Annotated in this window: 98 protein-coding genes, 1 tRNA gene and 4 pseudogenes (1 of these 103 running past the window's edge); 52 read left to right on the forward strand and 51 right to left on the reverse strand. The window is 60.9% G+C overall.

What is annotated here, in order from left to right:
- The first annotated feature begins 217 nt into the window (after positions 1 to 217).
- Positions 218 to 2206 (forward strand): peptidase U32 family protein, encoded by a 1989-nt coding sequence (locus KGB20_RS01115; RefSeq protein ID WP_090454936.1) that lies wholly within the window; start codon positions 218 to 220, stop codon positions 2204 to 2206.
- A 104-nt stretch (positions 2207 to 2310) separates the two neighbouring features.
- Here the strand turns inward: KGB20_RS01115 and KGB20_RS01120 are convergent, their stop codons facing one another.
- On the reverse strand, positions 2311 to 2739 hold the full coding sequence (locus tag KGB20_RS01120; RefSeq protein ID WP_057715243.1) for a hypothetical protein: 429 nt from the start codon (positions 2737 to 2739) through the stop codon (positions 2311 to 2313).
- A gap of 321 nt (positions 2740 to 3060) precedes the next feature.
- Between KGB20_RS01120 and KGB20_RS01125 the strand changes: the two genes are divergently transcribed.
- Positions 3061 to 3135, forward strand: a tRNA-Gln gene (locus tag KGB20_RS01125).
- 99 nt (positions 3136 to 3234) lie between these two features.
- Here KGB20_RS01125 and KGB20_RS01130 read toward each other — a convergent pair.
- Positions 3235 to 3897 carry a glutathione S-transferase family protein gene (locus tag KGB20_RS01130; protein WP_154862291.1) on the reverse strand — a complete coding sequence of 221 codons (663 nt, stop codon included), beginning with the start codon at positions 3895 to 3897 and terminating at the stop codon, positions 3235 to 3237.
- Positions 3898 to 4055: 158 nt separating this feature from the next.
- On the opposite strand from KGB20_RS01130, the gene KGB20_RS01135 reads away from it, so the two are divergent.
- Positions 4056 to 4988: a GlxA family transcriptional regulator gene (locus KGB20_RS01135; RefSeq protein ID WP_154862292.1), complete on the forward strand. Its 933-nt coding sequence runs from the start codon at positions 4056 to 4058 to the stop codon at positions 4986 to 4988.
- 101 nt (positions 4989 to 5089) lie between these two features.
- Positions 5090 to 6064 carry a nitrilase-related carbon-nitrogen hydrolase gene (locus KGB20_RS01140; RefSeq protein ID WP_057715240.1) on the forward strand — a complete coding sequence of 325 codons (975 nt, stop codon included), beginning with the start codon at positions 5090 to 5092 and terminating at the stop codon, positions 6062 to 6064.
- A 69-nt stretch (positions 6065 to 6133) separates the two neighbouring features.
- Here the strand turns inward: KGB20_RS01140 and KGB20_RS01145 are convergent, their stop codons facing one another.
- Positions 6134 to 6640: a DoxX family protein gene (locus KGB20_RS01145; protein WP_154910480.1), complete on the reverse strand. Its 507-nt coding sequence runs from the start codon at positions 6638 to 6640 to the stop codon at positions 6134 to 6136.
- 403 nt (positions 6641 to 7043) lie between these two features.
- Here KGB20_RS01145 and KGB20_RS01150 point away from each other — a divergent pair, with 403 nt between their 5' ends.
- Positions 7044 to 8546 (forward strand): aldehyde dehydrogenase family protein, encoded by a 1503-nt coding sequence (locus KGB20_RS01150; RefSeq protein ID WP_154862295.1) that lies wholly within the window; start codon positions 7044 to 7046, stop codon positions 8544 to 8546.
- A 75-nt stretch (positions 8547 to 8621) separates the two neighbouring features.
- Here the strand turns inward: KGB20_RS01150 and KGB20_RS01155 are convergent, their stop codons facing one another.
- The 4 genes and pseudogenes from KGB20_RS01155 to KGB20_RS01175 form a co-directional block, all read right to left on the reverse strand.
- Complete coding sequence (locus KGB20_RS01155; RefSeq protein ID WP_191628332.1) at positions 8622 to 8870, reverse strand: hypothetical protein; 249 nt, start codon at positions 8868 to 8870, stop codon at positions 8622 to 8624.
- A pseudogene (locus KGB20_RS01160) lies at positions 8827 to 9189 on the reverse strand (helix-turn-helix domain-containing protein); the annotation flags it as partial. The pseudogene KGB20_RS01160 and the gene KGB20_RS01155, both read right to left, overlap by 44 nt.
- Positions 9190 to 9454: 265 nt before the next feature.
- Positions 9455 to 9874: a hypothetical protein gene (locus KGB20_RS01170; RefSeq protein ID WP_202982167.1), complete on the reverse strand. Its 420-nt coding sequence runs from the start codon at positions 9872 to 9874 to the stop codon at positions 9455 to 9457.
- 109 nt (positions 9875 to 9983) lie between these two features.
- Entirely contained in the window at positions 9984 to 11324 is a 1341-nt protein-coding gene (locus tag KGB20_RS01175) for an MATE family efflux transporter (protein WP_223531838.1), read from the reverse strand.
- Between the two features lie 545 nt (positions 11325 to 11869).
- Between KGB20_RS01175 and KGB20_RS01180 the strand changes: the two are divergent.
- Positions 11870 to 12031 (forward strand): annotated as a pseudogene (locus KGB20_RS01180) (helix-turn-helix domain-containing protein); the annotation flags it as partial.
- 18 nt (positions 12032 to 12049) lie between these two features.
- Entirely contained in the window at positions 12050 to 12466 is a 417-nt protein-coding gene (locus KGB20_RS01185; protein WP_102670117.1) for a DUF3010 family protein, read from the forward strand.
- 195 nt (positions 12467 to 12661) lie between these two features.
- On the opposite strand, the gene KGB20_RS01190 is transcribed toward KGB20_RS01185, so the two are convergent.
- From KGB20_RS01190 to KGB20_RS01200, 3 genes are all read right to left on the reverse strand, one after another.
- Complete coding sequence (locus KGB20_RS01190; protein WP_032829393.1) at positions 12662 to 12991, reverse strand: hypothetical protein; 330 nt, start codon at positions 12989 to 12991, stop codon at positions 12662 to 12664.
- Between the two features lie 523 nt (positions 12992 to 13514).
- Complete coding sequence (locus KGB20_RS01195) at positions 13515 to 14018, reverse strand: GNAT family N-acetyltransferase (RefSeq protein ID WP_154910478.1); 504 nt, start codon at positions 14016 to 14018, stop codon at positions 13515 to 13517.
- A 72-nt stretch (positions 14019 to 14090) separates the two neighbouring features.
- Positions 14091 to 16037 (reverse strand): DNA topoisomerase III, encoded by a 1947-nt coding sequence (locus tag KGB20_RS01200; RefSeq protein ID WP_263293040.1) that lies wholly within the window; start codon positions 16035 to 16037, stop codon positions 14091 to 14093.
- A 255-nt stretch (positions 16038 to 16292) separates the two neighbouring features.
- On the opposite strand from KGB20_RS01200, the gene KGB20_RS01205 reads away from it, so the two are divergent.
- A complete protein-coding gene (locus tag KGB20_RS01205; RefSeq protein ID WP_090454941.1) occupies positions 16293 to 16661 on the forward strand; it encodes a DUF427 domain-containing protein in 369 nt (122 codons plus the stop codon).
- A 54-nt stretch (positions 16662 to 16715) separates the two neighbouring features.
- Here KGB20_RS01205 and KGB20_RS01210 read toward each other — a convergent pair whose 3' ends face one another.
- Both KGB20_RS01210 and KGB20_RS01215 read right to left on the reverse strand, forming a co-directional pair.
- Entirely contained in the window at positions 16716 to 18338 is a 1623-nt protein-coding gene (locus KGB20_RS01210) for an MFS transporter (protein ID WP_057715232.1), read from the reverse strand.
- Between the two features lie 135 nt (positions 18339 to 18473).
- Positions 18474 to 20141 carry a GMC family oxidoreductase gene (locus KGB20_RS01215; protein ID WP_154862298.1) on the reverse strand — a complete coding sequence of 556 codons (1668 nt, stop codon included), beginning with the start codon at positions 20139 to 20141 and terminating at the stop codon, positions 18474 to 18476.
- 132 nt (positions 20142 to 20273) lie between these two features.
- Here KGB20_RS01215 and KGB20_RS01220 point away from each other — a divergent pair, with 132 nt between their 5' ends.
- Positions 20274 to 21164: a LysR family transcriptional regulator gene (locus KGB20_RS01220; RefSeq protein WP_095944100.1), complete on the forward strand. Its 891-nt coding sequence runs from the start codon at positions 20274 to 20276 to the stop codon at positions 21162 to 21164.
- Between the two features lie 105 nt (positions 21165 to 21269).
- On the opposite strand, the gene KGB20_RS01225 is transcribed toward KGB20_RS01220, so the two are convergent.
- The 3 genes from KGB20_RS01225 to KGB20_RS01235 all read right to left on the reverse strand — a co-directional run bounded on the left by KGB20_RS01225 (position 21270) and on the right by KGB20_RS01235 (position 25173).
- Positions 21270 to 22367 carry a DNA alkylation repair protein gene (locus tag KGB20_RS01225; protein ID WP_154910476.1) on the reverse strand — a complete coding sequence of 366 codons (1098 nt, stop codon included), beginning with the start codon at positions 22365 to 22367 and terminating at the stop codon, positions 21270 to 21272.
- Positions 22368 to 22528: 161 nt separating this feature from the next.
- Positions 22529 to 24337 (reverse strand): monovalent cation:proton antiporter-2 (CPA2) family protein, encoded by a 1809-nt coding sequence (locus KGB20_RS01230; RefSeq protein WP_154910475.1) that lies wholly within the window; start codon positions 24335 to 24337, stop codon positions 22529 to 22531.
- Between the two features lie 170 nt (positions 24338 to 24507).
- The gene (locus KGB20_RS01235) at positions 24508 to 25173 is read right to left on the reverse strand and encodes a LuxR C-terminal-related transcriptional regulator (RefSeq protein ID WP_154910474.1); all 666 of its coding nucleotides are present in this window, start codon (positions 25171 to 25173) and stop codon (positions 24508 to 24510) included.
- Between the two features lie 203 nt (positions 25174 to 25376).
- Here KGB20_RS01235 and KGB20_RS01240 point away from each other — a divergent pair, with 203 nt between their 5' ends.
- On the forward strand, positions 25377 to 25664 hold the full coding sequence (locus tag KGB20_RS01240) for a PilZ domain-containing protein (RefSeq protein ID WP_154910473.1): 288 nt from the start codon (positions 25377 to 25379) through the stop codon (positions 25662 to 25664).
- A 90-nt stretch (positions 25665 to 25754) separates the two neighbouring features.
- Positions 25755 to 31625 carry a beta strand repeat-containing protein gene (locus KGB20_RS29000; protein ID WP_263293041.1) on the forward strand — a complete coding sequence of 1957 codons (5871 nt, stop codon included), beginning with the start codon at positions 25755 to 25757 and terminating at the stop codon, positions 31623 to 31625.
- A 202-nt stretch (positions 31626 to 31827) separates the two neighbouring features.
- Here KGB20_RS29000 and KGB20_RS01255 read toward each other — a convergent pair whose 3' ends face one another.
- Positions 31828 to 32538 carry an alpha/beta fold hydrolase gene (locus tag KGB20_RS01255; protein WP_154908881.1) on the reverse strand — a complete coding sequence of 237 codons (711 nt, stop codon included), beginning with the start codon at positions 32536 to 32538 and terminating at the stop codon, positions 31828 to 31830.
- The gene (locus KGB20_RS01260; protein ID WP_154908882.1) at positions 32528 to 33439 is read right to left on the reverse strand and encodes a LysR family transcriptional regulator; all 912 of its coding nucleotides are present in this window, start codon (positions 33437 to 33439) and stop codon (positions 32528 to 32530) included. The genes KGB20_RS01255 and KGB20_RS01260 overlap by 11 nt, the downstream gene beginning before the upstream one ends.
- A 121-nt stretch (positions 33440 to 33560) precedes the next feature.
- Here KGB20_RS01260 and KGB20_RS01265 point away from each other — a divergent pair, with 121 nt between their 5' ends.
- The 3 genes from KGB20_RS01265 (at position 33561) to KGB20_RS01275 (ending at position 35277) form a co-directional block, all read left to right on the forward strand.
- Positions 33561 to 34271: an AzlC family ABC transporter permease gene (locus tag KGB20_RS01265; RefSeq protein WP_154862303.1), complete on the forward strand. Its 711-nt coding sequence runs from the start codon at positions 33561 to 33563 to the stop codon at positions 34269 to 34271.
- 5 nt (positions 34272 to 34276) lie between these two features.
- Positions 34277 to 34564 (forward strand): AzlD family protein, encoded by a 288-nt coding sequence (locus KGB20_RS01270; RefSeq protein ID WP_263286826.1) that lies wholly within the window; start codon positions 34277 to 34279, stop codon positions 34562 to 34564.
- Between the two features lie 74 nt (positions 34565 to 34638).
- Positions 34639 to 35277 (forward strand): LysE family translocator, encoded by a 639-nt coding sequence (locus tag KGB20_RS01275; RefSeq protein ID WP_154862304.1) that lies wholly within the window; start codon positions 34639 to 34641, stop codon positions 35275 to 35277.
- A gap of 218 nt (positions 35278 to 35495) precedes the next feature.
- Here the strand turns inward: KGB20_RS01275 and KGB20_RS01280 are convergent, their stop codons facing one another.
- Together KGB20_RS01280 and KGB20_RS01285 are read right to left on the reverse strand one after the other, a co-directional pair.
- Positions 35496 to 38888, reverse strand: coding sequence for an Ig-like domain-containing protein (locus tag KGB20_RS01280; protein ID WP_154908883.1), 3393 nt, complete (start codon positions 38886 to 38888; stop codon positions 35496 to 35498).
- Between the two features lie 379 nt (positions 38889 to 39267).
- On the reverse strand, positions 39268 to 40341 hold the full coding sequence (locus tag KGB20_RS01285; RefSeq protein ID WP_154908884.1) for a sensor domain-containing diguanylate cyclase: 1074 nt from the start codon (positions 40339 to 40341) through the stop codon (positions 39268 to 39270).
- A gap of 173 nt (positions 40342 to 40514) precedes the next feature.
- Here KGB20_RS01285 and KGB20_RS01290 point away from each other — a divergent pair, with 173 nt between their 5' ends.
- Complete coding sequence (locus KGB20_RS01290) at positions 40515 to 40853, forward strand: FKBP-type peptidyl-prolyl cis-trans isomerase (protein ID WP_154860172.1); 339 nt, start codon at positions 40515 to 40517, stop codon at positions 40851 to 40853.
- A 3-nt stretch (positions 40854 to 40856) separates the two neighbouring features.
- Here KGB20_RS01290 and KGB20_RS01295 read toward each other — a convergent pair whose 3' ends face one another.
- A complete protein-coding gene (locus KGB20_RS01295; protein WP_154908885.1) occupies positions 40857 to 41888 on the reverse strand; it encodes a D-cysteine desulfhydrase family protein in 1032 nt (343 codons plus the stop codon).
- A 261-nt stretch (positions 41889 to 42149) separates the two neighbouring features.
- Between KGB20_RS01295 and KGB20_RS01300 the strand changes: the two genes are divergently transcribed.
- Positions 42150 to 42425 (forward strand): metal/formaldehyde-sensitive transcriptional repressor, encoded by a 276-nt coding sequence (locus KGB20_RS01300; protein WP_057715220.1) that lies wholly within the window; start codon positions 42150 to 42152, stop codon positions 42423 to 42425.
- 13 nt (positions 42426 to 42438) lie between these two features.
- Complete coding sequence (gene dmeF, locus KGB20_RS01305; RefSeq protein ID WP_154908886.1) at positions 42439 to 43359, forward strand: CDF family Co(II)/Ni(II) efflux transporter DmeF; 921 nt, start codon at positions 42439 to 42441, stop codon at positions 43357 to 43359.
- Between the two features lie 11 nt (positions 43360 to 43370).
- Here dmeF and KGB20_RS01310 read toward each other — a convergent pair whose 3' ends face one another.
- Positions 43371 to 44480 carry a cytochrome P450 gene (locus KGB20_RS01310; protein WP_154908887.1) on the reverse strand — a complete coding sequence of 370 codons (1110 nt, stop codon included), beginning with the start codon at positions 44478 to 44480 and terminating at the stop codon, positions 43371 to 43373.
- A gap of 78 nt (positions 44481 to 44558) precedes the next feature.
- On the opposite strand from KGB20_RS01310, the gene KGB20_RS01315 reads away from it, so the two are divergent.
- On the forward strand, positions 44559 to 45323 hold the full coding sequence (locus tag KGB20_RS01315; protein ID WP_154860169.1) for an ArsR/SmtB family transcription factor: 765 nt from the start codon (positions 44559 to 44561) through the stop codon (positions 45321 to 45323).
- Positions 45324 to 45482: 159 nt separating this feature from the next.
- Here KGB20_RS01315 and KGB20_RS01320 read toward each other — a convergent pair whose 3' ends face one another.
- The 5 genes from KGB20_RS01320 to KGB20_RS01340 form a co-directional block, all read right to left on the reverse strand.
- Positions 45483 to 46502 carry a branched-chain amino acid aminotransferase gene (locus KGB20_RS01320; RefSeq protein WP_053158498.1) on the reverse strand — a complete coding sequence of 340 codons (1020 nt, stop codon included), beginning with the start codon at positions 46500 to 46502 and terminating at the stop codon, positions 45483 to 45485.
- Between the two features lie 242 nt (positions 46503 to 46744).
- Positions 46745 to 48127, reverse strand: a complete 1383-nt coding sequence (lpdA, locus tag KGB20_RS01325; RefSeq protein ID WP_057715215.1) for a dihydrolipoyl dehydrogenase — start codon at positions 48125 to 48127, stop codon at positions 46745 to 46747.
- Positions 48128 to 48130: 3 nt separating this feature from the next.
- A complete protein-coding gene (locus KGB20_RS01330; RefSeq protein WP_057715214.1) occupies positions 48131 to 49408 on the reverse strand; it encodes a dihydrolipoamide acetyltransferase family protein in 1278 nt (425 codons plus the stop codon).
- On the reverse strand, positions 49409 to 50467 hold the full coding sequence (locus KGB20_RS01335; RefSeq protein WP_154908888.1) for an alpha-ketoacid dehydrogenase subunit beta: 1059 nt from the start codon (positions 50465 to 50467) through the stop codon (positions 49409 to 49411). It abuts the gene before it with no gap.
- A 1-nt stretch (position 50468) separates the two neighbouring features.
- Positions 50469 to 51704 (reverse strand): 3-methyl-2-oxobutanoate dehydrogenase (2-methylpropanoyl-transferring) subunit alpha, encoded by a 1236-nt coding sequence (locus KGB20_RS01340; protein WP_154860167.1) that lies wholly within the window; start codon positions 51702 to 51704, stop codon positions 50469 to 50471.
- Between the two features lie 185 nt (positions 51705 to 51889).
- Here KGB20_RS01340 and bkdR point away from each other — a divergent pair, with 185 nt between their 5' ends.
- Entirely contained in the window at positions 51890 to 52378 is a 489-nt protein-coding gene (gene bkdR / locus KGB20_RS01345; RefSeq protein ID WP_007976593.1) for a Bkd operon transcriptional regulator BkdR, read from the forward strand.
- A 114-nt stretch (positions 52379 to 52492) separates the two neighbouring features.
- Here the strand turns inward: bkdR and KGB20_RS01350 are convergent, their stop codons facing one another.
- A complete protein-coding gene (locus KGB20_RS01350) occupies positions 52493 to 53356 on the reverse strand; it encodes an MBL fold metallo-hydrolase (protein ID WP_154860166.1) in 864 nt (287 codons plus the stop codon).
- 118 nt (positions 53357 to 53474) lie between these two features.
- Here KGB20_RS01350 and KGB20_RS01355 point away from each other — a divergent pair, with 118 nt between their 5' ends.
- The 6 genes from KGB20_RS01355 to nahK all read left to right on the forward strand — a co-directional run bounded on the left by KGB20_RS01355 (position 53475) and on the right by nahK (position 61312).
- On the forward strand, positions 53475 to 53816 hold the full coding sequence (locus tag KGB20_RS01355) for an ArsR/SmtB family transcription factor (RefSeq protein WP_007976596.1): 342 nt from the start codon (positions 53475 to 53477) through the stop codon (positions 53814 to 53816).
- Positions 53817 to 53982: 166 nt separating this feature from the next.
- The gene (locus KGB20_RS01360; RefSeq protein ID WP_154908889.1) at positions 53983 to 55227 is read left to right on the forward strand and encodes an FAD/NAD(P)-binding oxidoreductase; all 1245 of its coding nucleotides are present in this window, start codon (positions 53983 to 53985) and stop codon (positions 55225 to 55227) included.
- A gap of 9 nt (positions 55228 to 55236) precedes the next feature.
- Complete coding sequence (locus KGB20_RS01365) at positions 55237 to 56043, forward strand: sulfite exporter TauE/SafE family protein (protein WP_154908890.1); 807 nt, start codon at positions 55237 to 55239, stop codon at positions 56041 to 56043.
- Between the two features lie 209 nt (positions 56044 to 56252).
- Complete coding sequence (locus KGB20_RS01370) at positions 56253 to 57437, forward strand: porin (RefSeq protein ID WP_057715207.1); 1185 nt, start codon at positions 56253 to 56255, stop codon at positions 57435 to 57437.
- Positions 57438 to 57591: 154 nt separating this feature from the next.
- On the forward strand, positions 57592 to 58749 hold the full coding sequence (gene nosP / locus KGB20_RS01375; protein WP_154908891.1) for a nitric oxide-sensing protein NosP: 1158 nt from the start codon (positions 57592 to 57594) through the stop codon (positions 58747 to 58749).
- Positions 58679 to 61312: a hybrid sensor histidine kinase/response regulator NahK/ErcS' gene (nahK, locus tag KGB20_RS01380; protein WP_223531828.1), complete on the forward strand. Its 2634-nt coding sequence runs from the start codon at positions 58679 to 58681 to the stop codon at positions 61310 to 61312. Before nosP ends, nahK begins: the two co-directional genes overlap by 71 nt.
- 141 nt (positions 61313 to 61453) lie before the next feature.
- Here the strand turns inward: nahK and KGB20_RS01385 are convergent, their stop codons facing one another.
- The 6 genes from KGB20_RS01385 to KGB20_RS01410 all read right to left on the reverse strand — a co-directional run bounded on the left by KGB20_RS01385 (position 61454) and on the right by KGB20_RS01410 (position 66650).
- Positions 61454 to 62119 (reverse strand): response regulator transcription factor, encoded by a 666-nt coding sequence (locus KGB20_RS01385; protein ID WP_154860163.1) that lies wholly within the window; start codon positions 62117 to 62119, stop codon positions 61454 to 61456.
- 57 nt (positions 62120 to 62176) lie between these two features.
- A complete protein-coding gene (locus tag KGB20_RS01390) occupies positions 62177 to 62734 on the reverse strand; it encodes a PQQ-dependent catabolism-associated CXXCW motif protein (protein ID WP_154908893.1) in 558 nt (185 codons plus the stop codon).
- Positions 62735 to 62959: 225 nt separating this feature from the next.
- A complete protein-coding gene (locus tag KGB20_RS01395) occupies positions 62960 to 63751 on the reverse strand; it encodes an ABC transporter permease (RefSeq protein WP_154908894.1) in 792 nt (263 codons plus the stop codon).
- The gene (locus KGB20_RS01400) at positions 63748 to 64479 is read right to left on the reverse strand and encodes an ABC transporter ATP-binding protein (protein WP_154908895.1); all 732 of its coding nucleotides are present in this window, start codon (positions 64477 to 64479) and stop codon (positions 63748 to 63750) included. The genes KGB20_RS01395 and KGB20_RS01400 overlap by 4 nt, the downstream gene beginning before the upstream one ends.
- Entirely contained in the window at positions 64476 to 65435 is a 960-nt protein-coding gene (locus tag KGB20_RS01405) for a YVTN family beta-propeller repeat protein (RefSeq protein WP_154860160.1), read from the reverse strand. Before KGB20_RS01405 ends, KGB20_RS01400 begins: the two co-directional genes overlap by 4 nt.
- Before the next feature lie 30 nt (positions 65436 to 65465).
- Positions 65466 to 66650 (reverse strand): ABC transporter substrate-binding protein, encoded by a 1185-nt coding sequence (locus KGB20_RS01410; protein WP_154860159.1) that lies wholly within the window; start codon positions 66648 to 66650, stop codon positions 65466 to 65468.
- Positions 66651 to 66860: 210 nt separating this feature from the next.
- Between KGB20_RS01410 and pedF the strand changes: the two genes are divergently transcribed.
- The 13 genes from pedF to KGB20_RS01475 all read left to right on the forward strand — a co-directional run bounded on the left by pedF (position 66861) and on the right by KGB20_RS01475 (position 80455).
- On the forward strand, positions 66861 to 67322 hold the full coding sequence (gene pedF / locus KGB20_RS01415) for a cytochrome c-550 PedF (RefSeq protein ID WP_154908896.1): 462 nt from the start codon (positions 66861 to 66863) through the stop codon (positions 67320 to 67322).
- A gap of 3 nt (positions 67323 to 67325) precedes the next feature.
- Positions 67326 to 68201, forward strand: coding sequence for a substrate-binding periplasmic protein (locus tag KGB20_RS01420; protein ID WP_150814573.1), 876 nt, complete (start codon positions 67326 to 67328; stop codon positions 68199 to 68201).
- Between the two features lie 10 nt (positions 68202 to 68211).
- A complete protein-coding gene (locus KGB20_RS01425; RefSeq protein ID WP_154908897.1) occupies positions 68212 to 68973 on the forward strand; it encodes a quinoprotein dehydrogenase-associated SoxYZ-like carrier in 762 nt (253 codons plus the stop codon).
- A 16-nt stretch (positions 68974 to 68989) separates the two neighbouring features.
- Positions 68990 to 69928: a quinoprotein relay system zinc metallohydrolase 1 gene (locus KGB20_RS01430; RefSeq protein WP_154860156.1), complete on the forward strand. Its 939-nt coding sequence runs from the start codon at positions 68990 to 68992 to the stop codon at positions 69926 to 69928.
- A gap of 275 nt (positions 69929 to 70203) precedes the next feature.
- Positions 70204 to 71979, forward strand: coding sequence for a PQQ-dependent methanol/ethanol family dehydrogenase (locus KGB20_RS01435; RefSeq protein WP_102671474.1), 1776 nt, complete (start codon positions 70204 to 70206; stop codon positions 71977 to 71979).
- Between the two features lie 251 nt (positions 71980 to 72230).
- Positions 72231 to 73751 (forward strand): aldehyde dehydrogenase family protein, encoded by a 1521-nt coding sequence (locus KGB20_RS01440; protein WP_154908898.1) that lies wholly within the window; start codon positions 72231 to 72233, stop codon positions 73749 to 73751.
- Between the two features lie 261 nt (positions 73752 to 74012).
- Entirely contained in the window at positions 74013 to 74084 is a 72-nt protein-coding gene (pqqA, locus tag KGB20_RS01445) for a pyrroloquinoline quinone precursor peptide PqqA (protein WP_003253598.1), read from the forward strand.
- A gap of 55 nt (positions 74085 to 74139) precedes the next feature.
- Positions 74140 to 75054: a pyrroloquinoline quinone biosynthesis protein PqqB gene (pqqB, locus tag KGB20_RS01450; protein ID WP_154860154.1), complete on the forward strand. Its 915-nt coding sequence runs from the start codon at positions 74140 to 74142 to the stop codon at positions 75052 to 75054.
- 143 nt (positions 75055 to 75197) lie between these two features.
- The gene (gene pqqC, locus KGB20_RS01455; protein WP_154860153.1) at positions 75198 to 75950 is read left to right on the forward strand and encodes a pyrroloquinoline-quinone synthase PqqC; all 753 of its coding nucleotides are present in this window, start codon (positions 75198 to 75200) and stop codon (positions 75948 to 75950) included.
- Positions 75947 to 76219: a pyrroloquinoline quinone biosynthesis peptide chaperone PqqD gene (pqqD, locus tag KGB20_RS01460; protein WP_154908899.1), complete on the forward strand. Its 273-nt coding sequence runs from the start codon at positions 75947 to 75949 to the stop codon at positions 76217 to 76219. Before pqqC ends, pqqD begins: the two co-directional genes overlap by 4 nt.
- Positions 76197 to 77339, forward strand: a complete 1143-nt coding sequence (pqqE, locus tag KGB20_RS01465; RefSeq protein WP_154908900.1) for a pyrroloquinoline quinone biosynthesis protein PqqE — start codon at positions 76197 to 76199, stop codon at positions 77337 to 77339. Before pqqD ends, pqqE begins: the two co-directional genes overlap by 23 nt.
- A gap of 232 nt (positions 77340 to 77571) precedes the next feature.
- Positions 77572 to 78735: an alcohol dehydrogenase-like regulatory protein ErcA gene (gene ercA, locus KGB20_RS01470; protein ID WP_057715188.1), complete on the forward strand. Its 1164-nt coding sequence runs from the start codon at positions 77572 to 77574 to the stop codon at positions 78733 to 78735.
- Positions 78719 to 80455 carry a NahK/ErcS family hybrid sensor histidine kinase/response regulator gene (locus KGB20_RS01475; protein ID WP_154908901.1) on the forward strand — a complete coding sequence of 579 codons (1737 nt, stop codon included), beginning with the start codon at positions 78719 to 78721 and terminating at the stop codon, positions 80453 to 80455. Before ercA ends, KGB20_RS01475 begins: the two co-directional genes overlap by 17 nt.
- Here KGB20_RS01475 and KGB20_RS01480 read toward each other — a convergent pair.
- On the reverse strand, positions 80431 to 81321 hold the full coding sequence (locus tag KGB20_RS01480) for an aldose 1-epimerase (RefSeq protein WP_154908902.1): 891 nt from the start codon (positions 81319 to 81321) through the stop codon (positions 80431 to 80433). The two genes, KGB20_RS01475 and KGB20_RS01480, sit on opposite strands and share 25 nt — an antisense overlap.
- 393 nt (positions 81322 to 81714) lie before the next feature.
- On the opposite strand from KGB20_RS01480, the gene KGB20_RS01485 reads away from it, so the two are divergent.
- The gene (locus KGB20_RS01485; RefSeq protein WP_008046717.1) at positions 81715 to 82335 is read left to right on the forward strand and encodes a TetR/AcrR family transcriptional regulator; all 621 of its coding nucleotides are present in this window, start codon (positions 81715 to 81717) and stop codon (positions 82333 to 82335) included.
- Between the two features lie 116 nt (positions 82336 to 82451).
- On the opposite strand, the gene preA is transcribed toward KGB20_RS01485, so the two are convergent.
- The 3 genes from preA to hydA all read right to left on the reverse strand — a co-directional run bounded on the left by preA (position 82452) and on the right by hydA (position 86688).
- The gene (gene preA, locus KGB20_RS01490; RefSeq protein WP_154908903.1) at positions 82452 to 83726 is read right to left on the reverse strand and encodes an NAD-dependent dihydropyrimidine dehydrogenase subunit PreA; all 1275 of its coding nucleotides are present in this window, start codon (positions 83724 to 83726) and stop codon (positions 82452 to 82454) included.
- Positions 83727 to 85094: an NAD(P)-dependent oxidoreductase gene (locus KGB20_RS01495; RefSeq protein ID WP_154860149.1), complete on the reverse strand. Its 1368-nt coding sequence runs from the start codon at positions 85092 to 85094 to the stop codon at positions 83727 to 83729.
- A 154-nt stretch (positions 85095 to 85248) separates the two neighbouring features.
- A complete protein-coding gene (gene hydA / locus KGB20_RS01500; RefSeq protein ID WP_154860148.1) occupies positions 85249 to 86688 on the reverse strand; it encodes a dihydropyrimidinase in 1440 nt (479 codons plus the stop codon).
- A gap of 553 nt (positions 86689 to 87241) precedes the next feature.
- On the opposite strand from hydA, the gene KGB20_RS01505 reads away from it, so the two are divergent.
- From KGB20_RS01505 to KGB20_RS01530, 7 genes and pseudogenes are all read left to right on the forward strand, one after another.
- Positions 87242 to 88726, forward strand: a complete 1485-nt coding sequence (locus KGB20_RS01505) for an NCS1 family nucleobase:cation symporter-1 (RefSeq protein WP_154908904.1) — start codon at positions 87242 to 87244, stop codon at positions 88724 to 88726.
- 142 nt (positions 88727 to 88868) lie between these two features.
- A complete protein-coding gene (locus KGB20_RS01510) occupies positions 88869 to 90152 on the forward strand; it encodes a Zn-dependent hydrolase (protein WP_154908905.1) in 1284 nt (427 codons plus the stop codon).
- A gap of 94 nt (positions 90153 to 90246) precedes the next feature.
- Positions 90247 to 90681, forward strand: a complete 435-nt coding sequence (locus tag KGB20_RS01515; RefSeq protein ID WP_154908906.1) for a carboxymuconolactone decarboxylase family protein — start codon at positions 90247 to 90249, stop codon at positions 90679 to 90681.
- A gap of 3 nt (positions 90682 to 90684) precedes the next feature.
- Entirely contained in the window at positions 90685 to 91578 is an 894-nt protein-coding gene (sigJ, locus tag KGB20_RS01520; RefSeq protein WP_154908907.1) for an RNA polymerase sigma factor SigJ, read from the forward strand.
- Positions 91579 to 91721: 143 nt separating this feature from the next.
- Positions 91722 to 92147, forward strand: a pseudogene (locus KGB20_RS01525) (PAS domain-containing protein); the annotation flags it as partial.
- Between the two features lie 57 nt (positions 92148 to 92204).
- Positions 92205 to 92339, forward strand: a pseudogene (locus tag KGB20_RS29200) (response regulator transcription factor); the annotation flags it as partial.
- 260 nt (positions 92340 to 92599) lie between these two features.
- Entirely contained in the window at positions 92600 to 92821 is a 222-nt protein-coding gene (locus KGB20_RS01530) for a hypothetical protein (RefSeq protein WP_139212678.1), read from the forward strand.
- A gap of 127 nt (positions 92822 to 92948) precedes the next feature.
- On the opposite strand, the gene KGB20_RS01535 is transcribed toward KGB20_RS01530, so the two are convergent.
- The 5 genes from KGB20_RS01535 to KGB20_RS01555 all read right to left on the reverse strand — a co-directional run bounded on the left by KGB20_RS01535 (position 92949) and on the right by KGB20_RS01555 (position 97212).
- Complete coding sequence (locus tag KGB20_RS01535; RefSeq protein WP_007976320.1) at positions 92949 to 93716, reverse strand: SDR family oxidoreductase; 768 nt, start codon at positions 93714 to 93716, stop codon at positions 92949 to 92951.
- A gap of 137 nt (positions 93717 to 93853) precedes the next feature.
- Complete coding sequence (locus KGB20_RS01540; protein ID WP_154908909.1) at positions 93854 to 94921, reverse strand: phosphotransferase family protein; 1068 nt, start codon at positions 94919 to 94921, stop codon at positions 93854 to 93856.
- 144 nt (positions 94922 to 95065) lie between these two features.
- Positions 95066 to 96031: a 2-hydroxyacid dehydrogenase gene (locus KGB20_RS01545; RefSeq protein ID WP_154908910.1), complete on the reverse strand. Its 966-nt coding sequence runs from the start codon at positions 96029 to 96031 to the stop codon at positions 95066 to 95068.
- A gap of 181 nt (positions 96032 to 96212) precedes the next feature.
- Positions 96213 to 96800, reverse strand: a complete 588-nt coding sequence (locus KGB20_RS01550) for a TetR/AcrR family transcriptional regulator (RefSeq protein WP_154908911.1) — start codon at positions 96798 to 96800, stop codon at positions 96213 to 96215.
- A gap of 28 nt (positions 96801 to 96828) precedes the next feature.
- Positions 96829 to 97212, reverse strand: a complete 384-nt coding sequence (locus tag KGB20_RS01555; protein ID WP_154908912.1) for a tautomerase family protein — start codon at positions 97210 to 97212, stop codon at positions 96829 to 96831.
- Between the two features lie 365 nt (positions 97213 to 97577).
- Here KGB20_RS01555 and KGB20_RS01560 point away from each other — a divergent pair, with 365 nt between their 5' ends.
- Positions 97578 to 98858 (forward strand): serine/threonine transporter, encoded by a 1281-nt coding sequence (locus tag KGB20_RS01560; RefSeq protein ID WP_154908913.1) that lies wholly within the window; start codon positions 97578 to 97580, stop codon positions 98856 to 98858.
- 344 nt (positions 98859 to 99202) lie between these two features.
- Here KGB20_RS01560 and acnB read toward each other — a convergent pair whose 3' ends face one another.
- A complete protein-coding gene (acnB, locus tag KGB20_RS01565; RefSeq protein WP_057715065.1) occupies positions 99203 to 101803 on the reverse strand; it encodes a bifunctional aconitate hydratase 2/2-methylisocitrate dehydratase in 2601 nt (866 codons plus the stop codon).
- 458 nt (positions 101804 to 102261) lie between these two features.
- Here acnB and KGB20_RS01570 point away from each other — a divergent pair, with 458 nt between their 5' ends.
- The gene (locus KGB20_RS01570) at positions 102262 to 102732 is read left to right on the forward strand and encodes a DUF1289 domain-containing protein (protein WP_223531830.1); all 471 of its coding nucleotides are present in this window, start codon (positions 102262 to 102264) and stop codon (positions 102730 to 102732) included.
- 129 nt (positions 102733 to 102861) lie between these two features.
- Here the strand turns inward: KGB20_RS01570 and KGB20_RS01575 are convergent, their stop codons facing one another.
- Complete coding sequence (locus tag KGB20_RS01575; RefSeq protein WP_057715063.1) at positions 102862 to 103725, reverse strand: universal stress protein; 864 nt, start codon at positions 103723 to 103725, stop codon at positions 102862 to 102864.
- 162 nt (positions 103726 to 103887) lie between these two features.
- Between KGB20_RS01575 and KGB20_RS01580 the strand changes: the two genes are divergently transcribed.
- Positions 103888 to 104496, forward strand: coding sequence for a tRNA-(ms[2]io[6]A)-hydroxylase (locus KGB20_RS01580; protein WP_090454987.1), 609 nt, complete (start codon positions 103888 to 103890; stop codon positions 104494 to 104496).
- Between the two features lie 152 nt (positions 104497 to 104648).
- Here the strand turns inward: KGB20_RS01580 and KGB20_RS01585 are convergent, their stop codons facing one another.
- The 3 genes from KGB20_RS01585 to KGB20_RS29005 form a co-directional block, all read right to left on the reverse strand.
- On the reverse strand, positions 104649 to 106898 hold the full coding sequence (locus KGB20_RS01585) for a TonB-dependent siderophore receptor (RefSeq protein ID WP_154908915.1): 2250 nt from the start codon (positions 106896 to 106898) through the stop codon (positions 104649 to 104651).
- A 102-nt stretch (positions 106899 to 107000) separates the two neighbouring features.
- Positions 107001 to 107495, reverse strand: a complete 495-nt coding sequence (locus KGB20_RS01590) for a GFA family protein (protein WP_154908916.1) — start codon at positions 107493 to 107495, stop codon at positions 107001 to 107003.
- A 51-nt stretch (positions 107496 to 107546) separates the two neighbouring features.
- Complete coding sequence (locus KGB20_RS29005; RefSeq protein ID WP_256355696.1) at positions 107547 to 107681, reverse strand: hypothetical protein; 135 nt, start codon at positions 107679 to 107681, stop codon at positions 107547 to 107549.
- Positions 107682 to 107922: 241 nt separating this feature from the next.
- On the opposite strand from KGB20_RS29005, the gene KGB20_RS01595 reads away from it, so the two are divergent.
- The 3 genes from KGB20_RS01595 (at position 107923) to KGB20_RS01605 (ending at position 111132) form a co-directional block, all read left to right on the forward strand.
- On the forward strand, positions 107923 to 108807 hold the full coding sequence (locus KGB20_RS01595) for a LysR substrate-binding domain-containing protein (protein WP_090454991.1): 885 nt from the start codon (positions 107923 to 107925) through the stop codon (positions 108805 to 108807).
- A 100-nt stretch (positions 108808 to 108907) separates the two neighbouring features.
- Positions 108908 to 110032 carry an agmatine deiminase gene (gene aguA / locus KGB20_RS01600; protein WP_154908917.1) on the forward strand — a complete coding sequence of 375 codons (1125 nt, stop codon included), beginning with the start codon at positions 108908 to 108910 and terminating at the stop codon, positions 110030 to 110032.
- A 2-nt stretch (positions 110033 to 110034) separates the two neighbouring features.
- On the forward strand, positions 110035 to 111132 hold the full coding sequence (locus KGB20_RS01605; RefSeq protein ID WP_154908918.1) for an extracellular solute-binding protein: 1098 nt from the start codon (positions 110035 to 110037) through the stop codon (positions 111130 to 111132).
- Between the two features lie 132 nt (positions 111133 to 111264).
- On the opposite strand, the gene KGB20_RS01610 is transcribed toward KGB20_RS01605, so the two are convergent.
- From KGB20_RS01610 to KGB20_RS01625, 4 genes are all read right to left on the reverse strand, one after another.
- On the reverse strand, positions 111265 to 111882 hold the full coding sequence (locus tag KGB20_RS01610; protein ID WP_154908919.1) for a DNA-3-methyladenine glycosylase family protein: 618 nt from the start codon (positions 111880 to 111882) through the stop codon (positions 111265 to 111267).
- Between the two features lie 4 nt (positions 111883 to 111886).
- Positions 111887 to 112699: an isocitrate lyase/phosphoenolpyruvate mutase family protein gene (locus tag KGB20_RS01615; RefSeq protein ID WP_154860131.1), complete on the reverse strand. Its 813-nt coding sequence runs from the start codon at positions 112697 to 112699 to the stop codon at positions 111887 to 111889.
- Positions 112700 to 112734: 35 nt separating this feature from the next.
- The gene (locus KGB20_RS01620; protein WP_154908920.1) at positions 112735 to 113817 is read right to left on the reverse strand and encodes a bifunctional transcriptional activator/DNA repair enzyme AdaA; all 1083 of its coding nucleotides are present in this window, start codon (positions 113815 to 113817) and stop codon (positions 112735 to 112737) included.
- A gap of 186 nt (positions 113818 to 114003) precedes the next feature.
- Positions 114004 to 114204, reverse strand: the final stretch of a protein-coding gene (locus KGB20_RS01625; protein WP_223531832.1) for a LysE family translocator. It continues 420 nt past the right edge of the window; the window shows 201 of its 621 coding nt (coding positions 421-621); its start codon lies beyond the right edge, outside the window — the gene reads right to left on this strand; it ends in the stop codon at positions 114004 to 114006.

The raw sequence follows: 114204 nt of genomic DNA on the forward strand, positions 1-114204 counted from the left end.
ACACAAAACCCTGTGGGAGCGGGCTTGCTCGCGAAGACGGCGTGTCAGCTGGCACAAGTGTTGACTGACCCAGCGCTTTCGCGAGCAAGCCCGCTCCCACAGGGGATGAGGCATGCCAGGCCTGCTCGAAGCACCACCTGGCAGCATACGGGTGCCGGTCAGGCGTTTCGCCGCTACAATGCACGCCTCGACCGTGACAAGCCTGACTAAAAAAACTATGTCTTTGCCCAAACATCACCTGGAATTGCTCAGCCCTGCCCGCGATGTCGCCATCGCCCGCGAGGCCATCCTGCATGGCGCCGATGCCATCTACATCGGTGGCCCGAGCTTCGGCGCCCGCCACAATGCCTGCAACGAAGTGAGTGATATCGCCCAATTGGTGGAGTTCGCCCGTCGCTACCACGCCCGGGTGTTCACCACCATCAATACCATCCTGCACGACAACGAACTGGAACCGGCCCGCAAGCTGATCCATCAGTTGTACGACGCCGGCGTCGATGCGCTGATCGTCCAGGACCTGGGGGTGATGGAGCTGGACATTCCGCCGATCGAGTTGCACGCCAGTACCCAGACTGACATCCGCACCCTGGAGCGAGCGAAGTTCCTCGATCAGGCCGGTTTCTCGCAACTGGTGCTGGCCCGCGAGCTGAATCTCCAGGAGATCCGCGCCATCGCCGACGAAACCGACGCAGCCATCGAGTTCTTTATCCATGGTGCGTTGTGCGTGGCGTTTTCCGGCCAGTGCAACATTTCCCACGCGCAAACCGGGCGCAGCGCCAACCGTGGCGACTGCTCCCAGGCCTGCCGTCTGCCGTACACCCTCAAGGACGAAAAAGGTGGGGTGATCGCCTACGAAAAGCACCTGCTGTCGATGAAGGACAACAACCAGAGCGCCAACATCCGCGCCCTGGTCGAGGCCGGCGTGCGTTCGTTCAAGATCGAGGGCCGCTACAAGGACATGGGCTATGTGAAAAACATCACCGCCTACTACCGCCAGCGCCTCGACGCCGTGCTCGAAGACCGTCCGGACCTGGCCCGTGCCTCCAGCGGCCGCACCGCGCACTTCTTCCTGCCCGACCCGGAAAAAACCTTCCACCGTGGTAGCACCGATTACTTCGTCACTGACCGCAAGATCGATATCGGCGCCTTTGACTCGCCGACCTTCACCGGTCTGCCGGTGGGTGTGGTCGAGAAAGTCGCCAAGCGTGACATGCAGGTCGTGACGCACGAGCCGCTGTCCAACGGCGACGGCCTCAATGTGCTGGTCAAGCGGGAAGTGGTGGGTTTCCGCGCCAACATCGCCGAACCCAAAGGCGAATTCGAGGAGGACGGCGAGAAGCGTTATCGCTATCGCGTCGAGCCCAATGAGATGCCGGAGGGGATGTACAAGCTGCGCCCCAATCATCCGCTGAATCGCAACCTTGATCACAACTGGCAACAGGCGCTGCAAAAGACCTCCGCCGAGCGTCGCATTGCCCTGAACTGGGTCGCTTGCCTGCGTGAAGAGCAGCTGGAACTGACCGCTACCAGCGAAGAGGGCATCAGCGCCAGCGTCACCCTGGCCGGCCCGTTCGGTGCCGCCAACAAGCCGGAACAGGCGCTGGAGCAATTGCAGGATCTGCTCGGCCAACTGGGTACCACGCAGTACCACGCCATCGACATCAAGCTGGACGCGCCGCAGGCGTACTTCATCCCCAACTCGCAGCTCAAGGCCCTGCGCCGTGAAGTGATCGACGCCTTGACCGAAGCGCGGATCGCCGCCCACCCGCGTGGCAGCCGTAAGGCCGAGACCACGCCGCCGCCGGTGTACCCGGAGTCGCACCTGTCCTTCCTGGCCAACGTCTACAACCAGAAGGCCCGCGACTTCTATCACCGCCACGGCGTCAAGCTGATCGACGCGGCCTACGAGGCCCACGAGGAAACCGGCGAGGTGCCGGTGATGATCACCAAGCACTGCCTGCGTTTCTCCTTCAACCTGTGCCCGAAACAGGCCAAGGGCGTGACTGGCGTGCGCACCAAGGTTGCACCGATGCAGCTGATACACGGCGATGAAGTGCTGACGTTGAAGTTCGACTGCAAGCCTTGTGAAATGCACATCATCGGCAAGATGAAAGGCCACATCCTCAACCTGCCGCAACCGGGCAGCGTGGTGGGGCACATCAGCCCCGAAGACCTGCTCAAGACCATCCCGCGCGCACCGCACTGAGTGACCGGTGAGTGCGCCGCAACGGCGCGCTCACCTGTTCCAGCCTGAAACCTCTTTTGCTGAATTCCAGACGCTGACGATAAACCTGGAGCTGGCGGTCGACACTATTTACAGGTATCGGCGACGGCCTTTTCAGCTCGTTTGAATTCCTGTTTGACGTCGGTCGGGATGCGTTGCCTTTTCAGTTCCTGACCGAGGAAGGGTTGTTCGCCTCGGGACTGAACCTCAGCCTCCTCGGCCGTTATCTGCGCCTCGATGGCAGCGGCGTGCTTGTCGATGACGGCATCGACCTCGGCTTCATTCCTGGCGGTATCGAGTGCCAGGACCAACTGGCCGGCCTCGGCTTTTTCGGCTTCGGCATAGGCTTCGACCGTCAACCCGGAGGCCAAGGCTCGCGCTTGGGTTTCCAGGTCATTCAGATGCTCCCGGGCGGCCTTGCAGACCGCTTCCTGTCGCTGGTTCTGGATGTGTTCCCAGGTGTTCAACCCATAAACCGCGGTCCCGAGTACCAGAAGGGTTGCAGCGGCCCCCATTAATTTGCCTTTCACTTTTGGCGCCCTCAAATGGCAAGGGAAGGGTGTTGCATAAACGATTCCCGATTCAATTCGAGTATTGAAAAGCGTAGCAGAGCTGTTCGGGCTGAATGTGCGCCGATAAATCCCCGAGATCCGGCTCAACACTAAGCGCCTGTTTTAATGAACAATTTTTTTTGTTTGGGCTTCCCAGACGAGGAAAAAGTTGGTAAATTTGCGCCCACTCTTGCAGCGACCCTCAGGGAACCAGCCGCGAGAGCAGGCAACAGGTCTTGTTGCCACTCAAGAAAGCGAGTGCCAGGCACTCATCGCAACAGATACAGGGGCGTCGCCAAGCGGTAAGGCAGCAGGTTTTGATCCTGCCATGCGTTGGTTCGAATCCAGCCGCCCCTGCCATTTTTTTATTCCTGCATAATCAGAAAACACTCGACCGACGGTTATTATTCGTCGATTCGTTGGTTTTTTGCCTCCCGTTCCCCGGTCGCGTTGGCGCCACTATCGAAAGCGCTCCGGAATGGCCTCGGCAAACGGGTACCAGGAAAAATACGGCCTTGCCTCGTCGATGACCCGCTTGACCGAGGACCTTTGGGTCAACCTGTCGAAATAAGCACTCAAGTGGCGATGATCGCCGGGAAAGGGTACGAGGGTGCTGGCGTAGAACAGTGCCGGGGCGGCGGCACAGTCGGCCATGCTGAACGCGGGGCTGGCGACCCAGGTTCTTGCCGTCAGCTGACGTTCAAGCATGCCGTACGCCGTCATTAGCGCGGCGCGTTCGCGGGTCAGGTCGCCATTTGCGGCATTGATTCTGTCAGCGACGATCTTCTGCATCGGCACCTGGATGTGCAGGTCGAAAAAACGATCCCACAGACGCACCTCCAGCGCGGTTTCCCAGTCGTCCGGAACCAGATGCACCTGGCCGGGATGAAGCCGGTCCAGGTACTCAATGATCACACTCGACTCCGGCACATCCTTTTGCCGGGCGTGATCGCGCAGCACCGGAAACTTGCCGATCGGCCACAGCGCTTGAAGCTCGGCCCGGTCAGCCTCGTTGCCCAGGTCTATGACCCTTTTTTCAAACTCGATTCCCAGTTCATAGAGAGCGATCAGCGCTTTGTGGCAGAACGACGAGAGCGGATGGAAATAAAGAGTCAGTGACATCCTGCAATTCCTCGGTGAGATGCAAACCACCTGATTATCCGTCGCTATCGGCCGATGCGCGAGGTGCTCCACCCTGATGCCCGGCGCCTGCTGTTCGGGTTAGAGTACAAGTCTTCTGGCCTGAACATCAGGCATGCCACGTTTAGGGTCATATCGCCATGCACCAGATCGGACTCATTGTTTACCCCGGCTTCCAGGTTCTGGGCCTGGCCATGTGTGCCGCCTTCGAGTTGGCCAATAGCGCCGGCGACGAGCCGTTGTACCGGATTGCATTGCTGTCCGAGCCGGGTGGGCTGGTGCAAACGTCCGCCGGTTTTGCAGTGCAGACCGAAGCGTTCGATCAGCGCGCGTTCGATACGCTGCTGGTCCTGGGCGACAACCTGATCCGCCCGACCACGCCGGGCATGTTGGAGTTTCTGCGTCGCGCCAGCCACGGCACCCGGCGTCTGGGCTCGATTTGTACGGGGGCGATTGCCTTGGCCCAGGCCGGTTTGCTTGATGGTCGGCGGGCGACCACTCACTGGGCGCATGTGCCGGCCTTTCGCAAGGCGTACCCGAACGTGAAGGTCGAGGAAGACCGGATCTTCATCAACGACGGCAACGTCTGGACGGCTGCCGGCATGAGCGCTTGCGTCGATCTGGCGCTGGCCCTGGTGGAGAACGATCTGGGCGTCGACGTTGCACGCAAGGTAGCGCGGCAATTGGTGGTGTATCACCGGCGTTCCGGCGGGCAGTCGCAGTTTTCGGTGATGCTGGAGCTGGCCCCCAAGACCGATCGCATACAGGCCGCGCTGAATTACGCCAGGCAGAATCTCAAGTCCGCGCTGTCGGTCGAGGAGCTGGCCAGTGCGGCCAATCTCAGCCCTCGGCAATTCAGCCGGGTGTTTCATGCCGAAACCGGCCAGTCTCCGGCCAAGGCCATCGAAAACCTGCGGGTGGAGTCGGCCCGGTTGATGATGGAAACCGGACGGCACTCTATCGATGTGGTAGCGACGGACACCGGCTTTGGTGACCGGGAGCGGATGCGCCGCGCTTTTATTCGTGCGTTCGGGCAGCCGCCGCAGGTGATTCAGCGTGCCAGTCGGGGCTGAATCGTGATGTCCTGAAAGGTGGTGTATACGACATTCAGGTCTTAATATTATTTGCGTAATATTTATCTCGTTGAAACCTTTTCCTCAATGAGATCACCGCCATGACCCTCGTCAAAGCCGCCGCCGTACAAATCAGCCCTGTTCTTTACAGCCGAGAAGGCACCGTCGACAAAGTGGTGCAGAAGATTCTCGAACTCGGCGAGCAGGGTGTGCAATTCGCCGTATTCCCGGAAACCGTGGTGCCGTACTACCCGTACTTTTCCTACGTGCAGTCGCCATTCGAAATGGCCGCCGAACACCTCAAGCTGCTGGACCAGGCAGTCACCGTGCCTTCGCATGCCACCGATGCCATCGGCGCTGCGGCCAGGCAAGCGGGGATGGTCGTGTCCATCGGCGTCAACGAGCGCGATGGCGGCACGTTGTACAACACGCAGTTGCTGTTCGATGCCGACGGCTCGCTGATCCAGCGTCGCCGCAAGATTTCCCCGACCTACCACGAGCGCATGATCTGGGGCATGGGCGACGGCTCAGGCCTGCGGGCCGTCGACAGCGCGGTAGGGCGCATCGGGCAACTGGCCTGCTGGGAGCATTTCAACCCGCTGGCCCGTTATGCCTTGATGGCCGATGGCGAACAGATCCATGCGGCCATGTACCCGGGGTCGTTTGCAGGTCCGCTGTTCGCCTCGCAAATGGAAGTCAGCATTCGTCAGCATGCTCTGGAGGCCGCGTGCTTTGTGGTCAACTCCACGGCGTGGCTGTACCCCGAGCAACAGGCGCAGATCATGGCCGACACCGGTTGCGCCATCGGTCCGATCTCCGGCGGTTGCTACACCGCGATCATCAGCCCGGATGGCTCGGTGCTGGGTTCGTTGCATGAAGGTGAGGGCGAGGTGATCGCCGACCTCGACATGGGCCTGATCGACAAGCGCAAGCGCATGATGGATTCCCGTGGACACTACAGCCGCCCGGAACTGCTGAGCCTGCTGATCGACCGCACGCCGCAATCCCATGTGCATGAGCGCAGCGCGCATCCAAAGCTGGCGGAACAGACCGGGCTGGAAGAGGTGATGGGTTAGTTCCGGGGAAAAAAAACAGGGGACTTCATGGAAGTCCCCTTTTTGTTTGTCGGCGTTGCAGCTGTCGTTTCAGCGTCGCCAGAAGCAACGCGCCAGCAGCGCATCGATGCCGAGCTTACCGCCACCCGACAGCAACAGCGGCGTGAGGGCCACAAGATAGATCAAAGGCAGCTTGAAGTTGCCGTAACCCTTGTTGCTGATGGCATAGCCTTGGGCAAGTTCACTGAGAGTGTGCCAGTCGGCGGGCCAATGGACGGCGGCGGTTGCGACGAGGGTCACCACCATCAGGCTCAGCGCCGAAAAACGTGTGCCCAGGCCCACCAGCAAGGTCAGGGCGAAGATCAGTTCGGCCCACATCGACAGTTCCCAGTTCAGCGTCGCTGGAAGGTGGTCGAACGGAAACGGGAAGCGCTCCTGGATATCGGCGAACCAATTCTGGCCGTTGAATTTTTCCAGGCCGGACTCGAAGAATTCCCAGGCGAGAAACACCCGCAGCGCCAGGGGGGCAAACCAGTCGCCGGCACGGTCGAGGTTCAGGTGCAGGCCTTTGACGGCCGAAGAAACGGAAGTGTTCATGGGCGTAGTTCTCTTTCAGGTCAGGGCGGCGGGGCAACGGCATACCCCCGAGAGTTGAGCGCTTTGATCGGCTTGGCCAATCGACAGGCGTATTTCATCAATGGGGTGTATCTGCGGTGTGTCGTTGTGGCGGGGTTTTGAGTGCGGGGTGTGTCTGGGGTGGGGCTGTATACACTGAGATACGTAACCATGGGGTTTTTCATCCAATGCACAACCAGGGTGGGAGCGGGCTTGCTCCGGGCGGCGTTCCGACGAATACGGTGTGTCAGGCACCATCAATGTGGCTGACACACTGTATTCGCGAGCAAGCCCGCTCCCACAGGGGATCGCCGGTGCGAAGCGTGACGCTCCAGGGAAATTGCTATACATTTTCCGGCCGCCCCCTGCATGGTGAAACCGCTTCATGTCTCTTGCGCTCGAACGTCTAGTCGCTGGCACGCCAATCCCTTTCGCCGGTAATCGTGTCACTGTCGTCAGCCCCGAACTGGCGCAACGCTTCCAGCCCGGTGACCACCTGCTGGTGGAGCAGGTCAGCGGCGAGTTGCTGCTGATCCCCGTGGCAGACCAGCAAGCGGCCAACGTCGCGATCGAGCGCGCCCAGGCGGCATTCACCGCGCTGTCGGCAGTGTCCGATCAAGCCATCAGCGCCTTCTTCGACCTGTTTGCCCAACGCCTGGAAACCGCGCAGTGCTGGGCCTTGATCGAAGCTGCCAACCTGGCCGACATCGAGCGGGCCAAGGCGCGCGGTCGCTCGACCACCCGGTTGCTGGCCGATGAGCGCATGCGTCGCGACATGATCGCCGGCCTGCGCGCCTGGCGCGATGCACCGGCCAGTCGTGGCAAGGTGATCAGTTGCGTCGAGCACGACGGCTGGAAAGTCGAGCAAGTGGTCTCGCCGCTGGGCATCGTCGCGTTCGTCTTCGAAGGCCGGCCGAATGTGTTTGCCGACGCGGCCGGTGTATTGCGTACCGGCAACACCGCGGTGCTGCGCATCGGCAGTGATGCGTTGGGCACCGCCCAGGCGATCGTCACCCATGCACTGAACCCTGCGCTGAGCGACGCCGGTTTGCCGGCCGGAGCCGTGTCGCTGGTAGAAAGTGTCAACCACGCCGCCGGTTGGGCGATGTTCGCTGACCGACGCCTGTCATTGGCAGTGGCCCGTGGTTCGGGTCGCGCCGTCAGCCAGTTGGGCAGCATCGCGCAGCAGGCCGGCACGGCGGTCAGCCTGCACGGCACCGGTGGTGCGTGGCTGATCGCCAACGCCGATGCCGACGCCCCGCGCTTTGCCGCCGTGGTGCGCAACTCCCTGGACCGCAAGGTCTGCAACACCCTGAACGTCTGCCTGATTCACCGCGACCGCGCCGCTGAACTGGTGCCGCTGTTCCTCGACGCACTCAAGCAGGCCGGCACCGCACGGGGCCAGGGCTGCAAGCTGCATATCGTTGAAGGCAGCGAGTCGCACCTGCCGCAAGACTGGCTGGCTGCAACGGTCCAGGTATACCGTGCCGAAGGCTATCAGAGCGAGGCGCAGGCCGAGCCGTTGCCGGAAGATCAATTGGGCCGTGAATGGGAGTGGGAAGAAACCCCGGAAGTCAGCTTGAAGATCGTCGACAACCTGGACGATGCCATTGCCTTGTTCAATCGCTACAGCCCGCAATTCACCGTGTCATTGATCAGTGAAAGTGCCGAGGCTCAGGAGCGTTTCTACAACGCGGTCAACGCGCCTTTTGTCGGCAACGGCATCACCCGTTGGGTCGACGGCCAGTACGCGTTGAACAAGCCGGAACTGGGGCTTTCGAACTGGGAGAGCGGGCGCCTGTTTGCTCGCAGTGCGATTCTCTCGGGTGATGGCGTGTTTACCATTCGTAGTCGCATGACCCAAATCGATCTGGGCGTCAAACGCTGAGATGGCGCAATCATGATCAGCACCGCCGTGACCGCTGCAAGGGCGGTCACTTTCTTCAACAATCGGCGGTGCTGATCACGCGGTCTTGATCACTTTGGCCGATACGGCACAAGTGCTTGGATGCTCGACCGGCGACACGAAGCTTCGGCTGTCGGCATCCAGCGCGTCGATCGAACCCTGCTCGCGATGGGCGTTAACGATTACGCGTGCTACCTGAATGAACGCGTCGCCCAGGCGTTTTTCGCGAGCAGAGCTCGCTTCTACAGCGGATCTCGAGTGTTCATGCTTTTGCGGTACGCCGGTCTTCTCGTGGGCACCGTGCATATTTCGCCCGATAACTGCGGGTGAAATACGACGGCGATTCAAACCCGCAGGCAATGCTCACTTCCAGCACACTCATGTCGGTCTGACGCAGCAACTGCCGCGCCTTTTCCAGCCGCAAGCGCAGATAGATATTGGCTAATAGCGGTGAAATAGGCGCACCTTGTGGTGTGCCCTGCTTCGCAGGAGTTCGCTTTCCGTTTTCAAGAACACCTGTACGCAGCCATCGGACTATTAACGCTAACACCCGTCGATCCGCGATTCGGTGTTGCAGAAAGCACATCATCCACTCGTGATCGATGGTGTCAAAGAACGCGCGAATAGTTGAGCGGGCTACTCACATTGAAGTCGGTGGTGTGTGTGGAGCGCTTACTCATAACCCAAGGCGGGAGCTGTATGCGGTAATTCCGCACGTACGGATCTGTGCGGGGGTGGCAGTTGGCTGCCATTCCTACCGCGACCAGTTGATCTCGCGTCCTGCAGTTATGAAACGCGGATCCATGAAAACCGCGCACAGAGTATTGAGTGGGGGCACATTGTCCCAGCCTGGCAGTTTGATCATCAGCGGCAACGCTGGCAAAAACGGGTTAAGAAACCTCCCTCTCGAAAAAGAACGCAGTCTCCCCAAAAGCCGGTTTTAGTTGATCGAACCACGTAGCATCGGGATCAAATCGTGCGAAGAATGGCCTCTGCACCCAATCCGGGTTTCGTGCTTGGATAAAACGTAAAACAAACACCTTTTCTCCTCGAATTTCAGCTAAACCGCAGACCTCAACTTTCCCCGGATCTGCGCTCATCGAAGGTCCTCTGGCAGTCCTGGCAATACCTGAAACTTGTTTGACCGCGTCCCGGTAAATTTCCCACGCACATACAAGAGGGACTTCAAAATACCGGCGGGCCCCGGTATCACGCTCGATAAACATATAGTAAGGAATAATACCTAATTGGATTTGCGTCTGCCAAAGTCGCGCCCAGACATCAGCAGAGTCATTGATATGAGCCAGCAACGGGCCCTGGCTACGTATTTGAGCGCCGGTTTGTCGAACACGAAGAATAGCCTCTCGAGCAATGGCAGGCTCAGTATGTAATTTATACCTCGAATGCCGTATAGATTTCTCATGCCGCAACCTGCGCCGGAGCTTTGTATCGGATCCATCTAAATAGAAGTAGAGAGAACAGCGCTATAAGTCCAAGCCCTACGCCACACCATACACCCGCTGCTCCTAGGTCAGTATAAAATGCCAAGAAGAGAGCGAGCGGTAGCCCCACTAGCCAAAAACAAATAATCGAAAGCAACATCGGAAAGACGGTTTGTTTCAAGCCCCTAAATATACCGAGCAGTACCATTTGACTTCCATCAAAGAAATGGAAGATTCCTAAAATGCAGACAAAAAGGCTAGAAAGCTTGATAAACTCGTCATCTCCACCTTCACCGCGAGCAACAAATAGCTGAACAATATCATGGGAAAAAATAATCAGGATAGAAGATATTACAGTGAGTACTATCCAGCTGAGCCATAAAGCACTCCATCCGGCGTCACTCGTCCGCCGCGAATACACCCCCAAAGGAGAGCAGAGGCTTATTCTCGTAGTAGAAGCTTGAGAAATGCCATTAGGTATTGTAAATACGACTTGAAGAACTTGCATTGCGATACCATGAGCAGCCAACGCAACGACTCCAAACTTACCCACTATGATTGTGAGGATGAAGAAAAATAGCGTGTCATTTGCCTGCGTTAAAGAGACCGGAATACCGTTTCTTAAAATAGGCAGCATCAACCACCCTCTCACTACTGTCAATTTTATACAGTGCTGCCGCCCCCTGAACTGCGGATTCATTAAGCCTAATATGACCAGCAATATACAAAGCAAAATGTTTGTTAGCGTCGTGGCGATACCTGCACCGAACAAACCCAAGGGGGGTATCCACAAAAAACCAAATATTAGAATCAGGTTGGCAACGAAGTTAAAGATCGATGCTATAATAATTGCGATAACTGTATATCGCGCTGATCCCATTATTGATAAAACATTTCTGAGGTGTACAAATAAAATCGCTGGACCGATGCTCCACATCAGGCTATTCATGTATCTCTGAGCTTCGAGAGATAAAAGCGGATCCTGGCCAAAAAAAACTAATATTTCTTTCGTAAAATAGAGCATTGCTAAGCATATTAAAAATGCAGCTGCTATGAGCTGAATGCAGCTGGTTGATACAGATGCATATTGTTCTTCTTTTGCCGTAAATACCAATGCATCAGTAATAAACGGGATTGTAGAAATGAGTAGCCCGGAAAATAATAAAAACAGAAGATAGTAGAGGCCCTGTGCCAAAGTCGACGCAGCTAACGCCTCGGTACTAATCCATCCAGCCATTATTACGTCCGTAGTCGCAATAATCACATGCGCGATATTGCCAGATACAAAGGCTAGCGAGAGCCGGGAACTCTCGCGCATCTCGGATGTATATCTACGGGAAAGCCTCGCGGCACGGTTAAATGTCAGTGATGATGTCAAGACTGTACTCCCGGTCTAGGTGCTTATCCTATGTGAACTCCCACGGCGAAGTTGCACGCTGAATCCTCCTGTCATTACGAGGTTGGCTGCCCGCGGTTGCCACGCGGTAGATAGCTGTGGGCGGATGAGCGTTGGCGTAAGCCCGTTGTTGTTCAATAATCCTCAAGGCGTCTTTGTTCGCCCCTTCAAGTTGCTGCGAGAAAAGGTAATCTTCTTAGCTGCGAACAAAATCAGGGGAGGCTTCATTGGTGTACAAAGGGGAGAGGGGAGCATTCATTTCCAGACTCCTTATCTGAAGGGTGTCCATGAATGATGCGGCACAAACTAAATAATTCGTACCGCCGAATTCACAGTCACAGGAAGGAAAAGGAAACTTCGCAGTACTGCGATACTAAAAATCCTACAGAAATTTCTGCTCGATAAGGCGCAAGACAATTTCGATCAAGCTTTCACAGTCCGCTGATCTTCCCTCGAACAGCGCTCCATGGCGCAAGCACTTGAGCCTTACACAGGATGAAGTGGCCAAACGGATGGGTGTCTCTCAGCCGGCATTTGCCCAGCAAGAGACCGTCTCAAAGCCTCGGAAGGCCACTCGCAAAAAAATAGCAGCGGCGTTTGGTATTACCGCTAATCAACTTGAGATTTAGGCTGTGAAAGGGATCGAAATGAAAATCTGCGGCATCGAAATCAAAGGCAGCGAAGCGATCATCGCCGTGGCCGCCCTCGACGGTCAGGCGTTGAATCACGTCGCGCTCGCCACCAAGAAAATTGCCCTGGACGATGATGAGGAAGCCGCCAACGTCAAAGTGTTTGCCGCGCAGATTGCGTCGTTCGTGCGCGAGAATTCGATAGATCGGATCGCGACCAAGAAGCGCAGCAAGAAGGGTGAGTTTGCCGGTGGGCCGACCACGTTCAAGATCGAAGGGGATTTGCAGTTGCTGGACAATTGCGAGGTGGCGCTGCTGTCGCCGCAGACCATCAATGCCCAGGCCAAGAAGCACGGGTTTGAGCTGTCGGCGACGCTGAATAAGTATCAGCATGAGGCTTATAAAGCCGCCTGCTCGGCGTTACTGAAGAAGTAACCTTCAACCCAAGGAGCCGGCTTGCCGGCGATGGACTCAAGTGCGCCGCGTTTATCCGGTTTACACGCGTTATCGTTAACGACTATCGCTGGCAAGCCAGCTCCTGCAAGAGACCGTGTCCTGGTCGAAAACAAGGCCTGCTCCTTATCGGGAGCAGGCCTTGTTTATCAATAAGTCAGTAATGACTCATCTTAATCAGTAGAACCGGTCAATCACCCGAACTTCGTTCTGGTTCTGCATCGAGGCCCAGGCCTGTTTCAGGGTTTGCAGAACATTACCGATGAAGTCCTTGTCGGCCGCGGCCTTCTTGCCGACATAGCCCTGGCCGCGACGGTACATCTTCAGTCGGGCGAGCAGGTTCTGGTTGTTCTGGTCGAACTCTGCTTCATGGGCGTGCGGCGACAGGCAGTCGATATGAACCTGGCCACACTTGCTGATCCAGAGAATATGGTTGTCGTGGCTGTCTTTCTTTGCAGCGAAGATACGAGCCAGTTCATCGATAGTTGGTTGATTGTTCAGATTCATCATAAAGCCCCTTGACCAATTGGTGATCTTTCAAAGTTGATTCGCTAATACAGGTAGCCCATCGGTTAGTTGATCCCTGGCACCGAAACCAGGACGTCAGCGTTCGACCGCCTTATCGGGCGGGGTCCTGCGTCTGTTGCATGTAGTCGTGTTGAATAACTGCTACGCAATAGCGTCACAACGAAGAGAAGCGGCGAAAACCTTAAGGCCACTGCCGACATTTTCAGGGTCGGCCACAAGCTTCATGAGGATTGCTCGCCAAGACTTCTCGCCCTTGTACTGGACGTTCAGGCCAGGTCAGCTTCTTCAATCTGCCTTGTGGGCAGCGTGTATCCGGGAAAAACAGCTCGGCGGTCAGACGAGCTTGCTCAAACGTGTTGCCTGTACTCCCGATCGGGGAGACGTCTGCATCATGCAAGGGCAAATCGGAGGCGTCAACGGTTTTGTAGTGAATATTTTTAGTCACTACATATTGTCGGACAAAGCTGTTGGGAATTAGCGGGTGGAGTCGAAGGTGTGTCGGTCAGGACGACAAAGGCGGACACTCAAAGCGGTAAAAAGTGCAGGGATAGCGGTCAACCATCTGCTGATGTAAGGTGAGCCCGGCAACGTTGAGCTCCGGCATCACGGTGGCCCAGAACAGGCGCGCCGGCTGATTCGCCTCGATGTGGAAAATCTGCCATTGACCGGGGAATTGACTCAAGAGGGTGGAAACGACAAATCGCGCGACACCCTGGCCACGGAAGCGTCGACTGACAAACAGGTAGCCGATGTTGTAGTCGGCGCCGGGTAGATGGACCTGGTTATCCACGGTCACGAAGCCAGCCAATTCACCGTCGACCTCGATCAGGAAGGGGCGGGTAGCCGGGTTTCGCCAGTAGTCGGGCATGGGCAGGATGTTGAAGAAACCGTATTCGCCGAGTTTCAGCGGTAACCATTCGCTGAAGTCGTAGGTGTAGAACTGCATCAGGTTCTCGATGGTTTCCAGTTCATCCCGTTGGGCGGCGTGCAGTTCTATCGAAGGCATACGGGTTGGCTCCAGTTACGCCGGGGCAGGTACACCCTTCATTATGGTTGGCCACAAGGTTCGGTGTCGGGTTCAGGTTTTGCTTGCCGGCTTTGCCCCGCGCCTGGTGCCACTCGATGGTTTGCGCGGGGCGCTCTTGCGCTTTTTCTTCCATGGAGTTGCGGCGCGCCCGCCGGGCGGTGGACCGCTGATGGTCAGGCTCAGGCCGGCACAGCGACTGACCTGCTTGCTCATCCACGCCGCCTGTTTGGTGACGAACTCTTCCAGGCTCATTTCCCCGCTTTGCACCATGTCCAGCGCCTGTTCCCAGATCGCCGTGGTACCCGGATCGGCGATGGCCCGGGGTACGGCGTCGATCAGGCTGAACGCGGCCGGCGTGGCGGCCAGGGCCTTGCCGTTCTTGACCAGATAACCACGGTCGAGCAGGCCCTGAATGATCGACGCACGCGTCGCTTCGGTGCCGATGCCGGTGGTGTCCTTGAGCTTTTGCTTGAGCAGCGGGTCTTGCACCAGTTTGGCGACATTCTTCATGGCCTTGATCAGGTCGCCTTCCGTAAACGGCTTTGGCGGTTGCGTCCAGAGGTCCTTGAATTGCACGCCGGCCACTGCGCAGTCGATGCCTTCGGCCAGGTTGGGCAGAGTCTGCGGTGCCGGGGCTTCGCGCCCCTTGGCCGGAGCCAGTGCTTCGGGCAGGGCGCGTTTCCAGCCCGGCTCGATGATCTGCTTTCCGACAGCGCGCAAGGCCTCGCCGGCACAGTCGAAATCGGCCTGGGTGCGGTCGTATTCGTGATTGGGCAGGAACTGCGCCAGGTATCGGGCTCGGATCAGGGTGTAGACCGCACGCTGTTTGCCCGCCAGACGTTCGAGGTTCTTCGCCGCAGCCGTGGGGATGATGCCGTGGTGCGCGCTGACCTTGGCATCGTTCCAGGCCCGTGAGCGCCGTTGCGGATCAAGGTGATCGTGCAAGGCGTTCAACGCCGGATCGGCCTGACGCAATGCCGCCAGAATGGCCGGAGCCTCGCTGTGCTGACTCAGGGGCAAGTAGCCGCAATCACTGCGCGGATAGGTAATGACTTTGTGGGTCTCGTACAGCGCCTGGGCAATGTCGAGGGTTTCCTGGGCGCCGAGGCCGAGTTTCTTTGAGCAGACCTCCTGCAGGGTACCCAGGTCGAACGGCAGCGGGGCCACTTCGCGCATCCGTTCGGTGCGCAGTTTGATCACCCGCGCACTGGCCGCGCCGCTCATGGCGGCCGCAGCTTGTTGCGCCAATGCCTGATTCAGACAGCGGTCCTGGTCGTCGCAAAGCTCGGATGCCGCGCGCCATTGCGCCGTGAACGCGGTGCCGTTGTGCAGCAGTTGCACGTCGATGGCCCAATAGGGGACGGGCACAAAGTCGGCGATGCTGCGATCGCGATCCACCACCAGGCGCAAGGTCGGCGTTTGCACCCGCCCGACCGGCAGCACGCCTTGATAGCCAGACTGGCGCCCCAGCAGGGTGAACAGCCGACTCATGTTCATGCCGATCAGCCAGTCGGCCCGGGAACGCCCCAGGGCCGAGTGATAGAGGCTGAAGGTCTCGTTCCCCGGTTTGAGGGCCGCGAGGGCCTTGCGGATGGACGCATCGTCCAGCGCCGACAACCAGAGCCGGCGGATCGGCCCGCGATAGCGGCAATGCTCCACCAGTTCCCGGGCGATCATCTCGCCCTCGCGGTCGGCGTCCGTGGCAATGATCAGTTCGGACGCTTCACCGAGCAGGCGCTTGACCGCCTTGTACTGGCTGGCGGTGCGCGGCTTGACGGTCATTTTCCATTTTTCGGGAATGATCGGCAGGTCGGCCAGCACCCAGCGCTTGTAGCGCGCGTCGTAGGCATCCGGCGGTGCGGTTTCCAGCAAGTGGCCGATGCACCAGGTCACCGTGACGCCCGTTCCCAGCCAACAGCCATCGCCCCGGCGCCGGGCGCCGAGGACTGCTGCAATGTCTTTGGCCTGGGAAGGTTTTTCACAGAGGTACAGCCGCATAACCACCATCGTCGATCAGTGTGCCAGAGATGCACAGAATGGCGCTTGATGAACGATGGAGCAATCTTTATCTGTATGGATGTACAGGTTTGTGTGTCGCTCCCGTTCGGCTGCGAAGCAGTCGCGAGGGTAAAACTTGGGTTATACCTGATAAATCGTGGTTTCAGGTTTTGGGGCTGCTGCGCAGCCCATCGCGGGCAAGCCACGCTGCCACATCGATTTGCAGGTCCATTACCGTCATGAGGAACGTTTTCCATGAAAAGCTCCGGTCCTAGCCCTGTCATCACCATCGCCGAGCAGCCTGGCTGTCTGTTGGTAAAATTTCATGGCATTCAAGTGGCCGCCTCGGCGCGGGCCCTGGTGTTGCTGGAGGCCAACTACCCGCCGGTGTACTACGTGCCGCGAGAGGACATCGACGAGAAGTATTTCGCCCGCACCGACCACACCAGTTATTGCCCCTACAAGGGCGATGCCAGCTATTTCAGCCTGCAGGTGCCGGGGCATGAAAGCGCCAACGCGGTGTGGAGTTACGAAAACCCCAAGATATCTGTCGAACAGATTCGAGAGTACGTGGCGTTCTACCCGGATCAAGTGAAGTTCGAGTTGCTTGACGCCGAAGTTTGATCGGGTTTGATCGCCGCGACGAGGGAGCCAGCTCCCTCGTCGCGGGCAATGACCTCAGTTCTTGTCGAGATCGACGTTGCGCGTTTCACGCAAGCAAATCATCCCCACCACCAGGCTCACCCCGGTGATCACCACCGGATACCACAGTCCGTAGAAGATATCCCCGGTGTACACCACCAACGCGAACGACACGGTCGGCAGGAAGCCGCCGAACCAGCCGTTGCCGATGTGGTAGGGCAGGGACATCGAGGTGTAGCGGATGCGGGTCGGGAACAGTTCAACCATCAACGCCGCCAGCGGGCCGTAGCACATCGCGGAGATGATGATCAGCGCGACGATCAGCGCCACGATCATCGGCTTGTTGATCTGCTGCATGTCCGCCTGTTGCGGGTAACCGGCGAGGGTCACGGCACCGCGCAGGGCGGCTTCGTCGAACCCGTCGATCTTCACGTCACCGACGCTCACCTGCACGTCACTGCCGGCCGGTGCGACAGCACTCTGGTACGGCAGGCCCTGCTTGACCAGGAAGGTCTTGACCTTGTCGCACGGGCTGTCGAATTTCGCCTTGCCCACCGGGTCGAACTGGAAGGTGCAGGTGGCCGGGTCGGCCATCACGGTGATCGGTGCCTGGCGGCTGGCCTGGTCGATGGCCGGGTTGGCGTAATGGGCCAGGGTCTTGAAGATCGGGAAGTACAGGGCGGTGGCCAGCAGCAGGCCGATCATGAGTACCGGTTTACGCCCGACCTTGTCCGACAGCCAGCCAAAGAAAATGAAGAAGGGGGCGCCGATGGTCACGCTGACGATCAGCAAACCGTTGGCCACGGCCGGGTCCATTTTCAGGAACTGGGTGAGGAAGAACAGCACATAGAATTGCGCGGCGTAGAAGGTCACCGCTTGCCCGGCATTGATGCTGAACAGGGCGATCAACACCACCTTGAGGTTTTCCCACTTGCCGAAGGAGTCGCGAATCGGCTGTTTGCACAGCTTGCCTTCTTCTTTCATTTTCACGAAGGCCGGCGATTCATGCAGGCTCAGGCGAATCCAGGTCGAGATGCCCAGCAGCACGATGGAAAACAGGAACGGAATGCGCCAGCCCCAGACTTCGAACTGATCGCCGGTGAAGTAACGGCAGCCCAGCACCACCAGCAGCGACAGCAGCAGGCCCAGGGTCGCGGTGGATTGAATCCAGCTGGTGTGGAAGCCGCGCTTGCCGATGGGCGCGTGCTCGGCGACGTAGGTCGCGGCGCCGCCGTATTCACCGCCCAGGGCCAGGCCCTGGAGCATGCGCAGCACCACCAGGATGATCGGCGCGGCGATGCCGATGCTGGCGTAGGTCGGCAGCAGCCCGACACAGAACGTCGCCAGGCCCATGAGGACGATGGTGGCGAGGAAGGTGTACTTGCGCCCGATCATGTCCCCCAACCGACCGAACACCAGCGCGCCGAACGGCCGCACGATAAAGCCGGCGGCGAAGGCCATCAGCGCAAAGATAAACGCCGTTGTGTCGTTGACCCCGGCGAAAAACTGCTTGCTGATCACCGCCGCGAGGGCGCCATAGAGGAAAAAGTCGTACCACTCGAAGACTGTCCCGAGGGACGAGGCAAAGATGACTTTCTGGGTTTCCTGACTGGTGCCCGCGCTACGCACGGCTTCCAGGGTTTGAACGTTCTCTGACATACCGGTATCCCTCACAGTGATTGTTTTTGTTGTTCCACTGGTGTTGCGTGTTCCATTTCAGGGGTAATGCTCAGTGTCCGTGAATCTAATGCGATCCTTGTGGGAGCGGGCTTGCTCGCGAAAGCGGTGGATCATTCACATTGATGTTGAATGACACGACGCCTTCGCGAGCAAGCCCGCTCCCACAGGTGATGTGTTTACAACAGGGTTGAGGATCAATTGTGCAGCCTTCTCGGCAATCATCAGCGTCGGCGAGCAGGTGTTGCCGGAGGTGATGCGCGGCATGATCGAGGCATCGGCAATGCGCAGGCCGGGGATGCCATGGACCTTGAGTTGCGCATCGACCACGGCGTCGGCGTCATTGCCCATGCGGCAGGTGCCCACCGGATGGAAAATCGTGGTGCCGATCCGCGCGGCGGCTTCGTGCAGCTGTTCTTCGCTTTGCAGGCTGTCGCCGGGCAGGTACTCCACCGGATTGAAGGCACGCAGGGCCGGGGCGGCGACGATGCGCCGGGTCAGGCGAATGGCGTCGGCGGCGACCCGCAGGTCTTGCGGGTGGCTCAGGTAATTGGGTTGGATCAGCGGGGCTTCTTGCGGATCGGCCGAGCGGATTTCCACCCGGCCACGGCTTTGCGGGCGCAAATCACAGACCGAGGCAGTGAACGCCGGGAAGGCATGCAGCGGTTCGCCAAAGCGCTCCAGCGACAGCGGCTGCACGTGGTATTCGAGGTTGGCTGAAGTCTGCTCCGGCCCCGAGCGGGCAAAGGCGCCCAACTGGCTCGGCGCCATGGACAGCGGGCCGCTGCGGTCATACAGGTAGCGCAGGCCCATGCCCAGCTTGCCCCACAGGCTGCCGGCGATCTGGTTCAGGGTGCGGGCATTTTCCAGCTTGTAGATCAGCCGCAGTTGCAGGTGATCTTGCAGGTTGCCACCGACGCCGGGTAACTCATGGGCGACGCCAATGCCCAGCCGCTCAAGCAGTGGACGCGGGCCGATGCCGGAGCGTTGCAGGATGCTGGGCGAACCGACCGAGCCGGCACACAGGACGATCTCCTTGCGCGCCTTGAAGGTTTTTGCCTGGCCTTGCCAGCGGGCGCTGACCGCCGAGGCGCGGCCATTGTCCAGCAACACGCGGTCGACTTCGACACCGGTCAGCACGGTGAGATTGGGGCGTTGGCCAATGGGTTTGAGAAAGGCCTTGGACGCGTTCCAGCGGATGCCGGCCTTCTGATTGACCTGGAAATAACCGCAACCTTCGTTATCGCCCTGGTTGAAGTCATCGATGCTGGCGATGCCGCTTTGCTCGGCGGCACTGCGGAACGCATCGAGAATCGGCCATGACAAGCGCTGGCGTTCGACCCGCCATTCGCCCGCGGCGCCGTGAAACTCGGCGGCGCCGGCAAAGTGATTTTCACTCTGCTTGAACAGTGGCAATACGTCTCGCCAGCTCCAGCCAGGATTGCCGTCGGCGGCCCAGCCGTCGTAGTCGCCGGCCTGGCCGCGCATGTAGATCATGCCGTTGATGGAGGAGCAGCCCCCCAGCACCTTGCCGCGCGGGTAGCTCAGGGCGCGACCTTGCAGGCCCGGTTGCGCTTCGGTCTTGAAGCACCAGTCGGTGCGCGGGTTGCCGATGCAGAACAGGTAACCCACGGGGATGTGAATCCACGCATAGTTGTCGCGGCCGCCGGCCTCGAGCAGCAACACGCGATGTTGCGCATCGGCCGACAGTCGATTGGCCAGCAGACACCCGGCCGGCCCGGCCCCGACCACGATGTAATCGAATTCATCTAGGGAAGCCTGCATCCCTGACCTCGTGTTGTTGTTCTTGTTGTCTGTCATCCTAGTTGTTAGCTTTCGTCAAAAGAATGTTAGTTTTTGCGCAGCTGCTGTGCGTTTTTAAACAGCATCCCGAACGGCAACGAACAAGGACGATTCATGTTCGACTGGAATGACCTGCGGTTTTTTCTCGAATTGCAGCGCAGCGGGCGTTTGCTCACGGCAGCCCGTCGTTTGAACACCACCCATGCCACCGTGGCGCGGCACATCGAGGCCATCGAAAAAAGCCTCGGTACGGCGTTGTTCGTCCAGCATGCCCAGGGTTACGAGATGACCCCGGCCGGCGAGGCGTTGCTTAAACACGCCGAGGCGATGGAGAACGTGGCGCTGCTGGCCCAGGAGGAAATCACCCAATCCACCGCGCCGCTGGGCAAGATCCGCGTCGGCGTGACGGAGGGGCTGGGCATCATGTTCCTGGCCAGTCGCATGAACGGCTTGTTCGAACGCTATCCGGGGCTGGAGGTGGAACTGGTGGCGGTGCCGCGCTTTGTCAGCATCCTCAACCGCGAGGCGGAAATCAGCATCCACCTTGAGCGCCCGGCCGCCGACATGCTGGTCACCCGCAAACTCACCGACTATCGCCTGGCGTTGTATGCCAGCCAGGACTATCTCGATCGTTCACCGCCGTTGCGCAGTCGGGAGGACCTGGGGCGTCATGCGTGGATTGGCTATGTCGATGATTTGCTGTTCAGCCAGGAACTGATGTTCCTCAACAGCTTCTGCCGCAACCCTCGGGTGGTGTTTCACAGCACCAGCGTGATCGCCCAGCAACAGGCGGCGCGCTCAGGCCTGGGGATCGCCGTGCTGCCGTGCTATATGGCCAGCGCTGATCCCGGTCTGGTGCCGCTGCTGCCGGACGAAAGCATCCAGCGCAGCTACTGGATCAGCACCCGCCGGGAACTGCACAAATCGGTGCGGCTGCGGGTGTTGTGGGATTATGTGGTGCAGATGTGTGAGCGGGAGCAGGGGTTGTTGTTGGGCGGTGCCTGAACTGGCGTCTTCGCGAGCAAGCCCGCTCCCACAGGGGGCCGCATTCCAATGTGGGAGCGGGCTTGCTCGCGAAGGCGGTGGCACATACAGAATTGATCTTATGGTTTAACCGAGAATCTCGAACGCCGTGCTGGCCAGCCGTTCACCATTGACCATGATGTGCACCGCATGGCGCCCCGCATAATGCCGGCGGGTGGTGAGTTCCTTGATCTGCTGACCACGGCTGACGGCTTCGACGGCGTTGCCCGGCAGCGTCAGCGCCTTGAGCTTGAACACCTTCGCCGAGGTGCTGCCGTTGGCCTTGACGTAATCGATGGCGTAGTCGATCACCAGGCGCTGGCTGCTTTGAACGGTGGATTTGACGGCAAACGACAGGGTGATTTTTTCTCCGAGGCCAATCACCGGCGGTTCGACTTTTACATCAACGATCTCGACTTCAGGCTTGCCGCCCGCGCCGATGATCGCCAGTGCCCGCCGGTTGCCCTGTTTGATCAGGCTGCGCAGGGCGTGTTTGGCGATCCATGCGGTGTGCCGGTTGTCCAGCGACCAGCCTTCGATCAGGTCCAGCACCCAGTCGGGATGATCCTTGGTGATGTCGTTGAGGTGGTTGGCCACGGATTTGCGTACGTACAGGCTCGTGTCGGCCTTGAGGTTGTCGAGGATGTTCGCGGCCAGTGTCGGATCGGCCTGGATGGGCTCCAGCCGGAATGACCAGGGCAGGCGTGGCCGGCATCCTTCACTGGCCAGGCGCCGCACATGCTCGTTGTCATCCAGCGACCAGGCATGCATCAGCTTGAGCGAGCGCTCGAGGTCACTGCGCAGAAAGTGACGGATTGCGAACTCCGAAGAGCCAAAAGCGGTGAAGTACTTCAGTGCGTCCATCGACTGATCGAACGCATGGGCGCCGTAGCTGGCGACAAAGTGCGGCAGGCACATGCTGACGAAGCCGCTGTTCAGGCGCGGGGCGAGGGCGCGCAGTACCTGCAGCGACGCTTCATAGTCCAGCGGCAACACCGCGTGCAGGCATTCGCTGACCCGGGCCATGCGTTGCATGACACTGAGGTCTGCCAGGCCGGTTTGGGCAAGCTTCAGAAAGCGCTTGGCTTCGAATGCCGGATAGACCGCGGTCATCTCGGAGGCGATGTGACTGAGGCGCTCGGTGTTGAAGATTTCCTTGAGGGCGGGGGCAGGTTGGTCAGTCATGGTGGATTCCTTTGAAATGATTGTTTATCCAATGCACCGCGTTATCGTTCTTCGCGAGCAAGCCCGCTCCCACAAGGGGGCTCTGTCAGGCTCAATATTTGTGAACACCCAAGATCCAATGTGGGAGCGGGCTTGCTCGCGAAGGGGACCTTAAATCCACCTCATTTTGTGCCCACCTGCTCCTGCAGCTGATCCGACTCAAACAACTTCGCCAGTTCGATTCGCGCTTCCTGCGCCGTCTGCATCACTTTCACCGCGTCGTCATACACCGCATGCTGGGCTTCGAGCACCACTTCGTCGTGCTGCTTGAAGCGCTTGATCCGCGCATCCGCCTGAGCCTGGGTCAATCCCAGCCCGATCAGGGTTTGCCGGCTCATTTCCAGGCTCGAATAAAAGGTTTCGCGCACGGCGTGTGCGCCGACGTCCATCAGCCGGTGCACATGCTGACGGTTACGGGCGCGGGCGATGATTTTCATATGCGGATAGAGCTTGCGCACCAGCTCGGCGGTCTTGATGTTGGTGTCCGGGTCGTCGGTGGCGATCACGAAGTACTCGGCTTCCCCGACCTTGGCCGCGTTGAGGATTTCCGGGCGCATCGGGTCGCCGTAGAACACCGGCACGCCACCAAAACTGCGGGACAGTTCGATGGTTTCCACCGAGGTGTCGAGGGCCACGAACTTGATGTTCTGCGCGCGCAGAATCCGCGCAACGATCTGGCCCATGCGACCCATGCCGGCGATCACCACCCGTGGCGCGTCGGCGTCGATTTCGCGGAACTTCTCCGGCACTTCCACCGGTTGCACTTTCGGGCTGACCAACCGTGCGCAGAGCAGCAGCAACAACGGTGTCACGGCCATGGAAAGGGTGATGGTCAGCACCAGCAAGTCATACAGTTCTGCCGCGAACAGCCCGTGATCTCGCCCGATCTTGAATACCACAAAGGCAAATTCACCACCGGCCGCCAGCACGATACCCAAGCGGATCGCGCTGACGTTCTTCAAGCCTCCGGCCAATCGACCGACAATAAACAGCAGCGGCAGTTTGATCGCGATCAGCAACAGGGTCAGGCCCAGCACTGCCACCGGCATGCTCAGCAGCAGACTCAGGTTCGCACCCATGCCGACACTGATGAAAAACAGCCCGAGTAACAGGCCCTTGAACGGTTCGATCTGGGCTTCCAGTTCATGGCGATACTCGGAGTCCGCCAGCAACAGACCGGCGAGGAAGGCCCCCAGGGCCATGGAAATCCCGACCAGCTCCATCAGCCATGCTGTGCCAATCACCACCAGCAACGCCGTGGCGGTGGAGACCTCTGGCAACGCGGTTTTGGTCACCACGCGAAACACCGGTCGCAGCAGATAGCGCCCGCCGATCACCACGACGGCGATGCTGGCCAGCACTTGCAGGCCGTGGTTCAGGTTTTCGCTGGCGGTGGTGCTGTGATCGCCACCGGCCAGCAACGGCACCATGGCGATCAAGGGGATCGCGGCGATGTCCTGAAACAACAGGATCGCGAACGCCAGCCGCCCGTGGGGGCTGGTCAGTTCCTTGCGTTCAGCCAGGCTTTGCAGGCCGAACGCCGTGGACGACAGCGCCAGGCCCAGGCCCAGGACGATCGCGGTGTTCAATGGCTGGCCAAACAGCCACAGCGCCACCACGCCGATCACCGAACCCGTCAGCAGCACTTGGGCCAAGCCCACGCCGAACACTGATTTGCGCATCACCCACAAACGTCGCGGTGACAGTTCCAGGCCGATGATGAACAGCAGCAACACCACGCCGAGTTCGGAAATGTTCGCGACGCTTTGCGGGTTGTCGATCAGGCCCAGCACCGACGGGCCGATGATCACCCCGGCAAACAGATAACCCAGAACCGCCCCCAGTTGCAGGCGCTTGGCTAATGGAACGATGAGTACGGCCGCCATCAGAAACACGACAGCGGCTTGTAGCAGGTTGCCTTCATGGGGCATGGGCGAAACTCCAGGACTCGGGACAGCGGGGGGCGTCAAGGATAAAGGCTGGGTTCCGTGAAGATCCACTGCGGCAGTGGTCTGTTACGCAGATTGATGGCGAATCTTGCCGGCCTCGCAGGAGATGGGTGGGGTAGATCGGGTTTTCGATCAATCTGGAAGGAATCGGCTCAGTCGCCTGTGGAAAGCCCATGCTTGTGTGCGTAGGCGTACAGATCTACGCGATTCGTCAGGCCCAGCTTGCTGTAGATCGATGTCAAATGGTTGCGCAGCGTGTGTTCGCTGATGTGCAGTTTCTCGGCCACCAACTTGCCAGGGGCAGAGGGGTCGCGGGCCAGCGATGCAATGGTTTGCTGCTCGCGGCGCGTTAGCTTGGCGATTTTTTGTTGCTCCGGGTCTATATCGCGCTCGACTTTCTTGCGCGCCAGTTCAAGGAAGATACGGCTGGTCGCATTGCGGTCAATCCAGAGCTCGCCGTCATGCACTTTTTCTATGGCTTTGAGCAATGTCGATGCGGATGCCGACTCCCGCTTATCCACCACGCCACGTGCGCCCGCCAGCACCGCACTGTCATGCAGCGCCACGTCGCTCGACCCTGTCACGACCAGAATCTTGGCTTTGGTCTGTCTGTGCAAGTCGGCCAGTGACTCGATACAGCCCTCGCTGTCCAGGTCCAGCACCACCACATCCGGCGCGTATTGGTGCAGCGAAAGCAGGTATTGCGCCACCGACGCCACCGAACCCGCCAGCGCCAACCTTGGTTGAGCGCTTTCCACCAGACGCTCAAGGCCCCAGGCCACGAGCGGTAGAGCTACTAACAGGACTTGAATTGGCATTCGGGTCGCTGCCTCTTTAGGCGGGTTGTGTTAGCTGATCATGATAGCAATCGTTGCAGCCTGTAGCTTTTTTCTATAGCGCTTCAGTCCCCCCTCCCATGACATTTGTCCCATAAAACACTGTTTTCATGGGTGATTGACTCCCAGAAAAAAAGGGATAGCGCACTCATGTAATAAACAGCGGCCGTTTTTAGACTGCAGTCATGAGAGACGCACACCGAATTGAGCCCCGTGAACAAGTCACCCTGTCGCTGCAACTGATCGGCGGGGGCAAGGGTGTCATCCGTGACATCAGCGCCTCCGGTTTGTATTTCGAAACCGATAGCGAGCAGCAGGTGGGTAGCTTGATTGACTTCGAGATTGAACTCGACACGCCCGGCGGCCCCATGAAGTTCAAGGCGCAAGGACAAATCGTGCGCATTGAACCGCTGGGCGGCAGGGCCGGGGTGGGCGTGAAGCTACTGGCCAGCCGGCTGGTACCGGTGGAGTGAAGTGTTCGTGGGTTGAGGACGAATCGGCTTGCGGCTGTTGGTGGCCCACAGCGGTTTTTTGCTTTGAAGTGACATTCTTGGGAGAAAGACATGGCTAGCACCACCACTACCAGCGGCGGAACCATTACCTCGTTTTCCAACACGCCGCAGGCGAAGGATGACGTCTATACCACCACTGAAAATCTGCTGGGGGTCGTGTATTGGGACGTCATGTCCAATGACCTCGGCGGTAACGCGAAGACACTCTGGTCACTCGACAACGCGGACAGTCTTTCTACTGCCACCAAGACGTATGCGCCGGCCGACCTCCTGACCCAGGATACGGCGAGGGCTGAGGCGACGAGTTCTGACACCAGTTCGAATGGTGCAAAGATCTGGATCACCTCGGACGGTAAGGTCGGCTACGACGCCGCTACTTTCTCCTCTGCTTTCAAGGCACAACTCCAGGCGCTTGCTGTTGGCGAGCTCCTGACGGACAGCTTTACCTATGCGATGCGCCTCGGCAACGGAACGCTAAGTTGGGCCACCGCGACGGTGCAGTTTTCGGGCGTGAATGATGGTGTGACGATCAGCCTCGGCGAGCAGGCCGGCACGGTAACCGAAGACGCCGACACCACTGCGAGCACGACCGACTCGCTGACGGCCAGCGGCACGATTGTCTTTAACGACGTCGACCTCAATGACACGCACATGGCGACGTTCACGCAGGCGGGGGGCAACGCTACTCATCTTGGTACGTTCATGCTCTCGCCGGTAAGCGAAGCAGCGAACGCGGCCAACGGTTCGGTGCAATGGACGTACAACCTGAACAATGCGGCGGCGCAGTACCTGGCCCAGGGACAGACAGTAACCGAAACTTACCTGGTCACCATCAGCGATGGTCAGGGTTCGTCGGTAACGAAGAATGTGACCATCACTATCACCGGCACCAACGACGCGCCGACGGTGACGGCGGCAGAAATCGAAAGCGGGGCGGTGACCGAAGACGGCACCACGGTGGCCAGCGGCAGCTTTGCCTTCGGCGACGTAGACCTGGCCGATGACGCACATGTGGCCAGCGTGAGCGCGCCGTCCGGTGCGCTGGGTACGCTGGTGGCCAATGTGAGCGACGAGAGCACGGGCGACGCGGCGGGTAGCGTGAGCTGGACCTATACGCTGAACAACAACGCGGCGCAGTACCTGGCCGAGGGCCAGACCAAGACCGAAGTGTTCACGGTGACGCTGACCGATGACTTCGGGGCGACGGTGACCAAGAACGTGACGATCACCCTGACCGGCAGCAACGATGCGCCAGTGCTCAGTTTCGCGACGGGCAATGATGCCGGTGCGGTGCAGGAAGACACCGCGCTCACTGTGAATGGCCAGTTCAGTTCGACCGACATCGATCACGATGCCACGGCGACCTGGAGCATTGCGGGTACGGATACGGGCATCTACGGCTCGATCGCCGTGGACAACACCGGCAAGTGGATTTACACGCTGGCCAATGGCACCAATGGTGTCGCCAGTGCGGTTCAGTCGCTGAAGGTTGGCGAGAGTCATGATGACGTGTTTACGGTGCAAGTCAGAGACGGCCTGGGTGGCGTGGACACCCAGTTGGTGACCGTCACCATTACCGGCAGCAACGACGCGCCAGTGCTCAGTTTCGCGACTGGCAACGATGTTGGCACCGTGAAGGAAGACACTACCCTTAGCGTCGGAGGCCAGTTCAGCTCGACCGACATCGATCACAATGCCACGACCAGCTGGACCATCAATGGCTCGCCAACTGGAACCTACGGCTCGATCGCGGTCGACAGCAGCGGCCAGTGGACGTACACCCTGGCCAACGGCACCGATGGCGTTGCCAGTGCGGTGCAGTCGCTGAAGGCTGGCGAGAGTCACAACGAAGTGTTCAGCGTGCAGGTCAGCGATGGCCTGGGCGGCGTCGACACCCAGCTGGTGACCGTCACCATTACCGGCAGCAATGACGCGCCAGTGCTCAGTTTCGCGACGGGCCGTGATGCCGGTGCGGTGCAGGAAGACACCACGCTCAGCGTGAGTGGCCAGTTCAGTTCGGCCGACATCGATCACGACGCCACGGCGACCTGGACCATCAATGGCTCGTCAGCCGGCACCTACGGCTCGATCGCAGTCGACAACAGCGGCCAGTGGACCTACACGCTGGCCAACGGCACCGATGGCGTTGCCAGTGCGGTGCAGTCGCTGAAGGCTGGCGAGAGTCACAACGAAGTGTTCAGCGTGCAGGTCAGCGATGGCCTGGGCGGCGTCGACACCCAGTTGGTGACCATCACCGTCACTGGCAGCAACGACGCGGCCGTGCTGTCCTCGGCCAGCGTTACGCTGAGCGAAACCAATGCACCGCTGACCACCGGCGGCAGCCTGACCATTAGCGATATCGACAGCCCGGAAAGCTTCCAGGCGCAGTCCAACACCGCCGGCATCTACGGCCAGTTCTCCATCGGCACCGGCGGTGCCTGGACCTACGTCGCCAGTTCCGCCCACAACGAGTTCGTCGCCGGCACCACCTACACCGACAGCTTCCCGGTGAGCAGTGCCGATGGCACCCTCACTTCGGTCACCGTGAATATCCTCGGCACCAACGATGCGGCCGTGCTGTCCGCCGACATCGCCAACCTCACCGAGACCAATGCCGCCGCCGACATCTCCACCAGCGGCACCCTGACCATCAGCGACGTCGACAGCGCCGCGACCTTCGTCCCGCAGACCGACATCGCCGGCAGCTACGGCAAGTTCTCCATCGGCACCGGCGGTGCCTGGACCTACGTCGCCAGTTCCGCCCACAACGAGTTCGCCGCCGGTACCACCTACACCGACACCTTCCCGGTGAGCAGTGCCGATGGCACCCTCACTTCGGTCACCGTGCATATCCTCGGCACCAACGATGCCGCCGTGCTGTCCGCCGACATCGCCAACCTCACCGAGACCAATGCCGCCGCCGACATCTCCACCAGCGGCACCCTGACCATCAGCGACGTCGACAGCGCCGCGACCTTCGTCCCGCAGACCGACATCGCTGGCAGCTACGGCAAGTTCTCCATCGGCACCGGCGGTGCCTGGACCTACGTCGCCAGTTCCGCCCACAACGAGTTCGTCGCCGGTACCACCTACACCGACACTTTCGCGGTGAGCAGTGCGGACGGCACCCTCACTTCGGTCACCGTGCATATCGCCGGCAGCAACGACTCACCGACGATCACTTCCAACGGTGGCGGTGCAACGGCTTCGATCAACGTGGCGGAGAACACCACGGCGGTCACGACAGTGGCGGCGACCGACGTTGATCTTCCGGCGCAAACGCTGAGCTACAGCATCTTCGGCGGAGCGGATGCCGCGAAGTTCTCGATCGCTTCAGGCACAGGCGTACTGAGCTTTGTCTCTGCGCCCAACTTTGAAGCACCGACAGACTCGGGAGCGAACAACGTCTATGACGTGATTGTGCGAGCATCGGACGGCACGCTGTTTGACGACCAGGCGATCGCGGTAACCGTGACAGGCGTCAACGATAACTCCCCGGTGATCACCTCCAACGGCGGTGGTGCGACGGCTTCGATCAACGTGGCGGAGAACACCACGGCGGTCTCGACAGTGGCGGCGACCGATGCTGATCTGCCGGCGCAAACGCTGAGCTACTCGATCCTGAATACGGCCGGGACGGACTTCAGCAAGTTCTCGATCAGTTCGAACGGGGTGTTGACGTTCAATTCGGCGCCCGATTACGAGAATCCCCAGGATATCGGTGGCGCCGACGGTGACAACGCCTACGTTGTGGACGTTCAGGTGGCCGACGGCAATGGCGGAACCGACACGCAGACCATTACGGTAAACGTGCAGAACGTCGTTGAGACGCCAGTTGATACCGTAGCGCCGACGGTGACCTCCATAACCGTGCTCACAGCGTCAGGGGCACAGACACAGCTAGGGAACACCGGCAGCGGCACAATAACCATCACGTTCAGTGAAGCTGTGATTAACTTCGATATCAGTGATTTCAGTGTCACCGCAGGCCGCGGAACCCTCAGCAACTTCTCCGGTAGCGGCACTACTTATACAGTGGACTTCACCAGAACCGACAATGGATCTGTAAAAGCCAGCGTTGCAAACACCTACACGGACTTGGCTGGTAATACGGGTGTTGCGTACACCTCTAACGCAAATCTCCCGGCAGGTGTGGCTGGCGAACCCATCAATCTAGCCCTCAACGTTCCGTCGGCCGATATCAGCGGCCCAATAACGGTGGCCATCAGCGGTGTTCCCTCAGGATGGACGTTCAATGCAGGAACCAACAACGGCGACGGCACCTGGACCGTGCAGACCAGCGATCCCGGCGCATTGACTGTGACAACTCCAAGCGACTTCGCCGGTGCGTTGGTGCTCGATGTCAACATGCACTGGAGCAACAGCGACGGCAGCACCGCAAGCGCCTATGTATTCAACAACGTCGAAGTCTATGCCCCGGGCGCACCGATCTTCGCTTTGTCCGCTGACGACAACCTGACCGGTTCGTCCGGTGCCGACACCTTCGTCTTCGCCCAGCCGATCGGCAACAATCAGATCTACAGTTTCGATGCCACGGCAGACAAGATCGACATGATCGGCTTCACGGGCGTCACCGGCTTTGCTGACCTGAGTATCACTAACGACGCCAATGGCAATGCATTGGTCAGCATAAGCTCGGGCCAGACGGTCACCCTGAAAGGTGTCGATGCCGTGGACTTGAGCGAAGCGAACTTCCAGTTCGATGTCGATCCGCTCACCAACAACGCCGGCACCCTCACCATTGCCGACGGCGCGATCATGCCGTTCGGTGGCAGCATCCATAACAGCGGCACCATCGAGCTCGGCTCCACCGGCAACGAGACCAGCCTTGAGATTCTGTTCCGTGGCGCGACCTTGACCGGTGGCGGCCAGGTGCTGCTATCCGACAATGCGCAAAACGTGATTTTCGGCGGCAGCGCCGACACGGTGCTCACCAATGCCGACAACACCATCTCGGGTGCCGGTCAGTTGGGAGCGGGGCAGATGATGGTGGTCAACTCAGGCCTGATTCATGCCAGCGGCGTCAATGCGCTGCTGATCGATACCGGTAACAGCGCCGTCACCAACACGGGGGTGCTGCAAGCCAGCGGCAGCGGCGGATTGGTGATTGAAAGTGCGCTGGTCAACAGCGGCAGCCTGTGGGCGAACGATGGCAATATCACCATCCACGGAGATGCCCAAGGCGGGGGAAGCGCGACTATCAGCGGTTCGGCGATGCTGGAATTCGGTGCTGCCTCCGATCAGCATGTGACGTTTGACAGCGGCGCGGCAGGCACGCTAAAGCTTGATGTGTCGACGGCGTTCAGTGGCAGCGTCAGCGGTTTTGCCGAGGGTGACACGCTGAACTTTGGCGATATTGCGTTCGGCGCCAATACGCAGATCACTTATGCAGCGAATGACACAGGCACCGGCGGCCTGCTGATCGTGAACGACGGCGCGCATGCGGCGCAGGTCGCGCTGAATGGCCAATACGCGGCGGCGGGTTTGCAGGCGAACGCCGAGGGCAGCGGCAGTGAACTGGCCTACGATGCAGCGGCGGCAAACCACAGGATGCTCGGCGGCCTGGCCAACGACACTCTGGTCGGCGGTGCGGGTGACGATCTGTTCCTCGGCGGGCTGGGCAACGACACGCTCAACGGCGGCCTCGGCAACGATACCTTCGCGTTTGCTGCCGCAGGCTTTGGCAACGACTCGATCCAGGACTTCGGCGTCAATCCGGCCGGAGGGCAGGACCTGCTCAATATCGCGGGGCTGGGGATCAGCAGCGAGACGTTCGCTGCCAACGTGAGCATTGCGGCTGACGGGGCGGACACGCTGATCGGGATCGGAATGGACTCTATTCGCCTTGTCGGTGTCAGCAGTGCAGGTATCGATCAGGCGGACTTTATTCTGGCGGTATGATGCATTTGCTACTGGCCGAACGTTGCTACGCGGTTGCAGGCCCCATCGCGGATAAATCCGCGATGGGGCCTGTGCGAGGTATTCTCAAGAGCCTCGATTTTGGTTGACTGACTTCCTCAGCGCGTGAAGCGGGCATCCCATCGAAGTCAGCAAACCGGTTTCGATGCCCATCTCACTCTGGGCCGCTCGTAAACTGGCACGACTACTTCGTTACCACTGTTGCAGCCAGCCACTGCGACATCAACCGTGCCAGCGTTTCGGGTTGCTCCAGCGGGACCATATGTCCCGATCCTTCAATCATCTCCAGCCGTGCTCCCGGGATCTGCACACACAACTCCTGTGCCTCTTCTGCCTGCCTCAGCCCGTCCTGTACAGCTGCAATGATGAGAGTCGGGCACTGGATTTGGTCCGTTGGCACATCCGCTCTATCCAGCAAGGACTGAGTGGCAAATGCCGCATGCCCCATGCGGGCGCTCATATCTCGAATTCTTCCAATCAGGGCCATGTCATTAGCTCGTTGCGGATGCACCGACTTCGCGATAGTCGCGAAACTCAAACCACGAAATTGTCCTTGTGCCGAGGCGTCGATGGAGGCTTGCTTGATCCGCCGCTGCTCGGGCGAGTCTGCACGTAACGAGGTGGCGATCAGGACCAAGGCAGCCACGCGATCAGGGAACTGCTGCACGAGTGATCTTGCTACATAGCCACCGAGGGAAAAACCTACGAGGATAAACCTTGGCGGTGCAGACGATGCAATGTGCTGCGCGATCTGCGCGATAGTCTGTCCCTCAAGCAGGTGGGCAAGGTGAATATCCTGAGTGGATGGCAGGTGTTCAATCACTTCATCCCAAAGCGTTTCGTCGAGCATGAAGCCGGGAATCAGTACCCATGGCAGAGCACTTTCAGAGGACATGTTTGTCACCCCCAGGGACGTGGGTTGGTCCATCGCAGAGTGGGTCGCGCAACGCCCCGGCAACATGTACGTACAGCGCATCTACAGCGCGTGAGCCTGTCGAGTCTCGGCTTCGGGTCAACACGACTTCCGCCACCGGCAGTTCCGGCAGACCGTGCCGAGTATCCAGCACCTTGAGATGTGCCGGGAGGCTGCAACGAGTTACCACGGCCACCGCCAGGCCACTTTCCATCACCGTCAATTGGCCGCTGACATTGGGGCTGTTGTAGACCACTCGGTACTCACGCCCCAACCCCGAGATAGCGGCCAGTATTGCCGTGCGTAAACGTTCGCTGAGCCCGTGCACGGCGATCGGCAGCGGGTTGCGCTTCCAGGCTTCATGTTGCTCGGCGCCGCCCCATACCAACGCTTCCCTGAACAGCAGTTCGCCCCGTGAAGGGCCGTCGCGGGTGACGAGGGCGAGGTCGATCTGGCCGCGGTCGACCTTTGCCCAGAGGCTTGCGGAGTCTTCGCAGACCAAGGTGACCTCGACCTCGCCGAAGCGGGTCATGAAGCTGCGCAGGGCCGGCATCAGGTAGGTCATGGCATAGTCATCCGGCACGCCCAGGGTGACGCGTCCGGAGACCGCGCCTCCGTGCATCGCATCAACCATCGTCGAATGGGCTTCGAGCAGCTTGCGGGCGTGGCCGAGCAGGTCATACCCGGCAGGGGTCAACGTCAGTTGCCTCGGTTCGCGTTTGAACAGCGGTCGACCGAGGCTGTCCTCCAGCTTCTTCAACTGCATGCTCACCGCAGACTGGGACCGGGCAACCTGACGCGCCGCCGCGGTCATGGAACCGGTATCCACGACTGCCAGGAACGTGCGCAACCAGTCGATCTGCAAATCCTTGGAATGAATCATTGTATTCAGACATTCGATAATCGAATGCATTGTATAACAGATATTCGCTTTTCTGGGTGATCCAGTGCACTCACACTTGTCGCCACAACGACAGCAATAGCGATGCAGTGAGCAGCCGCCAATGACACACCCAAACACCAGAAGCGAGATCCTGCGAGGGGCGAGGGACGCACTCCCGGTCATGTTCGCGGTCGCCCCCTATGCCATGGTCCTCGGTACGCAAGCCTCCCAGGTCGGCCTGTCACTGGTTGAAGTGGGTGCCATGACCGGCCTCAACTTCGCCGGCGGTTCGGAGTTCGCCGCCATCAAGCTGTGGGCTTCGGTGCCACCGATGTTGACGATCGTGCTCATCACCCTGCTGATCAACAGCCGTCATATCGTCATGGGCGCGGCGCTGGCGCCTTATCTCCAGCACTTGCCCAAACGCAAGGTGATCCCGGCCTTGTTCTTCATGGCGGACGAGGGCTGGGCGATCAGCTATGCCGACACCCTGCGGCGGTCTTCGGCCCAGCAGCAAACGGCCTTCAGCTGGCCCTACTACTGGGGCGCTTGCTTGCCTTTCTACCCCGTCTGGGTCGGTTTTGCCTTGATCGGCGCAGCGATCGGACCGGCACTGGGCAACATCGAAGCCTATGGCTTTGCCATGGCCTTCCCGGCGGTCTTCATCGTGCTGCTCAGGGGTATGTGGAAAGGCTCGCGGTTGGCCTGTTCCTGGTTGATCAGCCTGCTGGTCGCGATCCTGGTCTACCTTACGGTGCCCGGCGCCTGGTTCGTGTTCGCCGGCGTCATCGCCGGGATGTTGTTCACTTACCTGCGGGCGATGGAGTCGTGATCAGCATGGCAGCTTTGCTGACGATTGTGGGCATGGCGTCAGCCACCTATGCGACACGCCTGACGGGTTATCTGCTGCTGCGCAAACGCAAGCTCGGGCCGCGTGCCCGCGCGGTAATGGAGGCAGCACCGGGGTGCGTGCTGATCTCGGTGATCGCTCCACACTTTGTCTCGCCTCATCCTGAAGAGTTGATCGCATTGGGCATCACACTGGTTGCAGCGTGGCGCTTGCCGATGCTGTTCACCGTCGCGATTGCTGTGGGGTCGCTGGCAGGGCTCCGATTGCTCCTGTAGGTGAAGAGTATTTTGCCTCATCAGGCAACGAAACCTTCGGTAGTATGCCCTCAATTTTCTACGAGCCTGGAACCATGGACCCGAACACTATGCTGGCTTTTACCCTGGTCGCCGCGATTGCCATCGCCAGCCCGGGGCCTGCGACATTGATGGCGATCAACAACAGCCTCGCCCATGGCCAACGCAGCGCGATGTGGTCCTCGCTGGGCAATGCCAGTGGCCTGTTCTGCCTGTCGGCGGCTGCGATGCTGGGGCTGGGGGCGCTGCTTGCCAGCTCCGAAGGGTTGTTCAACATGGTAAAGATCGTCGGCGCCGGGTATCTGTTCTACCTGGGGGTGAGGCAGCTGCTCAACAAGACGCCGCTGCTGGCTGATGGCATTCAGGAGGGGCAGAGCCTGCGGCCCACACGCCTAAAGCTGTACAGGTCGGCTTTTTTTACCGCGCTCTCCAACCCCAAGGCGACTCTGTTTTTTACGGCGCTGTTCCCGCAGTTCATCGATCAAGGCGCAGCTTTGTTCCCGCAATTTCTGATCCTGACCGCGATCTTCATGGCGCTCTCAGTGTCGTCGTTGAGCCTGTATGCCGCGCTGGCCTCGCGCGCCAAGGGCGTGCTGGTACGACCCGAACTGTCCCGCTGGGTTAGCCGGGTGGTGGGGGTAACGTTCATCGGATTTGGTGCTGCCATTCTCGCTATACGCAGGCAGTCGGCCTAAGACATGAGTGTTGATGAATGACCGCTTCAGCCGATTGCTGCCTGTCCTGAAGGTCTGCAACCGACCCATAACGGTCATTTGTCCGCCGACAATGGAAACTCTGGCTCCGAGCTACAGCTTGAAATGCCGGTCTTCTGGAGATTTGACAGCCAGGTAAGTTGTCAGTTTTTTAGCAAGAGGGCCCCAATGAGGCCCTCATCGCCAACGCCTGGTTGTACTCAGTTCGCCTTTATCGGCACCGTCACGGTTTTGCCGAAGGCCGATTTGATGGTCGCCGTCGGGCCAGGCGACGGGCCACTGCCGGCGGTGGTCACCGCTATGTTCCAGCGCGCGCCTGTGGCTGTAGGCGTCAGGACGGCGGCGCCAAGGTTCACCGTACCGGTTGTGGTCGTGGCCGTCGCCGTGATGGTATTGCCCGTGCCACGGGAGGTGGTGCCGGACAGGACCCAATACCAGCGGCTGTTGCTGCGGGCGGTGACGGTGGCGCTGGTGACGATCAGGTTCTCGTTGATTGGTGCCGAGACCGCCACGGACACCGTCGCCGGTGCCGACTCGGCGCCCTTGGCATCGGCGGCCCTATAGGTAAAGGTCGCGGTGAACGGCGCAGGGACCGTGGCCGGTGGTGTGTAGGTCACGCGCAGGCCATCGGTGCTGACCACGCCCTTGCCGGAGTCCGGTTGCTCCAGCCCCACCACTTTAAGTGGCACGTTACCGTCAGGGTCGCTGTCGTTGGCCAGCACGTTGATGATCACCGGTTGGCCGGTGTTACTGATGGCGTTGTCGGCGTTGGCGACCGGTTTTTGGTTATCGGGGTCCTCGACACGTGTATCGCCAGTGCGGAAGGTCGGCAGCGCGGCGGAGTTGACGTAGTTGACGCCGTCCCAGCCGGGCAGGGGGGTTGGCATCAACTGGAACTGGCCGGGGTGCTCGACATCCCAGCGCAGCAGCATGGAGGTGTCCTCGTGCTGGGTATTGTGGCAGTGCTCCATGTAGGTCCCGGCGAATTCACGGAAGCGGATCGCCATTTCCACGTCCTGCGAGCTGTCGATGCCCTCGCCGATGCGATAGATGTCCTTGCGTGCCCATTTTTCCCATTCCGGTGGTGCCATGCCGTCGCGCTTGAGGACGATCCCTTCTTCGAAGTGCACGTGCACCGGGTGGTTCCAGCCGTTGCCGCCGTTCCTGATTTTCCACACTTCCAGGGTGCCGTCACCGGAGAACCCGGCAGCGGTCGGACCGTTGGCCAGTTGCGGAGCGGCACTGATGACTCGAGGGTCCATCTGGTAGCCTAAACCGCCGTCGGTCTTGATCGTCCAGGGGGCTTCGTCGGTGCCATCGGAGCGGCCGAAGATGAACTCGCGATGGCGCGCCAGTTTCAGTTTGGCCTGCACCGTCGGGTCGTCACGGTTCAGGGTCAGCGGAAGCATGGTTTTACCCATCGCCTTGCCCGGCTTGGCGGGTTCGTAGTCGGCGGGGTTCATGCTCACGTCCTGGCCGGCATAAGGCTGTACCAGCAGTTGCAGGAACTTGCCCACCACCGGGTCGCCGGCGTCCCACTCCAGCCCTTTGCTGCCCAGCTTGAGCACCGCTTTGTACTTGCCGGACAGGACATCGGCCAGGCTCGGCGGCAAACTCTCCGGCCCCTTGCCGTCGTGGTGCTCCATCAGGTTGACGAAATACAGCTTGTCGCCGGTGCTGATCCCGTTTTTTGCGAAGTTGACGATGATGTCGTAACGCTCGGCGATGCCCATGGTGGGCAGGATGGCGTTGTGGTCCTGCAGGTCGCCGTCAGCGTCCAGGTCCATGCTGCCGTCGAACGGCACGGCGTGTTCCATGAGGTTGCCGTCGTTGGCGATCAAGTGGAACGGCACGCGGGTATAGGACAGGCCGGAACCTGTCGGGCCGGGGAATTCGCCACCGGTGCCGACGATTTCACGCACCAGCGCGATCTTGAAGTAGCGCGACACCGAGCCGTTGAGGATGCGGAAACGATAGCTGCGCGCCCGTACCTTCAGGCGCGGCTGGTACTGCCAGTTGACCAGGAGCTGGTCGCCGAGAAAGCCATCGGTGTTGAACGGGTTGAACCACAGCTGGCCATTGGCGTCCCAGGCCTTGTCGGCCAGCAGCAGGTTGACGTCATAGTCGCGGTTGCCCCAGGGCAACGCCGAACCGCTGGGCAGGCGCAGGTTGACGCCGTCTACAAACGCTTCGTTACCGCGATCCATGGCGCTGTAGTAGTTCATCATCACCGCGTTGCCCTTGTAGACGTTCTGCGCGGTGAAATCGAGCATGTGGTCGTGGAACCAGTGGGTGCTCATGGTTTCGTGCCAGTCGCCACGGATCTTGATGCTGCCGTTGTCGCAGGTCTTGAGGCCCGGCGTGGCATCGTTGACGAACAGGGTTTCGCCCGGGGCGCAGGGGAATGCCGCGCGCGGATCCTGAGCGCTGGTGTTGATGGTGTCGTAACCGGCCAACTGGATCGGCCAGCGATAGTCGTAGTACTGCCCCGGAAAGAAAAACGCATTGGAAAATCCGTCGCTTTCGGCCGGGGAGTGACCGTTGTGTTCGTGGGTGCTGAGGGTGTGCAGGCCGAACCCCATGTTGGCCGACGGATCGATCGGCAGGGCGTTGTAGTGGCGCATCAGCACCGGTTGGCCGTACCGCACCATCAGCAGTTTTGGCGGAAAGGTGCCGTCGAAAGTCCAGAGCGCCTTGTGGTTCTGAATCGGCATGTTGGGGTGAAAACGGGTGTCGATACCTTTGGTGGTGCCTGTTATGACCGGGGTGTCCGAGGTCTGGTTGTAGAGCCCGCCCGGCCCGAATTCACCGACGGCGTAGTTGTGCAACTGCCGGCGGTCGCGCATGCCGCCGTTGAGCTTGGCGCCGGCTTGAGCGGTCTTGAAGGCGACCTGAGGGTAGAACTCGTTCCAGCGCTGGTGCGACCAGCCTTTTCCTGGCGGACGGCCTTCGGCCGGCGAGCCCACCGGATGGCGGTTGAGGAAGGCTTCGATCTGCGCTTTCCACGGGTTGCGGTCCAGCACGTTGGAATACTGCGCCGGAAACGGGTACAGCCCCGGCTGGCGCATGAAGGCTTCCAGCGCCGCGGCCGAAGGGCCGCTGCGGGCGATGTTGTTCGGGTCTTGCGTGGGCGCCGGGCCGACGATCGGAACCGGGAAGGTCAGGGTGGGCGGCGGCAGTGTCGGGTCGAGTTTTTCCGTGCCGAATTCTTCGAACAGCAGCAGTTGCTGAGTGTACGGCTGGGCCCCGAACAACGGGCTGGGCTTGCCGTTGGTGGGGATTTTGAAGGATGTCTGCAGGGCTGGCGGCAGCACGTTGTCGGTCGTTGGCGTGGTGCGGGTGCCGTACCCACCATTGGGCAAGGCGATGGAACCCTGGTTGGCGGGTGGCATGGCCTTTAGGGCATCCAGCGCGGCCTTGAAGTCGGTCGGCGGATTGGTATACGCCGAAGGATCTGTTGGCGGCGGCGGGCTGACATCGTCAAGCGGTGCTGCGTTGACCGGGGACAGACTGAAGGTGATCAACAGTACAGAGCCTGCGCCCGAAACCCTTAAGGAGCGGAACGAATTGAACGGCGATGCAATGATTTTCATGAGGTTCCCCTCGCGACATAGCGCAACGGCGAAACCCGCCATCCCCGGTTGGTGACAGCATCTGCCTGCGTTGCAAGGGGCTATGCAACCGTCGGGCCATGGATGAGGAAGATACTGAGTAATAAGTAAGTTGTTTCAAAATGTGTCTTTTTGGTGAAGTGTAGGGTGGGGATATTCCTCAAACTAGGTGGTAAACACCCGGTTGAGTGGGTGTAGTCCCCCATTTATGGGAGTGGCGGCCCTGTTTCACCAACCGCTAGGGACTGCTTGCTCTGGGGCGACATGAATTCACAAAGGACCCGGCGCACGGTTCTTGCTGGGGCGGATAGTGGAGCAGGGGCATCGATAGGTTAATTGCATTGTTGGTATGCACGAAGCGCTATTCGCTGTGTGCCCGCACCAGGCTCTCGGTGCCCAACCGATACTGATTGTTCCCGCTGCGCTTGGCCTCATACATCGCCAGGTCGGCAATGTGCAGCAAGCGGTCGATGCTCGGCGCATGATCGGGGAACACGGCGACGCCGAGGCTGGTGCCGATGTGGCGCTGGTCGTTGCCGAGGGTGACGGGCGGGGAGAGTTCGACGAAGATTTTCTGGCAGATGGTGCGCGCTTCATCTTGCAGGCTTTTGCCTTGGGGCAGGTCCTGGAGGATGACCACGAATTCGTCGCCGCCGATCCGGGCGACGGTGTCGGTGCCGTGCAGGATGCGCTTGAGCCGCGTGGCGGTCGTGACCAGCACGCGGTCGCCGGCCGCATGCCCATAGCGGTCGTTGATGGCCTTGAAGCCATTGAGGTCGACAAACACCAGCGCCACCCGCGTGGCACTGGTGCGCGCCAACTCCAGGGCTTCGGACAGGCGCTCTTCGAGCACCAGGCGATTGGGCAGGCCGGTCAACGGGTCGTAATGGGCCAGGTGCTTGAGGTAGTTGGCCGAGGCCTTTTCTTCGGTGATGTCGCGCACAACGCCCATCATCTTGATCGTTTCGTCGTGGTCGTTCTTGACCACGTTGCCGGTTTCCCGCAGCCAGCGGATCGTTCCGTCGGGCCACACCACGCGGTATTCCTCATCATGGTTTTCGCCGGTTTCCAGGCAACGCAGCTCGCCGGCCCGAACCCTGAGCCGGTCTTCCGGATGCACGCAGGAACAGAACAGGGCGTAAGAGGGCGCCACTTCGCCGATCTTGAAGCCGAACATGCCGAAAATGGCATCTGACCAGTACAACCGGTCGGTGTCGACATCCCAGTCCCAGGTGCCGATACGAGCGAAATACTGGCTGCGCTTGAAGCGCTCGGTGTCGTCATCCTTGTGGATGTTCTGGCCTTCGGACAGGCTATTGATGATCGCGCGATACTCTGCCAGTCGCTTTTGCAGATAGCGTTCGCGCCAAGCCAGCACGACGATCAGGCTGAGCGTCATTGAACCAAGGAGGACGCTGGTCCAGAGCAGGTTCATTCGGGGGTGGCCATCAGGGCGGAGAACCGTACGGGTAATTGTTGATTATTTTAGTTCAGCAAACCGCTTTAAACGTCGCGCGCGGAGGCGGCAATGGTTGCCAATCGAGGACAAATCTGGGAAAACGGCGCGCATCAGGCCCTAGAGGGCGAGTGAGCATACGAGTGAAATCAATGAATGACGAGCTTCAGGTAATCGATCTTCAGGTGGGTGACGGAAAAGCCGCCGTAAAAGGCGCACTGATCACCACCCAGTACCGTGGCTGGCTGGAGGACGGGACCGAATTCGACTCTTCGTACAGTCGTGGCAAACCCTTCCAGTGCGTGATCGGCACCGGGCGGGTCATCAAGGGCTGGGACCAGGGCATCATGGGCATGCAGGTCGGCGGCAAGCGCAAGTTGCGGGTGCCGGCGCACCTGGCCTATGGCGAACGCACCATGGGCAAGATCACGCCGAACTCGAACCTGATCTTCGAAATCGAATTGCTGGAAGTGCTGACGCGGGATGATTGACCGTCAGGCCTGAAACGTTTCCCGGTACGCATACAGGCCGGGTGTTCCGCCGGTCATGATGAACAGCACATTGTCCCCGGGGACGAAGCGCCCTTGCTGCAGGTCGGCCAGCAATCCGGCAAACGCCTTGCCGGAGTACACCGGGTCGACCAGCAGGCCTTCGGCACGCGCCATCAGGCGTACCGCGTCTTGCATGGCGGCGGTTGGCAGCCCATAGCCGGTACCCAGCTGGCTGCCGTCAATCACCAGCTCATCAGCCCGCACCTCGGCGCTACTGCCCAATAGCGCCAATGTCTCGCGGGTCAGTTGCAGGGTTCTCGCCGCCGATGAGTCCTGGTCGGACAACACCGAGAACGACTTGACCACGGACGTACCCCGGCCCAGCAACCGGAAACCCGCCGCGAGCCCGGCATGCGTGCCGGCGCTGCCATTGGGTACCACCACTTGATTGAACCTGAGTTGCAGTTCGGCCTCTTGTTGGGCGATCTCCGCTGCGCAGCGGGCATAACCGAGGCTGCCCAGGGGCGTCGAGCCACCGGTTGGCAGCACCATGACCTTGTGCCCGGAGTCTCGAAGCTGCGCCGCCCTGGCCTCGGCTTTGGCCAGTGAGTCGGTACCGCCGGCAAACACCTGCATCTGCGCGCCGAACAACTGGTCGAGCAGCACATTGCCATTGAGCTCGTAATCCACCTCGGCCTTGGCCACGGCCCGGGTCAGGAACAGCTCGCAGGCGATGCCCAGCCGGGCGCACACTGCGGCGGTCAGACGGGCATGATTGGACTGGATGCCGCCCACGGTAATGATCGTATCGATTCCGGCTTGCAGTGCTGCGCCGATGTGGAATTCAAGCTTGCGCAGCTTGTTGCCGCCCGCGCCGATCAACATATGGTCGTCGCGTTTGAGAAACAGGCCGATACCCTGCTTGTCGAGGCCCAGCAGCTGTTCGAGTCGCGCAGCCCGCTGAATGGGTGTGGGACCTTGCAGCAGGTCTGCCCGCGCAAAAACACTCAGTGACTTGTCCAGTTGGGTTTGCATCGATCGAACCTCGTTGTTCACCATGATCCTGGTGACTCTATGGAGAAAGGCCGGCGGGATAAACGCACTGCCCGTCATGACTGTTTTAACCCGGTGTAACTAATCCAGCCGGGCAGCAGGGGGTGTTGAACCCAAATGCTCAGCGGCCAACCGGCCGGCGAAAATCGATGTCACGCCAAACCGACCGTCATCGGGTTGTGCCGTGCCAGGCTCCGCACTATCGGCGACCATAGGTGCCATATAGGGGTAGGGGGTATAGGTATGGCACACATTCACGAACACAAGGATGACTTGATCAAGCGGGTGCGGCGGATTGCCGGGCAGGTGGAAGCCGTGGAGCGAGCGCTTGAGTCCGATGCCGATTGCGCCAAGACCCTGCATCTGGTGGCCGCCATCCGGGGCGCGGTCAATGGTCTGCTGGAGCAGTTCATCGACGCCCATGCCCGCGAGCACGTGGCCCATCCGGACCTGAGCGATGAAGATCGCGCCCAGGGCGTAGAAGACCTGTTGCTGGCCATCCGTCGTTATGCCAAATAGAGGCCTGAATTCCATGACACTGACACCACAGGCTTCGCGCTTTTCTCACGACCATGTCTTTCTCGGCGCATCCCATGATGAAAACGCCCGACGCACCTTATGGGTGGTGGCGCTGACGTTTGTGATGATGATTGGCGAAATTGCCGCCGGTTACATCACCGGTTCCATGGCGCTGCTGGCCGATGGTTTTCACATGGCCACCCATGCCGGGGCCTTGGGCATCGCGGCGGCGGCCTATGGGTTTGCACGGCGCAATGCCAACAACGCGCGTTACAGCTTCGGCACCGGCAAGGTCGGGGATCTCGCGGGTTTTGCCTCGGCCATGGTGCTGGGGCTGGTGGCGATCGGCATTGCCGGTGAATCCGTTTATCGCCTGTTTCAGCCAACGACCGTGGCATTCACCGAAGCGACGGTGATTGCGGTGGTGGGGCTGGCGGTGAACATCGCCAGTGCCTTTTTGCTGGCGGGCGACCACGGCCATCATGGCCACAGCCATGAGCACGGCCATCATCACCATCACGACAACAACCTGCGCTCGGCCTATGTCCATGTGCTGGCCGATGCCTTGACTTCAGTGCTGGCGATCGCCGCGTTGCTGGCGGGGCGCTATCTGGGATGGGTGTGGCTGGACCCGGTGATGGGCATTGTGGGCGCCATCGTGATCGCGAAATGGGCCGTTGGACTGATGCGTGACAGCGCAGCGGTGTTGCTCGATGTCACGGATACACACGTCGCCGACGAGATTCGTGAACTGCTGGAGTCGTCGGACGATGTGCGCATCAGCGATCTGCATGTCTGGCAGGTCGGCCCCCAGGCGCGGGCCGCGATTGTCAGCGTTGTGGCGGCGGCCAATGTCAGTGCCGACACCATTCGCGAACGCCTGGCGCCGGTCCATGAACTGTCCCACCTGACCGTCGAACTCCGCGTTGCTTGAACGGCTTCCGGTCATTCACGGAACAGTGGAATCCGTCCATTCGTGGAGGGGCGGTATTCCCGCTTCAGATGGTCCAGTGTCGGCCTCATCGCCAGAAGCTGCTTGAGCGTGGCGCCTGCAATGCTCAACGCCAGCCGTTGCCCCGGACATTGATGGCGCCCCGCGCCGAAGGTGAAGCTGCGCCGGTTCGGGCGGTCGAGCAGGAAGGTGTCGGGGTTGTCGTTGAGCTGGGGGTCGCGATTGGCCGAGGCCAGCAGCACCAGGATCACGTCTGCGGCGTTCAGCCTCACCCCGTCAATTTCGCAGGGGGCGGCGACGAAGCGGCGGGTGTTCTGTACCGGCGGGTCGAAGCGCTGTACTTCGGCCAGCAGGTCTTCGACCGGGGGTGATTCGCTGCGCAACGACGGATGTTGAATCAATGCCAGCACGGCGTTGCCGATCAGCCCGGCAGTGGCCTCGAAGGTCTGGGAGAACAGGCCGATCAGGTTGGCGATCAGGGTTTGCGGCGCGCCGCAGGCGAAGCGCTGGCCGATACCTGCAAGCAAAAGGCTGTGGTTGTACGGATCGTCGAGCAATTCGATGAAATAACCGCTCAATTGTTCGGCGGCAGCGTGGGCGGCGGTCAATTGTGCCGCGTCACTCAAGGGTGACAGACAGGCGACGAAATCCGCCGTCAACTCACTGATGGCGCGGCCCTGAGCCGGGGTGAACCCCAGCAACGCCGCCACCACGCAAACCGGTCCGCGAAACATGGCGTTGTACAGGCCAGCGGCATCGGCGGTCATCAATCGGGCGCTGACCAGGGCCTCGACTTCCCGCGCATCGATCAACTCCAGCCCCGGCACAATCGCCGATCGTGGGCAACGCTGGCGTTCACCTTCATTCATGCGCATCAATTGGCCGAACACCTGGCCGGCCATGCCGTCGGCGATCGCCTTGGGGACTGGCTCCTGCGCGGGGCGAACGTGGCAATCGGGATGCGCCAGCACGGCGGCCACCGCCCGGGCGCTGCTGGCCACCCACATGTTCAGCCCCGGATGAAAAGCCAGCCCACCGTCGGCACGCAGTTGTGCGTAGTAGGGATAAGGATCGGCATGGGTCGCAGCGATGATCGGGTCCATGGGCACAGCCTTTGGTTGTTGGAAAGTGTTGCTACTATCTCCAGTCCGAAAGGGCATTGATTCGTCCGGGAGCGAAATATGAGCGCAGAACAACACGACATCGGCGTCTCGCAGGTGGCGGCAGCCATCGCTGAGCCGGCGCGGACGAAAATCCTCTGTTCGCTGATGGACGGTCATGCCCGCACCAGCACCGAACTGGCGGCGGTGGCCGAAGTCAGCGCGTCGACCGCCAGTGCCCACCTGGCCAAGCTCAAGGAGCTGGCGCTGGTGCGGCTGCACGTTCAGGGGCGTCATCGCTATTACAGCCTGGCGGACAAGCGCGTGGCCCAGGCCCTGGAGGCACTGATGGTGATCGGCCAGAACACCGCGCCGAGCTTCCGGGCACGGACCCCGGATCGCCTGCAATTTGCCCGCACCTGTTACGACCACATGGCGGGAACCCTGGCCGTGCTACTGCATGACCGGATGCTTGAAGCGGGCTGGCTTGAGGAAACCGACGAACAGGCCTATCGCTTGAGCGACAGCGGTACGGCAATGTTTCAAGGGCTCGGGATCGAGACGCAGGACTTGAGCACCTTGCGCCGTCGTTTCGCCTGTCCGTGCCTGGACTGGAGCATGCGTCGGCCACATCTGGGTGGGTCGCTTGGCGCGGCGTTGCTGCAAACGGCGCTCAAGCGCAAGTGGGTGACCCAGGATCTGGACAGTCGGGCGTTGGCGTTGACGGCGTTGGGGCGCAAGGAGTTTGGAACGCGGTTTGGAATCGGGTTGCCGTTGGTGGTTGAGGGTAATGTCAACGTTTCGCAAATTGCCGCAGGTTCGGCGGAGTTCGGGAACATTCGCTGACTGACGAACGTGTATTCCGGTTGTTTCTGTGTTGAATGCAATGCCGTCATCGCGAGCAAGCTCGCTCCCACTGGGGAGTGGTGGGTTCGTCAGTACTATGCAAACAAAAAGCCCCCCATCGGTCACCCGATGGGGGGCTTTTGTGCGTCTGGCGTCAGGTCAAACCTTGACGATCCAGCCCGCTGGCGCTTCGATGTCGCCGGTTTGCACACCGGTCAGCTCTTTGTAGAGCTTCTGGGTGACCGGGCCGACTTCGGTTTCGCTGTGGAACACGTGCAGGTGGTCGTTGTAGTCGATGCCGCCAATCGGCGTGATCACCGCGGCAGTACCGCAAGCACCGGCTTCCTTGAAGTCGGAGAGCTTGTCGATGAACACGTCGCCTTCAACCACTTCCAGACCCAGGCGGGTCTTGGCCAGCTCGATCAGTGACAGACGGGTGATACCCGGCAGTACCGATGGCGAGTTCGGGGTCACGAACTTGTTGTCGTGGGTGATCCCGAAGAAGTTGGCCGAACCGACTTCCTCGATCTTGGTGTGGGTCATCGGATCCAGGTAGATGGCGTCGGCGAAGTGGGCTTTCTTGGCCTTGGAGCCGGGCATCAGGCTGGCGGCATAGTTGCCACCGACCTTGGCGGCACCGGTGCCTTGTGGCGCGGCGCGGTCGTAGCTGGAAATCTGGAAGTTGTGCGGGGTCAGGCCGCCCTTGAAGTAGGCGCCAACCGGAATGCAGAAGATCGAGAAGATGAACTCGGGTGCAGTGCGCACGCCGATGTTATCACCCACGCCGATCACGAACGGGCGCAGGTAGAGCGCGCCGCCGGTGCCGTACGGCGGAATGAAACGCTCGTTGGCGCGGACCACTTCCTTGCAGGCTTCGATGAATTGCTCGGTTTCCACCTGCGGCATCAGCAGGCGGGCGCAGCTGCGCTGCATGCGCAGGGCGTTCTGGTCCGGGCGGAACAGGTTGATCGAGCCGTCCTTGCAACGATAGGCCTTCATGCCTTCGAAGCATTGCTGGCCATAGTGAAGGGCAGTGGAGCCTTCGCTGATGTGCAGCACGTTATCTTCGGTCAGGGTGCCTTTGTCCCACTCGCCATTGCGAAAGTACGACAGATAGCGCTTGTCGGTCTTGATGTAGTCAAAACCCAGCTTGTCCCAATTGATGCTTTCGTTACCCATGACACCCTCTATCACTGAACAACCGTCGAAACGGTTCAAGGCTTCTGACGTTTTTTGGATGGGGACAACAATACTTCATTCTTGGGCTGTTTCGCAGCCCGGACTATCGGATGACGGACAGATAATTCGCGTTGACCTTGAGAATTCGCGAGCAAGACCGCTCCCACAGGGGAATGCATTCCAAATGTGGGAGCGGGCTTGCTCGCGAAGAGGCCATCACGGACACCAACGATCGTCCTGATTCACAGGTGCAATGCGTGGCCAAGGGCCCGCAACGCCGCTTCCTGCACCGCCTCACCCAGGGTCGGGTGTGCATGGATGGTGCCGCCGATGTCTTCCAGCCGCGCGCCCATCTCCAGGCTCTGGGCAAACGCCGTGGACAGCTCCGACACGCCGACGCCCACCGCCTGCCAGCCGACAATCACATGATTATCCCGACGAGCGACCACCCGCACGAAGCCGCTTTTCGACTCCAGGGTCATCGCCCGGCCATTGGCGGCGAACGGGAAGCTCGAAACGATGCAGTCCCAACCTGCGGCCTTGGCCTCGTCCGGGGTCTTGCCGACCACTACCAGTTCCGGGTCGGTAAAGCACACGGCCGCGATGGCGGTCGGGTTGAACTCGCGGGTTTTACCGCTGATCAGCTCGGCCACCATCTCGCCCTGGGCCATGGCCCGGTGCGCGAGCATCGGTTCGCCGCTCAGGTCACCGATGGCATACACGTTGCGCATGCTGGTCTGGCAGCGGTTGTCGATCTTGATCGAGGAACCATTCATGTCCAGGTTCAGCGCTTCGAGGTTCCAGCCCTGGGTGTTCGGCTTGCGACCGACGGCCACCAGTACCTGGTCGGTTTCCAGGTTCAGGGTCTCGCCGTTCGGGGCAAGTACTTGCAAGGTATTGTTAGAAGAATCAAAGCCTTGCACGCTATGTTTCAAGTAAAGCTTCACACCGAGTTTTTTCAGTTCGTCGTGCACCGGCTGAGTCAGTTCGGCGTCGTAGGCCGGCAGGATGCGTTCCTGCGCTTCCACCACGCTGACCTCGGCGCCGAGCTTGCGATAGGCAATGCCCAACTCCAGACCGATGTAACCACCGCCGACCACAATCAAGCGCTTGGGCACGGATGTCGGCGCCAGGGCCTCGGTGGACGAGATGATCGGCCCGCCAATCGGCAGCATTGGCAGGTTCACGCTTTTGGAACCGGTGGCCAGCACCAGGTGTTCACACTGGATACGTGTGTCGCCAACTTCCACGGTTTTGCCGTCAACCACTTTGGCCCAGCCTTGAACGACCTGGACCTTGTTCTTTTTCAGCAGTGCCGCGACGCCGGTGGTCAGGCGATCGACGATGCCGTCTTTCCATTCCACGCTCTTGCCGATGTCCAGGGTGGGCGCCGAAACGCTGATGCCCAGGGCCGAATGCTGGCTGTGGTGTTGCGTTTGATGGAACTGCTCAGCGACGTGAATCAGTGCCTTGGACGGAATGCAGCCAATGTTCAGGCAAGTGCCGCCCAGGGATTGGCCTTCCACCAGGATGGTCGGGATGCCCAGTTGGCCGGCACGGATCGCCGTCACATAACCGCCGGGGCCGCCGCCGATGATCAGCAGCGTGGTATTGAGGGTCTGCATGACTTACTCCACAAACAAGGTCGCGGGTTGTTCGAGCAAGCCACGGATGGCCTGGATGAAGAGCGCCGCGTCCATGCCGTCGACCACGCGGTGATCGAAGGAGCTGGAGAGGTTCATCATCTTGCGGATCACGATCTGGCCTTTGATCACCATTGGCCGTTCGACGATCTTGTTCACGCCGACTATCGCCACTTCCGGCAGGTTCAGCACCGGGGTGCTGACGATGCCGCCCAAGGCCCCGAGGCTGGTCAGGGTGATGGTCGAACCGGACAACTCGTCGCGGCTGGCCTTGCCGTTACGGGCGGCAGTGGCCAAACGGGAGATTTCAGCGGCGCTGTCCCACAGGCTGCGGGCTTCGGCATGACGCACCACCGGCACCATCAACCCGATATCCGCCTGGGTGGCGATGCCGACATGCACCGCGCCGAGGCGGGTGATGACCTGGGCTTCGTCGTCGTAGCGAGCATTGATCTGCGGGAAATCACGCAGGGCGACAACCAGGGCGCGGACCAGGAACGGCAGCAAAGTCAGCTTGCCGCGAGTCGCGCCATGTTTTTCGTTGAGGTGCGCGCGCAGCTCTTCCACGGCGGTGACGTCGATTTCTTCGACATAACTGAAGTGGGCGGCGCGCTGGGTGGCGTCCTGCATGCGCTGGGCAATCTTGCGACGCATGCCGATCACCGGGATCTGCTGCTCATCGGTACGTTGGGCATAAGCCGCCGCCACCGGTGCCGAAGCGTTCGACTGACCCTGGGCCAGGTAGGCGTCGAGGTCTTCATGCAGCACGCGGCCGGCGGGGCCGGTGCCACGCACCAGGCGCAATTGAATGCCGAGGTCCAGCGCATGCTTGCGCACGGCCGGGGAGGCCAGCGGACGCTCGTCGGCCTCGCGAGCAACCATCGGGCCCTGGCATACGGCAGCTTTCGGCGCCGGGGCAGCGACCGGTTTGCTTTCAACCACGGTTTCGACTTTCGTTGCTGCAACCGGTGCTTCTTTAACAACAGGTGCCGGTTGCGCCGATTCCTTAACGTTGCCCGCGCCTTCGACTTCAATGCTGATCAGCACACTGCCGACCGCCATGACTTCGCCCGGCTGGCCACCGAGGGCAATGACCTTGCCATGCACCGGCGACGGAATATCGACCATCGCCTTGTCGGTCATCACATCGGCCAGCACCTGATCTTCGACGACCATGTCGCCGACCTTGACGTGCCATACCGACAATTCAACTTCTGCAATGCCTTCACCAATGTCCGGCATTTTAATGACGTGCGTGCCCATTCAGACCTCCATGACCCGTTTCAACGCCGCGCCCACTCGGGACGGCCCTGGGAAATACGCCCACTCTTGCGCGTGCGGGTAAGGGGTATCCCAACCGGTGACGCGTTCGATCGGCGCTTCCAGGTAGTGGAAGCAGTGCTCTTGCACCAGCGCCGTCAGTTCGGCGCCGAAGCCGCAAGTGCGGGTGGCTTCGTGAACGATCACGCAGCGCCCGGTTTTCTTCACCGATTTGGTGATGGTTTCCAGGTCCAGCGGCCACAGGCTGCGCAGGTCGATGACTTCGGCATCCACGCCGCTTTCTTCAGCGGCCACTTGCGACACGTAGACGGTGGTGCCGTAGGTCAGCACCGTGACGTCCTTGCCCGGACGGGCGATAGCGGCAACGTCCAGCGGTACGGTGTAGTAACCGTCCGGAACCTGTGCGGCGGGGTGTTTCGACCACGGGGTAACCGGGCGTTCGTGGTGGCCGTCGAAAGGACCGTTGTACAGTCGTTTCGGCTCCAGGAAGATCACCGGGTCATCGTTTTCGATGGAGGCGATCAGCAGGCCTTTGGCGTCGTAGGGGTTGGACGGCATGACGGTGCGCAGACCGCATACCTGAGTGAAGAGTGCCTCGATGCTCTGGCTGTGGGTCTGGCCGCCGTAGATGCCGCCGCCGCAGGGCATGCGCAGGGTCATCGGCGCGGTGAACTCGCCGGCCGAGCGATAACGCAGGCGCGCGGCTTCGGAAATGATCTGGTCGTAGGCCGGGTAGACGTAGTCGGCGAACTGGATCTCCACCACCGGGCGCAGGCCGTAGGCGCCCATGCCCACGGCGGTGCCGACGATACCGCTTTCAGAGATCGGCGCGTCGAACACTCGCGAGGTGCCGTACTTGGCTTGCAGGCCTTCGGTGCAGCGGAACACGCCGCCGAAATAGCCCACGTCCTGGCCGAAGACCACGACGTTGTCATCACGCTCAAGCATCACATCCATGGCCGAGCGCAGGGCCTGGATCATGGTCATGGTGGTCGTGGTCATGGCGGTTTCCAGCTCGATATGGTTGTTGTGATCGTTCATGTCAGATCCCCAACTCTTGACGCTGGCGCTTCAAGTGCTCCGGCATCTCTTTATAGACGTCTTCGAACATGGTCGCGGCGCTCGGAATCTGGCCGCCGGCAAGGGTGCCGTACTGTTCGGCTTCTTTCTGTGCGGCGATCACTTGGGCTTCGAGCTCGGCGCTGACGGCGGTGTGTTCCTCTTCGGACCACTGGCCGATCTTGATCAGGTGCTGCTTGAGGCGCGCAATCGGATCGCCCAGCGGGAAGTGGCTCCAGTCATCGGCCGGACGGTATTTGGACGGATCATCGGAGGTCGAGTGCGGGCCGGCGCGGTAGGTGACCCACTCGATCATGGTCGGGCCGAGGTTGCGCCGCGCACGTTCGGCAGCCCAGGCGGAGGCGGCGTAGACCGCGTAGAAATCGTTGCCGTCGACCCGCAGGGAGGCAATGCCGCAACCGACGCCACGACCGGCGAAGGTGGTGGCTTCACCACCGGCAATCGCCTGGAAGGTGGAGATCGCCCACTGGTTGTTGACCACGTTGAGGATCACCGGCGCGCGGTACACGTGGGCGAACGTCAGGGCGGTGTGGAAGTCCGACTCGGCGGTGGCGCCGTCGCCGATCCACGCCGAAGCGATTTTGGTGTCGCCCTTGATCGCCGAGGCCATGCCCCAGCCCACGGCTTGCACGAACTGGGTGGCGAGGTTGCCGGAGATGGTGAAGAAACCGGAGTCCTTGACCGAGTACATGATGGGCAACTGACGTCCCTTGAGCGGATCGCGCTCGTTGGACAGCAGCTGGCAGATCAGGTCGACCAGCGGTACGTCGCGGGCCATCAGGATGCTTTGCTGGCGGTAGGTTGGGAAGCACATGTCGTCGATGTTCAGGGCCAGGGCCTGGGCACTGCCGATGGCTTCTTCGCCAAGGCTCTGCATGTAGAACGACATCTTTTTCTGACGCTGGGCGACCACCATGCGGTTGTCGTAGATGCGGGTCTTGAGCATGGCACGCATGCCCTTGCGCAGGATCTCCACCGGTACGTTTTCGGCCCATGGGCCGAGGGCATTGCCCTGGTCGTCGAGCACGCGGATCAGGCCACGGGCCAGGTCAGCCGTGTCAGCCGGTTCAACGTCGATTGGGGGTTTGCGCACCGTGCCGGCATCGGTCAGATGCAGGTAGGAGAAGTCGGTTTTACAGCCGGGACGGCCCGAGGGTTCGGGGACGTGCAGGCGCAGCGGTTCATACGCTTGGGTCATGGCTTCTACGCTCGATCTTGTGAATTTCTTGTAGTGAGCTGACAGATTTCGTTCGGTAGAAGAAATCTTGTCCTACAACAATCATAGGCCCGACCAAGAAGAATATTTCTCTCTGTTTCGTTGCGCTAAAGATCATTTGCAGATAAAAAACCTGCATAAACATAAAAAACAGGTGGTTTTGTCTCATGCGCAAACTGGACCGTACCGATATCGGCATTCTCAACAGCCTTCAGGAGAATGCGCGCATCACCAACGCCGACCTCGCGCGTTCGGTGAACCTGTCACCCACGCCGTGTTTCAACCGGGTCAAGGCCATGGAAGAGTTGGGGGTGATTCGCGAGCAAGTGACGCTGCTGGATGCCGATCTGTTGGGGCTGCATGTGAATGTGTTCATTCACGTCAGCCTGGAGAAGCAGGTGGAGGAGGCGTTGCAGCATTTCGAAGAAGCGATTTCCGATCGCCCCGAGGTGATGGAGTGCTACCTGATGGCTGGCGACCCGGACTACCTGATCCGGGTGCTGGTGCCGACCATCCAGTCGCTGGAGCGCTTCATGATGGACTTTCTGACCAAGGTGCCGGGGGTGGCGAACATCCGTTCGAGCTTTGCGCTCAAGCAGGTGCGGTACAAGACCGCGCTGCCGTTGCCGGCCAATGGCCTGACTTTGGGCAACTGACACGATCACTCTGTAGGAGCGAGCTTGCTCGCGATGGACGTTATCGATAACGCGAGTCTTCTGGATAAACGCGTTGCCCTCAAGTCCATCGCGAGCAAGCTCGCTCCTACAGGGTCAGAATTTGTTAAGCGGGATTTTCAGGTAGGTCACGCCGTTGTCCTCGGCCGGCGGCAAATTCCCCGCCCGCACATTCACCTGGATCGCCGGCAGCAACAGTGTCGGCATGCCCAGCCCTGCATCACGTCGTGTACGCATTTCCACGAACGCGGCTTCATCGATCCCGTCATGTACATGAATGTTGTTTTTGCGTTGTTCACCGACGGTGGTCATGCATTGGGGCGCGCGGCCATTGGGCGGGTAGTCGTGGCAGACGAACAGCCGCACGCTGGCGGGGAAGGCCAGCAGTTTGTGGATCGAGGCAAACATCTGGTTGGCATTGCCGCCCGGGAAATCGCAGCGGGCGGTGCCGACGTCGGGCATGAACATCGTGTCGCCGACCAGAATCACATCGCTGTCGACCAGGTAAGCCATGTCCGCCGGGGTATGGCCGGGCACGTGCAGGGCGGTCGCCTTGAGGTTGCCGATCATGAACGATTCGTCGGGGGCGAACAGGTGATCGAACTGGGAGCCGTCGACGCGAAAGGAGGGCTCCAGATTGAACAGTGTCTTGAACACGTCCTGCACCTTGCTGATCGACTCGCCAATGGCGATTTTGCCGCCAAGCTCCCGCCGCAGATAAGGCGCGGCGGACAGGTGATCGGCGTGGGCGTGGGTTTCCAGCAGCCACTGCACTTGCAAGTGACGGGCGCGGACGAAGGCGATGATGTTGTCGGCCTGGGTGGTTGCGGTACGCCCGGATGCTGCGTCGTAGTCGAGCACCGGATCGACAATCGCACACTGCCCGCCATCAGCCTCATAGACCACGTAGCTGTAGGTCGAGGAGGCGGGGTCGAGGAAAGCTTCAATCAGTGCGGGCATGGACACGAACCTGTGCAGGGTTGGAAAAGTCAGACGGCGAAATTTCAGTCATGGGTTGCAACATTATATGTTTAAACATAATGTTTACAGCTTAAGTGACGTTGAAGGCATCCTGCAAATGCAATCCAGTCTGACCGAATGTGAAGTCGCCCAACTGCGCGCCTCGGCCTCCAAGGCGTGTGCGCTGCTCAAGGCCCTGGCCAATGAGGATCGCCTGTTGATCCTGTGTCAGCTGACCCAGGGCGAACGCAACGTAGGCGAGCTGGAAAAAATGACCGGCGTGCGCCAACCGACCCTGTCCCAGCAATTGGGGATCCTGCGCGATGAAGGACTGGTCGCTACCCGTCGTGAAGGCAAGTACATTTTTTACGGTCTCGCCAGTCACGAAGTGATCCAGGTGATGAAAACCCTCTCCGGGCTTTATTGCGGGGCCGTGCTTAAAAGCTGGGTTCAACCCTGAATGCCAGTCAACACACAGAACCTGTGGGAGCGGGCTTGCTCGCGAAGGCAGTGTGTCAGCCAACGTTTATGTCTACTGACACACCGCCTTCGCGAGCAAGCCCGCTCCCACAGTTGTTTTGTGGTGAAACTGGCAACATCCTTGCGTGCAGCAAAAGGAACAAGCAATGAACGATCAACACTGGGGCCCATCCATCAGTGCAGATATCGTGGTCATCGGCGGCGGCACGGCAGGCATCGGCTTTGTCGCCAGCCTGCTCAAGCGTAGCCCGCATCTGAACATCACCGTGATCGAACCCGACTCCCGGCACTACTATCAACCGGCCTGGACGCTGGTCGGCGGTGGTGCCTACAACGTGGAAAACACCGTGCGGCCCATGGCGTCGGTGATGCCGCGCGGGGCCCATTGGCTGCAGGCTGCCGTGACGGGCATCGATCCCGACAAGCGCCAACTCACCCTCGGTGACGGGCGTACGGTCGGCTATCAAAACCTGGTGGTCTGCCCCGGCCTGCGTCTGGCCTGGGAGAAAATTGAAGGCCTGGAGAACACCCTCGGCCAGCACGGCGTGACCTCCAACTACAGCTATCGGCACGCGACCTACACCTGGGACCAGGTGCAGAATTTGCGCGGCGGCAAGGTGCTGTTCACCCAGCCGGCCATGCCGATCAAATGTGCCGGAGCGCCACAAAAGGCGCTGTACCTGTCCTGCGATCACTGGAACAAGAGCGGTGTGCTGAACGACATCGACGTCGAGTTCAATCTTGCGGGCGCGGCACTGTTCGGAGTGCCGACCTTTGTCCCGCCACTGATGAAGTACATCGAAAAGTACAAAGCCCGGTTGGCGTTCAACTCGAATCTGGTCAAGGTCGACGGCCCGGCGAAAACCGCGTGGTTCGACGTCAAGGATGCCGATGGCAATGTTACCCGCCAGGCAAAAACCTTTGACCTGCTGCATGTCGTGCCACCACAAGTCTCTCCGGACTTCATCGCCCAAAGTCCGCTGGCCGACGCCACCGGCTGGTGCGAGGTCGATCCCCACACCCTTCAACATCCGCGCTATCCAGGCGTGTTCGCGCTGGGTGACATCTGCGGCACCACGAATGCAAAAACTGCTGCGGCGGTGCGCAAGCAGATCGTGGTGGTGGCCGAAAACCTGCTGGCCTTGCGCAAGCAGCAACCGCTGCCGCTGAAGTACGACGGCTATGGCTCCTGTCCGCTGACGGTGGAGAAGGGCAAGGTGATCCTTGCCGAGTTCGGGTACGCGGGCAAGTTGCTGCCGACCTTTCCCCTTGACCCGACGATCCCGCGCCGCTCGGCGTGGTGGCTGAAGGCGACACTGCTACCGTGGTTCTACTGGAACGGTATGCTCAAGGGCCGCGAGTGGCTGACACGTGTGTCCAGGGTCGACTGAGAACTCCGTATGTTGCTGGCAAGTCTGTTTGGTGTAGTGATGGGGTTGGTGCTCGGCTTGACGGGCGCCGGTGGCGGTATCCTTGCGGTCCCGGCCCTGGTGTTGGGGTTGGGGTGGAGCATGACCCAGGCCGCTCCGGTGGCGTTGTTCGCGGTAGGCAGTGCGGCAGCGGTCGGTGCCATCGACGGCTTGCGCCATGGCCTGGTGCGTTATCGCGCAGCGCTGCTGATCGCGGCATTGGGTGCGGTGTTTTCGCCGATAGGCATCTACTTTGCCCACCAGTTGCCGGAAAAAATCCTGATGATCCTGTTCAGCCTGCTGATGGTCATGGTGGCCGGGCGGATGTTGCGCCGCGAGCGCAAGGACGAGGGGCCCAGCGACCATGGTCAGGCCAACTGGGGCCAGAAGAACTGCATGCTCGATCAACAGACCGGGCGCTTTTCCTGGACCGCCAAATGCACCGCAACCCTCGCCGCGCTCGGGGCAGTAACCGGCGTGGTCTCTGGATTGCTGGGGGTGGGCGGCGGCTTTCTGATTGTCCCGGCCTTCAAGCAACTGACCGACGTGCAGATGCGCGGGATCATCGCCACGTCGCTGATGGTGATCAGCCTGATTTCCGGCATCGGCGTGATCGGCGCGTTCCATGCCGGGGTGCGCATCGACGATTCGGGCATTGCCTTCATCGTCTCCAGCATCGTCGGCATGATCATCGGCCGCAAGCTCTGCGCCCGGGTGCCGGCGCGGGCGTTGCAGGTCGGATTCGCCAGCATCTGCGTCGTGGTCGCCGGCTACATGCTGTTCAGGGCCAACGGCTGACCGGTACCGGTTCCTGTGGACGCCAGTGGGGTCCACAGGCCTACACCCTTAGTGGCGAGCCTCACTGACACGCGGTCTTACACCGTAGTGGTCACACACCGCCAGCCAATCCAAAGCACCTGAAAACCAGCCCCAAGGCAGCGTATGGCGCCGCCCGTCAGGTTTCGATAATCGCCTCCGACACTCAGTCCCCCGTTTCGGAGCGCGCCATGCACAACAATAAGAACGTCACGCATCGTTTTCTGCCTGCCTTCATCGCCAGCCTGTCCGCCCTTGGCCTGAGCCCGCTGGCCGAGGCGGATATCATGCTGTACGACAAGGACCAGACCACGTTCTCCACCGACGGCTACATCAACGCCTTCTACGTGAACAGCGATGTCGATCGCGCCGGCGATCAGTTCGACCGTCGACAGTCGCGGGTCAAGATGGGGTTCCTGCCCAACTACCTGGGGTTCAACATGGGCAAGCAGGTAGACGACCTCAAGCTCGGCGCCCGTGCCTCGTTCTGGGTCACCATCAACGACAGCGAAACCAACGGCACCGACACCGCCATCGATGTGCGGCAGTTCTTCGGCACCGTGGCCAACCCGGAGTGGGGCGAGGTGCTGATCGGCAAGGACTTCGGGCTGTTCGCCCGTTCCAACATCCTGCTCGACGAAATGCTCGCCGGTTACGGTCAGGTCAGCGATACGTTGGGGCTGGTGGATGGCGGCGGGGTGTCGTTCGGCAACATCGGCACCGGTTATCCGTATCCGTTCCCGACCTCGCAGATAACCTATCGCACCCCGGTGATGGACGGTCTGCGCGTGGCGGTCGGCATCATGGACCCGGTGGACACCAATGACAGCAGCCCGACGGGCAAGGCCTATCAGGAAAACCCGCGTACCGAAAGCGAAGTCACCTATCAATTCGACCTGGCGGGGGCAAAGATCTACAGCTGGGTCAACGGCAGCTACCAGACCTCGGACAACACTGATTCCACGGTCGAGACCGTCACCTCCAAGGGTGTCGGTTATGGCGTGCAGGCGAAGATGGGCGGTTTGTCCCTCACCGGCTCCGGTTTCCAGGCCAAGGGCATCAACCCGTTTTTCACCAACAATGCCGGCGAGCCGACCCTGCGCAATGTCGACAGCGACGGCTACCTGATGCAGGGCTCCTACAAACTGGGCAAGAACCGCCTGGCCTTGTCCTATGGCAAGACCAATGACGATGGCAACGGCGTGGTCGGCAGCGGCGCGGACTACGAGACCCGCGGCATCGCGTTGTTCCATGACGTGAACGACAACCTCAAGCTGGTGGCCGAGTACAACCAGTTCGAAATCAATGGCCACGACACCGACGAGCAGAACGAAGACACCGACACCTTTGCCGTGGGTGCGGTGCTGACCTGGTAACCCCGGGAGGTGGCCCTGGCCGTGCGCATCGCGGCGAGGGTCGCCAACCGTCTCATCCCATCGAAGCGGCTACCCGCTACCCAAGTAGCATTCGTCGCACCTCACAGACTTCGTACACTCGTGCCTCATACACACGCACCTGCGGGAGGTAAGGATGCAGCAGAGCGAAGGCGTCGTCAGTGCGATGTCCCAGGCCACCGATGCCCGGCAGGTCGCGCAGGAACTGGCACGACAGTTGTTGCACCCACACCTGGGGTTCGTGCTGTTCTTCTGTTCCGCCGAGTACGACTTGCAGGCGCTGGGCCAGGCCTTGCAGCAAAGCTTCGGCGGCATTCGCCTGGCGGGCTGCACCAGCGCCGGGGAAATCACCCCGCTGGGCTACGGACGCAATTGCGTGACGGCGGTGGGTTTCGATCATCGGCACTTTTCCATCGCGATCGAGCTGATCGACCAGATGGAGCACTTCAGCCTGATCGACGCCCAGCAAATGGTCGAGCGCCTGGTCAGTGGCTGTCGCAGCAACACCCTGGCCCCGATCAAGGGCAACAGCTTTGCCCTGACCTTGCTCGATGGCCTATCCAGCCGTGAAGAAATGGTCCTGGCGGCCTTGAGCGCGGCATTGGGCGACATTCCGCATTTCGGCGGCTCGGCCGGCGACGATAACTACCTGACCCATACCCATGTGTACTTCGATGGCGAGTTCCACAGCGGCGCGGCCGTGGTGGTGCTGGTCAATACCTGGCTGGATTTCGAAGTGTTCACCACCCACCACGTGCTGCCCCGCGCCGAAAAGCTGGTGGTCACCGGGGCCGACAGCACCTTGCGCCGGGTCTTCGAACTCAATGCCGAGCCGGCCGCCGCCGAGTACGCCCGGCACATCGGCGTGCCGGTGGCGCAACTCGATCACCGGGTCTTCGCCGCGCACCCGTTGGCAGTGCGGATCAACCAGCAGTACTACGTGCGGGCCATCCAGCAGGTGCATCCGGACCTGAGCCTGAGCTTCTACTGCGCCGTGGAAAACGGCATCGTCCTCACCGCCATGACCCCGGGGCCGATGCTGCCGAACCTGCAAAGCCTGTTCGAGGGTTTGCAGGAGCGCCTGGGTGATTTGCTGCTGACCATCGGTTGCGACTGTTTCCTGCGGCGTCTGGAACTCGAAGACGACGGCAGTCTTGATCAGATCGGCACGTTTTTGCGTGAGCAACGGGTGATGGGTTTCAACACCTATGGAGAACAGTTCAATGGCATGCACATCAACCAGACCTTCACCGGCGTTGCCATTGCCCGTGGCCGTGCCCCAGGACATCGCTGAGCTGCAGGCCGAGCTGGCCAGGCTGCGCCTGGAAAACCATAAACTGCAGCGCATCAATGGCGCGCTGATCGAACGGGTCGAGTCCGGGGTGACCCGCGGCAACGATCCGTACGCGGCATTCCAGCATTCGGTGGTGCTGGCCGAGCAGGTGCGCGAACGCACCGATGCCCTGAACCAGGCCATGGCCGAACTCAAGGCCGGTAATCATTTGCTCAGCGAAGCCCGCCTGCGCGCGGAAACGGCGCATCAACACCTGATCGATGCCATTGAAAGCATTTCCGACGCCTTCGTCCTGTTCGACGCCGAGCAGCGCATCGTGCTGTTCAACAGTCGGTTCAAGGCGTTCTGGAGCAACAGCCGGGTGCGGATCAATGCCGGCATGCGCCTGACCGAGGTCAAGCGGCTGATGATGAACAACGGCCTGTTCACCGAAGAGCCACGCGGGCATGCCGACGAAAATCTGCTTTACCGCCTGCAGAACGGGCGCTGGCTGCAAGTCAGCGAGCGGCCGACCCAGGAAGGGGGGCGGGTGATTCTGTTCACCGACATTACCGACGTCAAACTCAGCGAAACCGTACGCCGGGAACAGGCGGTGGCGCAGAAGTCGCATCTGCTTCAACGGGCGGTCGACAACCTGTCCCAAGGGGTGGCGATGGTCAGCGCCGAGGGCATTCTGGAGTTGTGGAACCGGCGTTTCCTGGAGTTGAGCGGCCTGGCGCCCGTGGCGGCCCATCGCCCGTTTGCCGAAGTAATCGCCGACAGCGAGTTGAACCTGCTGACCCCGGCCAGTCGCGATGGCAACGGACGACCGGTACGCGAATGCGAACAGCGCCTGTACGATGGCCGGGTCCTGGAAATCCGCACCCATGCGTTGCCCGCCGGCGGTTTCGTCAACACCTTCACCGACATTACCGAACGCTACCAGCACGCCGAGGCGCTGAGTGAAAGCGAACACTGGATTCGCCTGATCACCGATCACGTACCTGCATTGATTGCCTACCTCAATGCCGACCTGGTCTACGAGTTCACCAACAAGGTCTACGAAGAGTGGTACTGCTGGCCCCGCGGCGTGATGCTCGGCCAGAGCCTGCGCGAAGTGCACAGCGAACAGCACTACCAGCGGCTGGAGTCCTACGTGGCCAGGGCACTGGCCGGCGAGAGCGTGACGTTCGAGTTCGCCGAAACCAACGTCAACAACCAGGAGCGCTATATGCTGCGCTCCTATGTGCCCAACCGTCTGACCAGTGGCGAGGTGGTGGGGATTTTCGTGCTGATCCGCGACATCACCGAACGCCGGCGCACCGCCGAGGCGTTGCATCAGGCTTATCAGAACCTTGAGCTGCGGGTACGCGAGCGCACGGCGGAATTGACTACCCTCAATGACCAACTGTTGCGCGAGATCGATGAGCGTCGCCTGGTCGAGTCACGCTTGCGCGAGGCCAAGCAGGAAGCCGAGCAGGCCAACCTGTCGAAGACCAAGTTCCTCGCCGCCGTCAGCCATGACCTCCTGCAACCGTTGAATGCAGCTCGGCTGTTTACCAGTGCCTTGCTGGAGCGGCGCGAGCCGATGTCCAGCGAAGTTCTGGTGCGCAACGTGAGCAATTCCCTGGAAGACGTGGAGAACCTGCTCGGCACCCTGGTGGATATTTCCAAGCTCGATGCGGGGGTAATCAAAGCCGACATTGCGCCGTTTGCCCTCAGTGAACTGCTGGACAACCTGGCCGCCGAATACACCCAGGTGGCGCGCAGTGAAGGCCTGCAACTGCACTTCATCGGCTGTTCGGCGCTGGTGCGCAGTGACATCCAGCTGCTCGCCCGGATTCTGCGCAACCTGCTGAGCAATGCGATTCGCTATACCTACAGTGGTCGCGTGGTGCTCGGTTGCCGGCGGCATCATCAGTGCCTGACGATCGAAGTCTGGGACAGCGGCATGGGCATCGCCGAGCATCGCCTGGAGGAGATTTTCCAGGAGTTCAAGCGCGGTGATGTGCAGCGACCCGATCAGGATCGCGGCTTGGGCCTGGGCCTGGCGATTGTCGAGAAGATTGCCGGCATCCTCGGGCATCGCATTCATGTGCGCTCATGGCCGGGACGGGGTTCGATGTTCTCGGTCGAAGTACCGTTGAGCGCCACCGCGCCGAAACCACCGCCGACGTTGCAGATGAGCGAGCCGATGCTTGAGCGCCTGCGGGGTGCGCGGATATGGGTGCTGGACAATGACGCGACCATCTGTGCCGGCATGCGCACCTTGCTGGAGGGGTGGGGGTGTCGGGTGGTGACGGCGCTGTCGGAGGAAGATCTGGCACGGCAAGTGGACAACTACCACGCCGAGGCCGACCTGCTGATTGCCGATTACCACCTGGACAACGACCGCAACGGAGTCGACGCCGTGGCCCGGATCAATGCCCGGCGCGCGTCACCGGTCCCGGCGATGATGATCACGGCCAACTACAGCAATGAACTCAAGCAGCAGATCCGCGAACTGGGCCACACCCTGATGCACAAGCCGGTGCGGCCGATGAAGCTGAAGACGGCGATGAGTCATTTGCTCGGCAGGCCTTGATTTTCTGGGTGTCGGTGCTGGCCTCTTCGCGAGCAAGCCCGCTCCCACATTTGATCTTCATCAAACACAGATTTTGTGTACGACGCAGGTCCAGTGTGGGAGCGGGCTTGCTCGCGAAGGGCGCTCCGCGGTCTCTCTGACTCAACGCCGCAGATAAGACCCGAAATCAATATCCCCGGCGCTCAGGATCGCCTGCACCCGGTTGTGCACGTTGAGCTTGCGCAGGATCGCCGAGACATGGGCCTTGACCGTGGTCTCGGCGATTTCCAGGGTGTAGGCGATCTGCTTGTTCGATTCGCCCTTGGTCATGCGTTCCAGTACCTGCAGTTGTTTGCGGGTCAGGGCCTGGAGCAGTTCGGGCGGGAAGCCCGGGGTGTCGTTCATCCGCCGGTGGGTGCTGCTTTTGGCGGTGCGGATGATGTCCGGGGGCAGGTAGACATTGCCATTGAGAATCTGCTGGATGGCATCGGTCATCTGGGTACGGGGTGAAGACTTGGTGATGAAACCCACCGCACCGTAGGTGATGGCTTGCAGCACGATCTGTTTGTCCTGCTCGGCGGAGACAATCACCACCGGAATGGTCGGCGCTTCGTTACGCAGGTTGATCAGGCCATTGAGCCCGTGCATGCCGGGCATGTTCAGGTCGAGCAGGATCAGGTCCAGGTCATCGTGTTCCTGGGTCAGCGCCAGGGCGCTGTCCAGGTCGGCGGTTTCCATCACTTCGCTGCCGGCAAAACCGTCGCTGATGACGTTGTGAATGGCTTCGCGAAACAGCGGGTGATCGTCGGCAATCAGGATTTTGTACATGGCCTTTCACCTCATTATTTTGATTATGGTGTGGCAACTACACGCACGCGTAAAGCTTCAGGGAAAGGGTTCGGGGCTGGCTGGCGAAACCGGCAGATTGGCCGCTTGCCAGGCGTCCAGGCCATCGCGATACCAATACAGAGTCTTATAGCCCATGGTGGCTGCGCGTTTGACCGCATTCCAGCTCAACCAGCAGTCGGAGCGGCAGTAGAAGACCAGCGGTCGCGTCGGGTCGCCGCCAGTCAGTGATTTCAGGTTCCGGGAAAAGTAATCCTGCCAGGCGGGCGCCAGGTCACCGTCGCCGGTATTGGCCAGCCAATGGCTGCCGGGCAGGTTTTCATGGGGCTGGTCTTCGATGAACTGCCCTTGCAGCCACTGACGGCGGTAGACATCGATCAGCACCGGGCGCGGGGTTTGGCCGAGCAGGGTTTGCAGGGCGGGGGTGTCGATGATGGTTGCGCCTTGCAGTTGTTCCGGCGTCGGGCTGCGGTACAGGCCGATGCGATAGCCGTCGGTGGAGAACAGCGCCGTGTCGGCCTGCGCGGTGCTCAGCAGCAGGCCCAGCGACAGGGCGGCGAGAGTAGGGCGCAACAGGCAACGTCGGGCTCGCGGCATGGTTTCAGTCCTTATAGTTATGGACCTATTACATGCCAGTCGGGGGGCGTTGGGAATGCGACGATAGACAGGAAAACCAGTACTAAAGTAGTAATTTCACCCTGTTCAATGAAGATCCCCCTGTGGGAGCGGGCTTGCTCGCGAAAGCGTTGTGTCAGTCAACTTATTTATTGAATTTGCCGCCGCCTTCGCGAGCAAGCCCGCTCCCACAGTTGACCTGTGTAGTCAGTTGGTTTTGCGCAAGGCAGCATGCTGCGGGTTGAAGGTCAGCACGGCGAGCAGCGCGAACAGCAGCGTCAAACCCGCACACACCGCCAGCGCCAGCGGATTGAAGCGTTCATACAGGGCGAAGCGCACCAGTTCCACCGCATGGGTAAAGGGATTCACCGCGCACAGCCAATACAGCCACTGGCTGGCCTCGCGCATCTTCCATAGCGGATACAGCGCCGATGACAGGAAAAACAGCGGGAAGATCACGAAGTTCATCACCCCGGCAAAGTTCTCCAGCTGGCGGATCGCGTTCGACAGCAACAGGCCCAGTGCGCTGAGCATCAACGCCACCAGCAGCAGGACCGGCAACGCCAGCAACAAGCCCATGGCCGGTGGCCGCACGCCGTAGACCCAGGAAATCGCCAGGAACGCATACACCTGCAACAACGAAATCAGCGACGTGGCCAGCAGTTTGCTGCACAGCAGAAAGGTTCGGGGCAGGGGGCTGGTCAACAGCACGCGCATGCTGCCCATCTCGCGGTCGTAGACCATCGACAGTGACCCCTGCATGCCATTGAACAGCAGGATCATGCAGGCCAGCCCGGGAATGATGTAGACCTCGTACGGTATGTAGGTGTCGTAGGGCTCGATGATCGCGATTCCCAGTGCCGCGCGAAAACCGGCGGCGAACACCAGCAGCCACAGCAGCGGCCGCACCAGGGCGCTCAGAAATCGGGTGCGTTGCAGCACAAAGCGCAGCCATTCGCGCAGCACGATACCGCGCAAGCATTGCCAGTAAGCGTTCATTGGACAACCCCTGATGTCGTAAGGCGAGTGAAGGCCGAGCCGAGATCGCCGCCGTGCTCCAGGCTCAGGGCGTCGGCCTGCCCACTGGCCACCAACCGGCCTTGATGCAGGATCAACAAGTCATCGCTGGGCTGTACTTCGTCGAGCAGGTGGGTGGTCCAGAGCACGCTGATGTGCTCCTCGCGACACAGGCTGCGGATGTGCCGGTTGAGCGCCAGGCGACTCGCCGGGTCGAGGCCGACACTGGCTTCATCGAGCAGCAGCAGGCGCGGCTCATGCAACAGGGCGCGGGCAATTTCCACCCGGCGACGATGGCCGCCATTGAGTTCGCGCACCCGTTCGCGGCGACGGTCGGTCAGGGCCTGACGGGCCAGTTCGGCGTCGACCCGAAGGTCGGTCTGACGCCGGGACAGGCCATGCAATGCCGCGTGATAACGCAGGTTCTGCTCGACGCTGAGGTCCAGGTCCAGGGTGCTTTGCTGGAACACCACGCCCAATTGCCTGAGTGCCGGGCGTGCCGCGCTGCGCAATGAACAGCCACCGACGCGGATCTCGCCTTGCTGCAGATCATAGAGCCGGGTCAGCAGGGCAATCAGGGTCGACTTGCCGGCGCCGTTGGGCCCCAGCAGCGCGGCGAAACGCCCGGGTTCCAGGCTGAAACTCACCTTGCGCAAGGCCTCCCGGGAGCCGTAGGCAAAGCTCAGGTCGCTGACTTCAAGGGCGTTCATGGCGTCACCACCACGCCCCAGGGATAGCGCCCGACCTTCACCGATTTGCTGACCTTGAGGCTGTCGACATCGATCACCGAGACATCGCCGCTGACGCCGTTGGTGGCCAGCAGTTGCTTCTGATCCGGGGTGAACGCCATCTGCCAGACCCGTCGACCCACCAGCAGGTAATCGAGAATCTCGAAAGTCTTGGCATCGATCACCGCCACATGATTGGCCGGGCCCAGTGCGACGAAACCGTACTTGCCATCGGCGCTGAGCTTGATGCCGACCGGCTGGACCTTGTCCGGGTGCACGCCCTTGATCTGGAAGTTAAGGGTCTTGAGCACGGTGCGGCTGGCCACATCGAGAATGGTCACGGTGCCGCCGATTTCCGCCGAGGCCCAGAGCTTCGCGCCATCGGGGGAGAACTCGACGAAGCGCGGGCGCTGGTCCACCAGGGTGCTGTCGGCCAGGGTCTGGGTGCCGGTGTCGATCCAGTGCAGCATGTTGGTGGTTTCGCTGGTGTTGACCGCCCACTTGCCGTCGGGGCTGACGGCCATACCCTCGGGCTCGACGCCGACGTTGATCTGGCCGAGTACCTTGGAGGTCTCGGTGTCGATCACCGTGACCAGCGCATCGTCTTCGTTGGAGACGTACAACCAGCGATTGTTGGGGTGCAGGGCGAATTGTTCAGGGTCTTTGCCCGAGGGCAATTCCTTGATGATCTTGCGCGTGGCCACGTCCATCACCTGGACCCGGTCCGAGTCACTGGCGCAGATGTACAGCAGCTTGTTGTCATGGGACAGCAGCAGGCCGCGGGGGCGCTGGCCGACGGGCAGGGTGTCGGTGACTTGCAGGGTCTGCATGTCGATCAGGCTCAGGTTGTTGTCCTTTTCGTTGGAGACCCAGGCAGTGCTGGCAACGGCATTGCCAGCGGCGAGCAGCAAGGTGCAAGAGAGCAGGGTGCGGCGCATGGCGGATTCCTTGTTGTTGTGATGTTCGGATCAGGGAAAGCGGCAGCTGACCTCGGGCTTGTCGTAACCCAGGCTGTCCATCTCGTTGAACGGGTGCAAAAAGCCGTCCTGGGGTGAGGTGCTGACCAGCGCCCGGGGCTGGACGATGGGAATCGGCTGGCGCAACTGACCGTTCCACGACCGGTAGCTGAGCTTGCGACCCTTGAAACCGTCGAGCGGCAACTGATCGCTGATTTCAAGCGTGCGGATCGCCATCGGCTCGGCCTGGCGCAGTTTGCTCACAGCGCTGGCGATACTGCGCACGGCCATCCATGCCGCGAAATCGCGGTCATTCATCCAGCGTCCGGTCAGGGCTTCAAAGCGTTTTTGCAGCTGCGCGGCGCCGTAGGTTTCCACGGTCTTGTGCCAGCCCACCGGGGTCAGGCCCTGGGTGCCGGCGACCGGGCGCGGGTACCAGGTCTGGTAGGGCACGTATTCCCCGAAGTCGCCGCGTTCATCGGCCACCAGCACCACGTCGTACTCGGCGGTCTGGGTGAACAGCGGCATGTCGGCCTGGGCGCTGCGGCGTTGGTCGTTATCAAAGCTCCAGGGTTTTTCCGCCACCAGTTGCAAGCCGAAGCGCTTGGCGGCGCGGCGCAGGGCGGCGGCATAGGCTTGATCATCCGCCGTCGGGCCGACAATCAGCAGCGCCCGCTGCCATTTGCGCAACACCAGAAACTGCGCAAGTGCATCGGCGAGCATCGCCCGGCTCGGTAAGGTGTGCAGCAGGTTCGGCAGGCAATCGCTGATGCGCAGGCTGTCGTCGGGGCTGCCGGCGTTGAACAGTAGGCTATCGGGCAGTGCCGCACTCAATTGGCGCAGGCTGGTCGCGGGGGCATTCACCACAAACAGGCGCAGGCCCTGTTCATGCTGCACCTTTGCCGCTTCGAGCAAGGCCTCGGGGCTGTCGACGCTGGCGCTGACCAGGCTGTAGCCGTGGTTGAGAAAACGCCCGGTGCTGTTGCTGTCGGTGATCGCCAGTTCGGCGCCGCGCAGCCCGGCATCGGTGGGCTCGGGGATGACGTTCGACAGCAACGGGCCGGCGTCGGGGCGATAACCCAGGTAGCCGATCCGCACCTGCAAGGGCGCATCGGCGGCCTGACTCTGGGTGGCCAGGCCGGCGGCGCAGGCAATCGCCAGCAGGTAGATCAGGGCGTAAGGGATGAGCTGGCGCATAGGGCACTCCTTTACAGGTAGCGCCAGCATAGGTAGCCCGTGAAGCTGAGGAAATATGCAGAAAGTACCGGTGGTGTCCATCCAGCGCCTTACTACCAAGGGACTAGGTAGCGACCACCAAAGCAGCATGGGGTGAGCGCGATGCCGTTTCTAAGATGGCTGCCATAGCCTCTGCCAAGAGGTTTTGCGTGCAATCCAGAGGGCATAACAATGACAACAAAACGCAACGCCTTGCTCGTGACCGGGCTATTGGCCGGTCTGATCAGTGCAGGTTCCGTCTGGGCCCACGGCAATGTGGTGCCACAGGCTGTCGCCACCCAGGGCTTGACCCCGATCAAGGACGCCGGGGTGCAGCTCGATGCCGATGGCTGGGCCGCGGTGAACCCGTATCGCACCGCCCCGGAACACGACAAGGCAGTGGAAATCGGCGCCTCTGCCTATACCCAGAACTGCGCGGCCTGTCATGGCCTGGAAGCCAAGTCCGGCGGTATCGCCCCCGACTTGCGCATGCTCGATGTCGGCGAGGCGGGCGATGAATGGTTCGCCGAACGGGTGCGCCATGGCGCGGTGCGCGACGGTCGGGTGTACATGCCGAAGATGGCCGACTACCTGAGCCAGGAAGCCCTGTGGGCGGTGCGTACCTATCTGGACACTGTGCGCGTCGAGGAGTGACCCATGCGCCTGCTCGCGGTGTTGATCAGCGCTCTGTGGCTGTGCTGCCAGGCGGCGCAGGCGCAGGTTCGCAACTACGACGAAATGATCGCCGCCGGGGAGCTGAAGGTGGCGGTCTACAAGGACTTCGCCCCCTACAGTTTCGAAAGCGCCGGAAAGCCCCAGGGGGTCGATGTCGAACTGGCCGAAGCCTTGGCCAAGGCGCTTGGCGTGCGCCTGACGCTGATCTGGGCACCGGCGGGGGAAAAACTCGATGACGACCTGCGCGACTACATCTGGCGTGCCAGTGCCTTGCACAACCAGCAACTGGCCGACTTGATGATGCGCGTGCCCTACGACCGCGACTACGCGCAGAAACGTAATGAGTTCGGTGAACTGGAAAATGGTCATGTGGTGATGTTCGGTCCGTACCAGAACGAACAATGGCAGGTGGCCTATGACCGCCGAAGGCTGGACAAGGTCGCCAGCGTCGCGGTGTTCGAGCAGCACCCGATTGGTGTCGAAGTCGACAGCGTGCCCTCGTTCTACCTGACCTCGGTGTTCAACGGCATGCTCGCCGGCAAGACCCATCACTATTCAGGCGTACCCCAGGCGTTTGCCGCGATGAAGGCCGGTGAGGTCGACGCGGTGATGGCCATGCGCGGCGAAATCGACTGGCAGGTGCACGAAGCGGCCGACCCGCAGGTGGCGCTGGCAGAAAATGCCTACCCGAACATGGGCAAGCAGCTCTGGGAAATCGGCATGGCGGTGCACGAAAGCAACCGTCAACTGGCCTATGCCGTGGAAGAGGCGTTGGAAGCGCTGATCCGCGACGGTTCGGTGAAGACCATCTACGGCCATTACGGCCTGCGTTACGACGTGCCCGAGATGTATCAATAAGGAGCAGGCGATGAAATGGCGAGGGAGTTGTCTGTTGGCCTGCTGGTTAAGCCTGGCGGCACAGGCTGGCGCTATCGATCCCGGCAAGGATCCGGTGCCATCGGTGATGTGGGCCTTCTACCATCAGCAGTTTCTGGGCAATGCGCCGTTCGTGTTCGATGAGCGGGTCAAGCTGCTGGCGCCACCGTTTGCCGAAGATGCCCGGCAGGTGCCGCTGGAAATCGATGCCCGGGCGTTCAATGGCGAGGTGGTGAAAATCCTCGCCTGGGCAGAGCTGAATCCGTTACCGAAAGTCGTCGACTTCCAGCCGCTGAATTCGGTTTTGCCGTGGCTGTCTTTGCGCATTCGCATCGAACAGGCGACGCCCTTGCGCGCGGCGGTGTTGACCCGCGACGGCGTGTGGCATGTCGGCTCGACCCTGATTGACGCCGCGGGTGGCGGTTGCACCGCCCCGAGCGTGGTGCGGACTCAACCGGGCTGGGAGGAGCGCATCGGCGAAGTGCTCGGCGGGCGTTATCCCCGGGACGGGTTCAGCCGTTTGCGTATGCAGGTGGCCCATCCCATGGACAACGGCATGGTCAGCGGCATTCCGGAATTCTTCATCAACCATGCCGAACTGCGCGACCGCAACGAGCAAGTGCTGGCCCGGCTGGAGCTGTTCCCCGCGGTCAGCGAAAACCCCAACCTGGCCTTCGACATCGAAGGGGCAGGGCAGACGCGCCTGCTGCTACGGGACAACAGCGGCAATGAGTTCGATGCGTCGATCCCCTGACCCTAAGGAGCGTGGCATGCGCTGGATCCTGTTGATGGTGTTAAGCGTCAGTCTGCCGGCCCTGGCCGATCTCGAGTACTCGCTCAAGCCCCGGCGGATCGCCCAGGACACCTGGTTACTGGAAGGCAGCACCGATAATTTCGCCAAGGCCAACGGCGGCAACATCGTCAACACCGCGTTTATCGTCACTGAACGCGGTGTGGTGGTGATCGACACCGGGCCGTCCAGGCGTTACGGCGAAGCGATGCGCAAGGCCATTGCCGCCACCACCGACAAGCCGGTGATCGAGGTCTTGCTGACCCATCACCACCCGGACCATGTGCTGGGTAATCAAGCCTTCACCGACGTGCCAATCGGCGCCTTGGCCGGCACCAGCGAGCTGTTGCACCAGCAAGGCGATGCCATGGCGGAGAATATGTACCGGATGGTCGGCGACTGGATGCGTGGCACCGAAGTGGTGCTGCCCACCCAGGCGCTGACACCCGGCGTGAAAAGTTTTGGGAATCACGATCTGCGCTTGCTGAGCCTGGGTGGGCATACGGGCGCGGATCTGGCTATTCTCGACCAGCAAACCGGCGTGCTGTTTGCCGGGGACCTGGTGTTTTATCAGCGGGCGCTGACAACGCCCAACAGTCCAGGGCTGTCGGTGTGGCTGGCGGACATCGCGACCCTGCGAGGCTTGCCCTGGACGCAGATCGTGCCGGGCCATGGGCCGGTGTCGAGCGATCCACAACCCTTCGAGCAGATGCGCGATTACCTGACCTGGCTCGATCAGCTCATGCGCGACGGCGCGGCCAATGGCAGTGATATGGCCGAGATGATCCGCAGCCCCATCCCTGAACGTTTCGCCGGGATCAACCTGAGCCGTTATGAACTGATCCGTAGCGTCAGTCATTTGTATCCACGTTACGAGCGCGGGCAGATGACCCGGGTGGACTCCGCCGCAAATAACTGACCCACCCTGATCTAATGTGGGAGCGGGCTTGCTCGCGAAAGCGGAGTGTCAGTCGACATAAAAGGTGACTGACACGGCCCCTTCGCGAGCAAGCCCGCTCCCACAGGGGATCTATGTATGGCACAAAGTTAGCTGCTCATCTCCTCCGAACCTGTACCAAGGAACTAGAAAACTCCACATTGCGGGCAATTGTTGCCAGGGCAGCGGCGCCCAAGAATCTGCACCAGACCGGGAAAATTTTCCGGACATAACAAAAATCCGCAGAGGAAGCCGTCATGACCCAACCCGCACGTCGCCAGCCCTTCGTCTTGAGCCTGCTGCTCAGTGCCATGCTGTTGTCCGGCCAGGCATTGGCCGGGGTTTCCGACCAGGACATTCTCCAGGACCCGAAGAACCCGGAACAGGTCGTGACCAACGGCCTCGGCGTTCAAGGGCAGCGCTACAGCCCGCTGGATATTCTCAACGTCGACAACGTCAAGGAACTGCGCCCAGCGTGGGCGTTTTCCTTCGGTGGAGAAAAACAGCGTGGCCAGCAAGCGCAGCCGATGGTCAAGGACGGCGTGATGTATATGACCGGTTCCTACTCCCGGGTATTTGCCGTGGATGCGCGCACCGGCAAGAAACTCTGGCAATACGATGCGCGCCTGCCCGATGACATCCGCCCTTGCTGCGACGTGATCAACCGTGGCGTCGCGCTGTATGGCGACCTGGTGATTTTCGGCACCCTCGACGCCAAGCTCGTGGCGCTGAACAAGGACACCGGCAAGGTGGTGTGGAGCAAGAAAGTCGCCGACCACAAGGAAGGCTACTCGATCAGCGCCGCGCCGCTGGTGATCAACGGCAAGCTGATTACCGGCGTGGCCGGTGGCGAGTTTGGCGTGGTGGGCAAGATCGAGGCCTACGACCCGAAAAACGGTGATCTGCTGTGGACCCGGCCAACGGTCGAAGGCCATATGGGCTACGTCTACAAGGACGGCAAAGCGGTGGAAAACGGCATCTCCGGCGGCGAGGCGGGCAAGACCTGGCCGGGCGATCTGTGGAAAACCGGTGGCGCCGCCCCTTGGCTTGGCGGTTACTACGACCCCGAAACCAACCTGCTGTTGTTCGGTACCGGCAACCCGGCGCCGTGGAACTCGCACCTGCGCCCTGGCGACAACCTCTACTCCTCGTCGCGCCTGGCGCTCAACCCGGACGACGGCACCATCAAGTGGCACTTCCAGAGCACGCCTCACGATGGTTGGGACTACGACGGCGTGAACGAGCTGGTGTCCTTCAACTACAGCGAAGGTGGCAAGGAGATCAAGGCGGCGGCCACTGCCGACCGTAACGGCTTCTTCTACGTGCTGGACCGCACCAACGGCAAATTCATCCGTGGTTTCCCGTTCGTGGACAAGATCACCTGGGCCACCGGCCTGGATAAGAACGGCCGGCCGATCTACAACGAAGCCAGCCGTCCCGGTGCCCCGGGTTCCGAAGCCAAGGGCAGCTCGGTCTTCGTAGCGCCGGCGTTCCTCGGCGCGAAAAACTGGATGCCGATGGCCTACAACAAAGACACCGGGCTGTTCTATGTGCCGTCCAACGAATGGGGCATGGACATCTGGAACGAAGGCATCGCCTACAAGAAAGGCGCGGCGTTCCTCGGCGCCGGCTTCACCATCAAGCCGTTGAACGAAGACTACATCGGCGTGCTGCGGGCCATCGATCCGAAAACCGGCAAGGAGGTCTGGCGCCACAAGAACTACGCGCCGCTGTGGGGCGGGGTGCTGACCACCAAGGGCAACCTGGTGTTCACCGGCACGCCTGAAGGCTTCCTGCAGGCCTTCAACGCCAAGACCGGCGAAAAGGTCTGGGAATTCCAGACCGGCTCCGGCGTGCTTGGCTCGCCCGTGACCTGGGAAATGGACGGCGAACAGTACGTCTCGGTGCTCTCCGGCTGGGGCGGCGCGGTACCGCTGTGGGGCGGCGAAGTGGCCAAGCGGGTGAAGGACTTCAACCAGGGCGGCATGCTCTGGACCTTCAAGCTGCCCAAGGATCTGGTAGCCAAGCACTAACCCCCGAACCCACCGCATAACCCCCTGTGGGAGCGGGCTTGCTCGCGAAAGCGGTGTGTCATTCAACAGGTTTTTTGGCTGACACGACGCCTTCGCGAGCAAGCCCGCTCCCACATTGGAATGTGTGAAACCTACGACCAAATAACGAGAGCCCCTCCTGCCAACGATGCATTCGTCTGGCGCGCGGGGCTCTCTAGTATCGGCGTATCGCCTGTCAGTACGACAGGCTCCGACCCAGACAGAGGCCCATCATGATCTACGCACAACCCGGAACCCCAGGCGCCGTCATTACCTTCAAGCCGCGCTACGGCAACTTCATCGGTGGCGAGTTTGTCGCCCCGATCAATGGCGAGTACTTCACCAACACCTCGCCGGTCAACGGTGAAGTGATCGCCGAGTTCCCGCGCTCCAGCGCCGCCGACATCGACAAGGCCCTGGACGCCGCCCATGCCGCTGCCGACGCCTGGGGCAAGACCTCGGCCCAGGACCGCTCCCTGGTGCTGCTGAAAATCGCCGACCGCATCGAGCAGAACCTTGAGGTCCTGGCCGTCACCGAAACCTGGGACAACGGCAAGGCCGTGCGCGAAACCATCAACGCCGACGTGCCGCTGGCGGCCGACCACTTCCGCTACTTTGCTGGCTGCATCCGCGCCCAGGAAGGCGGGGCTGCCGAGATCAATGAGCTGACCACGGCCTATCACTTCCATGAGCCCCTGGGCGTGGTCGGGCAGATCATTCCGTGGAACTTCCCGCTGCTGATGGCCGCCTGGAAACTCGCCCCGGCCCTGGCCGCCGGCAACTGCATCGTGCTCAAGCCTGCCGAACAAACGCCGCTGTCGATCATGGTCTTCGCCGAGCTGATCGCCGACCTGCTGCCGGCGGGCGTGTTGAACATCGTCCAGGGCTTCGGGCGCGAAGCCGGCGAGGCCCTGGCCACCAGCAAGCGCATCGCCAAGATCGCCTTCACCGGCTCGACCCCGGTGGGCGCGCACATCATGCATTGCGCCGCCGAGAACATCATCCCGAGTACCGTCGAACTGGGCGGCAAGTCGCCGAACATTTTCTTCGAAGACATCATGAACGCTGAACCTGCGTTCATCGAAAAAGCCGCCGAAGGCCTGGTGCTGGCGTTCTTCAACCAGGGCGAAGTCTGCACCTGCCCGTCTCGGGCACTGGTCCAGGAGTCGATCTACGAGCCGTTCATGGCCGAGGTGATGAAGAAGATCGTCAAGATCAAGCGCGGCAACCCGCTGGACACCGAGACCATGGTCGGCGCCCAGGCGTCCGAGCAGCAATACGACAAGATCCTCTCGTACCTGACCATTGCCCAGGAGGAGGGCGCCGAGCTGCTCACCGGTGGCGCGGCCGAACGTCTGGAGGGTGACCTGTCCAGCGGCTATTACATCCAGCCGACCCTGCTCAAGGGGCACAACAAGATGCGCGTGTTCCAGGAAGAAATCTTCGGCCCGGTGGTGGGCGTCACCACCTTCAAGGACGAAGCCGAAGCGCTGGCGATTGCCAACGACAGCGAGTTCGGCCTCGGCGCCGGCCTGTGGACCCGCGACATCAACCGGGCCTACCGCATGGGCCGGGCGATCAAGGCCGGGCGGGTGTGGACCAACTGCTACCACCTGTACCCGGCGCACGCGGCGTTCGGTGGCTACAAGAAGTCCGGCGTCGGCCGGGAAAACCACAAGATGATGCTCGACCACTATCAGCAGACCAAAAACCTGCTGGTGAGCTACGACATCAATCCGCTGGGGTTCTTCTAACTTCCCCTGGAACACCGCAAACCAAAATGTGGGAGCGGGCTTGCTCGCGAATACGGAGTGTCATTCAGCAGAGATGTTGACTGGCACACCGCTTTCGCGAGCAAGCCCGCTCCCACATGGGGTTTGTGTAATGCCAATGGCTGCGCACACCCCCTACCAAATCACCCCGCAAACTCCTTCGAAAGTAGCATTCGGGCACTCGGCGCCCCGTGCATTAATGGCTCTACCGGAATCACCCGGGCACAAGAAGAGGAATGACCCATGTGGACTAAACCCGCGTTTACCGATCTGCGCATTGGCTTCGAAGTGACGATGTATTTCGCCAACCGTTGATTGATCACCCGGCCAGCCGATGCGTTGGCCGGGCCTGCCTTCTGGAGCATCCTCCATGCACATCCGCGTTCTCGGTTCCGCCGCTGGCGGTGGTTTCCCGCAGTGGAACTGCAACTGCCGCCAGTGCGCCGGTGTGCGCAATGGCAGCCTGCGGGCCCAGCGCCGTACGCAGTCGTCGATTGCCCTGAGTGACGACGGTGTGGAGTGGGTGCTGTGCAATGCGTCACCGGACATTCGCGCGCAACTCGAGGGTTTTGCGCCGCTGCAACCGGCGCGCCGATTGCGTGACACTGCCATCGCCGGCGTCGTACTGCTCGACAGCCAGATCGACCATTGCACCGGTTTGCTCAGCCTGCGCGAAGGCTGTCCGCATGACGTTTGGTGCACCGCGCGTGTGCATCAGGACCTGAGCAGCGGTTTCCCGTTGTTCACCATGCTTGAGCACTGGAACGGCGGATTGCAATGGCAACCGGTCGGCCTCGATCGCCAGCCGTTCGGCATCCCGGCCTGCGAGCATTTGCAGTTTCGCGCGATTCCCCTGGTGAGCAACGCGCCGCCGTATTCACCCAATCGCGGCAACCCGCAACCGGGCGACACCATTGGCCTGTTCATAGAAGACCTGCGCAACGGCGCATCGCTGTTCTATGCACCGGGCCTTGGGCAGATCGACGATGAAGTGCTGGGCTGGATGCAGCGTGCCGATTGCCTGCTGCTGGACGGCACCCTGTGGCGGGACGACGAGATGCGTATCTGCGAAGTCGGCCAGAGTCTGGGCAGCGAAATGGGGCACCTCCCACAAAGCGGCCCCGGCGGGATGCTTGACGTGCTGGAGGGTTTCAATCGCCAGCGCAAGGTGCTGATCCATATCAACAACACCAATCCCATTCTCGATGAAGACTCGGCCGAGCGGGCTTTGCTGGAGCGGCGGGGGATCGAAGTGGCTTATGACGGCATGGATATCGTGCTGTAGCGACTGACGCCTTCGCGAGCAAGCCCGCTCCCACAATGGATCTGTTTCGATCAAAAAAATGTGTTCAACCCTGACCCCTGTGGGAGCGGGCTTGCTCGCGAAGAGGCCAGACCAGACACCGCAGCGCTTCCAGGAGTACCCCAATGACCGAGACCCCGATGTCCCCTACAGAATTCGAAGCCGCCCTGCGCGCCAAGGGCGCCTACTACCACATCCACCATCCCTTCCACCAAGCCATGTACGCCGGACGCGCCAGCCGCGAGCAGATCCAGGGCTGGGTCGCCAATCGCTTCTATTACCAGGTCAACATCCCCCTGAAAGACGCTGCCATCCTGGCCAACTGCCCGGACCGCGACGTGCGCCGGGAGTGGCTGCAACGGATTCTCGACCACGACGGCGTCCCCGGCAGCGAGGGCGGAATCGAAGCCTGGCTGCGCCTGGGCGAAGCCGTGGGCCTGGATCGCGAGCAGATCCTTTCCCAGGAACTGGTGCTGCCCGGGGTGCGTTTCGCGGTGGATGCCTATGTCAATTTCGCCCGTCGCGCCTGCTGGCAGGAAGCGGCCAGCAGTTCGCTGACCGAACTCTTTGCCCCGCAGATCCATCAATCGCGACTCGACGCCTGGCCGACCCATTACCCGTGGATCGACGTCGCCGGCTACGACTATTTCCGCACGCGCCTGAGTCAAGCGCGGCGCGATGTCGAGCATGGCTTGCGCATTACCCTGGCGCACTACGTGACGGCCGAGGGGCAACAACGCATGTTGGAGATCCTGCAATTCAAGCTCGATGTGCTGTGGAGCATGCTCGATGCCATGAGCATGGCCTACGAACTTGCACGCCCGCCTTATCACACGGTCACCGGCGACAACGTCTGGCACCGGGGGATCGCCCTGTGAGCCTGATCAATCGCCAGCAGTCACCGGCCTTGCGTCGTGGTTTTCGTCTGCAATGGGAGCCCCGTCAGGATTGCCACGTGCTGCTGTACCCCGAAGGCATGATCAAGCTCAACAGCAGCGCCGGGCAGATTCTTGACCTGGTGGATGGTCAGCGCAGCGTGGCGACGATCATTGATCGATTGAGCGCGAATTTCCCCGGCGTACCCGGGATCGACGAAGACGTGCTGGCGTTTCTGGAGGTGGCCCATGCGCAATTCTGGATCGAGTGAGACGCTGCCCGGACCGCCGCTGTGGCTGCTCGCCGAGCTGACTTACCGCTGTCCGTTGCAGTGCCCCTATTGCTCCAATCCGTTGGACTTTGCCAGGCACGGCGAGGAACTGAGCACAGAAGAATGGATTCGCGTATTCCGCGAAGCGCGGGACATGGGCGCCGCGCAATTGGGCTTTTCCGGTGGCGAGCCGCTGGTACGTCAGGACCTCGCCGAGTTGATCAAGGCCGCCCGGAACATGGGCTACTACACCAATTTGATCACTTCGGGCATCGGCTTGACCGAGCAGAAGGTGCGCGACTTCAAGGTGGCCGGGCTGGACCATATCCAGATCAGCTTCCAGGCCGCCGACGAAGCGGTGAACAACATGCTGGCCGGCTCGCGCAAGGCCTTTGCCCAGAAACTCGCCATGGCCCGTGCGGTGAAAGCCCAGGGCTATCCGATGGTGCTGAACTTCGTCACCCATCGGCACAACATCGACCGGATCGCGCAGATCATCGAGTTGTGCCTGGAGCTGGAAGCGGATTTCGTCGAATTGGCCACGTGCCAGTTCTATGGCTGGGCTGAACTCAACCGCGTCGGCCTGTTGCCCACACGGGAACAATTGCAGCGCGCCGAGCGCATCACCAACGAGTATCGCCAGCGGCTTGAGGCACAGGGCCATCCCTGCAAGCTGATCTTCGTCACCCCGGACTACTACGAGGAACGCCCCAAGACCTGCATGAACGGCTGGGCCAACCTGTTTCTCGACATCACCCCCGACGGCACGGCCTTGCCTTGCCACAGCGCCCGGCAGTTGCCGGTAGCGTTTCCCAACGTGCGCGAGCACAGCCTCTCGCACATCTGGAACGACTCGTTCGGCTTCAACCGTTTTCGCGGCGATGACTGGATGAAGGAGCCGTGCCGCTCCTGCGATGAAAAGCACAAGGACCTGGGCGGGTGTCGCTGCCAGGCTTTCATGCTGACTGGCGATGCCAGCAATGCCGACCCGGTGTGCAGCAAGTCGCCGCACCACGGCGTGATCCTCAAGGCCCGCGAAGAAGCCGAGGCGCCAGGGTTGGGGATCGAACACCTGACGCTGCGCAATGCGAAGACTTCACAGCTGATCTATCGCGGTTAGTCTGGCGACACAGATCCGTGTGGGAGCGGGCTTGCTCGCGAAAGCGGTGTGTCAGTCACCATCAATATTGACTGACAGGGCCTCTTCGCGAGCAAGCCCGCTCCCACAGGGGGGCCGCGGTGAATTCGAATCTGAGTACGCCCCAGCCTGCTACCCATTGGTCTGATTGCATTCGCAGCTGGATGGTTTAGTGTGGTTTCTACCTTCCAAAACAATAAAAACAGGCTTTCCAATGAGCCAGAGTCTCAACCAGCTGCGCAAGTTCGTTTCCCCTGAAATCATCTTCGGTGCCGGTAGCCGACACAGTGTCGGCAATTACGCCAAGACCTTTGGCGCACGCAAGGTGCTGGTGGTCAGCGATCCCGGCGTGATCGCCGCCGGCTGGGTCGCCGATGTCGAGGCCAGCCTGCAAGCGCTGGGCATCGAATACTGCCTGTACAGCGATGTCTCGCCCAACCCACGGGTCGAAGAGGTGATGCTCGGTGCCGAGATGTATCGGGAAAACCACTGCGACGTGATCGTCGCCGTCGGTGGTGGCAGCCCGATGGACTGCGGCAAAGGCATCGGCATCGTCGTCGCCCATGGCCGCAGCATTCTCGATTTCGAGGGCGTGGACACCATCCGCGTGCCCAGCCCGCCGCTGATCCTGATTCCGACCACCGCCGGCACCTCGGCCGATGTCTCGCAATTCGTGATCATTTCCAATCAGCAGGAGCGCATGAAGTTCTCCATCGTCAGCAAGGCCGTGGTGCCGGACGTTTCGCTGATCGACCCGGAAACCACCCTGAGCATGGACCCGTTCCTGTCGGCCTGTACCGGCATCGACGCGCTGGTGCATGCCATCGAAGCCTTCGTGTCCACCGGCCATGGGCCGTTGACCGACCCCCATGCGCTGGAAGCGATGCGCCTGATCAATGGCAACCTGGTGCAGATGATCGCCAACCCGACCGACATCGCCCTGCGCGAGAAGATCATGCTCGGCAGCATGCAGGCCGGGCTTGCGTTCTCCAACGCCATCCTGGGCGCCGTGCATGCCATGTCCCACAGCCTCGGCGGCTTTCTGGACCTGCCCCACGGCCTTTGCAACGCGGTGCTCGTCGAGCATGTGGTGGCCTTCAATTACAATTCGGCACCGGAGCGCTTCAAGGTGATCGCCGAGACCTTCGGCATCGACTGCCGAGGCCTGAATCACCGGCAGATCTGTGGGCGCCTGGTCGAACACCTGATCGCCCTCAAGCACGCCATCGGCTTTCACGAAACCCTCGGTTTGCATGGCGTCAGGACCTCGGACATTCCGTTCCTGTCGCAGCATGCGATGCATGATCCGTGCATCCTGACCAACCCGCGCGAATCCAGCCAGCGTGATGTCGAGGTCGTCTATGGCGAAGCCCTCTGACGAGCAACAACGCGCCCTGGCCGGGCTGCTGGGGCTGGGCAGCCATTCGGCGCGCAAGAGTCATTACCCGGAACTGGCCGCGCGCCTGGATGATCTGGAAGCCGAGCGTAACCGCTACAAGTGGCTGTTCGAAAACGCGGTGCACGGGATCTTCCAGGCCAGCCTGCACGATGGCATGCGTGCCGCCAACCCGGCGCTGGCACGCATGCTTGGCTATCAGGACCCGCAGGAGGTGCTGTTCTCCCTGACCGACCTGGCCGGCGCCCTGTTTGTCGACGGCGCGCAGGAGCTGGAAAACATCGGCGAGATCCTCAGGCACCAGCGCAGCCTGCACGGCTATGAAACCCGCTTGCGCCGCAAGGACGGCAGCCATCTCGATGTGTTGATGAACCTGCTGCTCAAACCTGGCCAGGAAGGGCTGGTGGAGGGGTTCGTTTCCGATATCACCGAGCGCAAACAGGCCCAGCAACGCCTGCAGCAACTCAATGACGAACTGGAGCTGCGCGTCGTCTCGCGCACCAATGAACTGCTCGAAGCCAACCGCAACCTTCAGCAGCAGATCATCCAGCGTAAACAGATCGCCAAGGCCTTGCGCGATGCCCGCGATGCCGCCGAGGCCGCCAATCACAGCAAGGACAAATACCTCGCCGCCGCCAGCCACGACCTGCTGCAACCGCTGAACGCCGCGCGGTTGCTGATTTCGACCTTGCGCGAACGCAAGTTGCCGGAAACCGAACAGGTGCTCGTGGAACGCACTCACCAGGCCTTGGAAGGGGCCGAAGATCTGCTGACGGACCTGCTCGACATTTCCCGGCTCGACCAGGCCGCGGTCAAGCCGGACATCGCGTCGTACCGCCTCGACGAACTGCTTGGGCCGCTGGTGTCGGAGTTCCAGTCCGTCGCCCAGGCGGCCGGCTTGAACCTGCGGGTGCGCATGGCCGATTACGCCATCAGCACCGACTTGCGCCTGATGACGCGAATCCTGCGCAACTTCCTCAGCAATGCCTGCCGCTACACCGATGAAGGCAGCATCCTGCTGGCGGTGAGGCGTCGGGGCGAGATGCTGCGCCTGGAGGTCTGGGACACCGGGCGTGGCATCGCCGCCGACCGGCTCGATTCGATCTTCCTCGAGTTCAACCAACTGGACGTCGGTCGCGCCGCCGACCGCAAGGGCGTGGGCCTGGGGCTGGCGATTGTCGAGCGCATCGCCAAGATCCTTGGCTATAAAGTCGGCGTGTACTCGTTGCCGGGGCGGGGTTCGATGTTCAGCATCGAGGTGCCGATATCCGACGAGGTTCCGTTGCCCGTGAGCCAGGCGGTACCACAACCGGGCACCGGCAATCCGCTGCCGGGCCGCCGTCTGCTGGTGATCGACAACGAAGTGAGCATTCTCGAAAGCATGGGCGCGTTGCTCGGGCAGTGGGGCTGCGACGTTCTGGTCGCCACCGATGAAGCGGCTGCACTGGCAGCGTTACGCGGACAGGCGCCGGAGCTGATTCTCGCGGACTATCACCTCGATCACGGGGTGGTCGGCTGTGATGTGGTGCGACATTTGCGCGAGCATTTCCACCAGGACATTCCCGCGGTGATCATTACCGCCGACCGCACCGACCAATGCCGGCGTGCGTTGCAGCGGCTCAACGCACCCTTGCTGAACAAACCGGTGAAGCCCGGCAAGTTGCGAGCGGTGTTGAGTCAACTGTTGGGAACCTCTGCCTGAAGCGGCCGATACTGCAGGCTGAAACCCAGTTCGGTGGATTGGCCCTGTTCCAGCAAACGCAACCCCGGCCGACCGGGCAGGTGGTGCGCGTTGACCGGATGGCTCACCGGTTCGATGCAGAAAAACTCCAGGCCCACGGGGCAGTACAGCAGGTAGTAATCGCTGCCGGTGGCCTGGCAGTCGAGCGTGTAACCAAGATCCGCTTGCTCGATCAGGCAGTGACCGTTCCATTCACAGAAGCCGTTGTCCACCAGCGATTCGGGCAATGCCTTCAGATGCTGGAAATCCCACTCGAGCGGCAATGCGCTGAGTTCTGTCGGCAGTTTTGCCCTGTCGCACAACCATACATGCCGGGCGGGTGCCTGTAGTCGAGTGTTCGCGGTGCGCGGCAGATACGGATGCAATCCCAGGCCATGCCACGCAGCGTGCTCGGCCAGGTGTGTGACGAGCAGTTCGATGCTCAGCTTGCCCGCGCTCAAATGGAAACGTTGCCGGGCGCGATAAGCGAAGGGGGTTGTGCCGTCGAGTTGCAGGACCACTTCATTTTCCGATCGGGAAACCACGTCCCACACCTGCTGCCAGGCGCTGCCGTGAATCGGCAGGGGATCGGTGAGGCTGTTGGGCGCCAGTGCCAGCCAGCCATCGGGGCAATCGAAACCGCCATCGGCGATGCGGTTGGACCAGGGGATCAAGGGAAAGCAGCCGAGTTTGCCGGGCAGGCCGGTGTTCAGGGCATGGGCATCACTGTGGCGCAACAAGGGTTGTCCGGTGCTGCGCACCGTCCAGTTGACGATGCTGGCGCCAAGCTCGGGGGCGAGGGTGAGGCGGGTGAATTCGTCTTCGAGTTCGATCAGTGTTAGCGACATGTTGACCTGCTGTGTGATTTTCAAGGCTTGCACCGTTCCCTGTGGCGAGGGAGCTTGCCCCCGTTGGGTCGCGAAGCGGCCCCTACGACTTTCAGGCATATCGAGGAGTTTATATTTACGTCTGCTGCGCAGCCTAACGGGGGCAAGCCCCCTCGCCACAAAAGCTCGCTCCCACAAGGGATTGGATTGTCAGCTGGAAATCATCGGCGGCAACGTGCCGAGCAGGGCCGCGACGGTCAGGGTTTTCTTGAGCAACATCGTGGGTACCTCAGGCAGTTTCCAAGTGCGCAGAGTTTAGCTTTACGACAGTGGCTGCACGAAGTTTCGTTTTCCCCTGTCGCCGCGATCCAGAGCGGATGCTAGTCTTGCTCAACGTTGTTGTCGGGGATCCGCATGGGCAATCACAAGATCGAGATTCGTCGCAGTAACGTCGAAAAAATCCTGCTGGGGGCGGAAAAAGTCTTCGCTGAAAAGGGCTTTGGCAGCACCGCCATGGCCGACATCGCCGCTGAAGTGCAGCTGCCGCGCTCCAACCTGCATTACTACTTCAGCACCAAGACCGAGTTGTACAGCGCCGTGCTGTTCGATTTGCTGGAAGTCTGGAAGCAGGACGCCCTGTGCTTCGAGATGTTCGATGACCCGCGTGTGGTGCTCAGCAGCTACATCCGCGCCAAGATGAACCATTCCCGCAGCCGGCCCTATGGCTCGAAAGTCTGGGCCAACGAAATCATCCATGGCGCGCCGACCCTCGGCGAAGCGCTGGATGCGAGCCTGTACGACTGGGCCAAGATGAAGGAAGCGAAAATCCGCCAGTGGGTGGACGACAAACGCATCCTGCCGGTGGAGCCCTCGAGCCTGCTGTACATGATCTGGGCCTCGACCCAGCACTACGCCGACTTCGATCACCAGGTGAATATTCTCAACGACCATCAGCCGCTGTCGGACATGCAGTTCGAGAAAGCGGTGCAGACGGTGACCAGTGTGATTTTGCGGGGGATCGGGTTGGAGCCTTGAAGATCTGTGGTGCGGCTGCGGGCCTCTTCGCGAGCAAGCCCGCTCCCACATTGGAATGCATTTCAAATGTGGGAGCGGGCTTGCTCGCGAAGGCGTCAGCTCAGGCGCCGCCGGCATCAAGGGCTGACGTGATACGGATTCCTCGGATCATGATTCCAGTCCAGGAACGGCTTGCCGGTCTCCACCGGCACCATCTCGATGCAGTCCTGCACAGGGCAGGTGATCTGGCACAGGTTGCAGCCCACGCACTCCTCATCGATCACTTGATACTTGTGAGTGCCATCCGCCTGCTTGAAGCTGGCCACGGCCTGGTGCGAGGTGTCTTCACAAGCGATATGGCAGCGACCGCAACCGATACAAGCCTCCTGATCGATTTTCGCGATCACCTGGTAGTTGATGTCCAGGTACTTCCAGTCCGTGGTGTTGCCCACCGCGCGGCCGGAAAATTCCGAAATGCTGGCATAGCCCTGACTGTCCATCCAGCGTGACAAGCCGTCCTTCATGTCTTCGACAATCCGGAAGCCATGCAGCATCGCCGCCGTGCAGACCTGCACCGAGCCACTGCCGAGCGCGATGAATTCCGCCGCATCGCGCCAGTTGCCAATGCCGCCGATCCCGCTGATCGGCAGGCCTTGGGTCTGCGGGTCGCGGGCGATTTCGGCGACCATGTTCAAGGCAATCGGCTTGACGGCCGAGCCGCAGTAACCGCCGTGGGTGCTTTGGCTGCCGACCATGGGATTGGCGACCATGCGTTCGAGGTTAACGCTGGTGATCGAGTTGATGGTGTTGATCAACGACACCGCATCGGCACCGCCTCGGTGGGCGGCGCGGGCGGCGACACGGATGTCGGTGATGTTCGGCGTGAGCTTGACGATCACCGGCAGCGAGCAATACGTTTTGCACCAGCGGGTGACCTGTTCCACGTATTCCGGCACCTGGCCGACCGCCGCGCCCATGCCGCGTTCCGGCATGCCGTGGGGGCAACCGAAGTTCAGCTCGATGCCGTCGGCGCCAGTGGCTTCCACCAGCGGCAGGATGTGTTTCCAGGACTCTTCGACGCAGGGCACCATCAAGGACACGATCAGCGCACGGTCCGGCCAGTCCTTTTTGACCTGGGTGATCTCCCGCAGGTTGATCTCCAGCGAGCGGTCGGTGATCAGCTCGATGTTGTTAAAGCCCAGCACCTCCCGGTTAGCCCCGAAGTGTGCCGAGTAGCGCGACGACACGTTCACCGCCGCCGGGTCTTCACCCAGGGTTTTCCAGACCACGCCGCCCCAGCCGGCCTCGAAGGCGCGGACCACGTTGTAGGCCTTGTCGGTCGGCGGCGCGGAGGCCAGCCAGAATGGATTGGGTGCTTTGATGCCGGCGAAGACAATCGACAGATCGGCCATTTACGCAGCCTCCACGTTGAGCATCAGTTGAGCGTTGATCGCCTCGGCGGCGCGCTTGCCATGCTGCACGGCTTGCACGGTAAGGTCCTGATCGAGACTGGTGCAGTCGCCGCCGGCATACACGCCGGGGATGCTGGTGCGCAGTTGTTCATCGACTTCGATGCGTTCGCCCTGACGCTTGAGTTCTCGGGCCAGCGGATCGCTGAGGGCGCTGCCGTCGAAGGTCTGGCCGATGGCCTTGAAGATCGCGTCGGCGGCCAGTTCGAAGGTTTCACCGGTGGTTTGCAGGCGGTCTTCCACCAGACGGGTGCGGGCGAAACGCATGCCGCGCACGCGGCCATGGTCATCGAGCAGCACTTCTTCGGGTTGAGCCCAGGTCATCAGCCGCACCTGATTGGCCTTGGCAATCTCCTGTTCGTGATGGGTGGCCCCCATGTCCTCGATGCCACGGCGGTACACCAGATTCACATCGTGGGCGCCGAGGCGGGCCATTTGCACCGCCATGTCGATGGCGGTGTTGCCTGCGCCGAGGACAATGCAGTGGTCGGCCAGGGGCAGTTGGCTCAGGTCATCGGCCTGGCGCAGTTCGCGGATGTAGTCTGTGGCGGCGAGCAGGCCGGGCGCGTCTTCGTGGGCCAGCCCTAGCTGTTTGCTGGCATTGAGCCCGAGGCCGAGGAACACCGCATCGAACTGTTGATGCAGTTCACTGAGGGTCAGGTTCTCTCCGAGTTTCTGCCCGTGGCGGATTTCGATGCCGCCAATCTCCAACAGGAACTCAAGCTCCTTTTGCGCGTAGTCATCCACCAGTTTGTATTTGGCGATTCCGTACTCGTTGAGGCCGCCAGCCTTTTCCCGCGCCTCGAAAATCACCACGTCATGCCCGTGCATGGCACTGCGGTGGGCGCAGGACAAACCGGCCGGACCGGCACCCACCACGGCGATGCGTTTGCCGGTGGCCGCGGCGCGGGGGAAGGGGTGTTCGCTGAAGTGCGCGTTGTCCACGGCATAGCGCTGCAACAGACCGATCATCACTGGCGCACATTCGTGGGCGTTGTTGCGCACGCAGGCTTGCTGGCAAAGAATCTCCGTCGGGCACACCCGGGCGCAACTGCCGCCGAGGATGTTGGCCGAGAGGATTTTCTGCGCGGCGCCTTGCACGTTGTCCTGCGCAATGTTGCGGATGAACGAGGGAATGTCGATCTCGCTCGGACAGGCATTCACGCAGGGGGCGTCGTAGCAATACAGGCAGCGCGAGGCTTCCAGGTGCGCCTGGCGCTCGTTGAGCGGCGGCGCCAGATCGGTGAAATGGCCGGCGAGGGCGGCCGCATTCTCAACGGGATGCGGGAGGTGGTCCAGGGTCTTGATCACGGTTTTGGCCTCACGGTTATTTGAGGTGCTGCCTCTGAATGGGCATTGTTTTTCGTTGTCTGTACCGGCCTCTTCGCGAGCAAGCCCGCTCCCACATTTGGAACGCGTTCCCCTGTGGGAGCGGGCTTGCTCGCGAAGGCCGTAGGCCTCGATTTCAGCGTTTCACGGCAACCGGCTTGTGCTGCTCCGCCCGCTTGCTCAGCAAATCAAACACCGCCGGATACGCTGGTCGTTCGATGTAGCGCCCGGCCCCGCGTTCGGCCCGCAGGTCGCCGTCGGCCCAGACCACGCGGCCCTGGCTGATGGTGTGGCTGGGCACGCCGCGCACGGTCTTGCCTTCGAAGATGTTGAAGTCCACCTGCTGATGGTGGGTCTTGGCGGAAATGGTCCGCGTGCCTTGCGGGTCCCACAGCACCAGGTCGGCATCGGCACCCACGCGAATCGCGCCTTTGCGTGGGTAGAGGTTGAAGATCTTCGCCGTGTTGGTGGACGTCAGCGCGACGAATTGCTGCATCGAAAAGCGTCCGCTGTTCACGCCTTCATCCCACAACACCGCCATGCGGTCTTCGATACCGGCGGTGCCGTTGGGGATCTTGCTGAAGTCGTCGCGGCCAGCGGCTTTTTGCTCGGCGCAGAAGCAGCAGTGGTCGGTGGCGGTGGTGTGCAGGTTGCCCGATTGCAGGCCATGCCAGAGCGCTTCCTGATGGCCGCGGGGGCGGAACGGCGGGCTCATCACGTAACCGGCGGCGGTTTGCCAGTCCGGATCGCGGTAGACGCTGTCGTCCAGCAGCAGGTGCCCGGCCAGTACTTCGCCGTAGACCGGCTGGCCCTTGCCCCGGGCGTAGGTGATTTCGTCCAGGGCTTCCTTGGTCGAGACGTGAACCAGGTACAGTGGCGTGCCCAGGGTTTCGGCGATGCGGATCGCCCGGCTCGCGGCCTCGCCCTCAACCTGTGAAGGCCGCGACAGCGGATGCGCTTCCGGTCCGGTGATGCCCTGGGCCATCAGCTTGCGTTGCAGGTGATACACCAGTTCACCGTTTTCCGCGTGAACGGTCGGCACCGCGCCCAGTTCCAGGCAGCGTTCGAAACTCGCCACCAGGGTGTCATCGGCGGCCATGATCGCGTTCTTGTAGGCCATGAAATGCTTGAAGCTGTTGACGCCGTGCTGGCTGACCAGTTCGGCCATTTCTTCGCGGACCTGTTCGCTCCACCAGGTGATGGCGACGTGAAAGCCATAGTCCGACGCCGACTTCTCGGCCCAGCCGCGCCACTGATGGAAGGCTTCGAGCAAGGATTGCTGCGGGTTGGGAATCACGAAGTCGATGATCGACGTGGTGCCGCCGGCCAGTCCGGCCGCCGTGCCGCTGTAGAAGTCTTCGCTGGCCACGGTGCCCATGAAGGGCAGTTGCATGTGGGTGTGCGGGTCGATGCCGCCGGGCATCAGGTATTGGCCGCTGCCGTCGAGCACTTCGGCGCCTGCAGGTACATCGAGATTTTCGCCGATGGCCTTGATCACGCCGTCTGCGCAATACACATCGGCGCGATAACTTTCATCATGGGTAACAAGGGTGGCGCCACGGATCAACAGAGACATTCCGAGTTCCTCGCAGGCAATGACCGGTTTATGCCGGTTCTAGATGTTCTATATAAAAACAGCCCGGTCAGATTTATTCCTGTCAGTGCTGTCAGGATTAAACGCTAGCTGCAGTTATCCGAATCGGCAAGAATATTTTTTATAAGCTTATGCAGTTATTAACTAATTGATATTAAAAGATTAATTACAAGAATCACCAAAATGGTGAAGCCGTTCACCATTTTGACGCACTTGACAGGATCGAAAAATAGTCAAGATTTCTTATGTGAAATCAGCTGTTTGAGTATGGTCTATGGTTGATGCGCAGCCATTGAAAAAAAGATCAACGCACCAGATTGAGTCCTGACTGTCAGGACAACTTGTCTGGCATTCGGCCTGAGTGGCATGACATGCAACTGAGGACTGCATCGTTGACTGCATAAAACTGATAAACATCAGTTGCTTACAGAGTGTTTATGGAACTGCCCGATGCGTAAGCGGGGCACCCGGCACGTTTATTGATGCCGCCAGCCCCCGATGAGCAAAAAATAATTCAAAGAACAGTGGAGCGGCCATGCAACAGATCAGATCGCAAGTGACCGAGCGCGACGGCTTGTTCGAGCTTGAAGCCGGCAGCGATGTCCTCGACAGTCCCCGTTACAACCACGACATTGCACCGACCAAGGTGCGCGAACGCACCTGGAACAAATGGCACATCACGGCGCTGTGGGTAGGCATGGCGATCTGCGTGCCGACCTACACCCTTGGTGGCGTGCTGACCGCGTACTTCGGCCTGACCGTCGGTGAAGCGCTGCTGGCGATTCTGTTTGCCAACATCATCGTGCTGATTCCCCTGACGCTTAACGCCTTTCCCGGCACCAAGTACGGTATTCCCTTTCCGGTGTTGCTGCGCTCGTCCTTCGGCGTGCTCGGCTCCAACATTCCGTGCCTGATCCGCGCCCTGGTGGCGTGTGGCTGGTTCGGCATCCAGACCATGTTCGGCGGGCTGGCGATTCACCTGTTCCTCGGCTCGGTGTTCGAGGGCTGGAAGTCCCTGGGCGGCACCGGTGAGGTCATCGGCTTCATGGTGTTCTGGGCGCTGAACCTGTGGGTGGTGATTCGCGGTGCCGAGTCGATCAAATGGCTGGAAACGCTCTCGGCACCGCTGTTGGTGCTGGTGGGAGTTGGGTTGTTGGTGTGGGCCATGCCCAACGTGTCGATGACCGAGTTGCTGGCGATCCCGGCCAAGCGCCCCGAAGGCGCGGGCGTGGCCAGTTACTTCGCGGCCGGGCTGACCGCGATGGTCGGGTTCTGGGCCACGCTGTCGCTGAACATCCCCGACTTCAGCCGCTACGCGAAAAGCCAGAAGGACCAGATCGTCGGGCAGATCATCGGCTTGCCGCTGACCATGTTCCTGTTTGCCTCCCTGGGCGTGGTGATGACCGCCGCCTCGGTGAAGCTGGTGGGGGTGACGGTGTCCGACCCGGTGACCCTGATCGGCCATATCCAGAGTCCGGTCTGGGTGGCGCTGGCCATGGCGCTGATCATCATCGCCACGCTGTCGACCAACACCGCGGCCAACATCGTGTCGCCCACCAACGATTTCCAGAACATCGCACCCAAGGCGATCAACCGGACCAAAGCGGTAATCCTCACCGGGCTGGTCGGACTTGCGCTGATGGCCCATGAACTGCTGAAAAAGCTCGGCCTGATCGTTTCCGATCTCAGCCTGGAAACGGTCTATTCCAACTGGTTGCTCGGCTATTCCAGCCTGCTGGGGCCGATCGCCGGGATCATGGTGGTGGACTATTTCCTGATCAAGAAGCAGCAACTGGACCTCGCCGGCCTGTATCGCGATGACGTGTATCCGGCGTGGAACTGGAGCGGGTTCATCGCGTTTGGTGTGCCGGTGGTGCTGACGCTGCTGTCCCTGGGCAGCGATGCGTTCAGCTGGTTCTACAGCTATGGCTGGTTCACTGGCTCGGCGCTGGGTGGGGTTATTTATTACGGGTTGAGTGTGATGCGGCCCAACCCATCTGTAGCGAAATCTGCGGTGTGATGACTGGCCTCTTCGCGAGCAAGCCCGCTCCCACAGGGGGAATGCATTCCAAAGGTGGGAGCGGGCTTGCTCGCGAAGAGGGCCTCAAACACACCAAAAAATGCTTGAGAGAAACCGATAAGAACAGCCTGAGGAGATCATCATGAACGCGGCCGTAGACGTTCTGCAGTCCAGCCATCAGCACATCAACCGCGACCGCCTGTGGCAATCGCTCATGGAACTGGCCAGGCTCGGCGCCACGGTCAAGGGCGGCGTGTGTCGCCTGGCCCTGACCGATCTGGATCGCCAGGCCCGGGACATCTTCGTCAAATGGTGTACCGATGCCGGCTGCACCGTCAGCATCGACGCCGTCGGCAACATCTTCGCCCGTCGTCCCGGGCGCAATCCCGATCTGCCACCGGTGATGACCGGCAGCCACATCGACACCCAGCCTACCGGCGGCAAGTTCGATGGCTGCTTCGGTGTGCTGGCCGGCGTCGAAGTGCTGCGTACCCTCAACGACCTCAACATCGAAACCGAAGCGCCGCTGGAAGTGGTGGTCTGGACCAACGAAGAAGGCTCGCGCTTCGCCCCGTGCATGATGGGTTCCGGCGTGTTCGCGGAAAAATTCACCCTCGAGGAAACCCTGGCCAAGGTCGATGCCGAGGGCGTGACGGTGGGGCAGGCACTGAATGCCATTGGTTACGCCGGGCCGCGCAAAGTCAGCGGCCACAAAGTCGGCGCCTACTTTGAAGCTCACATCGAGCAAGGCCCGATACTGGAAGACGAACGCAAGACCATAGGCGTGGTCATGGGCGCCCTCGGGCAGAAATGGTTTGACCTCAAGCTGCGCGGCGTCGAAGCCCACGCCGGCCCGACCCCGATGCACCTGCGCAAGGACGCCCTGGTCGGTGCCGCGGTGATCGTCGGTGCGCTCAACCGCGCCGCCCTCAGCCATCAACCCCATGCCTGCGGCACCGTCGGCTGCCTGCAAGCCTATCCCGGCTCACGCAACGTCATCCCTGGCGAAGTGCGCATGACCCTGGACTTCCGGCACCTGGAGCCGGCGCGCCTGGACTCGATGATTGCCGAAGTGCGTGAAGTCATCGAAACCACCTGCGACGAACACGGCCTGACCTTCGAACTCACGCCAACGGCCGACTTCCCACCGCTGTACTTCGACAAGGGCTGCGTCGAAGCGGTACGCGGCGCCGCCCAAAGCCTGGGCCTGTCGCACATGGACATTGTCAGCGGCGCGGGCCACGACGCGATCTTCCTCGCCGAACTCGGCCCGGCCGGGATGATCTTCGTGCCCTGCGAAGGCGGCATCAGCCACAACGAAATCGAAAACGCCGCGCCGGATGACCTGGCGGCCGGGTGTGCGGTGCTGTTGCGGGCAATGCTGGCGGCTTCGGCGGCACTTGCGAAGGGAGAGTTGGCTGCTTGAACCGAGTGACGTGCGCTGAATGAATCAGCGCACGTCACAAACCCCAACCCTCAATCGTCATCCTGTTGAATCCCTCAATCAGTGGAGCAACACGATGTCGTCCAACACCCAAGCGGTCAACCTGCTGCAATCGATTCCACAGGTTTTCGAAAGCCTGACCCAGGTCCATGTCGCGCTCGATCAGCATGATCTTGATCCAGACCTCAAGCACTTGATCCACTTGCGCGCCTCGCAGATCAACCAATGCGGTCTCTGCGTGAAGATGCACACCCGCGAAGCCCGGGAAGCCAATGAAACCAACGAGCGTCTGGATCGCCTGATCGTCTGGCGTCACGTCAGTGATTTCAGCGCTGCGGAGCGCGCTGCGCTGGCGTGGACCGAAGCCTTGACGATATTGGATGAAAAAACCGATTACGCCAGCCTGCGCGGTGAACTGAGGGCGTATTTCAATGACGAACAGATCGGCGCCTTGACGGCCGAGATCGGCATGATCAACCTGTGGAACCGCTTGCAGGTGTCGAGGCACTGATTGATGAACTGCGCTGAAAACGCCGCCACTGTGTTCGAGCAGCGCCGGCCCTTTTTGCTTGGTCTGGCCTATCGCATTCTCGGTTCGCGCGTCGAAGCCGAGGATGCGGTGCAAGAGTTGTTCATCAAGTGGCTGGAGGCCGACCGGGCCTCCATCGCCACGCCGGCCGCCTGGCTTACCACCGCCTGCACCCGCCATTGCATTGACCTGCTACGGTCGGCGCACAAGTCCCGGGTAGATTACATCGGTACCTGGCTGCCGGAGCCGATCCACACGGCGCATCAGGACTCACCCGAGCACATGCATGAACTGGCTTCGTCGCTGTCCACCGCGTTCGTGTTGTTGCTGGAGCGGCTGACACCCAAGGAGCGTGCCGCGTACCTGCTGTACGAAATCTTCGACATGGATTACCCGCAGGTTGCCGATGCGGTCGGGGTGCAGGAAGCCGCTTGCCGCAAACTGGTGTCTCGGGCCAAGGCGAGTCTTGGCAGTGCCCAGGCCCGCTATCAACCGGAACCTGCTCGCCAAAACCAGTTGCTCAGTGCCTTCCACAACGCCATCACCAGTGGTTCCACGGCGAACTTGAGCGTGATACTGAGCGAAGACGTCGAACTCTGCGCCGACAGCGGCGGCAAGGCTTCGGCGATCCGTGAAACGCTGTTTGGCATCGAAAGCGTGCTGGATTTCATTGGCCAGTCGTTGCACGCCTATTGGCAAACCTGTGAATGGCTGCCCGTTGAAATCAATGGGGCCCGAGGCGCCATCATCAAGGCCGACGGTGTTATCACCGCGTCGATGACGTTTGCTTTCGATGAAACCGGGCGGGTGAATCGGGTTTTCATCATGCGTAATCCGGACAAGTTGGCGGGGCTTGACGCGTCCTTTAACGTGCAATAGTCAAAGGACCACCGGCCCTCCAGGCTTTTCGCTGACCAACTCCACCGCTTTCGCGAGCAAGCCCGCTGCCCCAAGGTTCGTTGCACTAACCAAAACTCCGGCGGTCGTATTCTTCACAGGGGCACCATACTTGTGGAGTCGAAATGAGCCAGCACGTCCTGACCTCGGAGACCAATCGTCGCCAGTTGCAGCAAATCATCGCCGGCTTGTCCGACGGGGTGATTCTGCTCGATCCCGACCAGAGCATCCTGTGGGCCAACGAGGCGGCGCTGGCCATGCACGGTGCCTCGCAGATCAGCGACCTGGGCAGCAACGCCAAGGCCTATGTCAAACGCTTCGCCTTGCGTTATCGCAACAATCACCTCGTGCCGGCCGACAGCTACCCGATCAGTCGGGTGGCCCGTGGCGAGACGTTCAGCGATGTGCTGGTGGAGGTGACATCGGCGGGGAACGAAGCGCGCACCTGGGTCCATCGCGTGCGCAGCCTGGTATTGGTTGACGGCCGTGGCAAGCCGGAATCGCTGGTCTTGATCATGGACGATGTCACCGACCGGGCCAGCACTGGGCAACTAACCGCCCGTGAGCGCGATGTACTGGGTCTGATCTGCGAAGGCCTGGCCGACAAGGACATCGCCGCGCGCCTGAAACTGGCACCGAACACAGTGCGCAACCATGTGGCGACGGTGTACTCCAAGCTCAATGTGCACAGCCGCAGCGAGGCGATTGTCTGGGCGCGGGAGCGGGGGACTGTTCTCTGGTGAATCCCGGTCGAAGGGGCAGGGTTAACCTACAAACGCACTATCGGTCACCGCATTGACCGAAGAACTGCGTTACGAACTGGACAGCAATTCCTTGCGGCGCCCTGATTCGGTGATGTAAGAAGTGTCAGCTTTTACGGGTGCTGGCTACGGATTGGGCTATAAGTGATTCGCAGATATTTATTTTTTTGACAGGTGCATGGATTTTGCGCGCCGGTTTTGTTGTCACAAAAATGTGTCTATCACTTATCGCGGGTCAACCTATGAAAACTCTTGGGAAACGCGTTATCTCACCCTTGTCGCTGGCATTCTGCGTGGCGATCCTCGGCGGCTGTGCCAGTCCGCCACCCCCTCCAGCGGTCACTCCACCCCCTCCTGAACGCACCTGCCAGGCCATGGATAAAACCGATGTCCTGGGCGATGTACGGGCTGAAGACGGGCAGGTGACCCGAGTCACCACCACGACTCGTTGCGTCACGCAGTAAATCCGGGTTTCACTCTGTGGGAGCGAGCTTGCTCGCGATAGCGGGGTATCGGTCAATATCGATGTTGAACCTGATAACGCCATCGCGAGCAAGCTCGCTCCCACAGGGACTTGTGCTGTTCAGACGATCAGGACAGGAAGCCGCCATCCACATTCAGCGAAACGCCGGTGGTGTAGCTGGAAGCATCGCTGGCCAGGTACAACACTGCGCCGGCCATTTCGCTTGGGTCAGCCACGCGCTTGAGCGGGATCTGTTGCAAAGCGGTGTTCAGGATAGCTTCGTTTTTCACCAGTGCCGAGGCGAACTTGGTGTCGGTCAGACCCGGCAGCAAGGCATTGCAGCGAATCCCGAATTGCGCACATTCCTTGGCGAAGACTTTGGTCATGTTGATCACCGCCGCCTTGGTCACCGAGTAGATGCCCTGGAAGATACCCGGTGAAACACCGTTGATCGACGCCACGTTGATGATGCTGCCGCCGCCGTTTTCGCGCATCAGCTTGCCGGCTTCGACCGACATGAAGAAGTAGCCGCGGATGTTCACATCGACGGTTTTCTGGAAGGCGCTGAGGTCGGTGTCCAGCACGTTGCAGAACTGCGGGTTGGTCGCGGCGTTGTTGACCAGGATGTCCAGGCGCCCGAACTGTTCCTTGATGCCGGCGAAGACCTGGCTGATCTGTTCCATCTCGCCGATGTGGCAGGCAATGGCGGTGGCCTTGCCGCCGGCGGCGATGATGGCGTCGGCGACGTGCTGGCAGCCTTCAAGCTTGCGGCTCGACACGATCACATGGGCGCCTTGCTGGGCCAGTAGTTTGGCGATGGCTTCACCGATGCCACGGCTGGCGCCGGAGACGAAAGCGATCTTGCCGTCGAGGTCGAACAACTGAGTCTTGGACATGGGATTCCCTTATGAAAAGTCTTGTTATCGAGTCAAATGCCGTGTTGCGGCTAATGCTGTTCAGTTGAGGCCGGTCAGTGCGCGTTGTCGTTCACGATCTTCGCGAGCGGGCTCGCTCCTACAGGGATCGCATACGGTCAGAGGCTGGATTTCGAAATGACCTGCAAGCTCATCTGCTCTAGCAGCTTGTTCATGTGAATGAACTGCGCGAAGCGTTTGTCCTGGGTCTGGCCATGGTAGAAGCGGTAGTAGATCTGCTGCACGATGCCAGCCAGGCGGAACAGGCCGTAGGTGTAGTAGAAGTCGAAATTGTCGATGAGTATGCCCGAGCGTTCGGCATAGTAATCGACGAACTCGCGGCGGGTGAGCATGCCCGGCGCGTGGCTCGGCTGGCGGCGCATCATCTGCACCGGCGCCGGATCATCGGCTTCGATCCAGTAGGCGAGGGTGTTGCCCAGGTCCATCAGCGGATCGCCCAGGGTGGTCAGTTCCCAGTCGAGCACGCCGATGATCTGCATCGGGTTGTTCGGGTCGAGGATCACGTTGTCGAAGCGGTAGTCGTTGTGCACGATGCTGGAGGTCGGATGGTCGGCCGGCATCTTGTCGTTGAGCCAGGCCTTGACCGCTTCCCATTGTGGCGCATCGGGGGTCAGGGCCTTTTCGTAGCGATCGCTCCAGCCTTTGATTTGTCGCGCCACGTAGCCTTCGGGTTTACCCAGGTCACCCAGGCCGTAGGCGTTGTAGTCGACGCGATGCAGTTCCACGAACTTGTCGATGAAACTCTTGCACAGGGCTTCGGTTTTCGCCGAATCCAGGCCCAGCTCCGGCGGCAGGTCCGAGCGCAGGATGATGCCGTTGACCCGTTCCATGACATAGAACTCGGCACCGATCACCGATTCGTCGGTGCAGTGCACGTAGGCTTTCGGGCAGTACGGAAAACCGTCGCGCAGTTGATTGAGGATGCGGAATTCACGGCCCATGTCGTGGGCCGACTTGGCCTTGTGGCCGAAGGGCGGGCGACGCAGGACGAATTCCTGTTCGGGGTATTCCAGCAAGTAAGTGAGGTTTGAAGCGCCGCCCGGAAACTGGCTGATCCGTGGCAAGCCGCTGAGCCCCGGAATATGGGCCTTGAGGTACGGATCGATCAGGCCGGCATCGAGCTCTTCGCCGGTGCGGGTACGGGTGGACTGGTCAGTAAGCGCCATGCTTATCCCTTCTGCTTATTCTGGAGGCCTGAAACTATTGGCTAATCTAATGCGCACACTGCACACCTACAACCGCGAACGGCTCTTATAGGTGAGCGTGTTGCCGGCCAATCATTGTTTTTGATACAGCTGTTTGAATCGCCATCAATGGGCGAGCCGGCTCTCGGCCGACGGCAGTTCGATCGGCGTGAGCACCGGTTGGCCGGAGAAAAACGCCACGAGGTTCTTGCCCACCATTTCGACGGTGCCCTGGGTGGCTTCCGGGGACAGCCCGGCGACATGGGGGGTGAGGATCACGTTGCTCAGGGTCTTGAGTGCATCCGGCACCTTCGGTTCGGCGTCGAACACGTCGAGTGCGGCGCCGGCGATCCGGCGTTGTTCAAGTGCGCTGATCAGGTCGGTGGTGACGATCACGCTGGCGCGGGCGATGTTGACGATGAACCCGTTGGGACCCAGGGCATCGAGGACCGCTTTGTTGATCAGGTGTCTGGTCCCGAGACCACCTGGGGTCGCGACGATCAAAAAGTCCGAAGCACGGGCCAGTTCAGTGGGGGTGGAGCAGAAGGTGTAGGGCACATCGCTTCGATGCTGGCGATTGTGGTAACTCACCGCCATGTCGAAGCCATTGGCCGCGCGTTTGGCGATGGCCATGCCGACGGCGCCGAGGCCGAGGATGCCCAGGCGTTTGCCAGCGAGGGAAGGGCGCATGATCTTCGGCCACTCACCGCGCCGAACGGCGGCATCACAGCGGGGTATGTCGCGCACCAGCGACAGCAGCAGCGCCATCGCATGGTCGGCGACGGACGAGGCGTTGACCCCGGCGCCATTGGTGACGGTGATGCCCCGGTTGGCGGCGGCCAGCAGGTCGACGTGTTCATAGCCGGCGCCGATCACGCAAATGATCTTGAGGCTGGGCAGGGCGGCGATTTCATCGGCATACAGCCCCAACGGGCCACGGGTGAGGACGGCGTCGATCTGCCCGGCGTGGTGGGCAATGGCTTCGGCGCGCTCGGCGGGCGTCGGGGCCAGGATCAGGTGAAAGCCCTGATGTTCGAGGATTGGCAGGTACTCATTGATGGTTTCAACCAGTACCAGAACGGTTACAGGCATGCTTGGCTCCCTGTGGGCATCGAAAAATCGGCTCGAACGTCACTTGAGATTGCTGATTTCAGGGCGGCTTGGCAACCACCAGCGATCGCAGTCCGTGGCAGCTCCTGCGCCATTGTGGACACTGCGCTGAGTGTAGGAGCCGGTAATGCCTGCGATCTTTTATTGCGTGGGGGCGGGCGATTTACTTCGACGGCGTGAGGGCAGCCCGGGCAGCCTCGAGAATTTCATCCGATAGCGGGTCGCCTCGGGTGGCCCGGGACAGCATCAGCGCACCGAACATCAGCGAATACTGCACCAGCGCCTGCTGCCGTTTGCCGGCTTCGTCCTCTGCGTCCAGCAGCGAGCCAAGGGAATCGAGCAGGTTGTTCAGGCCTTGCAGATAGGTTTGGCGCAGTTCGCTCTCGGCGGCCTCATGGCACATGTCCCCGGCAAAGGCCACCACCGGGCAGCTGTCGCCAGGATTGTCCCGGCTTTCGTTGGACAGGTAGGTTTCGACCACGGCACGGCGGGCGGCGTCCTTGCCGTCATGCTCGGCCACTCGCCCTAGCCAGCGTTGCGCGGCCTGCTCGAAAGCCCGGCCGCTGGCCTCTTGCGCCAGGGCTTCCCTGGATTCGAAGTGTCCGTAGAAACCGCCGTGGGTCAGGCCCGCGGCGGCCATCACATCGACCACACTGATCCCGTGCAAGCCGCGTTCACGAAACAGCCGGGTGGCGGCATCGACGATGGTCTCGCGGTTGAGGTCGGCTTGTTTGCGGGAAACTCGGGGCATGGGGCATTCTCGGTTTGCAGGTGGACTATCAGAGGGCGTATTGGGCAATCCCGTTGCCGAACGACCAGTTCTCTTTTTTCACTTCCACCAGATTGATGAAAACGTCCTCCAGGCGCACCGCCAGCTCTGCGTTAAGGCTTTCGACGATGGTTTTGTAGAGGTTTTTTTTCTGCTCCAGGGTTCGCCCTTCGTTGAGGGTGATCTGGATGACGACCAGGTTATCGGTGCGGTTGATGCCCAGATACTCGGGATCAAAGATGAAATGCTGCTCGTCGTGTTCGGCCAGGATCTGGAAGTTGTCGTGTTCAGGCACGCCAATGGTCTGGCGCATGGCGGCATAGATCAGTTGCCCGATGCGTCTGGCGTGGGTGGGGTCCCGGTGTTTTTGGATGTCGACGCGAACCAGTGGCATGGGCAGACTCCAGAAGGAATGCAGGTCGGTTAAAAATACATGATGGTGAACCTTTATCAAGCGGTGGATGCTGTCTGGCGATGAAACGTAGCCTCGAAAACAATGCAATTCCTTGTGGGAGCGAGCTTGCTCGCGATAGCGGTGTGTCTGGCAAGTGGTTGTTGGATGTGCCGAAGCCATCGCGAGCAAGCTCGCTCCCACAGGGGACTTTCGTCTATCTGGTACCACCGTTCCTCACCTAAGTCTTTGCTTCTGCTCACTAATCCTCCAGAATCGCGCCCCTGTTTCGGCCGGGCGCCGCCTGTCGGGTATTCCGACGCGTCCTGGCCGGGTGGCAAGTGACCGGAATGTGGAGATCCCACCGGATGAATGATCAGGCCAATAGCGTTAACGAACGCTATGTAGACGCGACACCCGCGACGCTTACAAGCTGGAATCGCCAAGACACCACCTGGATGCTGGGCCTGTTTGGCACGGCGATTGGTGCCGGAACCCTGTTTTTGCCGATCAACGCAGGCCTGGGCGGTTTCTGGCCGCTGCTGATCCTGGCGTTGCTGGCGTTTCCGATGACGTTCTACGCACACCGCGGGCTGACCCGTTTCGTGTTGTCCGGGCGCGAAGGCGCCGACATCACTGAAGTGGTGGAAGAACATTTCGGCATCAAGGCCGGCGCGCTGATCACACTGTTGTACTTCTTCGCGATCTTCCCGATCCTGCTGATATACAGCGTGGCGCTGACCAACACCGTGGGCAGTTTCCTTGAGCATCAATTGCACATCACGCCGCCACCGCGCGCCGTGTTGTCGCTGGTGCTGATCCTTGGCCTGCTGGCCGTGGTGCGCTGCGGCGAGCAAATGATCGTCAAGGCCATGAGCCTGATGGTTTACCCGTTCATCGTCGCGCTGCTGTTTCTGGCGGTGTACCTGATTCCGCATTGGAACGGCGGCATTCTCGCCACCGCGAGCCAAGTGCCTGCGCCGTCGGCGCTGCTGCACATCTTGTGGCTGGCGATTCCGGTGATGGTGTTCTCGTTCAACCACTCGCCGATCATCTCGGCGTTTGCGGTCGACCAGAAGCGTCGTTATGGCGAACACGCCGAGGAACGCAGCTCGCAGATCCTGTCCCGTGCCCATCTGTTGATGGTAGTGATGGTGCTGTTCTTCGTCTTCAGTTGCGTGCTGACCCTGTCGCCAGCGCAACTGGCTGAAGCCAAGGCGCAGAACCTGTCGATCCTGTCGTACCTGGCCAACCACTTCAGCAATCCGACCATTGCTTTCGCGGCGCCGTTGATTGCCTTCGTGGCCATTTCCAAGTCGTTCCTGGGGCACTACATCGGCGCCAGCGAAGGTCTCAAGGGCCTGATCGTCAAGAGCGGCAAGCGTCCGTCCGCCAAGGCCCTGGACCGTATGACCGCCGCGTTCATGCTGGTGGTGTGCTGGATCGTCGCTACGCTGAACCCGAGCATCCTGGGCATGATCGAAACCCTCGGTGGCCCGGTGATCGCGGCGATCCTGTTCCTGATGCCGATGTACGCCATCCGCAAGGTGCCGGCGATGGCACGCTATCGCGGTCAGGCGTCCAATGTCTTCGTGACGGCGGTGGGCCTGGTGGCGATTTCGGCGTTGGTCTATTCGCTGAGTGCGTGATTGCTGTTTGATTTGATGAGTGAATGACGGCTGATCCGGTTTTCGGGTTGGCCGTTTTTTTTTGGGGGCTCGGGGGTATTCGGTCTGCCGCAGTCGGCTGTAGGAGCGAGCCTGCTCGCGAAAAACGCCGGGACACCGCGGGCATTCAGACAGCCTGCGTTATCGTTGACGACCATCGCGAGCAGGCTCGCTCCTACAGAGGTTCGGGGACCTCAGTCAGAGCCAGGTCGGCTCGCGGAACAAATAGCAGCCATTACTCCAGAAGCGGATATACACACAAAAAACAGCCATAAAAAAACGCCGCTCATCTCACGATGGGCGGCGTTTTTCATTGCGTTGCAACGTTAGGCTTGAACGACCGGGATGTTGGCGTTCGCAGCGGCCTCACGGAACTCGGCGATCTGGTCGAAGGACAGGTAGCGGTAGACATCGGCCGCCATGCTGTCGATCTTGCCAGCGTATTCCATGTACTCCTCGACGGTCGGCAGGCGACCCAGGATGGAAGCCACGGACGCCAGTTCGGCCGAAGCCAGGTAGACGTTCGCGCCGTCACCCAGACGGTTCGGGAAGTTACGGGTCGAAGTCGACACTACAGTCGAGTTCGGCTCTACACGTGCCTGGTTACCCATGCACAGCGAGCAGCCTGGCATTTCCATGCGAGCGCCGGCCTTGCCGTAGATGCCGTAGTAGCCTTCTTCGGTCAGCTGGTGAGCGTCCATCTTGGTCGGCGGCGACAGCCACAGACGGGTTGGCAGCTGACCCTTGACCTGTTCCAGCAACTTGCCGGCGGCGCGGAAGTGGCCGATGTTGGTCATGCAGGAACCGATGAACACTTCGTCGATCTTCTCGCCAGCAACGCTGGAGAGCAGGCGAGCGTCGTCCGGGTCGTTCGGCGCGCAGAGCACAGGCTCCTTGATGTCGGCCAGGTCGATCTCGATGACTTCGGCGTATTCGGCGTCTTTGTCCGCTTCCAGCAGCTCAGGGTTGGCCAGCCAGGCTTCCATTGCTTGGGCGCGACGTTCCAGAGTACGTGCATCGCCGTAGCCTTCGCCGATCATCCAGCGCAGCAGGGTGATGTTGGACTGCAGGTATTCGGCAATCGACTCTTTGGACAGCTGGATGGTGCAACCGGCAGCCGAACGTTCAGCCGAGGCGTCAGACAGTTCGAACGCTTGCTCTACGGTCAGTTTAGGCAGACCTTCGATCTCCAGGATGCGACCGGAGAAGGCGTTCTTCTTGCCTTTCTTCTCTACGGTCAGCAGGCCAGCCTGGATCGCGTAGTAAGGAATGGCGTGAACCAGGTCACGCAGGGTGACGCCTGGCTGCAGTTCGCCTTTGAAGCGAACCAGGATCGACTCAGGCATGTCCAGCGGCATGACGCCGGTGGCTGCGGCGAACGCAACCAGGCCGGAACCGGCCGGGAACGAAATGCCGATCGGGAAACGGGTGTGGGAGTCACCACCGGTACCGACGGTGTCTGGCAGCAGCATGCGGTTCAGCCACGAGTGGATGATGCCGTCGCCCGGACGCAGGGAAACGCCGCCGCGGGTCATGATGAAGTCAGGCAGGGTGTGGTGGGTGGTCACGTCGATCGGCTTAGGGTAAGCCGCGGTGTGGCAGAAGGACTGCATCACCAGGTCGGTCGAGAAGCCCAGGCACGCCAGGTCTTTGAGTTCGTCACGGGTCATTGGACCGGTGGTGTCCTGGGAACCCACGGTGGTCATCTTCGGTTCGCAGTAGGTGCCCGGACGAACGCCGGTCACGCCGCAAGCCTTGCCGACCATTTTCTGCGCCAGGGTGAAACCCTTGGTGCTTTCAGCCGGTGCTTCAGGCTTCTTGAACAGGGTCGAAGGTGGCAGACCCAGCTCGGTGCGAGCCTTCTCGGTCAGGCCACGGCCGATGATCAGCGGAATACGGCCGCCAGCACGAACTTCGTCCAACAGCACCGGAGTCTTCATTTCGAAGGTGGTCAGGACTTCGTCGGTGCCGTGCTTGCAGACTTTGCCAGCATGCGGGTACAGGTCGATCACGTCGCCCATGTGCATGTTGGATACGTCGAATTCGATTGGCAGTGCGCCGGCATCTTCCATGGTGTTGTAGAAGATCGGAGCGATCTTGCTGCCGAAGCAGAAACCGCCGGCACGCTTGTTCGGTACATAAGGAACGTCGTCGCCGAAGAACCACAGTACGGAGTTGGTCGCCGATTTACGCGAAGAACCGGTACCGACCACGTCACCGACGTAGGCGATAGGGAAACCGGCGTTGCGCATTTCTTCGATCTGCTTCATCGGACCGGTGACGCCTTGTGCGTCAGGCACGATGCCGTCGCGAGCCATTTTCAGCATGGCCAGGGCGTGCAGCGGGATGTCTGGACGGGACCAGGCATCAGGAGCAGGGGACAGGTCGTCGGTGTTGGTTTCGCCGGTGACCTTGAACACGCGCAGGCTGATCTTGTCGGCCAGGGTCGGGCGCTTCACGAACCACTCGCCGTCAGCCCAGGATTGCAGCACGCCTTGGGCGTGAACGTTACCGTTCTTGGCTTTTTCAGCGACGTCGTGGAAGGCGTCGAACATCAGCAGGGTGTGCTTGAGTTCTTCGGCCGCTACTGGAGCCAGTTCGGCGTCGTCCAGCAGGTTAACCAGCGTCACGATGTTGTAGCCGCCCTGCATGGTGCCGAGCAGTTCAACAGCGCGCTTCTTGTCGATCAGGGGGGATTTGGCTTCGCCTTTGGCGATGGCGGACAGGAAGCCGGCCTTTACATAGGCTGCTTCGTCCACTCCAGGCGGAACGCGATTGGTGATCAGGTCAACGAGGAATGCTTCTTCGCCAGCCGGGGGATTTTTCAGCAGCTCGACCAGGCCTGCAGTTTGTTCGGCGTTTAGCGGCTGGGGAACGATACCCAGTGCTGCGCGCTCTTCGATATGTTTGCGGTAGGCTTCAAGCACAGTTATTACCCTCATCAGTGGTCCCAAATGGGTGTCCGGGACGCTCATCCCGAAATTGCCGTACTCATGCGCTGCATGGCGTTGTGAGCCACTTAGCCAGAATTACCGACAATTCCTTACAGAAGCTGCTTTCAAAGTTTTACGCCTGCAGAACGGGAGCTGATGAGGGTTGGCGTTGGGCTTTTCCCCGCTGGAAAAACCCCTCGCCAACACCGCTCTGAAGGAACGACTGTGCTCGTGACGCTTTGAAAACAGCTTCTAACGGACATTGGCGCCTAAAAAGGCAGGCTGATTCTACGGCAAAAAAAAATTAAAGGTAAGTCAGTGTTTATTGGACTTTGGTGGTGGCGGTCACCAGAGCCCGATTCTCCACAGGCCCTGAACTTTGAGGGGTGATCAATGGCCGACAAAGGGCTAACATGCCGGCCTGTTCTGCTTTTTCGCGTTTTTGCCTATCTATGCCCAATCAGACCATCAAGACTCCCTGCGTCGGCCTCTGCTCCACTGTTTACGGTGACCTGGTGTGCCGTGGCTGCAAGCGTTTCCACCACGAAGTGATCCACTGGAACGGTTACAACGAGGAAGAAAAGCGCGCGGTATGGCTGCGTCTTGAGCAGTTGCTGTCACAGGTGATGGCCGCCAAGGTGGAAATTTTCGATCCGGCGCTGCTCCGAATGCAGCTGGAGCAGCGCAAGATCCGCTTCGTGCCCCATCAGTCGGAATATTGCTGGGCCTACCAGTTGATCGCGCGCGGTGCGCGGGTGATCAACAACCTGGAAGCCTACGGGATGGTGCTGCTGCCGGAGTTTCGCGAGTGGAACCTGCCGGAATTGCGCGACGCCATTGAACGGGAATTTTTCCTGCTCTCCGAAGCCCATTACCAGCGCTATATTGCGCCGGGGTTCCTGCAAGACGCCTTTGGCGGCTGAACTTTAAAAGCTTCGCGAGCAAGCCCGCTCCCACATTTATCCTCGGTCGTACACAAAGTTTGTGTCTGCTGAAGATCCAGTGTGGGAGCGGGCTTGCTCGCGAAGACGGCCTTTCAATCACCACAAATCTCAATGCTTGTCCGCAATCTCCTCGAGATGATCCGCCACTTCCATCGGCTTGAGCACCAGCACATCGCTCTCGACCGCATCGAGCACCACTTCCGCCGTATTGCCGATCAACGCCCCTGACAACCCGCTGCGCGCTACGGTGCCGATCACCGTCACCGCTGCCTGCAGTTTGTGCACCATGAACGGAATCAGCACATCCGCCGGGCCTTCCTCGATGTGCAGGTGGTCATCGTCGATGTCGAATTCCGCCTGGAACGCCTTGCACTGTTCGCGATAGCGCGCCTGGATGGTTTCGCTCAGTTGAAACGTCGGGTCGGCCGCCGACAGCATCGGCGACGGGTGGGCGCTGATCACGTGCAGGCGGGCCTTGGCCAGGGTTGCGATGTCATAGCCATGATCGATGATGGTGTTGTGCAGGTGGCGATGTTCCTGGTCGGTGTTACCGACGTCGATGGCTGCCAGGATCACTTTGTCTTTCCATGAATCGGCGGTTTTCACCAGCAGCACCGGAGTCGGGCAGGACCGCAACAGCTTCCAGTCCTGCGGGGTCAGCAGGGCTTTTTTCAATGGGCTGTCGGGGAAGTGCTGCTTGACCACCAGGCCGCAACCTTCGGCTTGCTGCACATCGACGATGGTTTGGTGTTGGCTGTCGTTCCAGGCCTGCTCGGTGGTGACGCTGTAGCCGTCCTCCGTCAAAGCGGCCTTGAGCACACCCAACATGCCACTGTGATCATGCTTGGGGTCGCACACCAGCAGATGCAACTGCGCCTGGGTCACACCGGCGATCAACTTCGCCCGTTTGAGCGCCAGGCTTTCCGAGTGCTCGGGTTCGATGACCACCAGAATGCTGCGAATGGCTTGCATGAGCGGGATCTCCTGAAAATGAAAAAGCACGGCGTTGCACAACTATAGTTGCTGTCGGCGATTCGGGGACTTGATGCATATCAACGGTCGGCGACTGGTGGTCTGCGGGCAGGCCGGTATAATCGGCGCCCTTCGTTTTGAACCTATTTTTCCGTGAGCCCCATGATCCTTCCCGAAATTCACGAGTTCCTTGGCTGCCGCACCCCCGACGGCTGGATCCAGGCCGCGCTGGCCGATCAGGAAACCCTGCTGATCGACCACAAGAACTGCGAATTCAAGGCCGCCAGCACCGCGTTGAGCCTGATCGCCAAGTATCACTCCCACGTCGATCTGATCAACATGATGTCGCGTCTGGCCCGGGAAGAACTGGTGCACCACGAACAGGTCATGCGCCTGATGAAACGGCGCAAGATCGAACTGCGCCAGCTGTCCGCCGGGCGCTATGCGTCGGGGCTGCGTAAGGTGGTGCGCAGTCACGAGCCGGTGAAACTGGTGGACACCCTGGTGGTCGGCGCCTTCATCGAAGCCCGCAGTTGCGAGCGTTTCGAAGCGCTGGTGCCGCACCTGGACGAAGAGCTGGGCAAGTTCTATTTCGGTCTGCTCAAGAGCGAGGCCAGGCATTTCCAGGGTTACCTGAAGCTGGCCTACCAATATGGGGACGCCAAGGACATCGCCCAGGTGATCGACAGGGTCCGTGCCGCCGAGCAGGAACTGATCGAATCCCCGGATGTGGAATTTCGCTTCCATAGCGGTATACCGGCTGCGGCATGAACACCGCAACCCATTGTGGGAGCGAGCTTGCTCGCGATGACGGATCAGGCAGTCACACCTGAGGTGGCTGACAGTCCGCTATCGCGAGCAAGCTCGCTCCCACAGGTTCCGGTGTTAACTGACAGGTATCAGTTTTCTGGCGGGCGCTCAGCTTAGAAATCCCACTTGGTGGTCAACATCACGTTGCGTGGTTCGCCGTAGTACGTTGTGTCGAAGTTGCCCAGGCCCGTCAGGTAGCGTTTGTCGAAGACGTTGTTGGCGTTGACGGTGAAGCTCAGGTTTTCGTTGAACTGATAGCGGCTCATCAGGTCGACGAGGGTGTAGCCACCTTGCTTGATGCGGGTGTCGCCGCCCGTTGTCGGGCTGTAGATCTTGCCGTAGAACGCGCTCTGCCAGCTGATTCCGCCACCGATGGTCACCTGATCCAGTGCGCCGGGCAGGCGGTAGGTGGTGAACGTACGCACGACATGTTCCGGTTTGGAGGTCGCCAGCGGGAAGCCAAAGATGCGCTGTTCATCAGCGTCACGGGTGCGGGCGTAGGTATAGCCGGCCGACAGGTTCCAACCTTCGGCCGCTTCACCGGCCAGTTCCAGTTCCACACCTTTGGTGGTTGCGCCGTCGATGGCTTTGTAGATGCCTTCGTTGGTGACCGGGTTGGTACCGATCGATTCGGCGACGTTGTCTTGCTCGATGCGGAAGAAGGCCAGGCTGGCGTTCAGTCGCCCGTCGAAGTAAGCGGCTTTCAGGCCGGCTTCGTAACTGGCGCCTTCGACCGGTGCCAGGGTCGAACCGGTGGCGTCCTTGTAGGTTTGTGGCTGGTAGATGCTGGTGTAGCTGGCGTATGCAGAATAGGTGTCGTCCAGGTCATAGACCACACCGGCATAGGGCGTGACCACGCCATGTTCCTTGTAGCTGGCATGGGTGTCATCGAGTCCCGCACCCGGATAGTACGAATAATCCTCGTTGTATTTGAAGGTGCTCAGGCGGCTGCCGAGGATGATCGACAGATCGTCGGTCGCGTGCAGGCGCGTGGCCAGGTACAGGCCATTCTGGCTTTGGGTGCGTTCGTACTTGCCGTTTTTCGGGAAGTTCTGTTCCGGCAGATCGCCGCTCCAGTCGTAGATGCTGCCCGGGACCAATTCGAAGGCGCTGGTGTCGTAGGTCGCGCCGGTCTGGCGCGAGTGGGAAGCCATGAAGCCAGCCACCAGTTCATGCTCGCGGCCTCCCAGGGTGAAGGGGCCGGTGACGTTCACGTCAGCGGTGTTTTGCACGCGATGACCTTCCCAGCGACCCCAGTACAGGAACATGCCTTCACCAGTGGCGCGGTCCGGGTTGCCGCCGCTGGCCGAGGCCAGGCGAGTGTCGTGGTCGGTGGTTTTCTGGTCGATGCTGGCCTTGAACTTCCAGTCGTTGGCCAGAGCCTGTTCCAGGGAGGCGAAGTAAGTGATGTCGTCGAAGTCGCGACGACTCCAGTCGGCGCCCGGGTTGAAGTGACGGGGGAAGTCGGTACGGCCTCCGTCCGAGAAGTACACCGGGTTGCCGGTCCAGGACGAGCCTCGCGGGGTGGTGCTTGACTTGTCGACGCCGAAGGTCAGCAGTGTGTCGGGTGTCAGATCGGCTTCGAGGATGCCGTAGAACAGGTCTTTTTTCTGGCTGTAATGATCCTGGTAGGAGTTCTTGTCGGAATAAGCACCGACGAAGCGGCCACGCACACTGCCGGAATCGTTCAGCGAACCGGAAATATCGCCGACGCTGCGATACGCGTCCCAGTAACCGACGGTGCCGCTGATCGACGCCTTGAATTCCTTGGTCGGCTTCTTGCGGATCAGGTTAACGGTGGCAGACGGGTCGCCCGAACCGGTCATCAGGCCGGTCGCACCCTTGACGATTTCGATGCGGTCCAGGCTGGACGCGTCGTCGCCGTTGTTAGGGTTTTCACCGTAGACACCGTCATACGGAATGTTCACGCCGTCGTACTGGAAGTTGGTGATGGCAAAGCCGCGGGCGGAAAACTCGGTGCGGTCACTGTCGTACTTCTGCGTCGAAATGCCGGGGGTGTTGCGTAGCGCGTCGCCGATGCTCTGCACACCGCGGTCGTCCATCTGCTGACGGGTAATGACGGTCACCGATTGCGGCGTTTCGCGGATCGACAGGGGCAGGCCGGTGGCCGTGGATGTTGAACCGGTGGTGTAGGAGTGGGTGCCTTCGGTGGTAGCGCCCAGCGCCTGGCCGGAAATGGTCGTTGCGCCCAGTTGCAGTACGCCGTCGACCCGGGCCGAGTTCTTTTCGGCATCGGTTTCAGCGGCGTGGACAACGGGTACAAGGCTCAGCAGGGCGGCAGGCAGGGCCAGTGCCAGAGGGCACAAGGCAAAACGGAAACGGGCGACAAGCGGGTGCGACATGGGGATCCCTTTGCATCGAATCGATCGGTAGTTGAAATGCTTCTGAGGGGTTGACCGAACGAAAAACGCAAAGGGGAACTGCCGTATGAAAAAAACTGATAATTATTCTCGGCAGGCCAGGCCGAGACGCTCATGCCACTGGGCGATGGATTCCTCGGGGTACTGATCGAACTGTTGATCCCCGGGCAGCGCCTGGACCTCCACCCACGGCGCTTTTGATCCGAGCATCAGGTGCGTGTGCTCCGGCGGCACCGGCAGCGGCGTGTCGATGGCTGAGGCGAAGGGGTGAATCAACTCAGGCCACTCCGGGCTGAATAGCCACAGAGCCGTTGCGCAGACCGAGCAGAAATGCCGCTCGGCCGTGCTGCTGTGGGCGCGCTTGTCGTCTTGTTCCTTGAGCCGCGCATGGTAAATCGCGATGTGTTTGCGCCCGCGAACCTTGAGGCTGGCGGCATCGCCACCGAGGTTGATCGCATAGCCGCCACCGCCCTGTGTCTTGCGGCAGATCGAGCAGTAGCAACGCTGGTAAGGGTAGGGGTGGACGCTGGTCAAACTGAACGACACCGCGCCGCAATGGCAGGAACCTTCGAGATGCATGGGAGCCTCCGGCTGACTTGAGCGTACCCTGAACAGCCTAGACCGTAAGGGCTACTCGACCGGCACCAGAATCGCGTCGCCGGTCGCCACCAGTTTCAATTGACCGGCTGTTTGCGCGAACAGCTCGGCGCGGGCAAATACCTGTTTCTTGCCGGCCTTCACCACTCGGCCCCGGGCGATGAACACTTCACCGATCGCAGGTGCCCGCGCCGGGTTTGGGGGAGTGTCATCGTTGATCAGTCAGCGTGATAGGTCATTGGATTTGTGGTGAATGGGCCGGCCTATTCGCGAGCAAGCCCGCTCCCACAGGGGTATTGCGTTCCAAGTGTGGGAGCGGGCTTGCTCGCGAAGAACGATAACGCGGTCCCACTGGACGCCCACTCAAGGCCAAGTCAGCATGTCCCCCTCGAAACCGGGACATGACCTGATGCGACGATTACCCTCCCTGGCAGCCTTGCGAACCTTCGAATGCGCCGCCCGTCACGCCCATTTCGGTCGGGCGGCGGCCGAGTTGTGTGTCACCGACAGCGCGGTCAGCCACCAGATTCGCCAACTCGAAGAGCAACTCGGTGTGCCGCTGTTCGTGCGCGAGGGCCGGCAGATTCGCCCGACCCTGGCTGCCGGGCGCCTGATGCAAAGTTTGCAGCAGGCTTTCGAACTGATTGGCGATGCCTGCGATGAACTGCGCGACCCTTCATCCCTGGCGGTATTGCGTCTGGCGGTCACCGCCGAGCTGGCGCAAAAGTGGCTGATGAGTCGTCTCACGGATTTCTACGCGCGTTACCCACACATCACCTTGCATCTGTACGAACAGCCGATCGACGCCACGGCACCCGGGGAAGACATCGACCTGGCGATCACCTACGGCACCGGCCCGGTGGACAGCACCGCGTATTTCGTCCGGCCGCTGCCTGCGTTGCAGTTCTTCCCGGTGTGCAGCCCCGGCCTGTTCAACCAGGGCACCCTGAAAACCCCGAAGGACCTGGCCCGCCACTGTCTGCTGCACGACGACCAGGACGGCAAGACCTGGACCGCGTGGCTTACCAGCCATGCCGGTGACCAGCGCCCTGATCGTCAACTGTATTTCGCCCACGCCGGGCTGGCACTGGAGGCCGCGGCCCAAGGGCAGGGCGTGGCCATGGGCGACAACTTGACGGCCCAGGAAGATTTGCTCAGCGGGCGGCTGGTACGGCCGTTCACCTCGAGCATGACCGCGCTGGGCCAATATGCGCTGGTGTGCGAGCGGCTGCGGCTGGAGCGTCCAGCGGTGGCGCAAATGCTGGAATGGTTCAACGATCAGTTGCTGGATTGATGAGTTGAATTCAAGTATTCCGAAATAATCATCGTTGGCGAGCCAGTCGCTGTCGCCCTTAGCCTGTGGTCATTCCAATCCCCGCTGAAGAGGTTTGACCATGGCCCGTTTGCTCGACACCACTCCCAAACAGGACGGTTTCCGTCTGCCCGGCGAATTCGAAGCCAAATCCGGTTGCTGGCTCGGCTGGCCGGAGCGTACCGACGTCTGGCGCAACGGTGCCAAGCCGGCGCAGAAAGTCTGGGTGCAGATCGTCACCGCCATTTCCATGAGCGAACCGGTCACCGTGTGCGCCTCGGCGGCACAGTTCGCCACCGCGCGCCGCCAGTTGCCGCCGCAAGTACGCGTGGTCGAAATGACTTGCAACGACACCTGGTTCCGCGACAGCGGCCCGTGTTTTGTGGTCAATGACCAGCGTGGCGAAGTGCGCGGCGTCGACTTCGAATTCAACGCCTACGGCGGCCTCGACGGCGGCTTGTACTATCCGTGGGACAAGGACGACCAGATCGCCGGCAAGATCCTCGAAATCGAACGCTTCGACCGCTATCGCGCACCGTTGATCGCCGAACTGGGCGGCATCCAGAGCGACGGCCAGGGCAGCATCCTGACCACTGAGCAATGCCTGCTCAACCGCAATCGCAACCAGCACCTGGGCAAGGACGAAGTCACCCGCCGCCTGACCGATTACCTCGGCGCCGAGCAGGTCATCTGGCTGCCACGGGGCTGCAAGTTCGATGAAACCGACGGCCACGTCGATGACCTCGCGTGCTTCGTGCGCCCCGGTGAAGTGGTGCTGCAATGGACCGACAACCGCGACGATCCGCAGTGGGAAATCTATCAGGAGGCCTACGACATCTTGCGCAGCACCCGCGACAGTCGTGGCCGCGAGTTGATCGTGCACAAGCTGCCGCAGCCGGAGGTGCTGGAGTGGACCGCCGAAGAAGCCGAAGGCCTGGACCGGCAGGACAGCACCCATACCCGCCAGGCCGGGACGAAAATCTGCGCGTCGTACATCAACTACTACGCCGGTAACAGCTCCATCGTGGTGCCGCTGTTTGGTGATCGCAACGACAAAGTGGCGCTGGCGACCCTGGCCGAGCTGTTCCCGCAACACAGCATCGTCGGCATCGAAAACTCCCGGGAAATCCTCCTCGGTGGCGGCAACGTCGCGTGCATCACCATGCCGCAGTACGCCGTCACCGCCAACAACAAAAGGGGAGCGTGATCGTGGGCCTGCACAAACTGACTCAAGCAATACTGCTGGTGCTTGCACCCCTGTGTGTGCAGGCTGCCGACTCCGCCAAACCGGTGGTCAACCTCTACATCTGGGGCGAGTACCTGGCCCCGGACACCTTGAAGAATTTTGAAGCGAAAACCGGCATTCATGTGGTGGTCGACCACTTCGACTCCCTGGAAACCGTCGAGACCAAGCTGCTCACCGGCCGCAGTGGCTACGATCTGGTGCTGACGGCGGGGCAGCATCTGTCCCGGGCCATCGAGAGTGGCGCGGTGCAGACGGTCGACAAGCAGCAACTGCCGCACTTTGCCGGCGTCGGCGAGGAGTTCCGCCAGCACATGGCGGTGTTCGACCCGGGCAACCGCTATGCCGGGATCTACGCCTGGGGCACCACGGGTGTGGGGTATCAGGAACAGTCTGTCAAACAGCGCCTGCCCGACGCGCCCACCGACAGTTGGGCGATGCTGTTCGATCCGGCCGTGGTCTCGAAATTCGCCGATTGCGGGGTCAGCTTGCTCAACGATCCCAACGAAGTGTTTGCGGCGGTCATGAAGTACATGGGCCTGGACATCAACCGCCAGAACCTCGATGACCTGAAGTTGGCCGAGCAGCAACTGGCGAAGATTCGTCCGTACATCCGCTACTTCGACAACGACCTGAACATCAGCGACCTGGCCAACGGCAACACTTGCGTGGCGATGTCGTGGAACGGCAACGTGGCCATCGCGGCGGGCCAGGCCGAGGCGGCGGGCAAGCCGTATTCGCTGAAGTACCGGATTCCGAAGGAGGGCACGTTGATCTGGTTCGACGCCATGGTCATTCCCAAGGACGCGCCGCATCCGCAGGCCGGCCTGGCGTTGATGGATTACCTGATGACCCCGCAAGTGATCGCGCCGATCACCGACACCATCCACTACGCCAATGCGATTACGGCGGCGGACGGCTTGATCGACCCGGCGATTCGCAACGATCCGGGGACGTATCCGCCGGCCGCGGTCCGGGCTTCGCTGTACAGCAAGAATGACAATGGCAAGGCGTTCAACCGGGCGTTGATCAGGGCGTTCAGTCGGTTGAAGTCGGGGTTGTGACTGGTCCTTGATGGTGTGTTGACTGGACTGACGTCTTCGCGAGCAAGCCCGCTCCCACATTTAACCGAGTTCTGACATGGGAATGCGGTCGAATGTGGGAGCGGGCTTGCTCGCGAAAAACGATAACGCGGTCTATTTGTTTGGCACCCGCCACAAATACCAGGAGGCCACCGTCCGATAAGGACTCCACCCCAACCCGATCTCGATCATCTGCTTGCGCGTCGGCTGCACCTCCAGGCCCTTGAGTCGCCTATAGCCCTCACGCACGCCAAAGTCATCGGCCGGCAGGATATCCGGCCGCTCCAGGCTGTAGATCAGCAGCATCTCCACGGTCCAGCGGCCCACGCCGCGCAAAGTGATCAGGCGTTCGATCAGTGCTTCATCGTCCATGGCCAGCGCCGTGGCGTAATCGGGCACCACGCCGTCCAGCGACGCCTGGGCGATGCCCTGAATGGTCGCGATCTTGCTCGCGGAAAACCCGCAACTGCGCAGTCGGTCGAAATCGGTCGCGACGATCTGTTCAGGCTTGGGAAACGCACCCGAACCGAACAGTGCCAGCAGCCGGCCGACAATCGCATCGCCGGCCTTGGCGTGCAGTTGCTGATAGGCAATCGCCCGCACCAGCGACTCATAGGGATCACGGGCCGCATGCGGCTGGTGCAGGCACGGGCCGACGGCGTCGATGTGGCGGCGCCAGTCGTCATCGATGGCCGCCAGGAACTCACTGGCCGCCTGATAGCCGTCGGCCATGGGCTCAGGCTTTCCCGGACGGTTTCAACAGGGCGTTCACTTCGCCATAGGTGAGGGCCTTCAGGTCGTGGGTATCGAACTTGCCGGTTTGCAGAAAGCTTTTGGCGATGCCGGCCATGGCACCGTAGAGGAATTCGGCGATGCCTGAACCTGCGGACAGGCGGCGCACACCAAGTTCTTTGAGTACTTCGGGTGACGGCAGGCCCGGGAATCCAAGCACATTCAACGGCAGTGAGGTGCCGTGGCACAACGCCTTGATCTCGTACTCCGCGGTAACGCCCGCGGCAAACAGGCCATTGGCACCGGCCGCCTGATACAGCGCGGCGCGCCTGAGGGTTTCAGCGACGCGATCTTCGGCAGGCACCAGACCCCGAAGATAAACATCGGTGCGCGCATTGATGAACAGGTTCACGTTACGTCGATCGGCCACCTGGCGCGCGGTTTCAATCTTGCGTACCAGTAATTCCGGCGGCGAGGAGCCGTCCTCGATATTGATTCCGACAGCGCCGGCGGCGATCACGGCGTCAACCACTGTTGCCACCCGTTCCAGGTCATCGGAATAACCGGCTTCGATGTCCACGGTCAGTGGCACCGAAATGACCCGGGCAATCGACTCGACCGTCGAGACCAGGCGCTCAAGGGGCAGGGTGTTGCCGTCCGGATAGCCATGTACCCAGGCCACCGCCGCACTGCTGGTGGCGACGGCCTTGTTGCCCAGTTGCTCCACCAGCCGCGCACCGGCGGCATCGGCGACGTTGGTGAGGATCAGCAAACCCTCGTGATGCAGTTGGTGCAGTTGATTGTCGAGCCTGTCCATCGAGTTTCCTTCCTTATGAAAAAACTGTGGGGGGATCAGAACGCCAGCTGCTCCGTGAGCTGCACCGCTGCGTTTTCCAGCCTGAGCAGATACGCCTTGCGCGGCTGGCCTCCAGCGTAGCCGGTCAACGAGCCGTCGGCGCCGATCACCCGGTGGCAGGGCACGACAATCGATAAGCGGTTATGCCCGTTGGCCAGGCCCACCGCCCGACTGGCACCGGGCTTGCCCAGAATCGCCGCAATGGCGCCGTAGGTGGTGGTCCGGCCGTAAGGGATCTTCGCCAGTTCAGCCCAGACCCGGCGGGAGAACTCGCTACCGGGCATGTGCAAGGCCACGCTGAACTCAGTGAGCGTACCGGCGAAATACGCGGACAACTGCTCTTCGATCTGCTGCAAATGCGCGTTGTGCCCCGGTGCCACGGCATAACCGAAACGGTTTTGCAGCGCCTGGACCGAAGGGTTCAGCGAGGCCTGATCGAGAAACTCCAGCAGCACCAGCCCACGCCGTTCGGCCATGGCGATCATCGGCCCCAGGGGGGTGGTCAGGCGCGTGAACAGCAGCGGCTCGCTGTTGGCCGCCCGGCCCGGGGTGATGTGAAAGGATTTTTGAAAGGCATCGCGAAAACCGCTCAGGGACTCGTAGCCGGAATCGAAGGCGACGTCATCGATGGAGTCGCCCTGTTTGATCCCGCCCAGCGCCATGCCCAGGCGCCGGGTGCGCAGCCAGGCGTGGAAGGTCATGCCGAAGTGCTGCTTGAACCAGCGACGCAGTTTCAGTGGTTCGATGCCTTCAGCCATTAGCCGGGCGTCGGTCCAGCGCTGTTCCGGGTCGGCGTCTACCGACTTGAACAGTTTCTGCACCCAGTCCGGCGCGCTGGCGGCGGTGTCCAGCGGTTTGCAGCGCTTGCAGGCGCGATAGCCCGCCGCCAGGCATTGTTCGGCGCTGGCAAAGAACTCGACGTTCGCAGGCTTCGGGCTGCGGGCGGTGCAACCGGGACGGCAGAAGATGCCTGTGGTCTTGACCGCCGTGAAAAACACCCCCTCGTAGGAGGTGTCTCGTTCGAGCATGGCGCGAACCATCTCGGCACGGGGCGGTAGAAGCGTTTTTTGTAGGTTCATGGGCCCAGCATAGATCGCGTCATGGGCGACCTCCACCGGAAAATCGACAGCGAATTTCGCACCGGAAGGCGAGCTCACCCTGTGGGAGCGGGCTTGCTCGCGAATACATAGTGTCAGTCGAAATTGAGGTGGCTGACACTACGCCTTCGCGAGCAAGCCCGCTCCCACATGGGTAAAACATCTACTTCAGGCGCGTCTGGCCATCAGAAGTACCGAAGCCGCCGCCGACAACAACCCGGCGCAGCAGCGGTTGAACATCCGCTTGCCCGACGGCCTGGCGAACCAGCGGCGCATGTGCAGGCCCATGTAGGCATAGGCGCCGATGGCGATCCATTCCAGCACCAGAAACAGCGCGCCCAACACCACGAACTGCGGCGCAATGGCGTG

Source organism: Pseudomonas sp. BF-R-30 (assembly GCF_019956175.1).
In the GTDB taxonomy this organism is placed as follows: Bacteria; Pseudomonadota; Gammaproteobacteria; order Pseudomonadales; family Pseudomonadaceae; genus Aquipseudomonas; species Aquipseudomonas jessenii.

Excerpts from the sequence above, each read along its gene's own strand:
- KGB20_RS01115 (WP_090454936.1), top strand. The coding sequence starts at position 218 with ATGTCTTTGCCCAAACATCACCTGGAATTGCTCAGCCCTGCCCGCGAT.
- KGB20_RS01120 (WP_057715243.1), bottom strand. The coding sequence starts at position 2,739 with ATGGGGGCCGCTGCAACCCTTCTGGTACTCGGGACCGCGGTTTATGGG.
- KGB20_RS01130 (WP_154862291.1), bottom strand. The coding sequence starts at position 3,897 with ATGTCACTGACTCTTTATTTCCATCCGCTCTCGTCGTTCTGCCACAAA.
- KGB20_RS01135 (WP_154862292.1), top strand. The coding sequence starts at position 4,056 with ATGCACCAGATCGGACTCATTGTTTACCCCGGCTTCCAGGTTCTGGGC.
- KGB20_RS01140 (WP_057715240.1), top strand. The coding sequence starts at position 5,090 with ATGACCCTCGTCAAAGCCGCCGCCGTACAAATCAGCCCTGTTCTTTAC.
- KGB20_RS01145 (WP_154910480.1), bottom strand. The coding sequence starts at position 6,640 with ATGAACACTTCCGTTTCTTCGGCCGTCAAAGGCCTGCACCTGAACCTC.
- KGB20_RS01150 (WP_154862295.1), top strand. The coding sequence starts at position 7,044 with ATGTCTCTTGCGCTCGAACGTCTAGTCGCTGGCACGCCAATCCCTTTC.
- KGB20_RS01155 (WP_191628332.1), bottom strand. The coding sequence starts at position 8,870 with ATGCACGGTGCCCACGAGAAGACCGGCGTACCGCAAAAGCATGAACAC.
- KGB20_RS01175 (WP_223531838.1), bottom strand. The coding sequence starts at position 11,324 with ATGCGCGAGAGTTCCCGGCTCTCGCTAGCCTTTGTATCTGGCAATATC.
- KGB20_RS01185 (WP_102670117.1), top strand. The coding sequence starts at position 12,050 with ATGAAAATCTGCGGCATCGAAATCAAAGGCAGCGAAGCGATCATCGCC.
- KGB20_RS01190 (WP_032829393.1), bottom strand. The coding sequence starts at position 12,991 with ATGAATCTGAACAATCAACCAACTATCGATGAACTGGCTCGTATCTTC.
- KGB20_RS01195 (WP_154910478.1), bottom strand. The coding sequence starts at position 14,018 with ATGCCTTCGATAGAACTGCACGCCGCCCAACGGGATGAACTGGAAACC.
- KGB20_RS01200 (WP_263293040.1), bottom strand. The coding sequence starts at position 16,037 with ATGCGGCTGTACCTCTGTGAAAAACCTTCCCAGGCCAAAGACATTGCA.
- KGB20_RS01205 (WP_090454941.1), top strand. The coding sequence starts at position 16,293 with ATGAAAAGCTCCGGTCCTAGCCCTGTCATCACCATCGCCGAGCAGCCT.
- KGB20_RS01210 (WP_057715232.1), bottom strand. The coding sequence starts at position 18,338 with ATGTCAGAGAACGTTCAAACCCTGGAAGCCGTGCGTAGCGCGGGCACC.
- KGB20_RS01215 (WP_154862298.1), bottom strand. The coding sequence starts at position 20,141 with ATGCAGGCTTCCCTAGATGAATTCGATTACATCGTGGTCGGGGCCGGG.
- KGB20_RS01220 (WP_095944100.1), top strand. The coding sequence starts at position 20,274 with ATGTTCGACTGGAATGACCTGCGGTTTTTTCTCGAATTGCAGCGCAGC.
- KGB20_RS01225 (WP_154910476.1), bottom strand. The coding sequence starts at position 22,367 with ATGACTGACCAACCTGCCCCCGCCCTCAAGGAAATCTTCAACACCGAG.
- KGB20_RS01230 (WP_154910475.1), bottom strand. The coding sequence starts at position 24,337 with ATGCCCCATGAAGGCAACCTGCTACAAGCCGCTGTCGTGTTTCTGATG.
- KGB20_RS01235 (WP_154910474.1), bottom strand. The coding sequence starts at position 25,173 with ATGCCAATTCAAGTCCTGTTAGTAGCTCTACCGCTCGTGGCCTGGGGC.
- KGB20_RS01240 (WP_154910473.1), top strand. The coding sequence starts at position 25,377 with ATGAGAGACGCACACCGAATTGAGCCCCGTGAACAAGTCACCCTGTCG.
- KGB20_RS29000 (WP_263293041.1), top strand. The coding sequence starts at position 25,755 with ATGGCTAGCACCACCACTACCAGCGGCGGAACCATTACCTCGTTTTCC.
- KGB20_RS01255 (WP_154908881.1), bottom strand. The coding sequence starts at position 32,538 with ATGTCCTCTGAAAGTGCTCTGCCATGGGTACTGATTCCCGGCTTCATG.
- KGB20_RS01260 (WP_154908882.1), bottom strand. The coding sequence starts at position 33,439 with ATGATTCATTCCAAGGATTTGCAGATCGACTGGTTGCGCACGTTCCTG.
- KGB20_RS01265 (WP_154862303.1), top strand. The coding sequence starts at position 33,561 with ATGACACACCCAAACACCAGAAGCGAGATCCTGCGAGGGGCGAGGGAC.
- KGB20_RS01270 (WP_263286826.1), top strand. The coding sequence starts at position 34,277 with ATGGCAGCTTTGCTGACGATTGTGGGCATGGCGTCAGCCACCTATGCG.
- KGB20_RS01275 (WP_154862304.1), top strand. The coding sequence starts at position 34,639 with ATGGACCCGAACACTATGCTGGCTTTTACCCTGGTCGCCGCGATTGCC.
- KGB20_RS01280 (WP_154908883.1), bottom strand. The coding sequence starts at position 38,888 with ATGAAAATCATTGCATCGCCGTTCAATTCGTTCCGCTCCTTAAGGGTT.
- KGB20_RS01285 (WP_154908884.1), bottom strand. The coding sequence starts at position 40,341 with ATGAACCTGCTCTGGACCAGCGTCCTCCTTGGTTCAATGACGCTCAGC.
- KGB20_RS01290 (WP_154860172.1), top strand. The coding sequence starts at position 40,515 with ATGAATGACGAGCTTCAGGTAATCGATCTTCAGGTGGGTGACGGAAAA.
- KGB20_RS01295 (WP_154908885.1), bottom strand. The coding sequence starts at position 41,888 with ATGCAAACCCAACTGGACAAGTCACTGAGTGTTTTTGCGCGGGCAGAC.
- KGB20_RS01300 (WP_057715220.1), top strand. The coding sequence starts at position 42,150 with ATGGCACACATTCACGAACACAAGGATGACTTGATCAAGCGGGTGCGG.
- dmeF (WP_154908886.1), top strand. The coding sequence starts at position 42,439 with ATGACACTGACACCACAGGCTTCGCGCTTTTCTCACGACCATGTCTTT.
- KGB20_RS01310 (WP_154908887.1), bottom strand. The coding sequence starts at position 44,480 with ATGGACCCGATCATCGCTGCGACCCATGCCGATCCTTATCCCTACTAC.
- KGB20_RS01315 (WP_154860169.1), top strand. The coding sequence starts at position 44,559 with ATGAGCGCAGAACAACACGACATCGGCGTCTCGCAGGTGGCGGCAGCC.
- KGB20_RS01320 (WP_053158498.1), bottom strand. The coding sequence starts at position 46,502 with ATGGGTAACGAAAGCATCAATTGGGACAAGCTGGGTTTTGACTACATC.
- lpdA (WP_057715215.1), bottom strand. The coding sequence starts at position 48,127 with ATGCAGACCCTCAATACCACGCTGCTGATCATCGGCGGCGGCCCCGGC.
- KGB20_RS01330 (WP_057715214.1), bottom strand. The coding sequence starts at position 49,408 with ATGGGCACGCACGTCATTAAAATGCCGGACATTGGTGAAGGCATTGCA.
- KGB20_RS01335 (WP_154908888.1), bottom strand. The coding sequence starts at position 50,467 with ATGAACGATCACAACAACCATATCGAGCTGGAAACCGCCATGACCACG.
- KGB20_RS01340 (WP_154860167.1), bottom strand. The coding sequence starts at position 51,704 with ATGACCCAAGCGTATGAACCGCTGCGCCTGCACGTCCCCGAACCCTCG.
- bkdR (WP_007976593.1), top strand. The coding sequence starts at position 51,890 with ATGCGCAAACTGGACCGTACCGATATCGGCATTCTCAACAGCCTTCAG.
- KGB20_RS01350 (WP_154860166.1), bottom strand. The coding sequence starts at position 53,356 with ATGCCCGCACTGATTGAAGCTTTCCTCGACCCCGCCTCCTCGACCTAC.
- KGB20_RS01355 (WP_007976596.1), top strand. The coding sequence starts at position 53,475 with ATGCAATCCAGTCTGACCGAATGTGAAGTCGCCCAACTGCGCGCCTCG.
- KGB20_RS01360 (WP_154908889.1), top strand. The coding sequence starts at position 53,983 with ATGAACGATCAACACTGGGGCCCATCCATCAGTGCAGATATCGTGGTC.
- KGB20_RS01365 (WP_154908890.1), top strand. The coding sequence starts at position 55,237 with ATGTTGCTGGCAAGTCTGTTTGGTGTAGTGATGGGGTTGGTGCTCGGC.
- KGB20_RS01370 (WP_057715207.1), top strand. The coding sequence starts at position 56,253 with ATGCACAACAATAAGAACGTCACGCATCGTTTTCTGCCTGCCTTCATC.
- nosP (WP_154908891.1), top strand. The coding sequence starts at position 57,592 with ATGCAGCAGAGCGAAGGCGTCGTCAGTGCGATGTCCCAGGCCACCGAT.
- nahK (WP_223531828.1), top strand. The coding sequence starts at position 58,679 with ATGGCATGCACATCAACCAGACCTTCACCGGCGTTGCCATTGCCCGTG.
- KGB20_RS01385 (WP_154860163.1), bottom strand. The coding sequence starts at position 62,119 with ATGTACAAAATCCTGATTGCCGACGATCACCCGCTGTTTCGCGAAGCC.
- KGB20_RS01390 (WP_154908893.1), bottom strand. The coding sequence starts at position 62,734 with ATGCCGCGAGCCCGACGTTGCCTGTTGCGCCCTACTCTCGCCGCCCTG.
- KGB20_RS01395 (WP_154908894.1), bottom strand. The coding sequence starts at position 63,751 with ATGAACGCTTACTGGCAATGCTTGCGCGGTATCGTGCTGCGCGAATGG.
- KGB20_RS01400 (WP_154908895.1), bottom strand. The coding sequence starts at position 64,479 with ATGAACGCCCTTGAAGTCAGCGACCTGAGCTTTGCCTACGGCTCCCGG.
- KGB20_RS01405 (WP_154860160.1), bottom strand. The coding sequence starts at position 65,435 with ATGCGCCGCACCCTGCTCTCTTGCACCTTGCTGCTCGCCGCTGGCAAT.
- KGB20_RS01410 (WP_154860159.1), bottom strand. The coding sequence starts at position 66,650 with ATGCGCCAGCTCATCCCTTACGCCCTGATCTACCTGCTGGCGATTGCC.
- pedF (WP_154908896.1), top strand. The coding sequence starts at position 66,861 with ATGACAACAAAACGCAACGCCTTGCTCGTGACCGGGCTATTGGCCGGT.
- KGB20_RS01420 (WP_150814573.1), top strand. The coding sequence starts at position 67,326 with ATGCGCCTGCTCGCGGTGTTGATCAGCGCTCTGTGGCTGTGCTGCCAG.
- KGB20_RS01425 (WP_154908897.1), top strand. The coding sequence starts at position 68,212 with ATGAAATGGCGAGGGAGTTGTCTGTTGGCCTGCTGGTTAAGCCTGGCG.
- KGB20_RS01430 (WP_154860156.1), top strand. The coding sequence starts at position 68,990 with ATGCGCTGGATCCTGTTGATGGTGTTAAGCGTCAGTCTGCCGGCCCTG.
- KGB20_RS01435 (WP_102671474.1), top strand. The coding sequence starts at position 70,204 with ATGACCCAACCCGCACGTCGCCAGCCCTTCGTCTTGAGCCTGCTGCTC.
- KGB20_RS01440 (WP_154908898.1), top strand. The coding sequence starts at position 72,231 with ATGATCTACGCACAACCCGGAACCCCAGGCGCCGTCATTACCTTCAAG.
- pqqB (WP_154860154.1), top strand. The coding sequence starts at position 74,140 with ATGCACATCCGCGTTCTCGGTTCCGCCGCTGGCGGTGGTTTCCCGCAG.
- pqqC (WP_154860153.1), top strand. The coding sequence starts at position 75,198 with ATGACCGAGACCCCGATGTCCCCTACAGAATTCGAAGCCGCCCTGCGC.
- pqqE (WP_154908900.1), top strand. The coding sequence starts at position 76,197 with ATGCGCAATTCTGGATCGAGTGAGACGCTGCCCGGACCGCCGCTGTGG.
- ercA (WP_057715188.1), top strand. The coding sequence starts at position 77,572 with ATGAGCCAGAGTCTCAACCAGCTGCGCAAGTTCGTTTCCCCTGAAATC.
- KGB20_RS01475 (WP_154908901.1), top strand. The coding sequence starts at position 78,719 with ATGGCGAAGCCCTCTGACGAGCAACAACGCGCCCTGGCCGGGCTGCTG.
- KGB20_RS01480 (WP_154908902.1), bottom strand. The coding sequence starts at position 81,321 with ATGTCGCTAACACTGATCGAACTCGAAGACGAATTCACCCGCCTCACC.
- KGB20_RS01485 (WP_008046717.1), top strand. The coding sequence starts at position 81,715 with ATGGGCAATCACAAGATCGAGATTCGTCGCAGTAACGTCGAAAAAATC.
- preA (WP_154908903.1), bottom strand. The coding sequence starts at position 83,726 with ATGGCCGATCTGTCGATTGTCTTCGCCGGCATCAAAGCACCCAATCCA.
- hydA (WP_154860148.1), bottom strand. The coding sequence starts at position 86,688 with ATGTCTCTGTTGATCCGTGGCGCCACCCTTGTTACCCATGATGAAAGT.
- KGB20_RS01505 (WP_154908904.1), top strand. The coding sequence starts at position 87,242 with ATGCAACAGATCAGATCGCAAGTGACCGAGCGCGACGGCTTGTTCGAG.
- KGB20_RS01510 (WP_154908905.1), top strand. The coding sequence starts at position 88,869 with ATGAACGCGGCCGTAGACGTTCTGCAGTCCAGCCATCAGCACATCAAC.
- KGB20_RS01515 (WP_154908906.1), top strand. The coding sequence starts at position 90,247 with ATGTCGTCCAACACCCAAGCGGTCAACCTGCTGCAATCGATTCCACAG.
- sigJ (WP_154908907.1), top strand. The coding sequence starts at position 90,685 with ATGAACTGCGCTGAAAACGCCGCCACTGTGTTCGAGCAGCGCCGGCCC.
- KGB20_RS01530 (WP_139212678.1), top strand. The coding sequence starts at position 92,600 with ATGAAAACTCTTGGGAAACGCGTTATCTCACCCTTGTCGCTGGCATTC.
- KGB20_RS01535 (WP_007976320.1), bottom strand. The coding sequence starts at position 93,716 with ATGTCCAAGACTCAGTTGTTCGACCTCGACGGCAAGATCGCTTTCGTC.
- KGB20_RS01540 (WP_154908909.1), bottom strand. The coding sequence starts at position 94,921 with ATGGCGCTTACTGACCAGTCCACCCGTACCCGCACCGGCGAAGAGCTC.
- KGB20_RS01545 (WP_154908910.1), bottom strand. The coding sequence starts at position 96,031 with ATGCCTGTAACCGTTCTGGTACTGGTTGAAACCATCAATGAGTACCTG.
- KGB20_RS01550 (WP_154908911.1), bottom strand. The coding sequence starts at position 96,800 with ATGCCCCGAGTTTCCCGCAAACAAGCCGACCTCAACCGCGAGACCATC.
- KGB20_RS01555 (WP_154908912.1), bottom strand. The coding sequence starts at position 97,212 with ATGCCACTGGTTCGCGTCGACATCCAAAAACACCGGGACCCCACCCAC.
- KGB20_RS01560 (WP_154908913.1), top strand. The coding sequence starts at position 97,578 with ATGAATGATCAGGCCAATAGCGTTAACGAACGCTATGTAGACGCGACA.
- KGB20_RS01570 (WP_223531830.1), top strand. The coding sequence starts at position 102,262 with ATGCCCAATCAGACCATCAAGACTCCCTGCGTCGGCCTCTGCTCCACT.
- KGB20_RS01575 (WP_057715063.1), bottom strand. The coding sequence starts at position 103,725 with ATGCAAGCCATTCGCAGCATTCTGGTGGTCATCGAACCCGAGCACTCG.
- KGB20_RS01580 (WP_090454987.1), top strand. The coding sequence starts at position 103,888 with ATGATCCTTCCCGAAATTCACGAGTTCCTTGGCTGCCGCACCCCCGAC.
- KGB20_RS01585 (WP_154908915.1), bottom strand. The coding sequence starts at position 106,898 with ATGTCGCACCCGCTTGTCGCCCGTTTCCGTTTTGCCTTGTGCCCTCTG.
- KGB20_RS01590 (WP_154908916.1), bottom strand. The coding sequence starts at position 107,495 with ATGCATCTCGAAGGTTCCTGCCATTGCGGCGCGGTGTCGTTCAGTTTG.
- KGB20_RS01595 (WP_090454991.1), top strand. The coding sequence starts at position 107,923 with ATGCGACGATTACCCTCCCTGGCAGCCTTGCGAACCTTCGAATGCGCC.
- aguA (WP_154908917.1), top strand. The coding sequence starts at position 108,908 with ATGGCCCGTTTGCTCGACACCACTCCCAAACAGGACGGTTTCCGTCTG.
- KGB20_RS01610 (WP_154908919.1), bottom strand. The coding sequence starts at position 111,882 with ATGGCCGACGGCTATCAGGCGGCCAGTGAGTTCCTGGCGGCCATCGAT.
- KGB20_RS01615 (WP_154860131.1), bottom strand. The coding sequence starts at position 112,699 with ATGGACAGGCTCGACAATCAACTGCACCAACTGCATCACGAGGGTTTG.
- KGB20_RS01620 (WP_154908920.1), bottom strand. The coding sequence starts at position 113,817 with ATGAACCTACAAAAAACGCTTCTACCGCCCCGTGCCGAGATGGTTCGC.